The organism is Rhodovulum sp. BSW8, from assembly GCF_003314725.1.
Taxonomy (GTDB): Bacteria; Pseudomonadota; Alphaproteobacteria; order Rhodobacterales; family Rhodobacteraceae; genus Rhodovulum; species Rhodovulum visakhapatnamense.
Map to the genome: position 1 here is coordinate 1 of NZ_QNVX01000009.1, position 100,893 is coordinate 100,893.

91 protein-coding genes, 4 pseudogenes and 5 riboswitches are annotated in these 100,893 nt (G+C 66.5%); of the genes and pseudogenes, 43 read left to right on the top strand and 52 right to left on the bottom strand.

From position 1 onward, the window contains the following. The first annotated feature begins 793 nt into the window (after positions 1-793). A riboswitch (cobalamin riboswitch) is annotated at positions 794-985 on the top strand. 115 nt (positions 986-1,100) lie between these two features. Genes DSD19_RS22035 through DSD19_RS06780 form a run of 4 tightly spaced genes read left to right on the top strand, consistent with a single transcriptional unit; the run spans position 1,101 to position 4,331 of the window. Continuing rightward, a complete protein-coding gene (locus DSD19_RS22035) occupies positions 1,101-2,096 on the top strand; it encodes an ABC transporter substrate-binding protein (RefSeq protein ID WP_207802427.1) in 996 nt (331 codons plus the stop codon). Between the two features lie 2 nt (positions 2,097-2,098). Then, positions 2,099-3,151, top strand: coding sequence for an iron ABC transporter permease (locus tag DSD19_RS06770; protein WP_207802428.1), 1,053 nt, complete (start codon positions 2,099-2,101; stop codon positions 3,149-3,151). Next, positions 3,148-3,909 carry an ABC transporter ATP-binding protein gene (locus tag DSD19_RS06775; protein WP_075787718.1) on the top strand — a complete coding sequence of 254 codons (762 nt, stop codon included), beginning with the start codon at positions 3,148-3,150 and terminating at the stop codon, positions 3,907-3,909. Before DSD19_RS06770 ends, DSD19_RS06775 begins: the two co-directional genes overlap by 4 nt. Positions 3,910-3,920: 11 nt before the next feature. Continuing rightward, on the top strand, positions 3,921-4,331 hold the full coding sequence (locus tag DSD19_RS06780) for a pseudoazurin (protein WP_075787717.1): 411 nt from the start codon (positions 3,921-3,923) through the stop codon (positions 4,329-4,331). 490 nt (positions 4,332-4,821) lie between these two features. On the opposite strand, the gene DSD19_RS06785 is transcribed toward DSD19_RS06780, so the two are convergent. The 11 genes from DSD19_RS06785 to DSD19_RS06835 all read right to left on the bottom strand — a co-directional run bounded on the left by DSD19_RS06785 (position 4,822) and on the right by DSD19_RS06835 (position 14,463). Next, a complete protein-coding gene (locus tag DSD19_RS06785; RefSeq protein ID WP_113669034.1) occupies positions 4,822-5,349 on the bottom strand; it encodes an SRPBCC family protein in 528 nt (175 codons plus the stop codon). Beyond that, positions 5,346-6,317: a VWA domain-containing protein gene (locus DSD19_RS06790; protein WP_113669035.1), complete on the bottom strand. Its 972-nt coding sequence runs from the start codon at positions 6,315-6,317 to the stop codon at positions 5,346-5,348. The genes DSD19_RS06785 and DSD19_RS06790 overlap by 4 nt, the downstream gene beginning before the upstream one ends. After that, positions 6,314-6,865 carry a hypothetical protein gene (locus DSD19_RS06795; protein WP_113669036.1) on the bottom strand — a complete coding sequence of 184 codons (552 nt, stop codon included), beginning with the start codon at positions 6,863-6,865 and terminating at the stop codon, positions 6,314-6,316. The genes DSD19_RS06790 and DSD19_RS06795 overlap by 4 nt, the downstream gene beginning before the upstream one ends. Further along, entirely contained in the window at positions 6,862-7,875 is a 1,014-nt protein-coding gene (locus DSD19_RS06800) for a VWA domain-containing protein (protein WP_113669037.1), read from the bottom strand. Before DSD19_RS06800 ends, DSD19_RS06795 begins: the two co-directional genes overlap by 4 nt. Continuing rightward, complete coding sequence (locus DSD19_RS06805) at positions 7,872-8,708, bottom strand: nonribosomal peptide synthetase MxaA (RefSeq protein WP_243627769.1); 837 nt, start codon at positions 8,706-8,708, stop codon at positions 7,872-7,874. The genes DSD19_RS06800 and DSD19_RS06805 overlap by 4 nt, the downstream gene beginning before the upstream one ends. After that, positions 8,705-9,589 (bottom strand): hypothetical protein, encoded by an 885-nt coding sequence (locus tag DSD19_RS06810; protein WP_113669038.1) that lies wholly within the window; start codon positions 9,587-9,589, stop codon positions 8,705-8,707. The genes DSD19_RS06805 and DSD19_RS06810 overlap by 4 nt, the downstream gene beginning before the upstream one ends. Then, positions 9,586-10,605: a MoxR family ATPase gene (locus DSD19_RS06815; RefSeq protein ID WP_113669097.1), complete on the bottom strand. Its 1,020-nt coding sequence runs from the start codon at positions 10,603-10,605 to the stop codon at positions 9,586-9,588. Before DSD19_RS06815 ends, DSD19_RS06810 begins: the two co-directional genes overlap by 4 nt. Before the next feature lie 118 nt (positions 10,606-10,723). Then, complete coding sequence (locus DSD19_RS06820; RefSeq protein WP_075787711.1) at positions 10,724-11,041, bottom strand: methanol dehydrogenase; 318 nt, start codon at positions 11,039-11,041, stop codon at positions 10,724-10,726. Positions 11,042-11,094: 53 nt separating this feature from the next. Further along, positions 11,095-11,628, bottom strand: coding sequence for a cytochrome c(L), periplasmic (gene moxG, locus DSD19_RS06825; protein ID WP_113669039.1), 534 nt, complete (start codon positions 11,626-11,628; stop codon positions 11,095-11,097). A 10-nt stretch (positions 11,629-11,638) separates the two neighbouring features. Then, complete coding sequence (gene moxJ / locus DSD19_RS06830; RefSeq protein WP_113669040.1) at positions 11,639-12,475, bottom strand: methanol oxidation system protein MoxJ; 837 nt, start codon at positions 12,473-12,475, stop codon at positions 11,639-11,641. A gap of 89 nt (positions 12,476-12,564) precedes the next feature. Continuing rightward, the gene (locus DSD19_RS06835) at positions 12,565-14,463 is read right to left on the bottom strand and encodes a methanol/ethanol family PQQ-dependent dehydrogenase (protein ID WP_113669041.1); all 1,899 of its coding nucleotides are present in this window, start codon (positions 14,461-14,463) and stop codon (positions 12,565-12,567) included. A gap of 346 nt (positions 14,464-14,809) precedes the next feature. Here DSD19_RS06835 and DSD19_RS06840 point away from each other — a divergent pair, with 346 nt between their 5' ends. From DSD19_RS06840 to DSD19_RS06850, 3 genes are all read left to right on the top strand, one after another. Next, complete coding sequence (locus DSD19_RS06840; protein ID WP_113669042.1) at positions 14,810-15,298, top strand: hypothetical protein; 489 nt, start codon at positions 14,810-14,812, stop codon at positions 15,296-15,298. A gap of 68 nt (positions 15,299-15,366) precedes the next feature. After that, on the top strand, positions 15,367-16,674 hold the full coding sequence (locus DSD19_RS06845) for a LapD/MoxY N-terminal periplasmic domain-containing protein (protein WP_243627771.1): 1,308 nt from the start codon (positions 15,367-15,369) through the stop codon (positions 16,672-16,674). Between the two features lie 41 nt (positions 16,675-16,715). Next, positions 16,716-17,336, top strand: a complete 621-nt coding sequence (locus DSD19_RS06850; protein ID WP_243627777.1) for a response regulator transcription factor — start codon at positions 16,716-16,718, stop codon at positions 17,334-17,336. A 24-nt stretch (positions 17,337-17,360) separates the two neighbouring features. Here the strand turns inward: DSD19_RS06850 and DSD19_RS06855 are convergent, their stop codons facing one another. Continuing rightward, positions 17,361-18,437 carry a hybrid-cluster NAD(P)-dependent oxidoreductase gene (locus tag DSD19_RS06855; protein WP_075787800.1) on the bottom strand — a complete coding sequence of 359 codons (1,077 nt, stop codon included), beginning with the start codon at positions 18,435-18,437 and terminating at the stop codon, positions 17,361-17,363. Positions 18,438-18,442: 5 nt separating this feature from the next. Continuing rightward, positions 18,443-19,672, bottom strand: a complete 1,230-nt coding sequence (locus DSD19_RS06860) for an aromatic ring-hydroxylating dioxygenase subunit alpha (RefSeq protein WP_113669045.1) — start codon at positions 19,670-19,672, stop codon at positions 18,443-18,445. 111 nt (positions 19,673-19,783) lie between these two features. After that, positions 19,784-19,980, bottom strand: a riboswitch (cobalamin riboswitch). Positions 19,981-20,252: 272 nt separating this feature from the next. Next, positions 20,253-20,473, top strand: a riboswitch (cobalamin riboswitch). Positions 20,474-20,583: 110 nt separating this feature from the next. Here DSD19_RS06860 and nrdH point away from each other — a divergent pair. The 6 genes and pseudogenes from nrdH to DSD19_RS06895 all read left to right on the top strand — a co-directional run bounded on the left by nrdH (position 20,584) and on the right by DSD19_RS06895 (position 27,180). Then, positions 20,584-20,805 (top strand): glutaredoxin-like protein NrdH, encoded by a 222-nt coding sequence (gene nrdH, locus DSD19_RS06865; RefSeq protein WP_075787780.1) that lies wholly within the window; start codon positions 20,584-20,586, stop codon positions 20,803-20,805. Positions 20,806-20,810: 5 nt separating this feature from the next. Next, positions 20,811-21,227 (top strand): class Ib ribonucleoside-diphosphate reductase assembly flavoprotein NrdI, encoded by a 417-nt coding sequence (nrdI, locus tag DSD19_RS06870; protein WP_113669046.1) that lies wholly within the window; start codon positions 20,811-20,813, stop codon positions 21,225-21,227. Next, a complete protein-coding gene (gene nrdE, locus DSD19_RS06875; RefSeq protein ID WP_113669047.1) occupies positions 21,209-23,347 on the top strand; it encodes a class 1b ribonucleoside-diphosphate reductase subunit alpha in 2,139 nt (712 codons plus the stop codon). Before nrdI ends, nrdE begins: the two co-directional genes overlap by 19 nt. 8 nt (positions 23,348-23,355) lie before the next feature. After that, a complete protein-coding gene (gene nrdF, locus DSD19_RS06880) occupies positions 23,356-24,330 on the top strand; it encodes a class 1b ribonucleoside-diphosphate reductase subunit beta (protein WP_075787777.1) in 975 nt (324 codons plus the stop codon). A 20-nt stretch (positions 24,331-24,350) separates the two neighbouring features. Continuing rightward, a pseudogene (locus tag DSD19_RS06885) lies at positions 24,351-26,561 on the top strand (ribonucleoside triphosphate reductase). Next, positions 26,554-27,180 (top strand): anaerobic ribonucleoside-triphosphate reductase activating protein, encoded by a 627-nt coding sequence (locus DSD19_RS06895; RefSeq protein ID WP_113669048.1) that lies wholly within the window; start codon positions 26,554-26,556, stop codon positions 27,178-27,180. Before DSD19_RS06885 ends, DSD19_RS06895 begins: the two are co-directional and overlap by 8 nt. Here DSD19_RS06895 and DSD19_RS06900 read toward each other — a convergent pair. After that, positions 27,150-28,562: a short-chain fatty acyl-CoA regulator family protein gene (locus DSD19_RS06900; protein WP_113669049.1), complete on the bottom strand. Its 1,413-nt coding sequence runs from the start codon at positions 28,560-28,562 to the stop codon at positions 27,150-27,152. The two genes, DSD19_RS06895 and DSD19_RS06900, sit on opposite strands and share 31 nt — an antisense overlap. 170 nt (positions 28,563-28,732) lie before the next feature. Between DSD19_RS06900 and DSD19_RS06905 the strand changes: the two genes are divergently transcribed. Genes DSD19_RS06905 through prpB form a run of 4 tightly spaced genes read left to right on the top strand, consistent with a single transcriptional unit; the run spans position 28,733 to position 32,718 of the window. Beyond that, on the top strand, positions 28,733-29,101 hold the full coding sequence (locus DSD19_RS06905; protein WP_237399824.1) for an acyl-CoA thioesterase: 369 nt from the start codon (positions 28,733-28,735) through the stop codon (positions 29,099-29,101). After that, positions 29,098-30,630, top strand: coding sequence for an MmgE/PrpD family protein (locus DSD19_RS06910; protein WP_243627778.1), 1,533 nt, complete (start codon positions 29,098-29,100; stop codon positions 30,628-30,630). Before DSD19_RS06905 ends, DSD19_RS06910 begins: the two co-directional genes overlap by 4 nt. Before the next feature lie 3 nt (positions 30,631-30,633). Next, positions 30,634-31,806, top strand: coding sequence for a 2-methylcitrate synthase (prpC, locus tag DSD19_RS06915; protein ID WP_113669050.1), 1,173 nt, complete (start codon positions 30,634-30,636; stop codon positions 31,804-31,806). Next, a complete protein-coding gene (gene prpB, locus DSD19_RS06920; RefSeq protein ID WP_075787772.1) occupies positions 31,807-32,718 on the top strand; it encodes a methylisocitrate lyase in 912 nt (303 codons plus the stop codon). It abuts the gene before it with no gap. Here prpB and DSD19_RS06925 read toward each other — a convergent pair. Continuing rightward, the gene (locus DSD19_RS06925; protein ID WP_075787771.1) at positions 32,664-33,599 is read right to left on the bottom strand and encodes a LysR family transcriptional regulator; all 936 of its coding nucleotides are present in this window, start codon (positions 33,597-33,599) and stop codon (positions 32,664-32,666) included. The genes prpB and DSD19_RS06925 overlap by 55 nt on opposite strands. A 100-nt stretch (positions 33,600-33,699) precedes the next feature. On the opposite strand from DSD19_RS06925, the gene metE reads away from it, so the two are divergent. Continuing rightward, positions 33,700-35,979, top strand: a complete 2,280-nt coding sequence (gene metE, locus DSD19_RS06930) for a 5-methyltetrahydropteroyltriglutamate--homocysteine S-methyltransferase (protein ID WP_113669051.1) — start codon at positions 33,700-33,702, stop codon at positions 35,977-35,979. A gap of 51 nt (positions 35,980-36,030) precedes the next feature. Here the strand turns inward: metE and DSD19_RS06935 are convergent, their stop codons facing one another. From DSD19_RS06935 to aceB, 3 genes are all read right to left on the bottom strand, one after another. Continuing rightward, positions 36,031-37,134 (bottom strand): BLUF domain-containing protein, encoded by a 1,104-nt coding sequence (locus tag DSD19_RS06935; RefSeq protein ID WP_165828073.1) that lies wholly within the window; start codon positions 37,132-37,134, stop codon positions 36,031-36,033. Positions 37,135-37,243: 109 nt separating this feature from the next. Continuing rightward, positions 37,244-37,451: riboswitch (cobalamin riboswitch) on the bottom strand. Positions 37,452-37,544: 93 nt separating this feature from the next. Further along, on the bottom strand, positions 37,545-39,164 hold the full coding sequence (locus DSD19_RS06940) for an isocitrate lyase (RefSeq protein WP_075787768.1): 1,620 nt from the start codon (positions 39,162-39,164) through the stop codon (positions 37,545-37,547). A 147-nt stretch (positions 39,165-39,311) separates the two neighbouring features. Next, a complete protein-coding gene (aceB, locus tag DSD19_RS06945; RefSeq protein ID WP_113669100.1) occupies positions 39,312-40,937 on the bottom strand; it encodes a malate synthase A in 1,626 nt (541 codons plus the stop codon). A gap of 153 nt (positions 40,938-41,090) precedes the next feature. Here aceB and DSD19_RS06950 point away from each other — a divergent pair, with 153 nt between their 5' ends. Then, positions 41,091-42,527 carry a short-chain fatty acyl-CoA regulator family protein gene (locus DSD19_RS06950; RefSeq protein ID WP_075787766.1) on the top strand — a complete coding sequence of 479 codons (1,437 nt, stop codon included), beginning with the start codon at positions 41,091-41,093 and terminating at the stop codon, positions 42,525-42,527. Between the two features lie 637 nt (positions 42,528-43,164). Continuing rightward, a complete protein-coding gene (locus DSD19_RS06955) occupies positions 43,165-43,929 on the top strand; it encodes an AraC family transcriptional regulator (RefSeq protein ID WP_165828074.1) in 765 nt (254 codons plus the stop codon). A gap of 23 nt (positions 43,930-43,952) precedes the next feature. Here the strand turns inward: DSD19_RS06955 and DSD19_RS06960 are convergent, their stop codons facing one another. From DSD19_RS06960 to DSD19_RS06995, 8 genes are all read right to left on the bottom strand, one after another. Then, positions 43,953-44,813, bottom strand: coding sequence for a class I SAM-dependent methyltransferase (locus DSD19_RS06960; protein ID WP_165828075.1), 861 nt, complete (start codon positions 44,811-44,813; stop codon positions 43,953-43,955). 100 nt (positions 44,814-44,913) lie between these two features. Then, on the bottom strand, positions 44,914-47,046 hold the full coding sequence (locus DSD19_RS06965) for a TonB-dependent receptor (RefSeq protein WP_165828076.1): 2,133 nt from the start codon (positions 47,044-47,046) through the stop codon (positions 44,914-44,916). A gap of 92 nt (positions 47,047-47,138) precedes the next feature. Beyond that, positions 47,139-48,467 (bottom strand): MFS transporter, encoded by a 1,329-nt coding sequence (locus tag DSD19_RS06970; RefSeq protein ID WP_113669056.1) that lies wholly within the window; start codon positions 48,465-48,467, stop codon positions 47,139-47,141. Continuing rightward, complete coding sequence (locus DSD19_RS06975) at positions 48,464-50,209, bottom strand: ABC transporter ATP-binding protein (RefSeq protein WP_113669057.1); 1,746 nt, start codon at positions 50,207-50,209, stop codon at positions 48,464-48,466. The genes DSD19_RS06970 and DSD19_RS06975 overlap by 4 nt, the downstream gene beginning before the upstream one ends. Beyond that, positions 50,206-52,071 carry an ABC transporter ATP-binding protein gene (locus tag DSD19_RS06980; protein WP_133260379.1) on the bottom strand — a complete coding sequence of 622 codons (1,866 nt, stop codon included), beginning with the start codon at positions 52,069-52,071 and terminating at the stop codon, positions 50,206-50,208. Before DSD19_RS06980 ends, DSD19_RS06975 begins: the two co-directional genes overlap by 4 nt. 373 nt (positions 52,072-52,444) lie before the next feature. Then, positions 52,445-53,554 carry a GTP-binding protein gene (locus tag DSD19_RS06985; RefSeq protein WP_113669059.1) on the bottom strand — a complete coding sequence of 370 codons (1,110 nt, stop codon included), beginning with the start codon at positions 53,552-53,554 and terminating at the stop codon, positions 52,445-52,447. 61 nt (positions 53,555-53,615) lie between these two features. Beyond that, complete coding sequence (gene thrS, locus DSD19_RS06990; protein WP_113669060.1) at positions 53,616-55,565, bottom strand: threonine--tRNA ligase; 1,950 nt, start codon at positions 55,563-55,565, stop codon at positions 53,616-53,618. Next, positions 55,543-56,631, bottom strand: a complete 1,089-nt coding sequence (locus DSD19_RS06995; protein WP_243627785.1) for a GTP-binding protein — start codon at positions 56,629-56,631, stop codon at positions 55,543-55,545. Before DSD19_RS06995 ends, thrS begins: the two co-directional genes overlap by 23 nt. A gap of 294 nt (positions 56,632-56,925) precedes the next feature. Between DSD19_RS06995 and DSD19_RS07000 the strand changes: the two genes are divergently transcribed. The 3 genes from DSD19_RS07000 (at position 56,926) to DSD19_RS07010 (ending at position 60,927) form a co-directional block, all read left to right on the top strand. After that, positions 56,926-57,207: a hypothetical protein gene (locus DSD19_RS07000; protein WP_133260380.1), complete on the top strand. Its 282-nt coding sequence runs from the start codon at positions 56,926-56,928 to the stop codon at positions 57,205-57,207. 256 nt (positions 57,208-57,463) lie between these two features. Beyond that, positions 57,464-59,221, top strand: coding sequence for a PhoX family phosphatase (locus tag DSD19_RS07005; RefSeq protein ID WP_113669062.1), 1,758 nt, complete (start codon positions 57,464-57,466; stop codon positions 59,219-59,221). Between the two features lie 62 nt (positions 59,222-59,283). Then, complete coding sequence (locus DSD19_RS07010) at positions 59,284-60,927, top strand: hypothetical protein (protein ID WP_113669063.1); 1,644 nt, start codon at positions 59,284-59,286, stop codon at positions 60,925-60,927. 122 nt (positions 60,928-61,049) lie between these two features. Here DSD19_RS07010 and DSD19_RS07015 read toward each other — a convergent pair whose 3' ends face one another. The 6 genes from DSD19_RS07015 to DSD19_RS07040 all read right to left on the bottom strand — a co-directional run bounded on the left by DSD19_RS07015 (position 61,050) and on the right by DSD19_RS07040 (position 66,259). Continuing rightward, the gene (locus tag DSD19_RS07015; protein ID WP_113669064.1) at positions 61,050-62,213 is read right to left on the bottom strand and encodes an S-(hydroxymethyl)glutathione dehydrogenase/class III alcohol dehydrogenase; all 1,164 of its coding nucleotides are present in this window, start codon (positions 62,211-62,213) and stop codon (positions 61,050-61,052) included. A 25-nt stretch (positions 62,214-62,238) separates the two neighbouring features. Then, a complete protein-coding gene (locus DSD19_RS07020; RefSeq protein WP_371412544.1) occupies positions 62,239-62,922 on the bottom strand; it encodes a DUF1826 domain-containing protein in 684 nt (227 codons plus the stop codon). A 39-nt stretch (positions 62,923-62,961) separates the two neighbouring features. Next, complete coding sequence (locus DSD19_RS07025; protein WP_075787754.1) at positions 62,962-63,432, bottom strand: phosphoribosyl-AMP cyclohydrolase; 471 nt, start codon at positions 63,430-63,432, stop codon at positions 62,962-62,964. A gap of 49 nt (positions 63,433-63,481) precedes the next feature. Continuing rightward, positions 63,482-64,684, bottom strand: coding sequence for a GTP-binding protein (locus DSD19_RS07030; RefSeq protein ID WP_113669065.1), 1,203 nt, complete (start codon positions 64,682-64,684; stop codon positions 63,482-63,484). A 19-nt stretch (positions 64,685-64,703) separates the two neighbouring features. Beyond that, positions 64,704-65,147 (bottom strand): Fur family transcriptional regulator, encoded by a 444-nt coding sequence (locus DSD19_RS07035; protein ID WP_075787752.1) that lies wholly within the window; start codon positions 65,145-65,147, stop codon positions 64,704-64,706. A 113-nt stretch (positions 65,148-65,260) separates the two neighbouring features. After that, on the bottom strand, positions 65,261-66,259 hold the full coding sequence (locus tag DSD19_RS07040) for a zinc ABC transporter substrate-binding protein (protein ID WP_243627787.1): 999 nt from the start codon (positions 66,257-66,259) through the stop codon (positions 65,261-65,263). 125 nt (positions 66,260-66,384) lie between these two features. On the opposite strand from DSD19_RS07040, the gene DSD19_RS07045 reads away from it, so the two are divergent. Together DSD19_RS07045 and DSD19_RS07050 are read left to right on the top strand one after the other, a co-directional pair. Then, entirely contained in the window at positions 66,385-67,050 is a 666-nt protein-coding gene (locus DSD19_RS07045) for an ATP-binding cassette domain-containing protein (RefSeq protein ID WP_113669066.1), read from the top strand. Beyond that, the gene (locus DSD19_RS07050) at positions 67,047-67,886 is read left to right on the top strand and encodes a metal ABC transporter permease (protein ID WP_075787749.1); all 840 of its coding nucleotides are present in this window, start codon (positions 67,047-67,049) and stop codon (positions 67,884-67,886) included. Before DSD19_RS07045 ends, DSD19_RS07050 begins: the two co-directional genes overlap by 4 nt. A gap of 126 nt (positions 67,887-68,012) precedes the next feature. On the opposite strand, the gene DSD19_RS07055 is transcribed toward DSD19_RS07050, so the two are convergent. From DSD19_RS07055 to DSD19_RS07070, 4 genes are all read right to left on the bottom strand, one after another. Beyond that, entirely contained in the window at positions 68,013-68,855 is an 843-nt protein-coding gene (locus DSD19_RS07055; RefSeq protein ID WP_165828077.1) for a metal ABC transporter permease, read from the bottom strand. Next, on the bottom strand, positions 68,855-69,715 hold the full coding sequence (locus DSD19_RS07060) for a metal ABC transporter permease (protein ID WP_075787747.1): 861 nt from the start codon (positions 69,713-69,715) through the stop codon (positions 68,855-68,857). Before DSD19_RS07060 ends, DSD19_RS07055 begins: the two co-directional genes overlap by 1 nt. Next, complete coding sequence (locus DSD19_RS07065; protein WP_371412545.1) at positions 69,712-70,614, bottom strand: manganese/iron ABC transporter ATP-binding protein; 903 nt, start codon at positions 70,612-70,614, stop codon at positions 69,712-69,714. Before DSD19_RS07065 ends, DSD19_RS07060 begins: the two co-directional genes overlap by 4 nt. A 93-nt stretch (positions 70,615-70,707) precedes the next feature. Continuing rightward, a complete protein-coding gene (locus DSD19_RS07070) occupies positions 70,708-71,562 on the bottom strand; it encodes a metal ABC transporter substrate-binding protein (RefSeq protein WP_305793746.1) in 855 nt (284 codons plus the stop codon). Between the two features lie 340 nt (positions 71,563-71,902). Between DSD19_RS07070 and DSD19_RS07075 the strand changes: the two genes are divergently transcribed. From DSD19_RS07075 to DSD19_RS07085, 3 genes are all read left to right on the top strand, one after another. Next, positions 71,903-72,328, top strand: coding sequence for a Fur family transcriptional regulator (locus DSD19_RS07075; protein ID WP_113669069.1), 426 nt, complete (start codon positions 71,903-71,905; stop codon positions 72,326-72,328). A 182-nt stretch (positions 72,329-72,510) separates the two neighbouring features. After that, positions 72,511-73,173 (top strand): epoxyqueuosine reductase QueH, encoded by a 663-nt coding sequence (locus tag DSD19_RS07080; RefSeq protein ID WP_113669070.1) that lies wholly within the window; start codon positions 72,511-72,513, stop codon positions 73,171-73,173. 342 nt (positions 73,174-73,515) lie between these two features. Continuing rightward, on the top strand, positions 73,516-73,962 hold the full coding sequence (locus DSD19_RS07085; RefSeq protein ID WP_113669071.1) for a hypothetical protein: 447 nt from the start codon (positions 73,516-73,518) through the stop codon (positions 73,960-73,962). Positions 73,963-74,065: 103 nt separating this feature from the next. On the opposite strand, the gene DSD19_RS07090 is transcribed toward DSD19_RS07085, so the two are convergent. The 4 genes from DSD19_RS07090 to DSD19_RS07105 form a co-directional block, all read right to left on the bottom strand. Next, positions 74,066-75,139: an AbrB family transcriptional regulator gene (locus tag DSD19_RS07090; RefSeq protein WP_113669072.1), complete on the bottom strand. Its 1,074-nt coding sequence runs from the start codon at positions 75,137-75,139 to the stop codon at positions 74,066-74,068. Then, the gene (locus tag DSD19_RS07095; protein WP_113669073.1) at positions 75,136-76,644 is read right to left on the bottom strand and encodes a tripartite tricarboxylate transporter permease; all 1,509 of its coding nucleotides are present in this window, start codon (positions 76,642-76,644) and stop codon (positions 75,136-75,138) included. The genes DSD19_RS07090 and DSD19_RS07095 overlap by 4 nt, the downstream gene beginning before the upstream one ends. 1 nt (position 76,645) lies before the next feature. Next, positions 76,646-77,086, bottom strand: a complete 441-nt coding sequence (locus DSD19_RS07100; protein WP_075787741.1) for a tripartite tricarboxylate transporter TctB family protein — start codon at positions 77,084-77,086, stop codon at positions 76,646-76,648. Positions 77,087-77,176: 90 nt separating this feature from the next. Further along, positions 77,177-78,172, bottom strand: coding sequence for a tripartite tricarboxylate transporter substrate binding protein (locus tag DSD19_RS07105; protein ID WP_113669074.1), 996 nt, complete (start codon positions 78,170-78,172; stop codon positions 77,177-77,179). A 209-nt stretch (positions 78,173-78,381) separates the two neighbouring features. On the opposite strand from DSD19_RS07105, the gene DSD19_RS07110 reads away from it, so the two are divergent. The 3 genes from DSD19_RS07110 to DSD19_RS07120 all read left to right on the top strand — a co-directional run bounded on the left by DSD19_RS07110 (position 78,382) and on the right by DSD19_RS07120 (position 81,148). Then, positions 78,382-79,062 (top strand): GntR family transcriptional regulator, encoded by a 681-nt coding sequence (locus tag DSD19_RS07110; protein ID WP_075787739.1) that lies wholly within the window; start codon positions 78,382-78,384, stop codon positions 79,060-79,062. Next, positions 79,059-80,213 (top strand): 2-methylaconitate cis-trans isomerase PrpF family protein, encoded by a 1,155-nt coding sequence (locus DSD19_RS07115; protein WP_113669075.1) that lies wholly within the window; start codon positions 79,059-79,061, stop codon positions 80,211-80,213. The genes DSD19_RS07110 and DSD19_RS07115 overlap by 4 nt, the downstream gene beginning before the upstream one ends. Positions 80,214-80,275: 62 nt before the next feature. Next, complete coding sequence (locus tag DSD19_RS07120) at positions 80,276-81,148, top strand: oxaloacetate decarboxylase (protein ID WP_113669076.1); 873 nt, start codon at positions 80,276-80,278, stop codon at positions 81,146-81,148. A 60-nt stretch (positions 81,149-81,208) separates the two neighbouring features. Here DSD19_RS07120 and DSD19_RS07125 read toward each other — a convergent pair whose 3' ends face one another. The 3 genes from DSD19_RS07125 to DSD19_RS07135 all read right to left on the bottom strand — a co-directional run bounded on the left by DSD19_RS07125 (position 81,209) and on the right by DSD19_RS07135 (position 83,078). Next, positions 81,209-81,409, bottom strand: a complete 201-nt coding sequence (locus DSD19_RS07125) for a hypothetical protein (RefSeq protein ID WP_113669077.1) — start codon at positions 81,407-81,409, stop codon at positions 81,209-81,211. Positions 81,410-81,438: 29 nt separating this feature from the next. After that, entirely contained in the window at positions 81,439-82,296 is an 858-nt protein-coding gene (locus DSD19_RS07130; RefSeq protein WP_133260381.1) for a hypothetical protein, read from the bottom strand. Between the two features lie 98 nt (positions 82,297-82,394). After that, positions 82,395-83,078 (bottom strand): DnaA N-terminal domain-containing protein, encoded by a 684-nt coding sequence (locus tag DSD19_RS07135; protein ID WP_113669079.1) that lies wholly within the window; start codon positions 83,076-83,078, stop codon positions 82,395-82,397. Between the two features lie 485 nt (positions 83,079-83,563). On the opposite strand from DSD19_RS07135, the gene DSD19_RS07140 reads away from it, so the two are divergent. The 4 genes from DSD19_RS07140 to DSD19_RS07155 all read left to right on the top strand — a co-directional run bounded on the left by DSD19_RS07140 (position 83,564) and on the right by DSD19_RS07155 (position 86,723). Then, positions 83,564-84,859: an AAA family ATPase gene (locus DSD19_RS07140; protein ID WP_113669080.1), complete on the top strand. Its 1,296-nt coding sequence runs from the start codon at positions 83,564-83,566 to the stop codon at positions 84,857-84,859. A 10-nt stretch (positions 84,860-84,869) separates the two neighbouring features. Beyond that, on the top strand, positions 84,870-86,051 hold the full coding sequence (locus DSD19_RS07145; protein WP_113669081.1) for a ParB/RepB/Spo0J family partition protein: 1,182 nt from the start codon (positions 84,870-84,872) through the stop codon (positions 86,049-86,051). Positions 86,052-86,195: 144 nt separating this feature from the next. After that, complete coding sequence (locus DSD19_RS07150; RefSeq protein ID WP_075787731.1) at positions 86,196-86,417, top strand: type II toxin-antitoxin system CcdA family antitoxin; 222 nt, start codon at positions 86,196-86,198, stop codon at positions 86,415-86,417. A 12-nt stretch (positions 86,418-86,429) separates the two neighbouring features. Beyond that, a complete protein-coding gene (locus DSD19_RS07155; protein WP_075787730.1) occupies positions 86,430-86,723 on the top strand; it encodes a CcdB family protein in 294 nt (97 codons plus the stop codon). 28 nt (positions 86,724-86,751) lie between these two features. On the opposite strand, the pseudogene DSD19_RS07160 reads toward DSD19_RS07155, so the two are convergent. From DSD19_RS07160 to nikA, 9 genes and pseudogenes are all read right to left on the bottom strand, one after another. Beyond that, positions 86,752-86,904: pseudogene (locus DSD19_RS07160) on the bottom strand (2-oxo acid dehydrogenase subunit E2); the annotation flags it as partial. A gap of 454 nt (positions 86,905-87,358) precedes the next feature. Further along, a pseudogene (locus tag DSD19_RS22260) lies at positions 87,359-87,493 on the bottom strand (IS3 family transposase); the annotation flags it as partial. Between the two features lie 51 nt (positions 87,494-87,544). Continuing rightward, positions 87,545-87,658, bottom strand: a pseudogene (locus DSD19_RS22265) (transposase); the annotation flags it as partial. Positions 87,659-87,884: 226 nt separating this feature from the next. Beyond that, entirely contained in the window at positions 87,885-89,021 is a 1,137-nt protein-coding gene (locus DSD19_RS07175; protein ID WP_113669085.1) for a 5-methyltetrahydropteroyltriglutamate--homocysteine S-methyltransferase, read from the bottom strand. Positions 89,022-89,154: 133 nt separating this feature from the next. Beyond that, a riboswitch (cobalamin riboswitch) is annotated at positions 89,155-89,372 on the bottom strand. Positions 89,373-89,576: 204 nt separating this feature from the next. Then, on the bottom strand, positions 89,577-90,410 hold the full coding sequence (gene nikE / locus DSD19_RS07180) for a nickel import ATP-binding protein NikE (RefSeq protein ID WP_113669086.1): 834 nt from the start codon (positions 90,408-90,410) through the stop codon (positions 89,577-89,579). Continuing rightward, positions 90,407-91,195, bottom strand: a complete 789-nt coding sequence (locus DSD19_RS07185) for an ATP-binding cassette domain-containing protein (RefSeq protein WP_113669087.1) — start codon at positions 91,193-91,195, stop codon at positions 90,407-90,409. The genes nikE and DSD19_RS07185 overlap by 4 nt, the downstream gene beginning before the upstream one ends. Continuing rightward, a complete protein-coding gene (gene nikC, locus DSD19_RS07190) occupies positions 91,195-92,064 on the bottom strand; it encodes a nickel ABC transporter permease subunit NikC (RefSeq protein WP_243627793.1) in 870 nt (289 codons plus the stop codon). The genes DSD19_RS07185 and nikC overlap by 1 nt, the downstream gene beginning before the upstream one ends. Next, on the bottom strand, positions 92,061-93,005 hold the full coding sequence (gene nikB / locus DSD19_RS07195; protein WP_113669088.1) for a nickel ABC transporter permease subunit NikB: 945 nt from the start codon (positions 93,003-93,005) through the stop codon (positions 92,061-92,063). Before nikB ends, nikC begins: the two co-directional genes overlap by 4 nt. A gap of 6 nt (positions 93,006-93,011) precedes the next feature. Next, the gene (gene nikA, locus DSD19_RS07200; RefSeq protein ID WP_113669089.1) at positions 93,012-94,574 is read right to left on the bottom strand and encodes a nickel ABC transporter substrate-binding protein; all 1,563 of its coding nucleotides are present in this window, start codon (positions 94,572-94,574) and stop codon (positions 93,012-93,014) included. Positions 94,575-94,864: 290 nt separating this feature from the next. Between nikA and DSD19_RS07205 the strand changes: the two genes are divergently transcribed. The 8 genes from DSD19_RS07205 to DSD19_RS07240 all read left to right on the top strand — a co-directional run bounded on the left by DSD19_RS07205 (position 94,865) and on the right by DSD19_RS07240 (position 100,821). Continuing rightward, complete coding sequence (locus tag DSD19_RS07205) at positions 94,865-95,503, top strand: DUF1007 family protein (protein WP_113669090.1); 639 nt, start codon at positions 94,865-94,867, stop codon at positions 95,501-95,503. Beyond that, positions 95,494-96,405: a nickel/cobalt transporter gene (locus DSD19_RS07210; protein WP_113669091.1), complete on the top strand. Its 912-nt coding sequence runs from the start codon at positions 95,494-95,496 to the stop codon at positions 96,403-96,405. The genes DSD19_RS07205 and DSD19_RS07210 overlap by 10 nt, the downstream gene beginning before the upstream one ends. Before the next feature lie 113 nt (positions 96,406-96,518). Continuing rightward, positions 96,519-96,788, top strand: a complete 270-nt coding sequence (locus DSD19_RS07215; RefSeq protein ID WP_371412546.1) for a hypothetical protein — start codon at positions 96,519-96,521, stop codon at positions 96,786-96,788. A gap of 266 nt (positions 96,789-97,054) precedes the next feature. Then, a complete protein-coding gene (locus DSD19_RS07220) occupies positions 97,055-97,489 on the top strand; it encodes a hypothetical protein (RefSeq protein WP_113669092.1) in 435 nt (144 codons plus the stop codon). Further along, entirely contained in the window at positions 97,486-97,845 is a 360-nt protein-coding gene (locus DSD19_RS07225) for a hypothetical protein (RefSeq protein WP_113669093.1), read from the top strand. Before DSD19_RS07220 ends, DSD19_RS07225 begins: the two co-directional genes overlap by 4 nt. Positions 97,846-97,899: 54 nt before the next feature. Beyond that, positions 97,900-98,130, top strand: coding sequence for a hypothetical protein (locus DSD19_RS07230; RefSeq protein WP_075787721.1), 231 nt, complete (start codon positions 97,900-97,902; stop codon positions 98,128-98,130). An 11-nt stretch (positions 98,131-98,141) separates the two neighbouring features. Further along, entirely contained in the window at positions 98,142-100,283 is a 2,142-nt protein-coding gene (locus DSD19_RS07235; RefSeq protein WP_113669094.1) for a heavy metal translocating P-type ATPase, read from the top strand. A gap of 124 nt (positions 100,284-100,407) precedes the next feature. Next, positions 100,408-100,821 (top strand): HMA2 domain-containing protein, encoded by a 414-nt coding sequence (locus DSD19_RS07240; protein ID WP_113669095.1) that lies wholly within the window; start codon positions 100,408-100,410, stop codon positions 100,819-100,821. The last annotated feature ends 72 nt before the right edge of the window (positions 100,822-100,893 follow it).

Below are 100,893 nucleotides of genomic sequence, written 5' to 3' on the forward strand. Positions count from 1 at the left end.
AGCTGGTCTCCATCGCAGATGCCAGCTTGAATCATACCCTACGCACGAGCGGAATCCCTTTTGTCAACACGACCTAGAACCAAAGGACTGACCGTTCAGGACCATGCGGAACGGGCCAACGAAGTGGTTGCGGAAATCTGAACAGACGGGATAAGCGGGTTTTCCCCGCAACGGCGGCCCGATCCTGCGTAAGGACTGTGACTGCGATAGTCGGAGAACTCGCGCTGGAGCGTGAGGTCTTGTCCGGCGCGCCCGGCAGCAAGCGCTGACTGCCAACCGCATGGCCCGAACGGCCTATGCGCCGTTGAAGACCGGAACCGGGTTTCGGGCGCCCAGTCCCGCCTGACCGATACCGGGGCATCTGCTCTGAACGAAAGGCAACTGCGTCACGCCAAAGGCGTGCCTGCGGCAGGACGAGAGCATGGCAATTGGCGGAGAACTCGCGAGGGACACCCCGTTCGGACCGGAGCGCCCGAGGGCGCGCCCGCTGCATGACGCTGGAAACCATAGGGCCAATGGGCTGACGATCCCGTCATCAGCCTGCCCGCAGCGGCATGCTGATCACGCAGGCCCGCGCCGAGCATCACGCCGACGATCAGCGCCAGCCACACCCCTCAACGGGACGGCATCTGCCTTGCCGCTGCGGAAGCTGCGAAATCAGGGCGGAAGACCGCTTTCGAAAAGCCCGAAACCTGTTCGGAAGAACCGAGCCACGTTTCAGACGGCAGCTCTGGCAGCGGCGGCCCATTGCCAGGCCCCTGTCTCCGGCCTCTTGCCCCGGGTCTGGAAAACTGCCAGTGATCGCCGCGTCGGTTTCCTTCGGGAATGAAAAGGGAATCCGTGCCGACCTCGGTCGGGAAACGGAACTGCCCCCGCAACTGTAGGCGGCGAGCATCTCTCGATAGGCCACTGGGGTCACACCCGGGAAGGCGAGAGGCGCGGCGACCCGTCAGTCAGGAGACCTGCCGACGAGAGTGAAACCACGACCGGACGGGGTGTACCGGGGCGGGAAACCTTATGTGGCCGCCCTGCCGTATTCGGTTCGCGTCTCGTCCCGGATGGTCCTATCTGACGGGACGGATCGGATGAAACCGACTTTCATGATCGCCGCACTGCTGGTCGGCGCAGCCCTGCCACTGTACGCGCAGGAAACGGATTACCCCCTGACATTGACAAATTGCGGGCTCGAGGTCTCCTTCGACGCCGCCCCGGACAGCGTTGTGACCATCGGCCAGTCGGCGACCGAGATCCTGTACTCGCTTGGCCTTGCGCCGAAGGTTTCCGGAACGTCGGTCTGGTTCAATCCGGTCCTGCCGGAATACGCAGAGGTGAACGACGGGATCGAGCGGCTGGCCGATAACGATCCCAGCTTCGAGAGCGTGGTCGGCAAGAAACCCGGACTGGTCGCGGTGCAGTACGAATGGCATGTCGGCGAAAGCGGCATCGTGGCCACGCGCGGAATGTTCCACGAAGTCGGCATCCCGACCTACATCCTGCCCGCCGATTGCGACACCAAGGACAATTCCACCGGCGGCGATGGAACGCGCACCGGCGCCTTCGAGACCGCGTCCGTCTACAAGGGGATCCGCGAACTGGCGGCGATCTTCGATGTGCAGCCCGCGGGCGATGCGCTGGTCTCGGATCTGCAGGCCACCGAAAGCGCCGCGATCGCGCGCGCGGAAGAACTTGAACTGCCCGAAGATCTGTCGGCGGTGTTCTGGTTTTCTTCGGCGGATCTCGAGATCGACCCCTATGTCGCCGGGCGGCTCGGTGCGCCGGGCTACATGATGTCGAAGCTTGGGATCGAGAACGTCATCGAGTCCGATGAGGAATGGCCGACGGTGGGATGGGAAAGCATCGCCCGCGCCGATCCCGACATCATCGTCGTCGCCTCTATGGACCGCCGCCGCTTCCCGGCAGACGACGTGGAGAAGAAGCTGGAGTTCCTGCGCACCGACCCGGTCGCGAGCCAGATGACAGCCGTGCGGGACGGGCGGATCGTGCAGATGGACGCCCACGCGATGAGCGCGACGATGCGGTCGATCTACGGGTTGCAGGCGCTGTCCGAGGCGCTTTCGAAGATGTCCTTCGAATGACCATGGAGGCTGTGCCCGTGCGTGCGGTGACATGGCGCGGCCTCTGGCTTGCGCCTGTCGTTCTGGGCATGACGATCCTGGCCGGGACGGCAATCGGCGAGACCCGGTTGCCGTTCGTCACGGTGCTCAGGACGCTGGCAAACCACCTGTGGGGCGCTGGCTATCCGGTGGACGGGATCGAGGCGGGGATCATCTGGAGCTATCGCCTGCCACGCGCCGTGGTGGCGGCGTGTTGCGGCGCAGGGCTGGCGCTGACCGGCGTCGTTCTTCAGGCGCTCTTGCGCAACCCGCTGGCAGATCCCTACCTGATGGGCCTTTCGGCAGGCGCCTCGACCGGGGCGGTGCTGGTGACGGTGGCGGGCCTGGGCGGCGGCGCGATCTCGATGTCGCTTGGCGCACTGACCGGGGCGCTTCTTGCCTTCGGTTGTGTCGCGGTTCTGGCCCGAGCCGTGAGCGGGGATGTGGGAGGCGGACGCGCAACACAGGCCGCCGCCGCCCTCATCCTCGCCGGGATCGCCGGTTCGCAGCTGTTCAACGCGCTGACCGCCTTCATCATCGCCCGGTCTGCCAATGCCGAACAGGCGCGCGGCATCATGTTCTGGCTGATGGGCAACCTTTCGGGGATCAGGTGGGACGACGTGGGCGCCTGCATGGCTGTCTCTGTTGCGGGCGTCGCCCTGTGCCTGTGGCACCGGCGCGGGCTTGACGCCTTCACCTTCGGGGCAGACGGGGCCGCCTCTCTGGGGATCAACGTCCGGGCGCTGCGCGGCAGCCTCATCGCCGCGACCGCCGTCATGGTCGGGGTGCTCGTGTCGAAAGTGGGTGCCATCGGGTTTGTCGGCCTCGTCGTGCCCCATGCCATGCGGTTTCTCGTGGGCGCCCGTCACGACCGGCTGGTGCCTGCCTCGGCGCTGGCCGGGGCGGTGTTTCTGGTCGCGGCCGACGTGATCAGCCGCATTCTCGTGCCGGGCCAGGTTCTGCCCATAGGGGTGGTGACCGCGCTTGTGGGCGCCCCCGCCTTCGCGCTGATCCTGGTGCACGGAGCGCGCAAATGAAGGTCGAGCTGCGGCGCCTGTCGGCCAGGATCCACCGCGCGCCATTGCTGGAGGATATCTCGGTCCGCATCGAACGCGGGGAACTCTTCGGCCTCGTCGGCCCCAACGGATCGGGCAAATCCACGCTGATGCGCTGTCTCGCGGGGCTGCAGCGTCCGACCTCGGGCGGCATTCTGGTGGAGGATGCAGATCTTGCGCGGATGCCCGCCCGGCACCGCGCGCGGCGCATCGCCTTCGTCGAACAACAGGCCGATACGACGGACCGTCTGACCGTTCGGCAAGCGGTGGACCTGGGGCGCATCCCCTACCTGTCTGCCCTTCGGGGATGGGGGCGTTCCGATGAGGCCGCGGTCGAGGCCGCTCTGACGGCCGTGGAGATGACCGCCTTCGCCGGTCGTCTCTGGCATACCCTCTCGGGTGGCGAACGCCAGCGCGTCCACATCGCGCGCGCCCTCGCGCAGGATCCAAGGCTCCTGCTCCTCGACGAGCCGACCAACCATCTCGATATCCGGCATCAGCTCTCGCTCATGGCGCTGGTCCGGGCACTGCCCATCACCCGTGTCATCGCGCTGCACGATCTGAACCAGGCCACGGCCTGCGACCGGATCGGCGTGCTGTCCGGGGGCAGGCTTGTCGCGACGGGTCTGCCCCGCGACGTGCTGAACGAGGATCTTCTGGCCGAGGTCTTCGGCGTCGCTGCGACGCGCCATGCCGCTCCGGACGGATCGCCACGCCTTCACTTCTCTCATGCCCTCTAAAGGATCGCCCCATGCGCCTGTTCGCCGGCCTGCTTGCCCTGATTCCCCTTGCGGGACACGCCGAGACCCATGAGGTCAGAATGCTGACCCGCGGCGAGACCGGCGCCATGATCTACGAGCCCGCCTATCTCGAGATCGCGCCCGGCGATACCGTGCGCTTCCTTCCCGCGCAGCGCGGCCACAACGCGGCCTCCATTCCCGAGATGCTGCCAGAGGGTGCGGATCGCTTCATCGGCAAGATCGACGAAGAGATCGCGGTGATCTTCGAGGTCGAGGGGCGCTACGGCATCAAATGCTCGCCGCACTATGCCATGGGCATGGTGATGATCGTCGATGTGGGAGAGGTCGACGGGGCGGCGCCTCTTCCGGATGGTCTGCCAGATCGCGCCAGAGAGCGGATGTCGGACCTGCTCGGCCGATAAGGCCCGGGTTCAGGTCGGGGGCGCACCCCGAATTTGCAGCAAGACCCAATGGCCACCATCGGCTTCACCACGCCCCGGGGCGTCGCCATGGACAAAGACACCGTTCGCCGGGCCGCTGAACCTGGCGCATTCGAAAGCCGCATCTCGACCTCTTCGCCGCGGCAGTCTGCGCTCTCAGGGTCGTAAGCTGTCTATCCCGGGGCGTCCTTCGGCGCAGCGATCTGTCCCGACGATGCCGCCGATCCGGTCGACCTGCGTCTTCGGGCCGACCTTGCCCTCAACCACGCGAAGGAAACCGGGCGCGGGCAGTGCGTCGCCGCCGAGCAACACGCAGGCTTTCCGGGCAAGGGCGGCGCGAAGTGGCGCGCCTGACCTTTGCGCGCCGCTGCGATATCGATGGCGAACGGCCGTCCCTGGCCGTTTCCCACCCTGTCGCGGTCACCTGGCATTCGTGGGCATGAATTCGGCAAGGAGAAGACGCCGTCCAAGATCAGTCGTGGCCTTCGAGAACCCTTTTGAGCCCGTTCAGTCCAGTGGCGATATACGTCTCCATCGCTGCCGTGGCGGCCGCATCGCTGAATCGCTCGTCCGGTTCGTTGGTGGTATCCGCGCGGAAGAAGCTCGCTTTCCAGGTAACGCCGGATCCATTGCCCTCGGGGGCAACGCTCATGTCGTTGGTGTAGTAGCTGGCTGGAAACGCTTCGGTATTCTCGCGCGCCAGTCGCCAGCGGATCGTCCGGTCCGTCTCGTTCACATCGTCTATGCCATCGGTGACGCTGCCGCCCGAAGCGAAATGGACCAGCCGTCTGGCGCCGCGCCCTTCTCCGTCCATCTCGACCGAAGCCACCTCCGGATGCCAGGCGGGCAGTCGGCCCGGGTCCCGGATGATTTCCCAGACTGCATCGGGATCGGCCTCGATATGGACCGACGCCGACGCACGTTGGGGTGTCGGTCCATGCGCCTGAGCGGAACCGGCGAAGAGCAGCGACGCGGTTGCGGCGAGGACGAGGCGTTTCATTGGATATCTCCAGTTTGTGGGGCAGGAAAAGCGCGCGACCGCCCGTTTCGCGGAGGCAGATGTCGGGGGGCCCAGCCTGCCACAAGGGCGGCGAGGGCAAACAGGCCAAAGAGCGGAGCGAATCCGCGGCGGACCGTGACAGTTCGGGCCGGGGCATGGGCCGCCATCGCAGCGTCCAGCGCGGCAGGTCCCTCCGAAAGCCGAACGACACCCAGTCCGCAGGGCGCAGCCAGTCGGCGGAGGTGGGAGGCACGCAGGGCCGAAAGATGCTCGGTCCCGTCCAGATCGGCTTCGCCATAGGGATTGTTGCGAGGGTGAAAGCCGGGCCGCGAGGCCGCATCGGGGGGGGGCGGGCCGCGCCGCGCCGGGGCATGTTGGACGTCGGCCGGCCCATAGAATCCGGCCTCGCGGCCATCGTCGTCGAATTTCGGGATCGGGGCGGGCACGTCCCCCCCGGCACCGACGATGACGCCGCCCGGACAGTCGCCGGAAAACGTCTCGGGCCCGGAATAGGGCAGGGGCGGTGCCTCATGCCCGTCGGTGACGAAAACCAGCGGAACCCCGAAGGCGCGCGCCCGGGCAAGCCCGTGGTTCAGCCCTTTCGAGACCATGCTGTCGCCTTCCCAGGCCATGCGCCAGTCGAGCGCGGCCAGGGCACGATCAAGGCTGGCGAAATCGGCGCAGACATCGACGGGCGCGATCAGGGTCAACGTCCGCCGCTCGGTGAAGACCGCAAGCCCCGCCCGGGTGCCGCAGGGCTGCCGGGAGATCCAGTCGCGCAGGACCGCCCGCGCGGCATCAAGCCGGGACCGGCCCGCCATGTCGCGGACATTCATCGAACGGGTTATGTCGATGACGATCAGCGCATCGCGCAGATCGCGCGTGACCGGCCAGGCCGGGTTCAGCGCCGCCAGCCCCGCGAACCCCGCCGCCAGCAGGGGCGGCAGAAGGCGCCGTGGCGCGATCATGGCGCCCCCCGCGGAAGGCCCGGCAGATCGGTCCAGAGTTGGCGCGGCCGGGTCTCTGGCTCCTCGCTCTCGTCGGCGCCCGGGCGCGGCATGTCCCGGACCAGACGCATCGCGAGGTCCAGATTGACCTTGGCGTCGTAATTGCCGGGCCAGGCCGCCAGTGCCGCGCGATAGGCCTGCTTGGCCAGGGTCACTTCGGGGATCGCGTCATCGACCCGGTTGGTCTCGATCAGCTCGAAGGCAGTGCGCAGCCGTGCATTGCCGATCGAGAGGAAGGCCCCCGACCGCAGGCCCGGACCGGCCGCCGCCAGAGCGGGACCAAGCGCCTCGGCCTCGGCGATGCGGCCGCGCCAGGAAAGGAACAGCACGCGGGCATGGATCGCCTGCGACCCGGCGCCGGGGCGCGGCTCGGCATCCCGGCCTGCATGCAGCGCCCGGATCGTGGCATTGTCGCGCAGGGCGGCGGCATAGCTCAGGGCGAAATGCAGCGTCAGACCGGACAGGACCAGCGCGGCCAGCAGCAGCAAGGCGGGCAGGGCGCGTCTCATTCCGCACGCACCGGCGGCAGTGGCGTCCGCGGGGCCCAGGGGCGTTCGAGGCCTCGCGCCACGGCCAGCAGCAGCGCCGCGGCGCCCGCCACGATGAAGGCCGCGCGGGACAGGTCGCGGCGTGGCACAGCGCGGTCGGTCAGGATCGGGCGCGTCTCCATCCGGCCGATCTCTTCGACGGCACGCGCGACGGCATCCGGGCTTTCCGCCTCGAAGGCACGATAGGGCACGCCCAGCCGCTGAAGGAACAGATGCAGATGCCGTTCCGGCCGCAATTGCGGCGTGTCGGGCTTGCCGGGCCGCGGCACCTCGAACAGGCTCTTGGCGCCCTCGCTGCGCAGATAGAGCCAGTAAAGATGAACCTCCTGCCGTGCCGCCAGCCAGCGCAGCGCCTCCTGCACCTCGGGCGCGATCACCCCGGCCCCGTCCGAGACCATCAGCACCGCCCGCGATCCGGCCGCGGTGGTGCCGTCCATCATCCCGAGGGCCAGCGCGAGGCCGCGCCCGATATCGGTCTGCGACAGCCCCGGTTCGTCCAGCGCGGCGATGGCCGCGGTCTGTGCGCTGCGGCTTCGGGTCAGGGGCAGCATGGGCAGCGGCGCGGTCGAGAAGGCGGCGATGCCGGTGCGGTCGTCCGGCCGCTTGCCGATGAAATCCAGCAGGATGCGGCGGGCGGCATCGGACTTGCTTTCCTCGGTGCCATCCGGGGCGCGGCCGGCGAAGGTCTCGTCCATGCTGGAGGAGCGGTCGATCAGCAGCACCAGATTGGTGCCGCTGCCCCGGTGCGGTACGGTCCCGCCCTTCAGATGCAGCCCCGCGATGCCGAGAACCAGCGCCGCCACCGCCACCATGCCAAGCCCGGTCAACAGCGGATCTGCAACGGCCGAGCGCCCGTCCGGCGGGCGCAGGTCCAGCCGCGGCAGGCGCGAATGGCGCAGCCATGGCGTGGCAAGCGGCAGCAATGCCAGCGGCAGCAGCGCCAGCGCCAGGGGGGCCGAGACCCCGATCACCGCCGACCCCTTTCGATCCCCGAGAGAACCCGGGCAAGATCCCGCATCCCGGCCGTTTCCGGGCCGGTGCCGCCGCGCCCGAAATGGCGCGCGTCCGAGGCCGCGAAGAAGGTCGCAAGGCGGTCCTGCACCGGGCGGAACTCGGGTCTCTGTACGATAAAGCGGTCCAGCTCGGCGCCGATCAGCACCCGCCCGAAGGTGGCGTCGAGCGCGCGATGCAGGACCCGGGCCGCCTCGTCCGGCGCGGCGCCCCGCATTCGCGAAAGCTGCCGCGCGGCGCGGGTCAGCGGGCGCGCGGGGCGGCGGTGGAAGGGCCACAGCCCCTGATGGAACGCCAGTGCTGCCGCCACCGACAGCAGCCCTGCCCCCGAAAGGACGAGACCCAGCCGGGACGGCCCCGGATCGACCAGCCGGAAATCGGGATCGGGACGCATCTGGTCCTGGGTCGAGGGCGCCCGGATCGGCCGGATCGGCGCGGTCACGAAGGCAAAGCCCGGCAAGTCGCGCAGGCTGCCGTCGCTCAGCCGGACCGGTTGGGCCGGCACCTCGCGCCGGCTGGGTTCGAGGGCGCTGTAGAAATTCTGCCAGACCAGCGTGATCCTTGCCGTCCCGGCGGTTTCGTGCGCCTCAACCCGCACCAGATCCAGCCAGTAGGCCACGCCACGCGGCCGGGGCAGAGAGGCGGGGTCGAGGCTGACGCCCTCGGGCAGATCGAGCGTCACGGTCTGAACGAGCTGGTCGCCCAGCCACCAGCCGTATTCCCGCGGGGGGCCGTCCGGCGCAGCCCGCGCCCCCGCCGACAGCGCCAGAAAGGCGAGCACCAGCCGGATCACAACGCCACCTCGGAAAGCGCCGCGGCGAGATCGGACACGCTGATCTGATCGCGGATCTCGACCGGGGACAGGCCGAATTCGGCAAGGACCCCGCGCAGTTCCCGGCGCCGCCCGGCCGCCTCTCGGGCCTGACGGTCCGCCCAGGCCCGCGACGTCACGGCAATCCGCCGCCGCCCGGTTTCGGGGTCGCGGATCGCCGCCAGGCCCACCTGTCCCGGGGGCGCCTCGAGCCCGGTATCGCGCAGCCAGAACGGCAGCACGGGGCGGGGTTCGAGCGCGGCCAGAAAGCCGCGCAGCTCGTCCGGGGCATGGTCGAAATCCGAGATCACCGCGACCAGAACCCGGTCCCCGGGGATTTCGCGGGCGGCCTCTTCCAGCCCCGCTGTGCCGCAGCCATCGGGGCGCAGGTCGGCCAGTGCGGCGGCCAGTGCGGCGGCCAGTGCCGCGGCCTGTCCGGCCTGCCGTCCCGGCGGGACCGAAAGCAGCCGGTCCTGCCCGGCCATCGCGGTCAGCGCGAAACGGTCGCGGCCGCGCCAGGCGGCCTGGGCGAGGCCCGCGGCCAGAAGCGCTGCCACTCCCGGGCGGTCCGACCGCGCCCCTGCGCCAAGCGAGGCCGAGGCATCCAGCAGCACCCACAGGGTCAGGTCCACCCGGGACTGGAACCGCCGCACCTGCAGCGTTCCCATGGGATCGGTCAGGGTCCGCCGCAGGTCCAGACGCCGCGGGTCGGGATGGGCCAGGAAGGGCGCGGTATCGGCGAAGCTTCCGCCCGCGCCGCGCATCCGTGCGGGATGGTCTCCGGTCCTCAGGCCAGGCAGGGCCCGCGCCAGCCGCCAGGCCAGCAGATCGAAGAGCGGCAGCACCTCGGGGCTGGATCTCATGCGGCTGGCACCGGCACGGCATCGAAAGCGGCGCCGATCAGGGCGGGGATCAGGCGCGCGCGGCGCGGCTCGTTCGCGGGGGTCAGGAAGGTGCGATGGGCCATCACCGGGCCGAACACCTCGCGCACGTCCTGTGGCAGCACGGCGTCCCGCCCCCCGGCCCAGGCGGCGGCGCGGGCGGCGCGCACCAGCGCCTGCATCCCGCGCGGGCTGACCCCGCCATGGACCAGCCGCGCCGGATCGGCGCCCTCGATCTTCAGCCCGGCGGCGGCCGGATCGCGCAGCGCCTCGCAAAGATCGTGGACATAGCGCTTGAGCGTGTCGCTGGCATGCACCTCCTCCTGGATCGCGACGGCCAGATCGTTCAGGGCCCGGAACGGCAGCAGCCCCTCGGGCAGGGTGGCGATCAGCTGGCCGGTGTCGTGAAACCGGGTCTCGAAAGCCAGTGCCATGCGGTCCCCGGCATCCGCCGGAGCATTCACCTCGATCTCCATCATGAAGCGGTCGCGGGCGGCGGCGGGCAGCTCGAAAGTCTCGTCCCGCTCGATCCGGTTGCGGTCGGCGAAGACCTGAAGATGGGGGAAATCGACCTGCCTGCGGAACGCCGTCAGGCTGCGTTCGGCCATCAGCCGCAGCAACAGAGCATGAACCTGCGGCCGCGCCCGGTTGATTTCGTTGAAGAAGAAGACCGAGAGGTCGCCGCCCTCGGACAGCACCGGTCCGGGTTCGATCCGCGGGCGGCCGTCCTCGTCGATATGGGCGGTGTAGAGCAGATCCGCGGGCAGCAGATCGACGGTGCCCTCGATCCGGGCATAGGGGCCGCCGATCACCCGGGCCACGGCGCGCAGCAGCGTCGTCTTGCCGGTGCCGACATCGCCCGCCAGCATGACATGGCCGCGGCAGAGCACCGACAGAAGGATCAGCCGGACCGCCTCCTCCTGGCCGAGAACGGTTCCGTTCAGGGCGGCTCCGGCCTCGGCGAACCGGCTGCGCCAGTCCCGCATGCCGGAGGGCATGTGGTCGCTGTCTTTCAGCATCCCCGCGGCCTCGAAAAGGGCGCTGCGCATGGGCGGAGTTGAAATGCCCGCGGGAGAACCAACTTGCGGGCTCCCATGCGCAGCGCCACCCCGGGGCTCACTCTGCCGGAGGTTGGGCGGACTCGTCATAGCCCGGGATCTTCCTGACATTGTATTCGAAGCTGCCCGTGGTCCGGAAATGGTGGACGCGCCAGGCGTTGCGCTGTTCCATTGCCGCTATCGCTTCGCCCTGCCGGGACAGTTCGGCAGGGTCGTGCTGCGGGTCGTATTTCGACCCGGCGACCTTGTCGGGATAGCCCGGCTTGGGTTCCCAGCAATTCCCCGGCGCCTTGCAGTTGGTGCCGTCATAGGCGAAGGCCGGGGCTGCCAGAAAGAGGGCGGCCGTGGCCAGGGCGATGGGTCCGATCGGTTTCATCATTTCCTCCCTTGGTTGTTCGAATTGCCGTCTTGCGATCGGCCGGAATGGCGTCAGAGACCGCCGTCCTCCCGGGTGCCGGGGTCGAAGGGCGTGAAGCTCGCGCGCTTGTCGCTGGTCAGCCAGAACGCCGTCTCGGGCGCCCCGGTATAAAGGTGCCGGACCCAGGCCATGACGCGCAGCATCTCGTCGAGCGTCAGCTTGCCCCACATCGGCCCCATCTGCCCCGTCGCCCCGCCGAAAAGCGTCGAGAACAAACCGACATCCTCTTCGTTGCGGGGATAGGTCCAGTAATCGTCGTTCAGCCCCGGTCCGATCTTGCCCTCGCCGTAATGGCCGTGGCAGCCCGAGCACATGCTGGCAAAGAGGCTTTCCGCGTCGGGCAGGATGTCGGGGTCCTCGTTGTAGATGTTGATCCCGGTTTCCATGAAGGTCTGGACCGCTTCGGTCTCGCGGCCTTCCTCCATCGCCAGGTCGAAATCGAGCGGTGTGCCCTCGACCGTGTGGTAGAAACGCGGGGCCGGAAAGGCTGCGAGAGCGGTCGCGGTACAGAGGACTGCGGCGAAAAGCGGAACGGACGGTCTCATGACGGGTCTCTCAACTGAGCGGTACGGTGGGAATGCCTTCGGCGTCCAGGACGGCCTTGATCCGGTCCCGGCCCGATTTCAGCGCCGCCTCGATCACGGCCAGAAGCTCGGGATGGTCCTTCGAGACCCCGACGGACTGGGCATATTGCAGCGGGATGATCTCGCCGTCCGACCGTTCGATGTCGTTCGAGATCAGGGTCATCGTCAGCGGCGTACGGGAATCGCGGACATAGCGGGCGGCCTCGGGGGCAAAGAGGATGCCGATATCGGCGGTGCCTGCCGCGACCTCGTCGACCACCCGCTTGGCCGGGACCTGGGTATAGCGGTTGCGCCGGTCCTCGAAGTCGATCAGCGACGCCTGGTAGATGAGGTTGTATTCGTAGCGTCCGGTATATTTCAGGATCGTTTCAGCCGGGCCGTAATAGCGGTAGGCAAAGGTGGTGAGGCCCTCGCGGTCGATGTCCTGCCACCTGCTGCCGTCGAAACCGCGATCCTGGCGCGAGACATAGGCATAGCCGGACTTGTAGTAGGGTTCCGTCGTCAGAAGCCGCTCGTCGCCCGCGTCGACGCCGACGATCACGTCGCAAAGTCCGGTCTCGATCCCGTCGCGCACGAGGAAGATCGCGTCCTTGTCGACCGTCACCAGGTCCAGAGCGAGCCCGGCCTCGTCAGCGATGATCCGGGCGATCTGGTTTTCGAAGCCGTCGAGCTGCCGATCCGAAAAGGGGGCATCCCTGGTCGAGGCGCAGACGCGCAGGGTGTCGCCGGCCTCCTGGGCCGTGGCCGCCACGGGAAGGGCGGCGGCAAGCACGCTGCCGAACGCGCCGATGGCAAGAATCCGTTTCATCTTGTCCTCCTTCCGTTCCTAGGTTTGTTGGGTTTTCTGGGGGGATGTCAGGTCAGGCACGGGGTGCGTCCCATGCCCGAGCTGTCGTCTCAGATGTCCTCGCCGACGGCGTATTCGCCGACATTCGGATCGGAATAGGGGTTCTCGCCATCGAGCGAGAAGACCATCAGCCCGCCGCCCATCTGGGTGAATTCCTGCAACCGCCGGAACGCGCCCACCGAGCCCAGACCCGCGGTCGGGTCTGCCAGATCGAAGACCAGACCCACGCCCGGCCAGCCGCCGACGCCATAGTTGATGGCCACGTATTGCCGACCGTCATGGCGGTAGGTCATCGGATGGCCGATCACGCCCGAGGGCAGCTTGAACTTCCACAGAAGCTCGCCGGTATCGCTGTCGCGTGCCTTGATGAAGCCGTCGAGCGTGCCGTAGAAGGTCAGCCCGCCCGCAGTCGCCATGGTGCCGCCCCAGACCGAGAAGCGCTCCATCGCCTCCCATTTCATCTCGCCGGTGATGGCGTCATAGGCCTTGACCTGGCCCAGCCCCAGCCCGTTCTGCCGGTCGCCCTTGGGCCCGGGATACATGCTGAGCGTGGCGCCCACGAAGAACTGCCCCGCCCGGTAGGGCAGCATGAAGGGCTCCCAGTCCATGCAGATATGGTTGATCCCCAGCATGAAGAGCTTGCGTTCCGGGTCGTAGCTGTCATGGCCCTGGTTGTGATAGCCCATGGCCGAGGGGCAGATGTCGCGGGCATTGTGATCCATCCGCGTGCCGAATTCGGGATCGCGCACCGGCAGGCCGGTATCGAGCTGCACCTCGCGCACCCAGTTCACGGTGTCGTCCATCTTGTCGGCCGAGATCAGGTCGCCATTGGTGCGGTCCAGCGTGTAGACGATGCCGTTGCGGTCCGGATGGGTCAGCAGCTTGCGCATGTTGCCCTCCTTGTCCGGCTGTTCGGACAGCATCATCACGTTGACGCCCGCGTAGTCCCATTCGTCATGGGGCGTCTTCTGATAGGCGAATTTCGCCAGCCCCGTATCGGCGTCGCGGCCCCAGATCGCCATCGTCCACTTGTTGTCGCCCGGGCGCATGGTCTCGTTCCAGGGCGCCGGGTTGCCCGAGCCGTAATAGAAAAGCTCCTCGTCCGGGTCGTAGGCGTACCAGCCCCAGTTGGTGCCGCCGCCGATCTTCCAGGCGTCGCCCTCCCAGGTCTCGGTGCCGAGGTTCCATTGCCCGTAATGGGGGTTCGGGGCGTTGAAATCCTCGGCCAGAAGGATGTCCTCGTCCGGGCCGGTGGCATAGGCGCGCCAGCGGCTCTCGCCGGTCTTGACGTCATAGGCGGTCACATAGCCGCGCACGCCCAGCTCGGCCCCCGACGATCCCACCAGCACCATGTCCTTGATGACATAGGGCGCGATGGTCAGGGTGGCGCCGACCGCGATATCGGCGTTTTCCATCACCCAGCGGGTCTCGCCGGTCTCGGCATCGAGCGCGGCGATATGGCCGTCAAGCTGAGTGCGGAAGATCAGCGGCCCGACCTCGTCGTCGCCGGGCCAGTAGGCCAGCCCGCGATTGACCACGTCGCAGCAGGCGACGGTTCGCGCGGTCGGGTCCTGCTTGGGCTTGTTCTGCCAGACGATCCGCCCCGGTTCGTTCAGGTCCAGCGCGAAGACCGTGTTGGGATAGGGCGAATGCACGTACATACGGTCGCCGATCACCAGCGGCGTGCCTTCGTGCCCGTGCAGCACACCGGTCGAGAAGGACCAGGCCGGGCGCAGGCGCGCCACCGTGTCCTTGTTGATGTCGGTCATCTCCGAATAGTTCTGTTCGCTGTAGTCGCGCCCGGTCATCACCCAGTTCGCGGGATCCTTGGCAAGCTCCACGAGCTTTTCATTCGCCCTGGCCGGGGCGGCCGCCAGCAGGGTCGTGCCCAGCACCGCGGCAATGGCCAGACCTGACGTGCGTCCCTGGCATCGATTGATGCAGATCATGGTTTTCCTCCCTCTCGCGGCAATGCTCTGACGTTGCCGCTTGCTTATTTCGGACGGTTATCGGGCATCCTCTGCCGCTGTCTTTTCCGGGGCGGCCTCCTCCTGCCGCACCGGCTGCAGAGAGATTTGAGCACCAGTCCACGGGCCTTGTCTTTGGGTGGTTTTCCCAAAACTCCACGGGACATTTTCCCCGGATTCACGCCCTTCGGCCGACGCGATACAGACCAAGGTCTGACAACCTAGACCTTGTGCTTAAGCCGTTGAGCTTGCCCCATTCCCAGCGAAGGCCCTACCGTTCCCGGGAACGAAGGCCGGGAACGAATCTGCTTTCGGCACGGGAGGACCAATGCAACGCTCTTGCCTGAGCCGCGGCGGCCGGGCGCTGTCCTTGGCTTTAACGCTTTCGCTCGGGCTGGCGGGCTGCAAGGAAGAGGAGGACGGGGGCGGAACCCTCGCCTCACCGTCAAGGGATGCCGGGTCCGGCGTGACGGAGGCCCCGGGATTGTGGCTCGCGGCAGGCGACGCCGAGGACCCTGCGGCGTTTCTGGCCCGCGTCACGGGCAGCGATCCCGGTCGCGTTGCCGCCAGCTTTCCAGCTGTCGCGGCGCGGTATCGCGAGAGCCCGCGCATGATCGCGAACCGTGTGGTGCAAGTGTGGCACGAGGCGCCGCGCACCGACCTGCCTTCCCTTCTTCTTCGTCTGGCAGCGGGCGCCGGTGAAAAGGACAGGCGCGCCAGCATCGGGCCGCTGGTTCAGCGATACCGGGTTCTTCGCGACCGTGGCCTGCCCCACGAGGAGGCGCTGACCGAAGCTCTTGAGCATCTGCGCAGATGACAGGCGCATCCGGCACGGACGCGCCTGCCCAAGTGGCGTCAAGGCGGCAAGTGCCGATCGGGCGGCTCGTGCCCGCTGTGTCCATCCTCGCGGCGGCCGCGCTTTGCGTCGGTGTGGCCGGGGCCCTGATCTTGAATGCGCGCCAGGCTGTCCGCGAGGAAACCGGCTCGGCCTTCGAACTGGCCCGCGCGGCGGCGGTCCTGCGATTGCCGTCGGGCTATGGGGGCGGGGATCCGGTCGATCAGGCGCGCGAGCTGGCCGAAGAGATCGACGCCCGCCGCCACGTCGCCGCCACGTTCGAGGAGATCTCGGGCCAGGCGGCCGTCCGGACCGAAGGAAGCCGGGCCTCCGACGGAACCGCTCCGCGCTGGTTTGCGGCGCTGATGCGCCCCCCCGGTCACAGCGACCGCTTCCTGGTCGCCCGCTATCCGAACGTGCTGGGGGCGTTGACGGTCACGACCGACCCATCGGACGAGATCGCCGAGGTCTGGGAGGATTTCCGCATCCTTCTGCCCATCCTCGCCTGCACCGGATTTGGCATGGGCCTGCTCAGCGTCGGGCTGACCCGGTTCGTGCTGCGGCAATTGGAGGCGGTGCTGGTCGCTATCGGAGAAATGCGCGCGGGCCGGCTGGAGTTGCGCGCCCCCGAAGGACCCTTGTCCGAGCTTGCGGCGCTGGCCGAAGGCGTGAACGCCCTGGCCAGCCACCTGCAGACAGAGCGGCGCGAGAACGCCCTGCTTCAAAGCCGGCTCATGACCATGGCGGAGGCCGAGCGTGCCCGGATCGCCTCGGACCTGCATGACGAGATGGGCCCCGAGCTTTTTGCCCTGAACGCGGCCGCTGGCGAGGTCGAACATCACCTTGGCGCAGTGCCAGAGGCTTTCGCCGCGCCGCTGCGCGATGCGGTCGGTGCCGTCATGCGCCATACCGCCGCGGTCCAGAAAAGCGCGCGGGCCGCGATCAACGATCTCAGGCCGATGATTGCGGGCGAGGCGACCCTTTTCGATCTGCTGGCGGATCTGGCGGCGGGCTTCAACGACACCGCCCCCGGCACCGAATTCGTGCTGTCCGCCGATCCGGAGGCCCGCGCCGACGAAATGGCCGAGCTTTCGATCTATCGCTTCGTGCGCGAAAGCGTCCTGAACAGTCTCCGCCATGGCCAGCCCTCCAGGGTCGAGATCGGTCTTTGGCGTGAAAAGCGCGCCCTGACCGCACGGGTCGCCGACAATGGGACAGGGTTGCGGGAGGCAAGCCCCGACCCCGGGCTCGGCATCGCCGGAATGCGGGATCGCGCGCTGGCTCTTGGTGCGGAATATCTGCCCCCCGCGCGGCTTGAAGGATGGACCGTCACCGAATTGAGGATGCCCGTATCATGAGCCTCGCACAGGACATGCCGCCTGCCCGCCAGGACCTGAAAGTGCTGATCGTCGACGATCACCCGGTGGTGGCCGAAGGCTGGGGCCGGATCGTGCGCGGCCGGATGCCCTGCGAGATCCTCTGTGCCGCCACCGCGCTTGAGGGGTGGCGTCTGTGGCGCAGCGAGCGGCCGGGCCTGGTGGTCGTGGACCTGACGCTGGGTGAGGGAAAGACCGCCGGCCTGAAGCTGATCGAACGGCTGAGGCGCGCCGACCGTCGGCTGCCGATCCTCGTCTTCACCATGCATACCAGCGCCGTCCTTGCCCGCCGCGCGCTGAATTCCGGTGCGCACGGGATCATCAACAAGGATTCGCCGCCGCGGGATATCTGCTTCGCCTTCGAGGAGGTTGCGGCCGGTCGTCACCATGTGGGCGCGCATTTCGCCCGCAAGATTGCACTGATGGAAGTGACGGGCGGCGGCGCACGGGTTCATTTGACGGGGCGCGAGGAAGAAATCCTTGGTCTGATCGCAGAGGGTCTTTCTTATCGTGAAATCGCATCGCGGGCCTGCATCAGCTACAAGACGGTTTCGAATGTCAGCCTGATCCTGAAGTCGAAGCTCGGCGCGTCGAGCCTTGGCGACCTCGTCGTGAAGGCGATCCGCTATTTCGAGGGGGCCTGACCCGGATCTGCGCGGCTTTCGCCATCATACATCGACCGCGACCTTTCCGATCGGGTGGGAACAGCAGGCAAGCACGTAGCCGGCGGCGATGTCGTCCTCGGAGATGCCGCCGTTATGCACCATATGCACCTCGCCCGAGAGCTTTCTGATCTTGCATGTGCCGCAGACGCCGAAGGTGCAGCCCGAAGGAATGTTCAGCCCGGCGCCCCGCGCGGCGGCCAGGATGGTGTCGGTTTCGGACGCGCGCGCGGTGACGCCGGACCGGGCGAAGGTCAGTTCGACTTCTGCATCCTCGCTGGGGACCACGTCGTCGAGGTCCGGCACCTCGTCGGCGGTCGCGGCCGGCGCCTGGAAGCTTTCCTGATGATAGCGGTCCATGTCGTATCCAAGGCCCTGAAGCGCGTCGCGCACCGTCTGCATGAACGGCTCGGGGCCGCAGCAGAACACCTCGCGGTCCAGGTAGTCCGGCGCCATCAGGCCCAGCATCAGCTGGTTGAACACGCCCCGATACCCGGTCCATGGCCGGAACGGATCGGGCCGTTCCACGACCCATTTCAGGTCGATGCCGGGAACCCGCGACGCCATGTGCTCCAGCCGTTCGCGAAAGATGATCCCGGACGGGCTGCGGGCGCAGTTCACGAAGACGATGTCGGGCACCGTGCCCAGATCGAACATGAAGGTGGTCATCGACATGGCCGGCGTGATGCCCGAGCCCGCCGAGATGAAGAGGTACTTCGCCGCCGGATGGTTCAGGTGGCTGAACACGCCCGCCGGGCCGAACGCCTTCAGGCGCATGCCCGGCCGCAGCTCATCGAGCATCCATCGGGTGCCGAGGCTTGCCGCCTGCGCCTTGACCGTGACCGAGACCGACCGCGGCCGCGAGGGCGAGGACGAGATCGTGTAGGTGCGGTGCACGGTCCCGCCCGGAACCGGGATCTCGAGCGTCAGGAACTGCCCCGGCAGATAGTCGAAAAGCGCGCCGGAGGGCGCCTGGAAGGTGAAGGTGGCCGTGTTCGGCACCTCGGGGATGACCGAGACGCATTCCAGCATCTCGTCATCGGACCAGATCGAGCGGGCCTGCGGGCCGGAGAGATCGGTCATCCCGCTCACTCCGCCGCGATCCGGGACGGCGCCCCGGTCCTTTCGGCGAGGGTCCGGCAATACCAGTCGACGAACTGGATCACGCCCGATTCCTGCACCGCCGAATAGGGCCCCGGCACATAGGCCGGCGAGTCGATGCCCAGCTGGTTGTCCTCGACCACCCGCCGGTCCTCGTCGTTGGTGGCGATCCAGACTTCGGTCAGGCGCGTGAGGTCATAGTCGCGCCCCTCGACCGCGTCCCTGTGTACCAGCCACTTGGTCGTGACTTCGGTTTCCCGTGCCGAGACCGGTGTCACGCGGAAGACGATGGAATGGTCCGACAGGAAATGGTTCCAGGTCGTCGGATAGTGGAACAGAAGCAAGGTCCCGGCATCCCGGAACGGCAACCGTCCAAGCGGGCGGGTCACGGCCACCTTGCCGTCCATCGTGTAGCTTTCGGCACCGGGCAGCAGCGGCATCCGCGCGACCCTGAACTGCCCGCTTCCTGCCAGGCGAAGCCGTGCCGGAATGCCCGCGTCCTCGCAGCGCGCGACATGCGCCCTGACGGGTTCGGGCAGGGCATCGCCGTCGGTGCCGGTGATGCGGGGGTCCTCGGGATAGGTGCGGCACAGGGAGGGGTGGTTGCCGCTGCAATGATAGCACTCGCGGTTGTTCTCCCAGACGAGCTTCCAGTTGCCATTCTCGATGATGGTGGATTCGTGGGCGACCTTCGCCGTCGTCAGGTCATGCACCTCGAGGTAGGGACGGACCTGATCGGCGAAGGCGTCGAAATCGGGCGCCTCCTCGGCCAGGCAGATATAGACAAGCCCCGCCAGTTCACGGCAGTGAACCGGTTTCAGGCCGTGCGCCGAGGCGTCGAATTCGGCGCCCATGTCCCGCGCCCAAAGCAGCCGCCCGTCCAGTTCGTAGGTCCATTGGTGATAGGGGCAGACAAGCTTCGGGACGTTGCCCCGGGCCGCCTTGCAGATGATCGAGCCGCGATGGCGGCAGGAATTGTGGAACGCGCGGATCGCGCCATCGGCGCCGCGCACGAGGATCACGCGATAGGCGCCGACCTTGTGGGTGACGTAGGAGCCGGGCTTTTCCAGCTCGCAGCTCGGAATGGCGAACAGCCACTCGCGATACCAGATCGTCTGGAGATCGGCCTCGAAAACGCCTTGATCGGTATAAAACGGACGGTCCAGCGCCTGTCCCGGTTTCTGTGCGGCCAACAAATGCGAGAGGTCGTGCTTCATGGTCTGCCCCTTGCCGCATGTTTCGCGGCGGTTTCCGAAGCGAGCGGAGCGCAAACCGTCCGGGCCCCGGCATACCGCCACAGCCCGTCAAGCGCCTGCGCCGCCGCCCGCGGCTTGCGTCTCGCGCAAGGCTGGTTTCCGGGCTTCGGAGTGGCCTTTCAGCCGGGCGCGGCGCCTTCCCGGGGAGGCTTTCCCAGTGGCCTTCGCCGTGCCTGCCCATCCGTTACCGTTGCGGGGGCAGCGCCGGTTCTGCACCGGCTTCCCAATTCTCCGCCGTCACCGGCGGCACCTTGCGGAACGATTCTAATCGCAGAGGGCGGCAGCCGATGGCCGGAAAACGACTTCGGCCATCGCATTCGCGAACAAGGCCGATCCCCGGGCCGGGACGCGCGCCATTGGGTCGAAGCGGAAGCTTCAGGATCGCTGCGCGAGACCGGACGGAGGTTTTTCAGGCGATTGGGAGACCTTCCACCAAAGAAACGGGTCCACGTGCCGGCGCCAGCCCTTTCGGCCCTGCACCCAACAGGTCGTAAATCTGAGGATCTGGAACACCAGATATTGACATCCGAAGGGGATCGAGAGATGGTGATCCAGTCATGGTTTCCCGGGGCGACCCGGGGACGAAAGAGGGAAGCCGGTGCAGGCCCGTATGGGTCAAATCCGGCGCTGCCCCCGCAACTGTGAGCGGCGAGCGAAGCTGACGACGCCACTGGGCCAATCCATCAGGGGATCGGGGTCCGGGAAGGCCAGCCAAGTGTCGACCCGCAAGCCAGGAGACCTGCCATGACGGACGGCGACAACCACAGGCGGAGGGCCTCGGGGTGCGTGTGCGATTCGCGGCGGGCCGCCCCGTCGCCATGGCTCTCGTGTCCCAAGGTCCGACAGGAAACGGCAGACATATGGGGCGAGACATGACTATCACCGTCTATTCCAGACCGGCCTGCGTGCAATGCACGGCCACGACACGCGCGCTTGAGGCGCGCGGGCTGAGCTATGAAGTGATCGACCTGACCGAAGATGACGCGGCGCTGAGCCATGTGACCGGGCTGGGTTACCGGCAGGTGCCGGTGGTGATTGCGGGCGAGGATCACTGGGCGGGGTTCCGTCCGGACCTGATCGGTCGGCTGGCCTGACGGCGATGGGCGGGCTCGTCTACTATTCCTCCGGGTCTGGCAATACCGCGCGCTTCGTGCAGGCTCTGGGTCTGCCGGCGGCGCGCATTCCGATCGACCCCGAGGATCCAATGCCCAGCCCGGCCGACGCCTTCGTGCTGATCTGCCCGACCTATGCCGACGGCGCGGGCCGTGGCGCTGTGCCCAGGCAGGTGATCCGCTTTCTCAACGATCCCGTCCCCCGCAGCGCTCTGCGGGGCGTCATCGCCAGTGGAAACCGCAATTTCGGCACGCTCTTCGCCGCCGCAGGCGAGGTCATCGCCCGCAAATGCGCCGTTCCGGTGCTTTACCGGTTCGAACTGGCCGGAACCGAAGCCGACATCGCCCGCGTCCGTGCTGGGCTTGCAGAGTTCTGGAGACCGAAATGCTCGATCACGGCCTGAAAGACGCGTCGGCGCTTGATTACCATGCGCTGAACGCGATGCTGAACCTCTTCGACGAAGACGGACGCATCCGCTTCGACGCCGAACGCATGGCCGCGCGGCAGTATTTTCTGCAGCATGTCAACCAGAACACCGTGTTCTTTCACAGCCTTGACGAAAAGCTCGGATATCTGGTCGATGAAGGCTATTACGAGGCCGAGGTTCTCGACCAGTATTCCCGGAATTTCCAGCGGCGGATCTGGGATGCGGCCTATGCGAGGAAATTCCGCTTTTCCACGTTCCTCGGGGCCTTCAAATACTATACCTCCTACACCCTGAAGACCCGCGACGGGCAGCGCTATCTGGAACGCTATGAAGACCGCGTGGTGATGGTGGCTCTCGCGCTGGCGCGGGGCGACGAAGCCCTGGCCATGCGGCTGATGGACGAGATGATCTCGGGCCGCTTCCAGCCCGCCACCCCCACCTTTCTGAACGCCGGAAAGAAAAGCCGGGGCGAGTTGATCTCGTGTTTCCTGCTGAGGGTCGAGGACAACATGGAGTCCATCGGCCGGGCCATCAATTCCTCGCTGCAGCTCAGCAAGCGCGGCGGCGGCGTTGCGCTGATGCTGACCAACATCCGCGAGCATGGCGCCCCTATCAAGGGGATCGAAAACCAGTCCTCGGGTGTGATCCCGGTGATGAAACTGCTGGAAGACTCGTTTTCCTATGCCAATCAGCTGGGGGCGCGGCAGGGGGCGGGCGCTGTCTATCTGAACGCGCACCATCCCGACATCCTGCGCTTTCTTGATACCAAACGCGAGAATGCCGACGAAAAGATCCGCATCAAGACCCTGTCGCTTGGCGTCGTGATCCCGGACGTTACCTTCGATCTCGCCAAGCGGGACGAGGACATGTACCTGTTTTCGCCCCATGACGTGGAGCGGGTTTACGGCATGCCCTTCTCGGAAGTGTCGGTGACCGAGAAATACGACGAGATGGTCGACGACAAGCGGATCCGCAAAAGCAAGATCAACGCGCGCGACTTCTTCCAGACGCTGGCCGAGATCCAGTTCGAGAGCGGATACCCCTACATCATGTTCGAGGACACGGTGAACCGTGCGAACCCGGTGGCGGGGCGGATCGCCATGTCGAACCTCTGTTCCGAGATCCTTCAGGTGAACGAGGCCTCCGAATTCGACGATGACCTGAGCTACCGGCATCTCGGGACCGACATCTCCTGCAACCTCGGCAGCCTGAACATCGCGGCCGCCATGGACGGGCCGGATCTCGGGGAAACGGTGGAAACCGCGATCCGGGCGCTGACGGCGGTTTCGGAGATGTCGGCCATCGACAGCGTGCCCTCGATCCGGCGGGGGAATGACGAGGCCCATGCGGTGGGGCTGGGCCAGATGAACCTTCACGGTTTCCTGGCCCGTGAGCGGATCCATTACGGCAGCCCCGAGGGCATCGATTTCACCCGCAGCTATTTCGCGGCCATTGCCTATCATGCCCTGCGCGCGTCGAATGCCCTCGCGCGCGAAAAGGGGAAAAGCTTCGCGGGCTTCGACCTCTCGAAATACGCGGACGGGACCTTCTTCGAAAAATACGTGACCCGGGACTGGTTGCCCGAGACGGAAACCGTGCGCGATCTTTTCGTCCGGTTCGGGGTCGATCTGCCGAGCCGCAGCCAGTGGGCGGCGCTGCGCGACGCCGTCATCCGGGACGGGCTTTACAACCGCAACCTGCAGGCCGTGCCGCCCACCGGGTCGATCAGCTACATCAACAACTCGACCTCCTCGATCCACCCGATCGCCTCCAGGATCGAGATCCGCAAGGAGGGCAAGATCGGCCGCGTCTACTATCCCGCGCCGTTCATGACGAACGATAATCTGGAGTTCTACCGGGACGCCTACGAGATCGGCCCCGAAGCGATCATCGACACCTATGCCGCCGCGACCGAGCATGTCGATCAGGGCCTGTCGATGACGCTGTTCTTTCCGGCCGAGTCAACGACCCGCGACATCAACCGCGCCCAGATCCGCGCCTGGAAGACGGGCATCAAGACCATCTATTACATCCGTTTGCGCCAGACGGTTCTTGAGGGAACCGAGGTGCAGGGCTGCGTGTCCTGCACGCTGTGAGGTCCGAAATGAAAGACATGACCGATATCCGTGCCGTCCCCCGCGCGATCAACTGGAACCGGCTGCAGGACAACAAGGACCTGGAGGTCTGGAACCGGCTGACGGTAAATTTCTGGTTGCCCGAAAAGGTGCCGCTGTCGAACGACGTTCAAAGCTGGGCGACGCTTCGCCCCGAAGAGCAGCAACTGACCATCCGTGTGTTCACCGGCCTGACGCTGCTCGACACGATCCAGAACGCCGTCGGCGCGCCCGCGATGTTGCCCGATGCGCAGACCCCGCACGAAGAGGCGGTGCTGACCAACATCGCCTTCATGGAGGCGGTGCATGCGCGAAGCTATTCCTCGGTTTTCTCGACGCTCTGCCAGACGCGCGAGGTCGACGAAGCGTTCCGCTGGTCCGAGGAAAACCCGCATCTGCAGGCGAAGGCCCGGCTGATCCTCGACGAATACGCTGCGTGCGGCGATCCCTTGCGCCGCAAGGTCGCCTCGGTGTTCCTGGAAAGCTTCCTGTTCTATTCGGGGTTCTACCTGCCAATGTACTGGTCGAGCCGCGCCAAGCTGACCAATACCGCCGATCTGATCCGCCTGATCATCCGCGACGAGGCGATCCACGGCTACTATATCGGCTACAAGTTTCAGCGCGGTGCCGACCGGCTTCCAGAGGCAGAACGCGCCGCTCTGAAGGACTTTGCCTTCGCGCTGATCTTCGATCTCTACGAAATCGAGGCGCGCTATACCGAAGAGCTTTATGACGGCCTCGGCCTGACCGAAGACGTCAAGGCCTTCCTTCACTACAACGCCAATAAGGCGCTGCAGAATCTCGGCTACGAGGCGCTGTTTCCGCCCGCCGCCTGCGAGGTGAACCCCGCAATTCTTGCCGCGCTGAGTCCCGACAGCGAGAACCACGATTTCTTCTCGGGCTCGGGCTCCTCATACGTCATCGGCAAGGCGGTGGCGACCGAGGACGAGGACTGGGATTTTTGACCATGCAGACAGGTGATGCGATGACGGCCGTTCTCCCCCAATCCGTCGTGACCCGCGACGGGCAGGTGGTTCCCTTCGACAGTGGCCGCATCGCGCGGGCCGTCGCCCGCGCGGGCGAGGCCACCGGCGAGTTCGGCGCCGAAGAGGCCGCGCGCCTGACCGATCGGGTGGTGCGGGTCCTGAGCTTTCGCCATGCGGGCGGCGCGCCCGGCGTCGAAGAGATCCAGGATGCGGTCGAACAGGCGCTGATCGGCGCCAACCGGATGGTGACGGTGCGCGCCTATGCGGTCTATCGCGACCAGCATGCGCGGCTGCGCGAGGACCGGCGGGTGCTGGTCGATGTGGAAAGCTCGATCAACGAATATCTCGACAGGTCGGACTGGCGGGTGAACGCCAACGCGAACCAGGGCTATTCGCTGGGCGGCATGATCCTGAACACCTCGGGCAAGGTGACGGCCAATTACTGGCTGAGCCATATCTACCCGCCGGAAGTCGGCCGGGCCCATCGCGAGGGCGATGTCCATATCCACGATCTCGACATGTTCGCGGGCTATTGCGCGGGCTGGTCGCTGCGGACGCTCTTGCGCGAGGGGCTGAACGGCGTGCCCGGCACCATCGAATCCGGCCCGCCGATGCATCTGACCAGCGCCTTGGGCCAGATCGTCAATTTCCTCGGCACGCTGCAGAACGAATGGGCCGGTGCGCAGGCCTTCAGTTCCTTCGATACCTATCTCGCGCCCTATGTGCGGCTCGACGGGCTGGACTATGCCGCCGTGCGGCAGGCGATGCAGGAATTCATCTACAACCTCAACGTCCCCTCGCGCTGGGGCACCCAGACGCCCTTCACCAACCTCACCTTCGACTGGACCTGTCCCGCCGATCTGGCGGACCAGGTGCCGATCGTCGGCGGGCGCGAGGTCGATTTCGCCTATGGCGAGCTGCAGGCCGAGATGGACCTCATCAACCGCGCCTATATGGAGGTGATGACCGAGGGCGATGCCCATGGCCGGGTCTTCACCTTCCCGATCCCGACCTACAACATCACGCCCGATTTCCCCTGGGACAGCGAGAACGCAGGCTATCTCTTCGAGATGACGGCGAAATACGGGCTGCCCTATTTCCAGAACTTCGTGAATTCGGAACTGGAACCTCACATGGTCCGGTCCATGTGCTGCCGGTTGCAGCTGGACCTGACCGAACTGCTGAAACGCGGCAACGGGCTTTTCGGGTCGGCCGAGCAGACCGGGTCGCTTGGCGTCGTCACCATCAACTGCGCCCGGCTGGGCTATCTGCACAAGGGCGACGAGGCGGGGCTGCTGGCCGCGCTCGACCGGCTGGCGGGGATCGCGAAGACCAGCCTGGAGCTGAAGCGCAAGGTGATCGAGCGCCATATCGAGGCCGGGCTTTTCCCTTACACCAAGCGCTATCTCGGAACGCTGAGAAACCATTTCTCGACGCTGGGCGTGAATGGCGTGAACGAGATGATCCGGAACTTCAGCGGCGATACCCAGGACATCACGACCCCATGGGGCAAGGCCTTCGCGCTGCGCTTCATGGACCATCTGCGCGCCCGGATGGTCGAGTTTCAGGAAGACACCGGGCATATGTACAACCTTGAGGCCACGCCTGCCGAGGGCACGACCTACCGCTTTGCCCGCGAGGACCGGAAACGCTTCTCCGGCATCCTGCAGGCGGGCACGGACGATCAGCCCTATTACACCAACTCGACCCAGCTTCCCGTGGGCTGGACCTCCGACCCGTTCGAGGCGCTCGAACATCAGGAGCCGCTGCAGGCGCGCTATACCGGCGGCACGGTCCTGCATCTTTACATGGGCGAGCGGATCTCTTCGGCCGAGGCCTGCAAGAAGCTCGTCCGCCGGGCGCTGTCGTCGTTCCGCCTGCCCTATATCACCGTGACGCCCACCTTCTCGATCTGCCCCAAACACGGGTATCTCGCGGGCGAGCACGAATTCTGCCCCAAATGCGACGCCGAGCTGATCGCGGCGAAGCGCGCGAAAGCCAGCTGAAGGAGTTATCCGATGACCCTGATCGACAAGACCATGACCGCCCGCGATGCCGAGATCGTCCTGACGGACGAGGAGCGCATGCGCTGCGAGGTCTGGACCCGGGTGATGGGCTATCACCGTCCGATGGCGTCCTTCAACACCGGCAAGAAGGGCGAGGCCGCCGAGCGGGTCTATTTCGACGAGACGAAGGCGCGGCTTGGCTGAGATCGCCGTCGCGGGGCTCGTTCGGCACTCGACGGTCGACTGGCCGGGCGAACTGGTGGCGACGGTCTTCTGTCAGGGCTGCCCCTGGGCCTGCCGTTACTGCCACAATCCGGCGCTGTTGGCGGCGGGACCGGGCAGCATCGCCTGGGCCGAGGTCATGGCCTTCCTGCACCGCCGCCGCGGGTTGCTCGACGGTGTCGTGATATCGGGCGGCGAGCCGACATTGCAGAGCGATCTGGCGGCGGCCCTCTCGGAGATCCGGGCACTGGGGTTCCGCACCGGTCTGCATACCGGCGGGCCCTATCCGGCCCGGCTGGCGAAGGCGGCGCCCCTGCTCGACTGGGTGGGGTTCGACGTCAAGGCGCCTTTCGGGGCCTATGACCGGATCACCGGCGTTCCGGGCAGCGGCGCGAAGGCGCGCGACAGCCTGATCCTGCTGCGCGACAGCGGGGTCGCACTCGATCCGCGCACCACGGTTCATCCCGCGCTTCTGAGCGCTGCGGATCTGGCGCGGATCGATGCCGAGCTTGACGCTTTGGGCCTGCCGCCCTCGCGCCGCCAGCCGTTTCGCGCGGAGGGCTGCGCCGATCAGGCGCTCGGCGCCTGGGCCGGGGCATAGGGCGAGAACTGCGCGCGGCCGGGATTGGCGGCCAGAGGGCGGCCGAGCATCGGGAAGGCGCGTTGCGAACATTCTTCGCGGGGGCAGATCTTGCAGCCTGCCCCGATCGGCGTCACCGCCGCCGGATCGCCCAGGTCCAGCCCCTGGGAATAGACCAGCCGCCCGGCATGGGCGATGTCGCAGCCAAGCGCCACCGCGAAGACCTTGCCGGGCGAGCCATAGCGGCCGCGGCGGCTCTGGACCATGCGGGTGACCCAGAAATAGCGCCGCCCCTCGGGCATCTCGGCGATCTGGGTCAGGATCTCGCCCGGCCGGTCGAAGGCCGAATGCACCCGCCAGAGCGGACAGCTGCCGCCGACCTTCGAGAAATGGAAATCGGTCGCCGACTGGCGTTTCGAGATATTGCCCGCCCGGTCGACCCGCAGGAAGAAGAAGGGCACGCCCTGCCGGCCGGGCCGCTGCAGCGTCGACAGCCGGTGGCAGGTCGCCTCGAACCCGGTGCCGAAGCGGTGGCCGAGCCAGCCGATATCGTAGCCCGATTGCTCGGCGGCCCGCCAGATCGCCTCGTAGGGCATCAGCACCGCGCCCGCGAAGTAGTTCGCAAGCCCGATCCGGGCCAGCCGCCGGGCCTCGTCGCCGGAAAAGGCCGCGCCTGCGACCAGCCGCGCGATCTCGTCCTCCGCCTCGATCAGACCGATCTGGGTCGCCGCCTGAAACGCCATCTGTCCGGGGCTCAGCCCTCCCGACAACAGAAGCTCGCGCCGCCCGGGGTCGAAGCGGCGAAGATCGCCGGTCTCGTCCTCTCCGCGGCGCAGCGCGATGCCGTGGCGGTCGCGCAGATGCGCCGCAAGCCCGGGCAGCGGCTCGCCCGGGGCAAGGGTCGCCGCGCGGGCCAGGTCTTCTGCCCGGGTATCGAGCCCGTCGAAGAAATTCCGGTTGTCGTAGAAGAAATCCCTGACCTCTTCGAACGGGGCGGGGGCGGGCATGGCATCGGGCGCGCCTTGCGCCAGCGCCAGCGCCGCCGCGCGGTCCTCGGCCTCGCGGGCGCGCCGGTGCAGCGCGATCATCCGGCGCGCCAGCGCGGGCGCGTTGTCGACCAGATCGCGCAGGTCGGCGGCGCCGACGGCCGGCTCGCCGCCCTGCAGCGCCTCGCGCAGTTCGGCCAGCACGCGCGCATCGCCCTCTTCCGAGAACACCTGGATGTCGAGCCCGAAGGCCGCGTTGATCTTCAGCAGGACCTGCACGGTCAGCGGGCGCTGGTTGCGCTCGATCTGGTTGAGATAGCTCGGCGATATCCCGAGCTGGGCGGCCAGCGCCGCCTGGGTCAGCCCGCGCGCCTCGCGCAGCTGGCGCAACCGGCCGCCCAGATAGGCCTTCTTCATCCGAACCCCTTCGCAGTCTTCGCAAAAGCTTGCCCTACGTCTCGCAAACCTTCGCATTTTCAAGCCTATCGCGCATTATTGAAAATCCTTAGGGCGTTTTCAGCCCCGCAGCAATGCAAAGGTTGCAAAGGATGCCTGTCTCTGAACCGGACCGAGATCGCCCCAGCCGGATGACCGCCCTGATCTTTCCGGAGACCGTGAACCATCATGGCACCCTCTTTGCCGGTGCGGGGCTTGCCCTGATGAGCAAGGCCGCGTTCCTCGCCGCAAGTCGCCGCGCCCGGCGCCCCGTGGTCATGGCGGCCGCGGAGAAGATCGACTTTCGCACGCCCGTTCTGCCCGGCCAGATGCTGGAACTGACCGCGACGGTCGTTCGGGTCGGGCGCAGCTCGATGCAGGTCGAGGTTTCGGGCGAGGTCGAGACGCTGACCACCGGCGCGCGGCACATCGCCATGACCGGCCGCTTCGACATGGTGGCCGTCGACGAAAGCGGCCGCCCCACCCCTATCGACGATCAAGACACGGAGATCCGCACATGAAAGACGAAACCCCGCGCATGGCCCTGCACCGCCTGCGCCCCCACAAATCGGCCGAGTCTCTGGCCCGCGAGGATCAGCTTGCCTGGAAATTCGCCGAGATCGCGGCCGATCCGGTGGCGGTCGACGATGATGTCGCCGAGATGATCGTGAACCGCGTGATCGACAACGCGTCGGTGGCCTCGGCCTCGCTGGCCCGCCGCCCGGTGGCCTCGGCGCGCGCGCAGGCGCTGTGCCATCCCTACCGGCGCGGCGCGGCCGTGTTCGGCATGCCGCACGACACCCGCGTCAGCCCGGAATGGGCGGCCTGGGCCAATGGCGTGGCGGTGCGCGAGCTCGACTATCACGACACCTTCCTTGCCGCCGACTATTCGCATCCGGCCGACAACATCCCGCCGATCCTGGCAGTGGCGCAGCATTGCGGTCTGTCGGGCAAGGCGCTGCTGCGCGGCATCGCGACGGGCTACGAAGTGCAGGTCAATCTGGTCAAGGCGATCTGTCTGCACGAACACAAGATCGACCATATCGCCCATCTGGGCGTCTCGGCCGCGGCCGGGATCGGCACCGCGCTGAACCTGCCCACCGAGACGATCTACCAGGCGATCCAGCAGGCGCTTCATGTCACCACGACGACGCGCCAGTCCCGCAAGGGCGAGATTTCCAGCTGGAAAGCCTATGCCCCGGCCTTTGCCGGCAAGATGGCGATCGAAGCGGTCGATCGCGCGATGCGGGGCGAGGGCGCGCCCAGCCCGGCCTGGGAAGGCGAGGACGGCTTCGTCGCCTGGATGCTGTCGGGCCCCGACGCCGCCTACGAGGTGCCGCTGCCGATGCGGGGGGCGCCCAAACGCGCGATCCTCGAGACCTACACCAAGGAGCATTCGGCTGAATATCAGAGCCAGGCGCTGATCGATCTGGCACGGCGGCTGCGCGGCGAAATCGGCGATCTCAGGCAAATCCGGACCATCGTCATTCATACCAGCCACCACACCCATTACGTGATCGGCACCGGCGCGAACGACCCGCAGAAGATGGACCCCACGGCCAGCCGCGAGACGCTGGACCACTCGATCATGTACATCTTCGCCGTGGCCCTGGAAGACGGCGCCTGGCATCACGAGAAATCCTATGCGCAAGAACGCGCCGCGCGCCCCTCGACGGTCGATCTGTGGCACAAGATCTCGACCCTGGAAGACCCGGACTGGACGCGCCGCTATCACAGCCGCGACCCGCAGGAAAAGGCCTTCGGCGGCCGCGTTGTGGTCACGCTGAAGAACGGCCGGGTGATCGAGGACGAGATTGCGCTGGCCGACGCCCATCCGCACGGCGCCCGGCCCTTCGAGCGGCCGAACTACGTGAAGAAGTTCCTGACGCTTTCCGAGGGTGTGCTTGACCCGAAAGAGCAGGACCGGTTCCTCAACGCCGCCGAGAATGTCGCCGATATTCCCGAAAGCGGGCTTGGGATCCTGAATTTCACCGCCGCGCCCGAAAAGCTGGGCGCCGCACGTCCCCACGGCCTTTTCGACTGGAACTGACCCATGACCGGCATCATCAGGAAACCGAAGAAATCCGTGGCCCTGTCGGGCATCGTCGCGGGCAACACGGCGCTGTGCAGCGTGGGGCAGACCGGCAACGACCTGCATTATCGCGGCTATGATATTCTGGACATCGCCGAGGCCTGCGATTTCGAAGAGATCGCGCATCTGCTGATCCACGGGCATCTGCCCTCGACCGCCGAACTGACCGCCTACAAGGCCAAGCTGAGGCGCCTGCGCGGCCTGCCTGCCGCCGTGCGCCAGACGCTGGAGGCGATCCCGGCCGCGACCCATCCGATGGATGTGCTGCGCTCGGGCGTCTCGGCGCTGGGATGCGTGCTGCCCGAACCCAATGACCAGAACCCGGCCGCGGCCCGCGACATCGCCGACCGTCTGATCGCGGTGCAGGGCTCGATGCTGCTGTACTGGATGCATTATGCCCGGAACGGCCGCCGGATCGAGGTCGAGACGGAGGACGAGACCGTCGCGGGCCATTTCCTGCACCTGCTGCACGGCGCGCCGCCCAGCCAGGACCATGTGCGCGCGATGCACACGACCCTGATCCTTTACGCCGAGCATGAATTCAACGCCTCGACCTTCACCGCGCGGTCCATCGCGGGCACCGGGGCCGATATCTATTCGGCGATCACCGGGGCCATCGGGGCGCTCAGGGGGCCCAAGCATGGCGGTGCCAACGAGGCCGCCTTCGAGATCCAGAAACGCTATGCCACGCCAGACAAGGCCGAGGAGGACATCCGCCGCCGCGTCGCCGCGAAAGAGGTCATCATCGGCTTCGGCCACCCGGTCTATACCGTTTCGGACCCGCGCAACGCGGTCATCAAGCGCGTGGCCCGGCATCTGGCCGATCATGAGGGCGCGACCAGGATGTTCGACATCGCCGAGCGGATCGAGACGGTGATGGCCGATGCCAAGGGCATGTTCCCCAATCTCGACTGGTATTCGGCGGTCTCCTACCACCTGCTGGGTGTGCCGACCGAGCTGTTCACGCCGATCTTCGTGATCGCGCGGACGGCGGGGTGGGGGGCGCATGTGGTCGAACAGCGCGCGGATGGCAAGATCATCCGCCCCTCGGCCAACTATGTCGGCCCCGAGAACCGCCGTTTCCTGCCGCTCGACCAGCGCGGCGGGCTGCTGACCGATCAGACGGAGGCATAAATGCCCTATCTCGTTGCAAATGACCTTCCCGATCGCCCGGCGCCCGCACGTTTCCGCGCGGCGCTGGCCCGGCCCGGGATCTACCGCCTGCCGGGCGCGCATAACGGCATGGCCGCCCTTCAGGCGAAGGCCGCCGGGTTCCAGGGGCTTTACCTGTCGGGGGCGGCGATGACCGCCCAGATGGGGCTGCCCGATCTCGGCATCATCACGGTGGACGAGGTCGCCTTCTTCATCCGCCAGATCGCGCGGGCCAGCGGCCTGCCGCTGCTGGTCGATGGCGATACCGGCTATGGCGAGGCGCTGAACGTCATGCACATGGTCCGCTGCTTCGAGGAAGCGGGCGCCGCGGCCGTTCATCTGGAAGACCAGCTTCTGCCGAAGAAATGCGGCCACCTGAACGACAAGAAACTGGCCCGCCCCGAGGACATGGCGGCCAAGGTCGCTGCCGCGGCCCGCGCCCGGCGCGATCTTTTCATCATCGCGCGCACCGATGCGGCGGCCTCCGAAGGCATCGAGGGGGCGGTTGCCCGTGCGAAGCTTTATGTCGAGGCGGGGGCCGACGCGATCTTCCCCGAGGCGCTGACCTCGGTCGAGATGTTCCGCGAGGTCCGCGCCCGGCTGCCGGGGGTGAAGCTGCTGGCCAACATGACCGAATTCGGCCGGACGCCCGCGCTGACGGCGGCCGAGTTTCAGGATCTGGGCTACGACATGGTGATCTGGCCGGTCAGTTCGCTGCGCGTGGCCAACAAGGCGCAGGAACGGCTGTACGCCGAACTGGCGCGGTCGGGCTCCACCGCTCGGCAGATCCCCGAGATGCAGACCCGCGCCGAGCTTTACGAAACGATCGGGCTGAATGCCTACGAGTCGCTCGACCGCTCGATCGTGGCCAGCTTGGCGCCGGAACCCGTCTGACCGGCATGGGTGGCGGCGAGGCTGACGAAACCCGTCAGGAAATCGGCGGCCTCGCCCGTGCGGCGGCTCAGGTGGATCGTCTTGAAGATCCCCCCGGCCCCGATCCTGACGGCCGCCACCCCGGCACCTTCGGGCAGATCGCGGATCAGCCAGTCGGGGATCGAACTGATCCCCCGTCCGGCCGCCACCATGCGCAGCATCAGCTCGGATGTCTCGACGGTCCGGTGCCGCCGGGGGCGGACATGGCCCGGCACCAGAAACCGGGTGAAGATGTCCAGCCGTTCGGGTTCCACCGGATAGGTGATCAGCGTCTCGCCCGTCAGGTCGGCCGGCGCGGCATGGGGCTTGCGGGTCAGCGCGTGGCCTTCGGGTACCGCCAGGACCAGTTCGTAAGGATAGACCGGATGATGCGTCAGCCCGGGATGCTCCAGCGGGTCGGGCGTGACCAGAAGGTCGATCTCGTGGCCCAGAAGCGCGCCGACCCCGCCAAAGCGGAAGGCCGTGGTCAGATCCAGATCGACCTGCGGCCAGTCGTTGAGGAAGGGCTCGATCACCCGCATCAGCCAATGCTCGCAGGGGTGGCATTCCATCCCCAGACGCAGCGAGCCGCGCTGTCCTGTCGCGAAATCCGCCAGCACCCGGTCCGCATGGTCGAATTGCGGCAGCACCCGTTCTGCAAAGGCCAGGAGCCATTCGCCCGTTTGGGTCAGGCGCAGCCCGCGCCCGTCCCGTTCCCAGATGGCCACGCCATGGCGGTCCGCGAAACGCCGCATCGTGTGGCTGGCTGCGGACTGGCTGAGGTTCAGGGCCTCGGCTGCGGCGGCAAGACTGCCATGCCGGGCGACCGCGCGTAGCAGAAGCAGGGGCTGAAGATCGACCAATACATGACTCCAACAGAATATTCGGTGACAAATGACCATTTTTCGTCAAGCGATTCCAGCTTTATCAGGGTCGAACCTCGGATGGAGCAAGGAGAGACACATGATCCGGTCGGCAAATCTGGGCTTCCCGCGCATCGGCGCGCGGCGCGAGCTGAAACGGGCGGTCGAAGCCTATTGGAAGGGGGCTACCGACGCTGCGGCTCTGGAAGGGACCGGCCGCGAGCTGCGCGCCCGGCACTGGCAGGCGCAGCAGGCGGCGGGGATCGACGCGATCCCGTCGAACGACTTTTCCTTTTATGACCAGATGCTCGACATGACGGCGCTGCTGGGTGCCGTGCCCGGGCGCTTTGGCCATCGGGGCGATACCGTGGGGCTGGATACGCTTTTCGCGATGGCCCGGGGCCGCGACGACGCGCCCGCGATGGAAATGACCAAGTGGTTCGACACGAACTACCACTTCATCGTACCCGAGCTGACCGACGGGATGCGCTTCGCGCTGTCCTCGTCCAAGCCCGTCGACGAGTTCATCGAGGCGAAGAAGCTGGGGATCGTCACCCGGCCGGTCCTGATCGGCCCCGTCACATGGCTGAGCCTTGCCAAGACGAAGGGGGCGGAATTCGACCCGCTCGACCTGCTGCACGGGGTCCTGCCGGTCTATGAACAGATCCTCGACGGGCTGGCGGCCGCGGGTGCGGAATGGGTGCAGATCGACGAGCCGGTGCTGGTGACGGACCTGACCGCGCGCCAGCAGGGGGCCTTTGCCACCGCCTATGACGCGCTTGCCAAGGCGGGGCCGAAGATCATGCTGGCCAGCTATTTCGGGGCGCTCGGCGACAATGCGGCGCTTGCGCTGCGCCTGCCGGTCGCGGGCGTGCATCTGGACCTGGCCCGCGCGCCCGGGCAGCTGGCCGATGTCCTGCCGCTGGCGGCGGGCAAGGTCCTGTCGCTGGGCCTGATCGACGGGCGCAACGTGTGGCGCGCGGATCTGTCGGCCAAGCTGGCGCTGGCGAAGCCTGCTTTGGCGGCTTTGGGGCCGGACCGGATCGAGGTTGCCCCCTCCTGCTCGCTGCTGCATGTGCCGGTCGACCTGGGACAGGAGGACGAGATCGACGATGAGCTGGCAAGCTGGCTGGCCTTCGCGGTGCAGAAGCTGGGCGAGGTCCGGACCCTGGCCCGCGCTTTGGGCGAGGGGCGTTCGGCCGTGGCCCGGCAGATGGCGGCTTCGGACAAGGCGTTGGCCGCGCGCCGGGCCTCGGCGCGGATCCATGACGTGGCGGTCTCGGCGCGGCTGGATACGGTGACACCGGCAGATCTCGAACGCCGGGGGACCTATGCCGAACGCCGCGCGGTGCAGGACGAAAAGCTGCGGTTGCCGGCCTTCCCGACGACCACGATCGGGTCCTTCCCGCAGACGGCAGAGGTCCGCAAGGCCCGGGCCGCGCACCGCAAGGGCGAGCTCGACGATGCGGCCTACGAGGCGTTCCTCAAGGACGAGACCCGCGCCTGCATCGCCGAACAGGAACGGCTGGGGCTCGACATGCTGGTGCATGGCGAATTCGAGCGAAATGACATGGTCGAGTATTTCGGCGAACTGCTGGCGGGCTTTGCCTTCACCCGGCATGGCTGGGTGCAGAGCTATGGCAGCCGCTGCGTGAAGCCGCCGTTGATCTATGGCGACGTGTCGCGGCCCGCGCCGATGACGGTGGACTGGTCCGCCTTTGCCCAGTCGCTGACGAAACGGCCGATGAAGGGCATGTTGACGGGGCCGGTGACGATCCTGCAATGGTCCTTCGTGCGCGACGACCAGCCGCGCGAGAGGACCTGCCGCCAGATTGCCCTGGCGATCCGCGACGAGGTCTGCGACCTTGAGGCGGCGGGGCTGCCCGCGATCCAGATCGACGAACCGGCCCTGCGCGAGGGGCTGCCGCTGCGCCGTGCGGACTGGGCCGGTTACCTGGCCTGGGCCATCGACGCCTTCCGGCTGACCGCCTCGGGGGTGCGCAACGACACCCAGATCCACACCCATATGTGCTATTCCGAGTTCAACGACATCATCGAGCATATCGCCCGGATGGATGCCGACGTGATCTCGATCGAGGCGTCGCGGTCCGACATGGAGCTTCTGCAGGTCTTCGGCGATTTCGACTACCCGAACGAGATCGGTCCGGGGATCTGGGACATTCACAGCCCTCGCATCCCGTCCGAGGCGGAGATGACCGCGCTGCTGGCGAAGGCCACGAAGGCGATCCCGGCCGAGCGCCTTTGGGTGAACCCGGATTGCGGTCTGAAGACCCGCGCCTGGCCCGAGGTCAGGGCCTCTCTTGCCAATCTTGTCGCCGCCGCGAAAGGGGTGCGGCAGGGGGCGCTTGCCGCCGAATGACCAAAGACCGGCGGCGCGGTCCCAAGCGGGCCGCGCCGTCCCGCATTCGGGTCAGCGCGCCAGCGCGGCCACCGGGTCCGCGGCCAGTGCCGACAACGCCGGCCAGTCTATGGGCTTTCCCGCGACCGGATGCCCGCCCTGAGAGTGAAAGGCCAGCCGGTCCGGCCATTCCGACAGCGGGCCGGCCGACCGGCCGCCAATCAGGATCGTCCGCCCCGGATAGTCCGCGCGCAGCCAGTCCGCCATCGCGGCGGCCCGTTTCGCGTCCCGGCTGTCGATCCCGACCCGTCCGCCATAAATGATGATGGGGCAATTGCCGGTTCCCCTCAGGCTGGATCTGAGACTCGTCACGCGCGCCCAGGCGATCAAGCGCACCGAATACCCCGCCGACCGAAGAAGATCGGTCTTCATGAGGGCGCCGGTCAGTTCCGAACACCGGTCGGGCGCCAGAACGACGGCCGAGGCGCGCGCCTCGCGTGGGTCGGCCGGTCGGCCCGCGAGCAGCATGAGCCGGTTCAGCCGGACGGTCGCCAGCGTGACTTCGAACCCGGAATAGCGACTGTCCATCCAGCCCTGCCCCAGAGTCCGGCAGACCTCGTCCACCAGGCCTGCGCGGGCGCGGGGACAGCCCAGAAACCGCTCCGGGATGGGCGGAAGGCTCTCTTCGGGCGACCGTGCCAGATGCGCCGCCAGACCCTGCGCCGTGCAGATCCCCTCGGGGTCCCGGTCGGCCCAGTGCCGGACCGCGGCGCCGTCGAAGACCCGTGCGGCCGCCCCCCTGTCCGGCGATACGGCCAGCGGCACCACGCTGCCGGCCCTTTCCCCGGCATCCAGGAATTGCATGGACCAGTCGGGAAAACGCCGCGCGTCGATCCAGCCGGCACTGAGAACACTCACGCCCTGATGGCGCGGGTCGCGCTGGATCGCCCCCATCACGGCACAGACCGCCGCTGCCGGACCTTCGAGCCATTGCAGGACCTGTCCCTGCCCGAAAAGCAGGACCCCCGTGATCCGGCTTTGCCGGTTTCGCGCCGCCGCCTGCTCGGCGATGGCCTGAAGGTCCGGCAGCCGCAGATCGTCCCGGGTCCGGCTTGCATAGGCAATTCGGAACAGCCGGCCTTCGGCGTCAGTCCGTTGAAGCTCGTCTTTCCGCACCCACGTCTTCTCCGCTCGGGGCGGGAGGGGCCGCGGCCGGGTGCGGAAACCCAGGCGGCGCGCGGCGCATCCCGGTCCCTTGCCCGTGTCCTCCGGGGCACCCCGCCCGTGTCAACACCAAGCAGATGGCAGGTCTCCTGGCTCGTGGGTCTCTGCGCTTCCGGGCCTTCCCAGGCGTCTCGCCCAGTGGCATGTCCGGAGCCGCTCGCCACATACAGTTGCGGGGGCAGCCGCGGCCTTGGGGTCGCCCCCGCTACCGCATTCCCTTTTCAGCCGCGCCTGTGAAAGACGCGGACACCATCTGGCGCCATGGTAGTTGCAAGGGCTGCCCCGTGTCGACGGAAACCTGTCTCTGCGACAACACGTTCGGCCGGACCCCAGGGGCCCGGCCGCCGGGTTTCAACGCGGGTCTATTCGGCCGCGAACTGGTTCATGGTATTGGCCGAGCCGCCCGCCTTCAGGGCACGCTCGCCGCCGACCATTTCCTTGAACGTGTCGCCAAGGTCGGACCCCACCTCGTGCTGGTGCTTGACCGCCGAGATGCCGCGCCGGATCTCTTCGCGCTGCACGGTCGCCACATAGGCCAGCATCTTGTCCTCGCCGAAATAGCCGCGGGAAAGTTCGTCCATGGACTTCGCGGTCAGGTGGAAGGTCGGCAGGGTGATGAGGTTGTGGAACACCCCCGCCCGGGTCGAGATGTCGGTCTGGAAGGCCTTCAGCCGGGCATCGGCCTCGCGTCCCAGATCGGTCTCGTCATAGTCGGGCTTCATCAGCTCGTTGCCATTTGGATAGCTGTCTTCGGAGATCGTGCCCTCGGCCAGCCATTGCGCGCGGACCTGCTTGCGCAGGTTCAGGGTCCAGTTGAAGGAGGGCGAGTTGTTGTAGGTCAGCTTGGCATTCGGCACGGCCTGACGGATCTCGTTCACCATCGAGGCGATCTCGTCCACGTTGGGGGTGTCGGTCTCGATCCACAACAGATCGGCGCCGCCCTGGGTCAGCGAGGCGATGCAATCCTCGACCACCCGCGCCCGGCCGGTGCCCTCCTGGAAGGGGAAAAGCCCGTTCGGCAGCCGCGCGGGGCGCACGAATTCGCCATCGCGGAAAAGCGCCAGCTCGCCCTCGCGGATCGGGTTCTCCTCGGTGATCGGCTCGGTCTTCAGCCACTTGATATAGTCGGCGGCCAGATCGCCCGGCTGCTGGCTGACCGGCACCTTCTGGGTGAGGCCCGCGCCAAGGCTGTCGGTCCGGGCCACGATCACGCCATCGTCGACGCCAAGCTCCTCGAAGGCCAGACGGCAGGCGCGCAGCTTCTCGATGAAATCCTCGCGCGGGACCGTGACCTTGCCATCCTGGTGGCCGCATTGCTTGGCGTCGGAGACCTGGTTCTCGATCTGCAGGCAGCAGGCGCCCGCCTTGATCAGTTCCTTGGCCAGCAGATAGGTCGCGTGTTCGTTGCCGAAGCCCGCATCGATGTCGGCGATGATGGGCACGACATGGGATTCGAAAGTGTCGATGGCTTCGATCGCGGCCGTTTCGGCGGCAGCATCGCCCGCGGCACGCGCGGCCTTGAGATCCTTGAACAGATCGTTCAACGCCACCTCGTCGGCCTGGCGCAGCGAGGTATAGATCTCCTGGATCAGGTCCGCGACGGCGGTCTTTTCATGCATCGACTGGTCGGGCAGGTGGCCCCAACGGTTCCTCAGCCCCGCGACCATCCAGCCCGACAGATAGACATAGACGCCCTTGGCCGACCCGCGCAGCCGCTTGACCGACTTGATCATCTGCTGGGCATGGAAGCCCGACCAGCAACCCAGAGACTGGGTCGATTTCGAGGGGTCGGCGTCATAGGCCGCCATGTCCGCGCGCATCACGGTCGCCATCTCGCGAGCGATGTCGAGATGGGTGTCGAAGCTGTTTTGCAGCTTCAGTTGCACGATGTCATCGACCGAGACCCCACTCGACGAACGACCGGAGGGGTAGCGGGACAGGACCTCTGCACGGAGCTCCGAATAGGTCTTTCTCTTGGTCATGATTCTTCCTTTCGACGTGATCGGTGTTCGGATTTCGGGGAGCGCGTTGCAGCGGGGCCGCAGCGACAGGGGCAGGGGCAGGGGCGGGGGAGGGGCAGTCCTCGGGCAAGGGCCCGCCAAACGGGGAGAGGATACGGATCGGGTCCATCAGTCGAGCGCATTCAGAACGGCATAAGCCGGGGTGGTGATGAAGTCGGGCAGGGTGTCGGCGGTCGCGGCGTCCTGGAAAAGCCGCGCCGCCGAGGCATAGTGGCCGCGGTGAAACCCGGTCGGGCCCAGCCGGTCGAGGATCGCGGCAATTTCTTGCTGCACCAAAGCGCCCAACCAGTCGGCATCCAGCTTGCGGTCCCCGCCTGCGGTCAACGCCACGCGCGCGCCATGCCGGATCCATTGCCAGATCTGGGCGCGGCTGATCTCGGCGGTCGCGGCATCTTCCATCAGGTTCATGATCGGCACCGCGCCCCGGCCCGACAGCCATTGCGCCAGGTATTCGATGGCGACCGAGACATTGGCGCGCACGCCCGCTTCGGTGATCTGGCCCTTGTGCGGAACCAGCAGCATCTCGGGCGCGATACGGTGTTCCTGACGCGGCTTGCGGATCTGGTTCGGCCCCGGCATCTCGGCGTCGAAGACCTGCATCGCCACCTGCACCAGATCGGGATGCGCGACCCAGGTGCCGTCATGGCCCAGCCGGACCTCGCGCTGCTTGTCCGCCCGCACCTTGGCAAAGGCCGCCTCGTTGGCAGCGGCGTCGCCCTTGACCGGGATTTGTGCGGCCATGCCGCCCATGGCATGAATGCCGCGGCGATGGCAGACCTTGACGAGGCGGGCCGCATAGGTGGCGAGGAAGGCCTCGTCCATCGTGACCGCGGCGCGGTCCGGCAGCACATAGTCGGCATGCGCGCGCAGCGTCTTGATATAGCTGAAGATATAGTCCCAGCGCCCGCAGTTCAGACCGGCGATATGGTCGCGCAGCTCCCAGATGATCTCGTCCATCTCGAAGGCGGCGGGCAGGGTTTCGATCAGCACGGTTGCCTTGATCGTGCCTTTCGGCAGGCCCACACGCACCTGCGCAAACTCGAAGACCGAATTCCAGAAGGCCGCCTCGCGGTGGCTTTCCAGCTTTGGCAGATAATAGAAGGGCCCCCGCCCGGTGGCCGCCAGCGCGCGCCCGCAATGAAACAGCGTCAGCCCGAAGTCGAACAGCGCCGCCGAAACCGGATGCCCGGCAAGCAGCACATTGGCCTCGTCCATATGCAGCCCGCGCGGCCGAACGATCAGCAGCGCCGGGTCTTCGCCCACCCGGTAGGACTTTCCGGTCCGGGGATCGTCATGGGCCAGAGAGCCGTCGCGATAATCCAGCATGTTGGCATGACCCGCGACGATATTGGGAAAGCTCGGAGCCGTCGCATCCTCGAAATCGGCCATGAAGACCCTGGCGCCGGAATTCAGCGCGTTGATCATCATCTTGCGGTCGACCGGGCCGGTAATCTCGACCCGGCGATCGGCCAGTCCCTTGGGCACCGGCGCGGCCTGCCAGACTCCCTGCCGGATCTCCTTGGTGTCTTCGAGGTAATCGGGCAACCGACCGTTGTCATAGCGATCCTGACGGCGCTGACGCGCGATCATCAGCGCATGCAGGTTCAACCCGAAGCGGCGCTGCAACTCGGCCACGAAGGCCAGGGCATCCGGCGTCAGAACGCGATCCGCGCCCGGCGCATCGCGCAGCACCAGAGGCATGGACTCGGATGGGACGTGGTGGTCGAGGGACATCGGATTCGCCTTTCTCTGAAGCATGCGGCCGTCTGAGATCTGTTATGTCACTCTAGTAATGTCATGTTCCTTGTGCATGCTGACTCTTGTGAAAACAGGTCACTGTGTCAGTAGTGTCAGTGATCTGCGGCTTGTCTTGTAAGGTTTGTCACTATGGAAAAGCGCGGCGCGAAGCTGATCATCGGCCCGAGGCTCAAGGCCCTTCGGACGTCTCTGGGCCTGAGCCAGGCACAGATGGCCGCTGAACTGGGGGTCTCGCCCAGCTACATCACCCTGATCGAATCCAATCAGCGCCCCGCTTCTGCGCGGCTCCTGATGCGTCTGGCCGAGGTCTACGATCTGAATGTTTCCGAACTGGCTCCCAGCGTCGACGCTCAGCTTGCGGCGGATTTCGCCGCGGCCCTGAAGGATCCCGCGCTCGAGGCCGAGGGCATCGGCAGATCCGAAATCGACGCCGTTCTGCAAGCGGCTCCGAAGGTGGCCGCCGCCCTTGTCCGCCTGCAGGGCAAACATGCCGAAGCAGTGATGAGATCCCAGGCAGAGATGAACCCGCTGACCGACCGGAACAAGGTCGAGGTGCTTGGCCAGATCTCGCGTCCGGTCGAAATCGTGCGCGACTGGTTCTATGCCACGCGCAACTATATCGACCGGGTCGACCGGGCAGCCGAAGCCGCCGCAGAGGACATGGACCTGCGCCGGACAGAGCCGCAGGTCGCGCTGACAGAGCGGTTGGCCGATCACGGCATCCGCATCCGAATCTTGCCCGCGGCCACCATGGGGGGAAGCCTGCGCCGCTACGATCCCCATCGCCGCGAATTGCTGCTGTCAGAACTGCTGGGGCAACCGAGCCGGCGCTTTCAGATCGGTGTGCTTCTGGCCCGCGTGGAACAGCAGGACCTGATCGACGCCGCGATCGACCGGGCCGGGTTCGACGGCGAAGACGCGCGGCGGCTGGCGCGGGTCAGCCTGGCCAACTATTTCGCGGCCGCCCTCATGATGCCCTATCGCCGTTTCCTCGCCGCCTGCGAGTCCGAGCGCTACGACGTGGAACTGCTCAGCCACCGCTTCGGCACGAGCTATGAGCAGACGGCCCACCGGATGTCGACCCTGCAACGCCCCGACGCGCGCGGCATTCCCTTCTTCTTCGTGCGGGTCGACCGGGCCGGCAACGTTTCGAAACGCTTCAGCGCCGGGCGCTTTCCGTTCTCCCGCTTCGGCGGCACCTGTTCGCTCTGGAACATCCATGGCGCGTTCGAAGCTCCTGGCCGGGTCCAGACCCAGGTCATCCGGATGCCGGAAGGGACAAGCTATTTCTCGATCGCGCGCACCGTCACACGCGCCGGCGGCACCCATGCCGCACCCGCTCCGCGGTTGGCCATAGGGCTGGGCTGCGACATCGCCTATGCGCCGCGCCTTGTCTATGCGGACGATATCGACCTGGACCGGATGCGGCCCGTCGATATCGGTCTGAACTGCTTCTTGTGCGAGCGGGACAACTGTTCCTCGCGCGCACAGGCCCCGATCAACCGAAGGCTGGCCATAAACGAGCTTGAGCGCAGCGTGGCCATCTTTCGGTTCGAGGGAGAGTAAAGCCCGCATCGGTTCCGGCATCATTCCGCGCCAGGCCGGGTTACGCGCTTGGCGCTTCCGACGACCCCGGGCTCCGGTGCCGGGGCTTATGAGACGCGCGGCGCTTATCTGGCGAAACGGATGGGCCGGTTGGCGGCACGGTCGCGGATTGGCGGTTTCCTCGATGATGGGAAGGCCGGGTTCACGACTTTGAACCGCTCCGGGTTTGGCAGAGGCTGATTGACGTTGGTTACGCGGCCAGCCGTTCAGGTTTCCCGAACCACCTCTCAACAACGCCCCCCTGTGACAACATGCTGCCAGACGGGGTTTGAATTCCTGACCGTTTTAGTAATCTTATATGCGGCAGGGGCGATCCGCCCCCCCGCATCCCCTTGATCATTCTCAGGTCCGTCCGTTGAACATCCCGCTTCCGCCCATGTCTCCCTATAAGGACGTCGCCATAGATGACGGTCCCGCTGCGCCGATTTCTCTTGAGGACATGCTCAGCGACGGGACCCCCTACACGTTCTCAGGAACAGGCGGCGGGCCGCCGGTCCAAAGACCGTGCCACCTGGCGCAGGGGCGGTATCTCTGCCGGACCGTCCGTCCCGGGGTGCAGTATATCGATTGCGATCTGGCGCTTTCGGCCTCGTTCGACATGACGACACTGTCGCCGCGCTGTCTGCGGGTCTCGGCCTTGCTGGAAGGAACCTCGGAGACCGTCATCGACGGCCGCCGCTATGTCCATCCGCAGACGGGCATCCCACAGCTTGCCGGATTGGGCCAGGAGACGCCGATCGGGTTTTCCGAACAGGATGGACAGCGCATCCGGATGGCCGGACTGACGATCACCCCGGCCTTTTTCGACATGAACCAGGAGGGCCTGTCCGAAGGGTTCACCTCGATCCGGGCCTTTCTCGACCCCGGGGTGTGGCATTGCACATTGCCAAAGGCCTGCGCCCTGCGCGAAATGCTGCAAAGCCTGAACAGGGTGCCCTATCGCGGCGGGCTGGGCGATCTGTACCGCGAGAGCCTTGCGCTTGGAATCGTTGTGGAACTTGCCGCGCATCTGTCCGGCGTCCAGCCGGTCTTCGGCCCGCTCGGGCGCGATCCGCAGCGCATCGCGCGAGACGCGAGAGCGTTGATCGACGCCGACCCGGCCGCGATCGCGTCCGTGGCAAAGCTCGCCCACGACCTTGGAACGAACGAAACGACGTTGCGCCGGTGTTTCAAGGAGGCCTTCGGCATACGCTTGTTCGACCATGTTCGCGCCAAGCGTCTGGACAAGGCGCGCGAGATGGTGCGCATGAGCACGCTGCAAATCGGCGAAATTGCTTTTCACTGCGGCTATGCCGACCCGGCGAATTTCACCCACGCCTACCGCCGCCGCTTCGGACGTAGCCCTCGCGAAGACCGGCGGTAGACGAACCGGCCCTGCAGGCGGCTTCAGGAAAAACGGCCGTGAATCATCATCGGCGCCATATTCCGGGCCACCGGCAGTTTCGCCAGAAGCGCAACCAGGCGTGCACGCTCGGGATAGGCATCGCTGTAGCTCAACGCCGCGATGATCTCCAGGCCGGGAACCTGTCCTGCCAGATCGTCCAGCCCTTTCCGGCTCAGGCCGAAGGGCATCGGCGGGGCGACATAGCCCTTGTCGATCTTCCACCCCTTCAGGGCGCGGCGCGAAAGCCAAGGCGGAATCGTGTCGAAGAAAACCTCGGCCCGAATACCGGACCCGTTGCCGGACCCGATGCCGGACAAGTGGTCCGCAATCCGTCTCAGAAGCCCCGCGGTGTCTTCCGCGGTGAAATACATCACAAGCCCGGCCGCGGTGACAAACAGGCCGCGCGAGGCGTCGACATGATCGAATATGGCGGGGTCGAGCGCCGAAAGCGCCAGTTCCTGCACTCTGGGATGCTCGGGCAGAAGCTGGCGGCGAAGCGCGATGCTTTCGGGAAGATCGACGCAAAGCCAGCGGACCTGCCCGTTGTCGACCCGCCAGAACTGTGTTTCGAGCCCCTCCCCCAGGGCCAGGACCGTCGCTTGCGGATGTACCGAAAGATAGGACCGGATCAGGGCGTCGCTGTATTTCGAGCGGACGGCGTGCCAGTGATTGACCGGGCCGAAGCGGCCGAAATCGTAGTCGATCCGGTTCAGGATCTCGACGGCCATCGGGTCGTCGAAAAAGGCCCGGTCCTGCACGGTGATCCCCGCGCGGGATTGCAACGGCCAAAGCAGCGTCTCGGGAACGCCGTCGAGCCTTGGCACGATCCGCCGGGGCATCGGGATGACATCTGTTGCCGGCATCATGGGCGCTCCTTGCTGGAAATACTGTGAAGCCGTCACAGCATCGGTTTTGCCGGGGCAGACCTGGCGAGTGTCGGGGCCTGACAGGTCTGCGCGCGCATCAGAACGTGACCGTCATGCCCACGCCAAGCACACGACCCCGGTCCTGGGTCACACCATATGCGGGGGTCGAGGTTCCGGCCGCCGTGCCGTAAGGCTGGCGCACCGTCAGATATTTCTCGTCCAGCAGGTTCCGCCCGAAGATATAGACCTGAGTATTGCCCCAATCGAAACCGACCCGGGCCGAGACCAGATTGACGGGGTCAAGCTTGCCCGCATTGGCGGCGTCGAAATAGCGCGTGCCGAGATAGGAATATCCGATCTGGGCATGGATGCGGTCAGGCGCACGCGGCCCGGTCCAGCCAAGCGCCGAGGCCGGAGCGTCATAGCCGAGGTTGAACGTCATCGACCATTCGGGCGTGTTGGGCAGGCGGTTGCCGGCGGCCAGCCCCGGATTGTTGGTGGCGGCGTCGGCGGGCACCTCGGTAATTTTGGTCCTCGTATAGGCGGCCCCGGTATCCAGGCGCCACTGATCCGAAAGCCGCCAGCCCGCGTTCAGCTCGACCCCCCGGGATTCGGCGTCGAGATTGGCGTTCGACGTCGTCAGATCGTAGTTGTAAAGCATCACCTGCTCGTCGTTCATGTCGATGAAGAAGGCAGCACCTGACAGATCCAGCCGGCCGCCCAGCAGGCTCGCACGGGTGCCGATCTCGTAGCTGAGGGTCTCGGTCGGCTTATAGCTGCTGCGCGGGATGCCATAGGCCATATAGGTGTTGTAGAACCCGTAGCCGCCCGATTTGTAGCCGCGCGAGACGCTGGCATAGGTCGAGAAATCAGGGCTCCATTCATAGTTCAGCGCTGCCTTGCCGGTCCAGAATTCGTAAGTGCTTTCATCGCTTTCCGAGAAGGACGACAGCATGCCCGAATAAACCGAATCGTAGCCGCGGGCATCGAAGGTGCCGTCGAAATCCTTTTCTTCCCGGGTCAGGCGCAGCCCGCCCGAGGCGGTCAGCCGGTCGCTCAGCGGCACGCTGACATCGCCGAAAAGCGCCGCGCCCGTCGTCACCTGACGGTAGGTCGAATAGCCTGCCTGGGTCGCCCCGTAGGCGGCGATATGGGTGTCGTTGGCCATCTCGTAGTCGTCGCGGTAGAAGACCGCGCCCGCGACCCAGCCGATCCGGTCCCCGGGCAGCGAGGAAAACCGGAGCTCCTGGGTCAGGCGGGTCTGGTCCTTGTCCCAGTCCATGAAGTTGTCGTCTCTGTCCTCGAAGGCGCTTTCCGCAAGGCCGGTGATCGCCGAGAACAGGCGGTGGTCGCCCTGATAGGAGTTGCTGGTCTGGTAAGAGTTGTACGAGGTCTGCGAAGTGAAGCTCAGCCGCTCGAAATCATGGGTGATCTTCAGCATCGCCTGGCGCGACCGGGAATCGTCGGAGGAAAAGCTCTGGGTCGCGTCGAGCGGGTCGTCATTGCCGAATTGCGGCACGTAATAGGCAGGGGTGACATCGGCATTCTCGGCCGAATAGGTAAAAAGCACGCTGGTCTCGTCCGAGGGCGTGTAAAGCAGCGACGCGCGGCCGGTGACGACATCCTCGCCGCCCAGCTCGGGTCCCGCGGTGTTCGCCACATATCCGTCAATCCCGCTGAACCGCAGGGCGAGGCGCGAACTGAGGATGCCGGGAACGATCGGCACATTCGCCACTGCTTCGGTACGGTAAAGCCCGTCGGGGCCCATCTCGGCAGTCAGCGAGCCTCCGTAGGTATCGGAGGGCAGCGCCGGCACCAGGTTGATCGCCCCGCCCGAGGTGTTGCGCCCGAACAGCGTGCTCTGCGGCCCCTTCAGCACCTCGATCTGCTCAAGGTCGAGATAGCTTGACGCGGACTGTTCCAGCATCAGCGGCGCGCCGTCGACAAAGGTCAGCACCGAGCTGTCATCGGGGCTGAGCGGCATCAGGATCGGCCCGACCCCGCGCATGGTTATGAACGAATTGGTCCGGTCGCCATAGCTGTACAAGGACGCACCGGGGATGCCGGCTGCCGCCGAGGCGCCGTCGGTGATGCCGCGGTCTTCCATCTGTTCGGAGGTGACGACCGAAACCGATCCGGGAATGTCCTTCAGCTTTTCGTCGCGCTTGGTGCCGGTGATGACGATGTCGCCGAGGAAAAAGGCATCGTCGTCCTGCGCCGCAGCAGGCACGGCCGGGGCGAATGCGAAGAAAGGGGCAAGTGCTGTCGTTGCAAGGAATCGAAGGTGCGGCCTGGCCAAAGGCGCGGCAAGAGGGCCTTGCGTCATTTAGAGGTCTCCAGTTTTCCGATCGTCGGGATGTCGGCAAAGCCGCGCCGCGCGGCGCGATGCAGGGCGAGCCCTGCTGCAAGAAGGGCTGCGGCGGCGCAGACCCCGAGAAAAACGGTCAATCCAAGCTGCACGGCGACCAATCCGGCCACGGACATTCCAAGAATGCCGACCGTCATGTCGAGGGAGGACAGGATCGCCGCCCGGCTGACCGCGTGCGGGCCGTCGCAGGCCTGCAAGATCAGGGCGCGGTACGGCACATAATAGACATACCCCGCAAGCATGAGAGCCGCGGTGATTGCGATGGCAAAGCCGCGGCCCCAGAAAAGGCCGTGCAGCAGGCTGGCGGCCGCGAACACGGCCGAAAGAAACACCATGACGGCGACCAGAGCGCCCCAGCCGCCCATTCTGGTCACGATGACCCAGCCGGCCATGGCCCCTGCAAGTCCCATCAGGTTTGCCGCCACTGCGCTGAAAAGGCCGATCTCGCCAATCTTCAACCCGGCATCCACCTGCAGAACCGGCAGATAACCCGACATCAGCCCCATCGAGCCATGCGCCAGAAGCGCCAGCAGAATGAGGGCCCGCAGCCGCGGATCGGCGAGAAACCCGCGCAGGTCATTGCGTTGAACAGCCTGTGGCGCGGCGTGATCCTTCCTGGCGGCCCCGCCCGGTCTCCGCGGCAGGATCGCGATCCCGAGCGACGGCAAAAGCGTCGCGGCCGCCAGCACCAGAACGACCGTGTGCCAGCCGTTACCGGCAAGTCCTAACCAGGCCCCAAGCCCGACAACCACCCCTCCTGCTGCCGCACCCGCCGCGCCCCAGGCCGCGACCCGGGCGCGGCCGTCGAGGTCGAGTGTGGCCAGGATATAGCCGTCAAGCGTGGTCATCCCGCTGGCAAGGATGACGAAGACCAGAAAGGCCACTCCCATGATCGCGCCGGGATGGCGGACCGGGTCGAGGGGAAGAAGCGCCAGAACCGCAAGGACCGCCAGCACCGCCAGAAGCCGCGTTGCATTCCGGTAGCGCCCCGCCTGGCCGCGCATGACGCGTTCGAGCACAAAGGCCCAGAGCCCGCGCAGCACATAGGGCAGGTAGACCAGCGCAAAGGCCCCGACCACTTCAGGCGAATGGCCCCGTTCGCGCAGCAAGGGGGGGAAGACATAGTAGAAGAACGACATCGGAACCGACGAGGCCGTCATGAAGGCAAAAACCCCCAGAAAGACCCGCCTCCGGTCCGCCTGCTCCAGCGAGCCCCCGCCCGCACCGGTACCGCCCGCACCGCTTGCGCCGGCACCCGCCGCCGCATCCATCGTGCCCGTCATCTGAGCCTCCAGCCCGCGGCCTGTTCCTGCGCGGACCACAGGCGGGCATAGAGACCGTCACTTGCCAGCAGATCTGCATGACGGCCCCGGGCCCGGACGCGGCCCCGGTCGAAGACGATGATCTCGTCCGCGTCGGCGACCGTGCGAAGCCGGTGGGCGATGACGATCACGGTGCGCCCGTCCTCCAGGGCGGCAACGGCCTTCTGGATGGCGCTTTCGGAAAGCGGGTCCATGGCAGAGGTCGCCTCGTCAAGCACGATCACCGGCGCGTCCTTCAGAAGCGCCCGTGCAATCGCCACACGCTGCCGTTCGCCGCCCGACAATGTGCGCCCGGTATCGCCCAGCATCGTGTCAAGCCCCTGCGGCAGGGCCGCCACCAGATCGTCCAGACGCGCGGCGCGGACGGCCTCCATCAACCGCGCGCCGCTTGCCTCGGGATCGCCCAGCAGCAGATTGGCCCGAAGCGTGTCGCGGAACAGATGCACATCCTGGCTGACCAGCGAGATCCGCGCCTGCACCGCGGCAGGGTCGGCCTCGATGACGTCGACATCGCCCAGACGGATCTGGCCCGCCGACAGGTCATGGAACCGCAGCAGCAGCGAGACGAGCGTTGACTTGCCTGCGCCGCTGGGACCGGCAATGGCGGTCACGGTGCCCTTCCGCGCCTCGAAGGACACGTCCGACACCGCTTCGGGCTTGCCGGGCGCATAGCGGAACGACACCTTGTCGAACTCGACATCCAAGTCGGTGCTGAAATCGCTACGTTTGCCCGCAAGCGGCGCCGTGCCGAGAAAGGCACTGATATTCTGCTCCGCCCGCACGCCCAGTTCCATCGGAAGCAATGTCTTCAGCACTCCGGCCGAGAATGTGGCCGCGGCCGCCAGCGTCAGGAACAACGCCGGGATAACCGCAACGGGATCGGCCTGCCGGAGCCCGGCGAGCTGCAGCCCCGCGACCAGAAGGATGGCAAGCGGTGCCGCAAGGGAAATCAGCGCAGCCCCCGCCTGCTGCAGCGGAATGAGCCTGGGCGCCATCGCCAGCGTCTTGTCATGCAATGCATCCACCGCCGCGCGGAAATCCTTCTGCGCCGCGCCTGAGCGCCCGAAGGCGCGAAAGACCGCGATCCCGTCGGCATATTCGCCGACCCGGAGCGTCGCCTCGGCAATCATGTCATTGCGAAGACGGATGAAGCGCGACAGGACCGGCTTGACCGCGATCATCGCCGCGACGCCGCCGCCAAGCGCCGCCAGGATCGCCAAGGCCGCAACGGGTTCGAGCCAGGCGGCGGCCCCCAGCAGAACGGCCGTCGCCACCAGACCGTTCAGGAAACGGACCAGGTAGAAGGACGAGGTTTCGTTGATCCAGCGCCCGTCTTCGGTGATCAGCGTTGCAAGCCGTGCCGGTGTCCAGCGTCCGCTCAGCGTGCCCAAGGGCACCCGGCGCATGTGATCGACGATACGGCTGCGGATCCTCTCGGAGGCATGGTTGCCCGCGCGATATCCCAGCTTCCAGGCGCGCTGGACCACGAAGATGCGCAGCACCACGGCCAGGAAACAGGCCGCCGCATAGGGCAGAATGCCAGCGATACCGGCCTGCCCCTCCGCGAGCTGCATCAATCCCAGCCCCACGGCAAGAGGCGGTGCCGCAGCCAGAAGCCCTTCCAGACCGGCGAGCAGGATCGACGCGACGTATTGCGGCCGATGCGGCGGCAAATAGGCCCAGACAAAGCGCAGCAGTTTCATTGGGCCGCCTCCGTTTGCTTGTGATCCGCGGGCCCCGCCGCATGGCGGAACGACCGGACGCTTTCATAGGCGTCCCACATGCTGGCAAAGAGACCGCCCGCCGCCACCAGATCCGCATGGCTGCCGCGCTCGACGATGCGCCCCTCGTCGAGCACGAGGATTTCGTCGACATTCGCGATGGTGTGCAGCCTGTGGGCGATCACGATGACGGTACGGCCCCGCGCCAGCCCGGCCACCGCATCCTGGATCAGCGCCTCGTTTTCCGGATCGGCAAAGGCCGTCGCCTCGTCGAGCAGCAGAACCGGCGCGTCCTTCAGGATCGCCCGGGCGATCGAAATGCGCTGGCGCTCCCCGCCCGACAGGCCAAGCCCCCTTTCGCCCAGTCTCGTTTCATAGCCCTCCGGCAGCGCCTCGATGAACTCATGCGCCCTGGCGGCGCGGGCCGCCGCTTCCACCTCTTCCATCGACGCCCCGGCCCGGCCCAGCCGGATATTGTCCGCAACCGTGCCGTCGAAAAGGAACACGTCCTGGAACACATAGGCCAGGTGCCTGTGCAGCTCTTCGGGATCGAGCTCGCGGACATCCTGGCCGCCGATGCGGATCGTGCCCTTGTCCGCGTCCTGGAACCGGCCGATCAGCCGCGCGACCGTTGTCTTGCCCGAACCCGACGGACCGACCAGCGCAAGACAGCGCCCCTCGGGAAGATGGAAACTGACCGAAGACAGGACCTCGCGCGCGCCATAGGCAAAGCCGACCTCCTCAAAGGTGATCGAGGCATCTGCAAGGGCGGGCGCTTTCGTGCCGCGGGACAGCTCCGGCACATCGCGCAGCATGTCCAGACGTTCCAGCAATTCGTGCTGGCGGAACAGGCGGTGACTGATGCCCTGGATCGCCGCGAACAGATCGCCAAACCCGTATGCCACGGCAAGGAAGGCGGCAAACACCCCGAGATCGACCCATCCCGCAGCCGTCATGATCAGGCCAGCCGAGCCCAGCAGCATCAGGTGGCTGGTCAGAAGCACCTGCGCTGCGGTCCCCGGAATGATCGCCCGTTCGAGCCACTCGTTGGACAGATCGCGCATCTGGGCGAAGGTCCGGCCCGCACGGTGGCTGGCCTGCTCATCCTGATTGAAGGCCCTGACGGTGGCGATGCCGTCGGCCATCTCGGCCGAGGTCGTGGCCATGCGCGACTGGATTTCCAGATAGTCGCGGGTCGGCTCCTCCGCGTCCTTCATCATCCGGCCCATCATCCACATGCCGACGGCCATCGGCAGGATCATCAGAACCGCGAGTTGCCAGTCGATCAGCAGCATGACTGCCAGCGTGATCAGTGGCGCGATCACCGCCGCGCTGACCTCGGGCACGAGATGCGCCATCCCGTCTTCCAGCACCTCGATCTCATCGACCATGGTGTTGCGGATTTCGCCCTTGGAGCGGCTGTCCGTGAAGCCAAGCGGCACACGCGCGAGCTTTCCGGCAAGCTCGTAGCGCAGGTCGCGCTGGGTCGCGAAGGCGACGCGGTGCGAAAGATAAGTGGACAGGCCGAAGAGAAGCTTCTCGGCCAGGACCCCGGCCATGCCGGCAAGACCCGCCAGAAGGATGGCGCTCCAATCGGCAGAGGCCGAGACGGCGCTGACCAGAACATAAGCGATCGCCAGATATGGACTGAGCGACAGGATCGCCGCCAGGGTTCCGCAAAGCACCGACAGCCAGAGCAAGCCACGCCGCCGCCGCATCAGCGCCAGCAGCCTTAGGGCGACCGGCAGCAGTTGAACCCCGTCCGCCTGCCCGCCTTTTCGGCCACCCGTCTGGCCGTCAGGATGCCCCGCCCCACCGGCGGTATCGCTTTCGTCCGCAGTCACTTTTCCGCCCCGCGCCAATTCCGACAAACTTACTTAGGAATTTGGCGGGGGGAGGCTCAACAACGTAAAATTGTGATTGATGAAATGGAAATTGTGCGCATCCGGCGACCCGGCAAGCGCCGGAGCAGGCGACCGCCGCCAGCGAACCGGCGGCGCCCAGAAGCGCCGGGATAACGGTCTTGAGGGCCAGCGTCAGGCTGGTCCGGAGCAGGGTCTTTTCCATGTCGGAACCGCGCAGGATGGAACGGCACCGAACGGGCGCCACAACTGCGCGGCAGCAAAAGACCGATAATCTCTCTTATGTTCCCATGCGGCAAGACCTGTCCTTCGACCTGCCAGGGCATGGTGGCAAGGGTTTTGCTTGACGTGCCTTTTAGTCCCTGTGTTTCAGGAAGGATTGCAGGACTTCGGACAAGGCGGCCTGCAGTGCCGCGTCCGGCGCTGCGGTCAGGGACGCGAAATCGTGGCGCAGGGCGGTTTCGTCCAGCGCCGTGCCGATCAGCACCAGCCGCGTCTCTGCGGCGCCGCCGGGCCAGGCATCAATCCGGCGGATCGGATAAAGCCGGTGCCCGACCGCATGAACCACAGCCGGGCGCGAAGGATCGTCGCGCAGCGCGACCAGCCCCTTGATCCGCAAAAGCCCGTTCTCCGGTGTCGCGGTCAGCCGGTGCAGGAACCGCTGCAACGCCATGGCCTCGATCGGGCCGGAGCCGAGCAGCGGCACCGCGACGACGTGCCCATGCCGGTTCAGACCGTGGAAAAGCCCGCCATGGCCATGCGTCCCGGCGGCGGCCTCGGCCGCAAGCCACGCCGCCACATTCTCGCCCTTGCCGAAGGCTTCGTAGCTGCCGGGCCGCAGCAGCCGTGCAGGATCGAAACCGGGATCGGCGGCGTCATGCACGCTGATCCCCGTATTGATCGCGCGCAGCCTCCCGGGCCAGTCCCCTGCCGGGGTCCGGTCGGTGCGGGTCAGGACGGCATGATCGGCAAAGGCGATCTGACGCAGGCTTTCGGGATGCGCGGCAAGCGCGGCCTCGATCCCCTCGACATCGACCACCGCGATCACCCCCGACAGGCGGAAGGCGCGGGCCACCGCATGATCGGCCAGCGACCGGGCATCCCTGCCACCGGGGATCAGGCTGTTGAGGATCGGGGCCGGATCGGCCAGGCCTGTCGTCTCGACGATCACCCTGCGGAAGGGCGGCAGGTTGCCAGTGCGCCGGCCATGCAGAAGCTGATCGAGCGAGGACCGCAGATCGCTGCCCGCCGTGCAGCAGATGCAGCCCGTGGTGGTCACCATCGGCTGTTCGCGGCCTTTCCGGACCAGGTCGTGATCGACGGGGACAAGCCCGAACTCGTTGATGACAAGCGCCGTGTCCCGCAGCGCCGGATCCGCCATCATGCGGTTCAGCAGGGTCGTCTTTCCCGCCCCGAGAAACCCCGTCAGCAGATGGACCGGAAGCTGATCCTTCGACGTTATCATGCGGCAGCTCCTTTCCTGTTCCCGCCACTGTCCGGATCCGGCCCGGCCCTCTCACGCCGGATCATGCCGGTTCGGGCGCGCGCCGGGCCTGGCCGGACATCAGGGGCGATGCGGCCTCGTCCCGCATCAGCGCGACCGCCTCCGCGAGCGACAGGCTGCGGCTGTCCGTCTCTCCGAGGCGGCGCAGCGAGACGGTGCACGTCTCGGCCTCGCGCGCGCCCAGGACCAGCACCAGGGGCACCTTTTCCACCGAATGCTCTCGTATCTTATAGGCAATGGTCTCGTTGCGCAGATCGGTTCGTACCCGCAGCCCCGCGACCGTCAGCGCCGCTGCGACCTCCCCGGCCCAGGCATCGGCCTCGGCGGTGATGGTCGCCACCACCGCCTGGACGGGCGCGAGCCACAGCGGCAGATGCCCGGCGAAATGTTCGATCAGGATGCCGGTGAACCGTTCGAGCGAGCCGAACATCGCGCGGTGCAGCAGCACCGGCACCTCGCGATCGCCGCCGGGTGCCACGTAACAGGCGTCGAACCGTTCGGGCAGGTTGAAGTCCACCTGAAGCGTGCCGCATTGCCAGTCCCGCCCGATGGCATCGCGCAGCACGTATTCCAGCTTGGGCCCGTAGAAGGCGCCCTCGCCCTCGAAGATCGTGTAGGGCTGACCGGCCGCCTCGAGGGCCGCGCGCAGCGCGTCCTCGGACCTGTCCCAGACCGCGTCGGACCCGATCCGGTTCCGGGGCCGGGTCGACAGCTTGATGCGGATATCCTCGAAGCCGAAGTCGCGATAGATCGACAGGATCAGGTCGTTGACCTTGACGCATTCCGCGGTCAGCTGATCGGGCGTGCAGAAGATATGCGCGTCGTCCTGGGTGAAGGACCGCACCCGCATCAGCCCGTGCAGCGCACCCGAGGGTTCATAGCGATGCACCTTGCCGAACTCGGCGATCTTCATCGGCAGGTCGCGATAGCTGCGCACCCCGTGCCGGTACAGCATCATGTGGCCGGGGCAGTTCATCGGTTTCAGCGCGAAGTCCCGGTCATCCCCGGTCTTCGTCAGGAACATGTTCTCGCGGTAGTTCTGCCAGTGGCCCGAGGTTTCCCACAGGGCGCGGTCCATGATGTCGGGGGTGTTGACCTCTTCGTAGCCCGCAGCGGCCTGCCTGGCGCGCATGTAGCCGATCAGGGTCTGGAACATCTGCCAGCCCTTCGGGTGCCAGAAGACGGCGCCGGGGGCCTGCTCCTCGAAATGATACAGGTCCATCTCGCGGCCCAGACGCCGGTGATCGCGGCGCTCGGCCTCGGCCAGCATGGTCGTGTGGGCATCCAGATCGGCCTGCGTGGCGAAGGCCACGCCATAGATGCGCGACAGCATCTCGTTCCCGGCATCGCCCCGCCAGTATGCCCCGGCCACGCGGGTCAGCCGGAAGGCCGGACCGATCTGTCCGGTCGCGTCCAGATGCGGCCCCCGGCACAGATCCAGCCAGTCCCCCTGCCTGTAGATGCCGATGGGCTGGTCGCCCGGAATGGCATCCAGAAGCGCCACCTTGTAGCCTGCGGCCCGGGCCCCGAAGAAGGCCCGCGCCTCGTCGCGGGTCCATTCCTCGCGCCGGATCGGGGCATTGCGGGCGATGATCTCGCGCATCTTCTTCTCGATCTTCGGCAGATCCTCGGCGGTGAAGGGCCGCTCGGCCGCGAAGTCGTAGTAAAAGCCGTGCTCGATCACCGGCCCTATGGTGGCCTGGGTGCCGGGGAAAAGCGCCTGCACCGCTTCGGCCAGGACATGGGCGCAGCCGTGCCGGATCAGCGGCAGAACGCGGGGGTCGTCGCGGGTCAGGATCTCGACCCTCGCGTCGCGGGTCAGCGGCGCGGTCAGGTCGCACACCGTGCCGTCGACCGCCATGGCTGCGGCCTTCTTGCGCAGCGAGGGCGCTATGGACCGGGCAAGATCGGCGCCGGAAAGGGGCTCTGCGAAGTCCCTGACACGTCCGTCAGGCAGGGTGATCTGAATCATGTCGGATGTCTTCCGGTTCGATGGGGTGAAAAGGTTCGGCCGAGAGATACCCGCCTGACGGCACCGGTTCGGCGCCGCCAAGCCGTTCCAGAGCCTCGAAGATCTCGGCAACCTCGGCATTGGTGAAATCCCGCAGGATCATTACGAACCGGGTCCGCCGGTCCTGCCCCACCCAGTCCTTCAGGGGCACGGGCGGGTGAAAGATGTGCTGCACACCATGGATCGCGAAGGGAAAGGGCACGTCCGTGAGATGCACCAATGCCTTGACCCGAAGCAGATCCCCGCCGCGCTGCGCCATCAGAAGATCCATCCAGAGATCGAACTGCCCGGCCGTCAACGGCGTCTCGATCTCCCAGGAGATCGCGCGGATGCCGCCCGCGCCGCCGCCATGCACCCCTCGGGTTGTCTCGTGCATCCAGCCCGCCACATCGGCCGATTTCATCGAGGGGTCGAAATGGCCCAGACCGGTCAGCCGCTCCGGCGCGACGGCCCCGTCGATGACGGTCAACACCTCGGCGCCGGGATTGAGCCGCGCAAGCTCGGCCCGGACCCTGTCCTCCTGCGCTTGCGGAAGGTCGGTCTTCGTCAGCAGCAGAAGGTCGGCCATGGCCACCTGCCGGCGCGCCTCTTCATGGCGGTCCAGCGTGCCGGCGCCCGTCGCACTGTCGACGGCCGTCACCAGCCCGTCGGTCACGAAACGCGCCGCAATTCCCGCTTCGGTCAGCAGCGTATGCAGGATCGGGGCCGGATCGGCGAGCCCGGTGGTCTCGATGACCACCCGATCGAAGGCGAATTCGCCCGCATCCTGCCGTTCGGCAAGGTCCCGCAGCGTCTCGACCAGATCGCCGCGCAAGGCGCAGCACAGGCAGCCCGATCCCAGAAGCACCACGTTTTCCGAGCTTGCCCTCACCAGTTCATGATCCAGCGCGGCCTCGCCGAACTCGTTGACGATCACGGCGGTCCCGGCCAGGCGCGGATGCCTCAGCAGCCGGTTCAGCACCGTCGTCTTGCCGCTGCCGAGAAAGCCGGTCAGAAGCGTGACGGGGATCTGCGCAGGATCGGGCAAACGCGACAAACCTCTGGCGAGGCCCTCCGTGGGGCGGGACTTCGGGGATCGGCGCGCAGAGACAGGACGTCCTGCGCGGGCCGATCCCGCGCGAACGGTGCTAAAATGAACGGCGTCGCTTCCGCAACCAAAATGTGATGTTATAACGTGATTTATTGCCGCCGAGACTGTCATTTGCCGAACCGACGGGCCACTGCCCCAAGGGGACGACTGTGTCGTCCTGCACGAAATGTCTAAAGACCGTCATGAACCGGTGACATCTTCTTCGGACGGCAACGGCACCGGGAGACCCGTATGAGTTTGTGGCGATACGCGGCAATGGCCTCCGCGATCTGCGCCCTGGCGGGGGGCGGGGAGGCCGCCCCGCTGCCCAAGGGCGAAGGTCTCAAGGTGGTCCGTCAGGAATGCACCCGCTGCCACCCGCTGCGGAACATCGTGAACAGCGACGGGTTCACCGCGCCCCAATGGCGCGACTTCATTGTCCGGATGACGGATCTGGAAAACCGCCCGGAAAATCTCGACGTGGTGGTGGCCTATCTGGCCAAGCATTTCCCGCCCTACGCGCCCGATGACTGACTGGCAGGCGATGCCGACCGCCCGGTCTGAGCCAACCGGTCGCAACCGGCGCCCGCCCGGAAGAAAAAAGTTTTATTCCAATGACTTGAGGGACACACCTGCGATACGGTCATGTCCTCTTGGCAGGATAGCACGATATAACGTCACAAATTCGTTAACCCTCATTTCTAGACTTCTGCCACCCGCCCATGGGGCGGTGTGTGGCACCCTCTTGCCGCGCCTCAAGGCATTCATGAAAACCCAGAGGTTCACTCAGATGATCCGTACCACTCTTCTCATGGCGACGACCGCATTGCTGGCCGCGCCCACCTTCGCCGACAGCTTCGAATTCTCGGCCGTTTCCGCCCCGACGACAGACGCACAGAAACGCGCGGTTCAGGCGTCGGACAGCGTCACCATCGGCGGCGAGACCGTGAAGATCGGCTATCACATCCTTGCCCGCAGCGGGCAGAAGATCGGCGACGGCACCTGGGGGCTGCTGGTCGACAGGACCGGCAAGCCGGTGCGCAGCGAGGACGGCTCGGAACACATCTCGGTCGATACCGACTTCTCGTCGCTGCTGCCGGTGGGCAAGAAGCTGTTCTCGGTCAGCCATTTCGAGTCGCGCCCCGGGGCGATGTACGTGACGGAACTCGATCAGGACCCCGAAACCGGCGTGCTAACCCCGATCTCGACCCGGCCCGTCGATTTCTCGGATGTGGGCGGGCTCTGGGTTCCCTGCGCGGGGTCGGTGACGCCCTGGGGCACCCATTTCGGGTCCGAGGAATACGAACCCGACGCGCGCGAAGTGGCGGCGGCCGAAGAGCTTGCCGATGTCGATGACTACTTCTACCCGATGGCCCGCTATTTCGGCCTGAACCCGTCCGAGATGACGCTGGATCAGTTCCGCGCGGTCTTCAATCCCTACAGCTTCGGCCACCCGACCGAGGTGACGGTCACCGAGGACGGCAATGCCACCGCCGCCAAGCATTACGCCATGGGCCGGCTGTCGATCGAGCTGCCCTATGTGATGCCCGACAGCCGGACCGCCTACATCACCGACGACGGCACCAATGTGGGCCTCTACATGTTCGTGGCCGACGCGGCGGGCAATCTGGATGCCGGCACGCTTTATGCCGCGAAGCTGACCCAGACCTCGGACGAGGGCGCCGGGGCGTTCGACCTGACCTGGGTCGATCTGGGCCATGCCACCAGCGACGCGGTGAAGAAGATCATCGACGACAAGCCCTCGTTCTTCGACATTTTCGAGACCGCCGATCCGGCCGAAGGCGGCGCTTGCGGCGACGGCTTCACCTCGATCAACACCACCGCCGGGCATGAATGCCTGAAGGTCCGCGACGGCATGGACCTGGCCGCCTCGCGCCTGGAAACCCGCCGCTATGCCGCGATGATGGGCGCCACGACCGAACTGCGCAAGGAAGAGGGCATCACCTTCGATCCCGAGAACAACCGCATGTTCCTGGCGATGTCCGAGGTCGCCAAAGGCATGGAGCCGCAGTCGAAGAACGACATCGGCGGTCCCGACAGCGTGCGCGTCGCCCGGAACGAGTGCGGCGCCGTCTATCAGCTGAGCGTGGCCCCCGATGCCGCCATCGGGTCGGATTACGTGGTGAAGGACATGGCCTCGCTGGTCGAGGGCAGGCCCGCCGAATACGCTGCCGACAGCGAATTCGCCGGAAATACCTGTGATATCGACGGCATCGCCAACCCCGACAACCTCACCTACATGACCGGCCATGACACGCTGATCATCGGCGAGGACACCGGCTCGGGCCACCAGAACGACGCGATCTGGGCCTACGACATGACCTCGGGCGACCTGACCCGGATCTTCACCACGCCCTACGGGTCCGAGACCACTTCGCCCTACTGGTACCCGGACATCAACGGCTTCGGCTACCTGATGGGCGTGATCCAGCACCCCTATGGGGAATCCGACGAGGACAAGCTGGCCGATCCGGCCGATGCGATGGCCTATGCGGGCTATTTCGGCCCGTTCCCGGCCAGCAAGTGAGGCCAAGGCACGTTCGGGAGAGGCGGCAGCGCCTCTCCCATTCCAGCTGAAAGGTATCCCCCATGCGCCGCCTCTCTTCCGCCCTGGCCGCCCTGCTGGCCGCCGTGCTGGCCGTAAGCCCCGTTGCCGCCGCGGATCTGGCCAGCCACAGGCTGTCGAACCCGACCGCCTATATCCCGCCGCAATGCTACACCGACACCGTGGATGCCGAGGGCAATGCACATAACCCCTGCTTCACCTGCCACGTCCGGGCGCGCGCGCCGAATTACATCATCGGCGATGCCGATCTGCAGACCGAATACAGCCTGCCGGGGCCTGCGCTGACGAACCCCTGGACCAACCTTTTCGTCGACCGCTCGGCCCGGATCTCGGCAATTCCCGATGCCGAGATCGACGCCTATGTCGCGCAAGACAACTATTTCGATCCCGACGGCACGATCACGCTGGCGCGCAAGCTGGCCCATCCCCCGGCCGCCTGGGACGAGGACGGCGACGGCGCCTGGGCAGGCTATGTGCCCGACTGTCATTACAATTTCGATGCGGAAGGCTTCGACCGCGCCCCCGATGGAACCCCCACCGGCTGGCGTGCCTTCGCCTATGTGCCGCTGCCGGGCGTTTTCTGGCCGACGAACGGTTCGACCGACGACGTGCTGATCCGTCTGGCCGCCCCCTTCCGCAGCACCGCGGAGGGCAGCTACGACCCCGCGATCTACAAGGTGAACCTCGCCACCGCCGAGGCGCTGATCAAGCGCGCCGACGTGCCGATTGCGCCGGTCGATGAAACCCCTCTGGGCGTCGATCTGGACCGCGACGGCACACTTGGCACCGCGACGCAGGTCACCTTCGACTGGGCCCCGCTGAAGGGGCGCGACATGTCCTGGGTGGGCGCCGCAAAGGGCGAGCTTCTGGCCGCGGGCCTGTTCCCGGTCGGGACCGAGTTCCTGCATACCGTGCGCTATATCGACGTCTCCTCGGGCGAGGTCGCGATGGCACCGCGCATGAAAGAGGTCCGCTACGGCATCAAGACCCGCTGGCAGACCTATGCCGACCTTGAGGAAGGCGGGCTGGAAGAGGCCAAGGAACGCTATGATTTCCCCGACCGCATCGATCTGTTCGACGGCAGCCTCGAGACCGGCATCGCCAATGGCATGGGCTGGCGCTATCAGGCCTTCATCGAGGATGCCTCGGGCGATCTGCGCCCGCAGAGCTTCGAGGAAACGGTGTTCTGCATCGGCTGTCACAGCGGCATCGGGCTGACCGACGACGCCACGATTTCCTTCCCGCGCAAGTTCGATCCGGCCGACGCCCATGCGGGCGGCTGGTATCACTGGTCGCAGAAATCGCTGGCGGGCACGCCCGACCCGATCCGGGCCGACGGCCGACGCGAATTGCTGACCTATCTGCAGGAAAACGGCGCGGGCGACGAGTTCCGCAACAATGCCGAGGTCAAGGCGCGCTTCATCGCCCCCGACGGGTCCGTGAAGCCCGAGGCGGCGGCAGCCCTTCGGGACGACATCACCACGCTGATCCTGCCCTCGGCCGAACGCGCCCGGACCCTGAACAAGGCCTATCGCGAGATCGTCCTCGAACAGAGCTTCGCCAAGGGCCGGGATGCGGTGGCCGAACCGGCAGGCCATGTTCTGAAAGAGGTCGAACAGAACCAGCCCACGGGCATCGAAACGCCGGTCGGCGCCACCCACTGGTAGATCCCGGGGTCCGGGCAGCATCTCTGCCACCGGCCCCGCCCTTCTTTATGGAAGCAAAACGAAAATAGGCCCGCCGATCTGGCGGGCCTTTCTCTTTCCCCGCGATTTCCCCGCGACGACCTTCAGGCCGGGACGATGATCCCGGGCAGGCTGTTGGTCTTCATCGTCTCGTTCGGCTGGAAATGGATGACCGAGCGGATCGACTTGCCCGCATGCAGCAGGTCGAAGGCGGTGTTGATCTGTTCATGCGTCATGTTGTGGGTGATGTAGGGATCGACCTCGAAATCGCCCCGCAGCCATTCGTCGACCATGCCCGGCAGCTGGCTGCGCCCCAGAACGCCGCCGAAGGCCGATCCGCGCCAGACCCGGCCGGTGACCAGCTGAAACGGACGGGTCGCGATTTCCTCGCCCGCGCCCGCGACGCCGATCACGGTGCATTCGCCCCAGCCCTTGTGACAGCATTCCAGCGCCGAGCGCATGACATTCACGTTGCCGATGCATTCGAAGGAATAATCCACGCCGCCATCGGTCATCTCGACGATGATCTCCTGGATCGGCCGGGGAAAATCGCCCGGGTCGATGCAATCATGCGCGCCGAGGGACCGGGCCAGCTCGAACTTGTTCGGGTTGGTGTCGATGCCGATGATGCGGCTTGCGCCCTGCATCTTCGCGCCCTGGATCACCGCCATGCCGATGGCTCCCAGCCCGAAGACGGCCACCGTCGCGCCCGCCTCGACCTTCGCGGTATTGCGCACCGCCCCTATACCCGTGGGCACCGCGCAGCCCATGACGCTGGCCTTGGCCAGCGGCGCTTCCTTCGAGATCTTCGCGACCGCGATCTCGGGCAGAACGGTGTATTCGGAAAAGGTCGAGGTGCCCATGTAGTGATGGATCATCCTGCCCTTGTAGCTGAACCGCGACGTGCCGTCGGGCATCACGCCCTGCCCTTGCGTCTTGCGGATGGTCTGGCACAGGTTGGTCTTGCCGGACTTGATGTAGGGGCAGTTCGGATCCTCGGGCGTATAAAGCGGAATGACGTGGTCGCCCGGAACGACCGAGGTCACGCCGCGGCCGATTTCCTCGACGATGCCGACGCCCTCATGGCCCAGGACGGCCGGGAAAAGGCCCTCGGGATCGCGGCCCGAAAGGGTGAACATGTCGGTGTGGCACAGGCTGGTCGTGACGATCCGGACAAGGACTTCTCCTTCCTTGGGGCCGTCCAGATCGATCTCTTCGATTTCAAGGGGGCGGTTCGGCTCCCAGGCAATGGCGGCACGCGTTTTCATTTCTCTCTCCCTGGTGAATGTGCGGTCAGTGCACGACGTGGTCTTCCGGTTCCTCCTCCGGGTCGTCGATCGGATCGAGAACAAGCAAAAGCCGGGTTTCGCCCGTGCCCCCGATGGGGGGCGAGCGGTGCAACAGCCCCGAGGCCGGGATTTCAGGCCAGAGCGTGCCCCGCATGACGGTCGGTGCGCCTGTCGGCACGGAAAAAACGCCTTGCGGTTCGCCGCCGCCGGACAGGTGGCCATATTGCGTTCCGGTGCCGCGATAGGTGCACACAAGCCGGGCCCGGACCGCGTCGACATGAAACTTCCGGCAGGCATCGGTCGTGACGATGTCCAGACGCAGCCGCAGGTAGCGCGCATTCGCGACGTTGGCGAAGACTGCCGCCAGCGCGGACACATCCTCGACAAGCATCTCCCGTTCGGCGCATTCCGGCGTGCCGCAGGTCTGCGCGACGGTCGTGATCGTGTCGCGGACCAGCTCCGAGCGCAGGATGACGCGTGTCCTTGGCAGCTGTTCGCGCGCCAGGCCGTCGATCCAGGTCTGAAACCGCGGCAACGGACTGCGCTGCCAGATCACCGCGGCACAGTCCGGCCGTCGGATCGCCGACAGACCTTCGGGCGTGTCGACCCTGACGATGCCCCTCTCCGTGCCTGAGCCTGAGCCTGAGCCTGTGCCCCAAACCCGCGGATCTTTCCGAAGACGTGTCAAGATGCGCCCCCTCTCCCGGTCTTCGACGCCCCCTGCCCGTTACGGGTCATAGGGCAGCGAAGAATGATGCAGCACGATGCGGAGAACACCGCTTTCGTCCCGCCTGTAGCCAAAGCTCTTGTCGACCCTGGTGATGGTGCCGTCCTTGTCGGTCAGGCTGACCCGGCCCATCCACAGGGCGATGTCGCCCTCGATCACCTCGGCCGCAGTCACGCTGTCGGTGGCGCGCCATCCCCGGATCGCAAATCCGGCATCCAGCGGATAGGCGCTGGAATGGCCGACGAAATAGGCCAGCGCACCGGCTTTGGTGAGGCGAAAGGTCTGCTCGCCGCTCGCCATGGTCGGCTTGAACAGCACAGGCCCAAGATTGTAGCCATAAACCGCGTCCAGATGGATCGATGCGGTCTTGCGCGCCGCGTCGATGCCACCGTCTTCATAGGATCTCGAGATGGCGATCTTGCCGTTGCCCCAGGCAACGCGCGCGGCCGCAAGCTCAGCTGTCGTGATCAACTGCCTCTTTCCCTTTTCGTGACCGGACCAGGACCCAAGCGGGCGCCGCCTAACCCTGGGCCCAACGCGGAAAGGGATCGGGCAGCCGTTTCCACGCTTCGGGGGTGAACTCCTGCGTATCGACCAGCGCCGAGTTCAGTCTTGCACAGATCGCCTCACGGTCCAGCCCGACCCCGATGAAGACGATTTCCTGGCGGCGGTCGCCCCATGGCTCGGCCCAGCGGCGCGCGATTTCGGCCTGCGCCTCGGGATGGGTCGGCAGCCGGTTTTCGGGGACCGAGGCCCACCAGCGCCCCAGCGGCGTGACCGAGGACATCGCTCCGGCAAGGCTGAACTCTGCCGCCCAGTCGGGCCGTGTCGCAATCCAGAAATGCCCCTTGGCCCGGATCGTGCCCGGCAGCGGGCCGTTCAGCACCGCGTGCAGTTTCTCGGGGTGAAAGGGCGCGCGGGCATGATAGACGAAAGAACCGATGCCGTATTCCTCGTCTTCCGGCACATGGTTGGCGAAGCCGTACAGTTCCTTGGCCCACATCGGGTGTTCGTGCGCGGTCTCGAAATCGAACAGGCCGGTATCCAGGATATCCTCGGCCGCCACCTCGGAATGATCGGTTTCGATGATCTTCGCATCGCCGTTGAGGCTGCGGATGATCTTGCGCGCCGCGTCGGTGCGCTCGGGACCGGCATCCGAAATCTTGTTGAGGACCACCACATCGGCAAATTCGATCTGTTCGGTCAGCAGGCTCACAAGGCTGCGGTCGTCCGCGTCGCCGGCGGTCTCGCCCCGGTCGGACAGGAAGTCGTGGCTGGAATAGTCCTGCAGCAGGTTCACCGCATCGACCACCGTCACCATCGTATCGAGCCGCGCGACATCGGACAGGCTTTGCCCGCGCTCGTCGCGGTAATCGAAGGTGGCGGCAACGGGCAGCGGTTCCGAAATTCCGGTGGATTCGATCAGCAGGTAATCGAAGCGGCCTTCTTCGGACAGGTGGCGCACCTCTTTCAGAAGATCGTCGCGCAGCGTGCAGCAGATGCAGCCATTCGACATCTCGACCAGCTTTTCTTCAGAGCGTGACAGTTCGCTGCCCTCGCGCACCAGATCGGCGTCGATATTCACCTCGGACATGTCGTTGACGATGACGGCCACGCGCCGCCCGTCCCGGTTGTTCAGCACGCGGTTCAAAAGCGTCGTCTTGCCCGCGCCAAGAAAGCCGGACAGCACGGTCACGGGCAGGCGGGTGTCTTTCTGGGTCATGGAAGCCTCATGAAAAGGGTTATTTCCGGTCGTACGGGGGCGTCGTCTTCCGGCTCCCGCCGGTCTGTCTCGACGCGCCGCAATCGGTGCAGTGGCCGTGGATTTCGACCACATGATGGGTGGGCTCGATCCCAGCCTTGCGCGCCATGTCCGACAGCGACACCAGCAGCTCTGGCGCGACGCTCTCGCGCAGCGCGCCGCAGTCGTCGCAAATGGACAGGATCACCGGCGCGTCCATGGTCTCGCTCTGGCGCGGGGCATAGGCATTCAGCGATTCGACCCGCAGCACCTGACCGGACGCACACAGCGCCTTGAGCGCGCGGTAGATCGTCGCCGGTGCCAGCCGCGGCGCGGTCGTCTTCAGCGCATTGAGGACGTCATAAGCCGATAGCGCATGCTCCGCGCCGCGCAGGACGCGCAGGACATCCGACTGCATCGCTTCGCCCTTCCTGGTCTTGCGCATGTCCCGTCACTCTTGTTCCGACCTCAGGCGGGCGTCGACCCGACGCCCTGTCGCGATTTCCGACGCCGTGGCTCAGCGGGCAATCCGGCGGGCCACGGCGAACGGTGCCTTGCCTAGTCGAGGCAGTCCTTCAGACTGGCCGCAACGTTGACCATGAGGTCGGGATAAAGGTCCGGCCCTGGGGTCAGGTCGGCCCCCAGCGGGTCGATCACGCCGATCTTCGCGTCCGTTCCCCGAAAGACGGTCTTCACGAGACCCGGATTGAATTGCGGCTCGGAGAACACGCATTCCACGGACAGATCCTTGATCTTTTGGTGGATTTCCTCGATCCGCGCGGGGCTTGGGTCGGTGGCGTCGCCCAGTTTGATAGAGCCGGTCGCCGCAAGCCCAAAGCGGGTCTCGAAATACTGGTAGGCGTCGTGGAAGACGACGAAATTCTTGCCCCGGATCGGATCGAGGTCGGCCTCGATCCGGCCGATCATATCTTCCAGCTGCGCCCGTCCGGCATCGGCATTGGCGCGGTAGGTCGCCGCATTTTCCGGATCGACCTCGGACAGCGTCGCGGCAATCAGATCCAGCCAGACCCGGGCATTTTCCGGGTCGAGCCAGGCATGCGGATCATGGCCATGCCCATCGTGATCGTGCTCAGCGTGCCCGTCGTCGTGCCCGTCATGGTCGTCTTCGGCGTGGTCCTCGCCCTCGTCATGATCGTCATGCGCCTCGCCGTGATCATGGGCGTGGCTGTGCTTCTCGAAGGTCACGCCTTCGCGGAACGGCAATTCGGTCGTTCCCTCGGATTCCATCAGCTCGACGGTGATCGCATCGCTGGCAAGCGCGGCCAGAGGGCCTTCGAGCCAGGGCTCCAGCGCTTCGCCGACCCAGAAGACGACATCGGCCCGATCCAGCGCCTCCGCTTCGGAGGGACGCAAGGAATAGCCATGCGGCGAGGCACCGGGCTGGACCAGCAAATCCGGCGTCCCTACCCCGTCCATCACGATCGCAACCAGCGAATGCACTGGCGGAATGTCGGCCGCGACCGACGGAACCTCTGCATTCGCGGCACCGGCCAGACCAAGAACCGATACCGCGCCAAGAAGCAGGCTATTCTTCACGGGGAAACTCCATGATATATTGTAACATCGACAGGCAATGTATATGTCACGATATAACATATCAAGTAGCTTGATCCCGAGGGTGCCATGATCCATCGGACCGGCCGGGCCGCCCGGCGCACTGCATGAGCCTGTCCGAGATCAGGAACGCAACCATCCGCCCGGGGGGCGCGACGGTTCTCGGCAACGTGTCGGCACAGATGACCGCCGGAGAGATCGTGACAATCGTCGGCCCGAACGGATCTGGAAAGTCGACGCTGCTGCGCGTTCTGATCGGATCGCTTCGGCCGACCCGCGGCCCGGTCATCCGCCGGCGCGGGCTGCGGATCGGGTATGTCCCGCAACATCTGCGGATCGCCCCCACATTGCCGCTGACCGTCGCGCGGCTGTTGCGGTTGCGCCGGAGCGTCGGCGGCCAGTTCCGGCGCGTCATGCTGGCCCGCGCGCTCCTGGCGCAACCGCAGCTGCTGGGTCTGGACGAACCGACCCAAGGGCTGGACCAGCCGGGGACCGCGGCTTTCCACAAGCAGATCAGGGAGGTTCGGGACCAAACGGGATGCGGCATCCTGATGGTCAGCCACGATCGTCACATGGTCATGAGCGCGAGCGAAAGGGTGCTTTGCCTGAACGGGCATATCTGTTGCCAGGGCGCCCCGCAAAAGGTGGCGTCCGCTCCGGACTGCCGGGCGCTCTTCGGCGCGGGCACGCAAGGGACAATGGCGCTTTGCACTCACCACCATGACCGCACGCACGCCCCTGCCGGGCCGGGACAGAAGGCCGCCGATCAATGACATTTCTCGACAGCTTCATGATGCGCGCGGCCCTTGCGGGGGTGGGCGTGGCTCTTGCGGCCGCACCGCTGGGCTGTTTCGTGGTCTGGCGCCGGATGGCCTATTTCGGAGATGCAACCGCGCATGCGGCGATCCTTGGGGTGGCCCTGTCGCTGACCTTTTCGGTCTCGATCTTCGCGGGTGTCCTTGCCGTTTCGCTGGCCATGGCCTTCACCGTCTCGACGCTTGGCGGGCGGACCTTCGCGACGGATACGCTTCTGGGGGTTCTGGCGCATTCGGCGCTGGCCTTCGGCCTGGTCGCGGCGTCTTTCCTAAGCGGCATCCGCATCGACCTGATGGCCTATCTGTTCGGCGATATTCTCGCGGTCATGCCCGCCGATCTGGCCGTGATCTGGGGCGGTGCCGCGCTTGTTCTCGGGCTGCTTGCGTGGCGCTGGTCCGCACTGCTGGAAGCGACGATCGATCCAGACATGGCCCTGTCCGACGGGGTCGATCCGAAGACAGAGAGGATCGTCCTGACCCTCGCGCTGGCCGTCGTCGTCGCCGTCGCGATCAAGGTGGTGGGCGCCCTTCTGATCACCGCCCTGCTGATCGTTCCGGCCGCCGCCGCCCGCCCGTTCAGCCGCACGCCGGAAACCATGGCCATTCTCGCTGCGGGGATCGCAGCGGCATCGGTCCTGGGTGGCCTGCGCGCCGCCTACCATTTCGACACACCCACCGGCCCGACCATCGTCTGCATCGCCGCGTGCCTGTTCGCGGCATCCGTTTCGCTGACCGGCGCGGTCCGGCTGGCCGGCCAGATCGGCGCGGCGAAAGATCGACGTGGCGACAGGTAAGGCCCGGGGCGGCCACCGTTTTCCGGGCAGGTTTGCGACGCTCGGAATCGTCCGTTCGCAGGCAATACCTTTCGGCCTCGGTATCCTTGGCCGAAAGCCCGATCATCTCGCGGACCGCCGCAGGTATTACGCGGCCCCGACCTTGCCAGACGCGATCCGGGTGAGGTGCAGGCGGCGCAGGAAGGCCAGGACGAAAAGGGCCGTCAGCAGCAGGATGACCGTGGGCGCAGGCGCGCTGTCGAGAAAGAAGCTGGCATAGGTCCCGCCCAACATCGCGACGGCACAGATCAAAACCGACACCGCCAGCATCCGCCCGAAGCTGCGCACGATAAGGAAGGCGATGGCCCCCGGCGAGATCAGCAGCCCGACCGCCAGGACTAGCCCGGTGGCCGACAGCGTTGCGACAATGGTCAGGGACAAAATCGCCAGAAGGCCGTAATGCAGCAGCCCCACCGGCAGGCCCGAGGCCCTGGCCTGTGCCGGATCGAAGGCATGCAGCATCAGATCCTTCCATTTCAGGACCAGCACCAGGCTGACGCAGGCCGAAATCGCGCCCGCGGTCCACAGATCCTCCGGCCCCACGCCCAGCATGTTGCCGAACAACACATGATCCAGATGCACATTGGTCCGGAGCGCGACGAACATCACGATCCCCAGCCCGAACATGCCCGAGAAGACCACCCCCATCACCGTGTCCTGCTTGAGCCGGCTGTTCTCGGATAGAAACCCGGTGGCGACCGCGGTCAGCATCCCGGCCGCGAAGGCCCCCAGGATCAGCGGCAGCCCCGCGACATAGGCCAGCACGATGCCCGGCAGTACCGCGTGGCTGACCGCATCGCCCATCAGCGCCCAGCCCTTGAGCACCAGAAAACAGGACAGCAGCGCGGTCGGCACCGAAACGATCAGCGCAATCGCAAAGGCGTTCTGCATGAAGCCGAACTGAAACGGCATCAGAAGCGTATCGAGCATCACGCCGGCTCCTCTGTCAGGGCGGCGGCGGCCTTGCGCCGGGCGGCCAGCAGCCCGTGTTTCGGCGCCAGCAGGAAGGCCGCGAGGAAGATAAGGGTCTGCAGCACCACGATCACGCCTCCGGTGGCGCCGTCGAGGAAGTAGCTCAGATAGGCGCCCGCAAAGCTGGTTGCGGCGCCGATGGCGACCGAGGTCAGGATCAGCCGCGGAAAGCGGTCGCACAGCAGATAGGCCGTCGCGCCCGGCGTCACCACCATGGCGATCACCAGGAACGCCCCGACTGTCTGCATCGCCGCCACCACGCTGGCCGAAAGCAGCACGAAGAACACCGCCTTCAGAAGCCCCGGCCGCAGGCCGATGGACCGCGCGTGGCTTTCATCGAAGAAGGTGACCATGAGGTCCTTCCATTTCAGCACCAGCACCGTCAGCGACACGATCCCGATGATCGCCAGCTGCAGGGTGTCTTCGGGGGTGATCGCGAGAATGTTGCCCATGGTGATGGTCTGGATCGAGACCGACATCGGATTGACCGAGGCCATGAACAGCCCCAGCCCGAAGAACGAGGTGAAGATGATGCCGATGACCACATCGGTCTTCAGGCCGGAGCGGTCCGACAGGAACAGCATCGCCCCCGCCGCCAGCCCGCCGGACAGGAAGGCGCCAAGCGCGAAGGGCAGGCCGAAAAGGTAGGCCCCGGCCACGCCCGGCACCACGGAATGCGACAGCGCGTCCCCGATCAGCGACCAGCCCTTCAGCATCAGGTAGCAGGACAGGAAGGCACAGACGCCCCCGACCAGCGCCGAGACCCACATTGCGTTGGTCATGTAGCCATAGGCGAAGGGCTCCAGAAGGGCGGTCATTCCCGGCACTCCGCCTTGCGGGTGCGCTCGCCGTATTGCACCAGCGGGCGCTCGTCATCGGTGAAGATCGACACCTGCCGCGTGTCGTCATCGTCGTGCAGATCGGCCCCGCCCAGGGTGAAATGGCGCAGGACGCCGCCAAAGGTCGCCTCGAGGTTCGGGCGGGTAAAGGTCGTCTCGGTCGGGCCATGGGCCAGCACAGTGCCCTTCACCAGGACCGTGCGGTCGCAGAATTCCGGCACCGAGCCCAGATTGTGGGTCGCGACCAGCATCACCCGGCCCTCGTCCTTCAGCGCCCGCAAAAGCGCGATGATCTGTTCCTCGGTCTTCACGTCGACGCCGGTGAAGGGCTCGTCAAGCAGGATCACCTGCCCGTCTTGGGCCAGCGCACGGGCGAGAAAGACGCGCTTCTTCTGGCCGCCAGACAGTTCGCCGATCTGGCGGTGGCGGAAATCGAGCATCCCGACCCGGCCAAGTGCGACCTCGACCGCCGCGCGGTCGGCCTTCGAGGGGCGGCGCAGGAACCCCATATGGCCATAGCGGCCCATCATCACCACGTCCTCGACCAGAACCGGGAAGGACCAGTCCACCTCTTCGGATTGCGGGACGTAAGAGACGAGGTTGCGCCGCAGCGCCTCCTTCACGCCGAGGCCCAGCAGGCGGATATCGCCCCTGGCCACCGGCACGAAGCCCATGATCGCCTTGAACAGCGTGGATTTCCCCGCGCCATTGACCCCGACAAGCGCGGTGACGGTGCCGCGCGGGATACGGAACGAGGCGTTTCTCAGCGCGGTATGGCCGTTGCGGTAGGTGACCGTCACGCCGCTGGCCTCGATGCCGGTTTCGGACCCGACGGTTTCGGGCACTCCCGCTGCGTTCATCTGCGCCTCATCCTTCATCCTGTCCCTCCTGCCGGAACATGCTTTGCCCGAAACGGCAGGACCCTGCCGGACGCCGCAGCGCACCGACAGGCCCGACTGCCCGGAAGCGCCTTAGTTGGTGGCCGTCGTCAGCCCGTCTGCCACAGTCTGGGACGTGACCCTCAGCAGGTCGAGATAGCTCGGGACCGGTCCGTCGGGCTCCGAAAGGCTGTCGACATAAAGCACGCCGCCATATCTGGCGCCGGTCTCCCGCGCGACCTGTTCGGCCGGGGCGGTGTTGACGGTGCTTTCGCAGAAGACCACCGGAACATGGTTCTGCCTCACCCCGTCGATCACCGCGCGCACCTGCTGCGGCGTCCCCATCTGATCGGCATTCATCGGCCAGAGATACAGCTCCTTCATCCCGAAGTCGCGTGCCAGGTAGCTGAACGCGCCCTCGCAGGTGACCAGCCAGCGCTTCGCCTCGGGAATGGTCGCGATCTCGGCCTTCAGGGGCTCGAGCGTGGCGCGCAGCTCATCCTTGTAGGCACTGGCATTCCTGACATAGGTGGCCGCGTTGGCGGGGTCGTGCTCTGCAAAGGCGTCCAGGATATTGTCGATATAGACAAGCGCATTGTCGAGCCCCATCCAGGCATGAGGGTTGGGCTTGCCCTGATAGGCGCCCTCGGCGATCGGGATCGGGTCGATGCCTTCAGTCAGTGTGACCGAGGGCACGTCGCCCAGATGGTTCAGGAACTGCTGGAACCAGAGTTCCAGGTTCAGGCCGTTCGACAGGATCAAGTCGGCATCCTGCGCCCGGACGATGTCGCGCGGTGTCGGCTCGTAGCCGTGGATTTCAGCCCCCGGCTTGGTGATCGACACCACATCGGCCGCATCGCCCGCGACGTTCTGCGCCATGTCGGCAAGGACCGTGAAGGTCGTGACCACCTTCATCCGGTCCCCGTCCGCATACGCGGCGCTTGCCATCAGCGCAGCCGTGGCCGCCGCCCCCGTCAGACATGTCGTCTTCAAGCTCATGAAACGTCTTTTCCCCGTTTGGCCGATTGTCATACCAGGTCCCGCCAGTTGCAAACAAGTCGCAATTAGATATAGCGGGCCAAGCCAAAGTTGCAAGTGATTTGCAGCTGTATGTCGCCACAGAACCCTGCCCCACGGCGGGCAGGCCTGTCCGGCCGCCGCACAAGGCAGGGCTCCCGGCCCTCAAGACGGATGACCTTGGCGCGTTGTCGTGCTATAGGACCCCTTCAGTCCGACCGGCCCGCTCCGATGTCGGACGCTCGGCATCACGGACGGAGCGGGACGCCCCATGACCAAAGCGAAACACGAGCCCCTGCTTGACATCTGTCGGCGGCACGGGCTTCGCATCACCGGGCAACGCCGGGTCATTCTCGACGTGCTGGACGCGGCCGGGGATCATCCGGATGTCGAGGAACTGCACCGCAGGGTCGCCGCCATCGAGCCGGGAATCAACATTGCCACCGTCTACCGGACGATGAACACGCTTTCGGAACACGGGCTGATCGAACGCCACATGTTCGAGGACGGCCGTTTGCGTTACGAACCGGCCCCCGACGAACATCATGACCATTTCATCAACGTCGATACCGGCGAGGTCCTGGAATTCAGATCCGACGAGATCGAGCGACTTCAGGAAGAAATCGCCCGCAAGCACGGCTTCGAGATCGTCAGCCACAAGCTGGAGCTCTACGTCAGGGCACGCAAACCCGGCTGACCCGACAGATACGGCGCATACGTGCGCGTGTCCGGAAACCCGCCCGAGCCGATCGCCGGCCCCTGCCGCCCGACGCGTGCCCGTCCAGCGCGCCGGTTTGCACAGACGCCCTGTCGGATTATGCTCGGGCCGGGACTACGGCGCGCTCTGCACAGGGCAGCAGAACTCCAAGGAAAAAGACGATGACCGCCAGTGAACGTCCCGCTCTGACACCGCCGGTTCCCGGAGGCCGGGTGCTGCTGCATTCCTGCTGCGCGCCCTGCTCGGGCGAGGTGATGGCGGCGATGAGTTCGTCTTGCATCGACTACACGATCTTCTTCTACAATCCGAACATCCATCCCCGGGCGGAATACCTCATGCGCAAGCAGGAAAACCTGCGCTTTGCCCGCAAGCACGCCATCCCCTTCGTCGATTGCGACTACGATACCGACACCTGGTTCGCGCGCGCCAGGGGGATGGAACGGGAACCCGAGCGCGGCCTTCGCTGCACCATGTGTTTCGACATGCGTTTCGAGCGGACCGCGCTATACGCCCATGAAAACGGTTTTCCGGTGATCGCCTCATCGCTTGGCATTTCGCGCTGCAAGGACATGAACCAGGTCAATGCCTGCGGGATGCGGGCCGCGGCCCCGTATGACGGGCTGCACTACTGGGACTACAACTGGCGCAAGGGCGGCGGATCGAACCGCATGGTCGAGATCTGCAGATGCGAGGGCTTCTACAAGCAGCAGTATTGCGGCTGCGCCTACAGCCTTCGCGACGCCAACCGCCACAGGCGGGCGGCAGGCCGCGCGCCTGTCGCGATCGGCCAGCCGGTCCGCGGGGATGCCGGGACCGGCACATGACGCAAGCTCCGGACGGTCCTGCGGCACGGTCCTGCGGCACGGCCCCGGGGCGCAGCCCCTGAAAGGGCGGACCGAAAGGGCCCTCAGGACAGGGCCGCCGCCCGCCATCGGTTCAGCTTCTGCGATCCCGCCCTCTCTTCCCCGGGCCAGGCGCGTCCGCCCGGTCTGAGGCTGCGCATGACCGACCGGCGCGGCCCGGCCGCCGCCAGTCTCCGGCAGGTCCCGGGCAGATCCAATCGACGCGCCGGGCCGATCCGCATTATGCTGGACCGGCACGACCCCGGTCGTGCCGGGAAATGGCGGAAAATACCGCCGGAAAGCCAATGGGAGGAAAAGGAAATCATGAAACACAGGATTGCGGCGGGGCTCTTGGCCCTGGCCGTCACCATGGGCGCGCGCCCCGGTCTGGCACAGCCCGCGGGCTGGACGCCGCCCGAGGATATCGTCATCGAGGCCACAGGCGGGGCCGACGGCCCGGTGCTTTCGGTAAAGAGTGTCACGCTGGTACGGGGCGGCTACTACCGGTTCGATATCGGCTGCACCGAGGACAGCGATGCGGCCTTCAGTTTCGGGCTGCAGGACTTCGTGGCGGACACCCATCTGCGGGTGCTGACCGCTGGCGGCATGGAGGTCTACCTGCAGGGCATGTCGTTCCGCAAAATCCAGTGCGACGGGCCGGGAGGGATTCGCTTCAGCTTCTATCCGATGCGCAAGGGGATCTATGAAATCCCGGTGACGGATCAGGCGGATGAAACCCGCAGGACGATCCTGACCGTGACCGTTCAGTGACCCGCGCTCCCGGTCGCTTGCAGCTGGCCGGGAGCGCCTGAAACGGCGAGCGGCCTGAAGAACGACATCGCCAGGGCTGGATCCGCCTGCCCTGCCCTTCGGGCTATCGCCCGGAACCGTCGGCGCCGCGTCTGGCCCAATTCGCGGCGGTCGGCAGCAGCGCCACGATCAGGAACACCCGCAGCACATGATGCGCGATCACCATCGCCGGGTCGATCATCAGCGCCAGCGCGACCACGCCCAGTTCCGGTGCCCCGCCCGGCAGATAGGCCAGAAACAGCGCCGACACGTCCGCTCCGGCGACCGGCGCGAAGGTGATCGCGCCACCGAGCGCCCCCAGCGCCATGACACAGCCCACCAGCGCCGCCAGCCAGCCGTCCCGGGCGATCTCGCGCAGGGTATAGGCCGCGAACCGGCCGCCGACCCCTGCCCCGATCACGATCTGGGCGGCGCAGGACAGCACCGCGGGCACATGGACGTCAAGCAGCCCGGTCGCATGCATCGCGCCCGACACGAAGAGCGGGATCAACAGGAGCGCCGAGGGAAAGCGCACCCGCCGCGCCACCGCCCAGCTTGCCAGCGCCGCCAGCGCCAGCGCGCCGTGGCGCAGCGGGTCCAGCGGCTCGGCATGGGCGAAGGCCGCGCGGTTCGCCTCGGCAAGATCGGTCCCGGACAGAAGCTGGATCACGACCGGCGCCAGCACCAGCAGCACCAGAAGCCGGGCGGTATGGCACAGCGCCACGCGGTTGATCTCGGCCGGGTAGTCCTCGGCCAGGACCGACACCACCGACAGCCCCCCGGGCATCGAGGCGAACAGCGCGGTGGTCCGGTCCATCCGGCCCCAGCGCAGGAACACGCCGAAAGCCAGCAGACAGACGACCAGCGACAGCACCGACATGACCAGCAGGCTCGACCACCAGGTGCCGGCCCGCGCGGCCACCTCGGGGGTGAAACCGGTGCCCAGCATGGTGCCGATGCCGACCATGGCATAGCCGCGCCAGGCCCGCGGCAGGACCGGCTGGAACCGGGTCGCCTGCGACGTCAGCGCCGTCGCCGCGAGACTGCCCAGCACCCAGGGCAATGGCAGGTCGAGCGCGAAGAACAGCCCCCCGCCAAGCGCCCCGATGCCCAGCGTGACCGCCCCTCGCGCGGGCGCGGACAGACCCGCGAGGCTCATGCGGCGGCCGCGCGGCGCCTGCGCCAGGCTTTCAGCACCGGCACGCCCACCAGCACCAGCACCATGATCACGAACAGCACCAGCGCGATCGGCCGCTCCAGAAGATAAGCCATCGGATGACGGCCCGAGATCTGCAGCGTGCGCACCACCTCGCCCTCCATCATCCGCCCCAGCAGCAGCCCGATCACCGTGGCCGCCACCGGATAGCCGTTGCGCCGCATCAGCCAGCCGAGCCCGGCAAAGACCGCGACGGTCAGCGGCCCCGCGACGGTGCCGGTGATGCCGTAGCCGCCCCAGGCGCACAGCGCCAGCACCGAGGGCACCAGATAGGGCAGCGGCACCCGCACGACGAGCCCCAGCACCCGCAGCATCAGCAGCCCGACAATGGCCAGCAGCACCACCTGCCCCAGATTGCCGATGATGATCGAATAAACCACATCGGTCTGGTTGCGGATGAAGGACGGCCCGCCCACGATGTTGTGAAACGAGAACGCCGCCAGCAGCACGGCGGTCGCCGCCCCGCCGGGGATCCCCAGCGCCAGCAGCGCGGTCATCGACCCGCCCTCGGAACTGGAATTGGCCGACTCGGCGGCGATGACGCCCTCGGGCGCGCCCTTGCCGAACTGCTCGGGATGGCGCGAGCTGCGCCGCGCCTCGCCATAGGACACGAGGTTCGCGACCGAGGACCCGACGCCCGGGATCGCCCCGATCAGCGCGCCGATCAGGCTGCCGCGGATCAGCACGCCCGGATGGCGGAAGATCTGCGCGCCGCCCAGCAGGATCCGGCGCATCGAGATGTCCCGCTGCGCCTTGTCCTCGACCAGGAAATTGCTGCCGCGCAGGCGCAACAGTTCCGAGGCCGCGAAGATCCCGATCATCGCGGGCACCACCGGGATGCCGTCCAGCAGGTAGGGATTGCCGACGGTGGTGCGCATGACGCCCGTCGTGGACATGCCGATCTGGCTCAGCATCAGCCCGAACATCCCCGCCAGCAGACCCTTGGGCATGCTGGTGGTGTTCAGCGTCGCGATCAGGGTCAGCCCCCAAAGCACGACAACCACCATTTCCATCGGACCGATCTTCAGCACGAAGGCGGCCAGCGGGTCGATCAGGAACAGAAGCAGGATGTAACCCACGAAGGCGCCGACGACCGAGGCCGCAAGCCCCAGCCCCAGCGCCTCGTTATGCTTGCCCTGCCGGGCCATCGGATAGCCGTCGAAGGCGGTGGCGATGGACGAGGACGACCCGGGAATGTTCATCAGGATCGCCGTCACCCCTCCGCCATAGGCGCCGCCGGTGAAGATCGAGGTCAGGAACAGCATCGCCTGCAGGAAATCCATGCCGAAGGTCACCGGCAGGAAGATCGCCATCGCCATCGAGATCTGAAGCCCCGGGATCGACCCGAAGATCAGCCCGATCAGCAGGCCCGGGATCACCCAGAGCCAGGGCGAGAAGCTGGAAAACAGCAGATCGAAAGCCTGGGACAGCGCGAAATGGTCGATCATGTCACAGCACCAGCGTGGTCATCGGATAGGGAAAGAGCGCGCCGAAGCCCTCGACCATCAGCACCGTGAAGAGGGCGGCGTAAAGCGGCGGCTGCCACTTGCCCTGCCCGCCCGACACCACGACGCCCGCCCAGACGAACAGGAAGGTCGCGACATCGAAACCGACCGTCGTCAGCCCGAAGCAGAACACCGCGAACCCCGCCAGCAAGGCCAGATCGCCCCAGGCCGAATAATGTGCCTCCTGCGGGTCGGGTTCGGGCCTCAGCAGCGCGGTCGCCACGATGATCAGGCACAGCACCACCAGCAGCACCGCGACCGGCGCCACGACGACAAGGTTGTTCAGCGTGCTGGAGGCCGAGACCGCGCTCCAGGTGATATAGCCCGTGACGCACAGCACGAGGCCAAGCGTGATGGCATGGGTCGGGGCGAAGCGCCGGATCATGGACGGTCTCCGAATTCGGGGCGGTAACGCCGCGCGGGCGCAGGGCCCCCGCGGCTGTCCGGGTCGGACAAGCGGGTCAGGCGGGCCGGATCACTCGGCCGGATGGAACCGCTTGAGGATCTCGAAGTTCGATTCGATGATCTCGGTCGTCCGCTCGGGGCCAAGCCACTCCGTCCCGATGTCCTGGGCCTCGAGGCTGGCGACGAAGTCGGGGTCCTGCAACACGGTGTGATAGGCCTCGACCATCTTCTCGAAGGCCTCGGGGTTCTTGTCGCGGAAGCTCGCATGGGCTGCGAGCCCGCGCATCGACCCGGCCAGCACCGGCGTCTGATCCAGCCCGTTTTCGGTCAGCACCGCGTTCAGGGTCGGCGCGTCCCAGTCCTTCAGCGGCGCGTCGGCCGCCACCGCCAGCGGGCGCACATATTCCGCGATCGACAGCGTCCCGTCGGCGGCCAGCACCGTCAGGTCGACCTGCCCGCCCGCGACCGCGGTCCGCGCCGCCCCGCCCGACTGATAGGTCACGACGTTGATATCGCCCTCGGACAGGCCGAAGGCCTCCATCGCCAGGGACAGGTTGATCGCCCCGGTCGAGTTCGGCACCACCGAGGCTTTCAGCGTGCCCGGCTTGTCCTTCGCCGCCTGCATGAACGCCCCGAGGCTCTCGTAGGGCGTCTTGGCGTTGACCGCGAACAGGTCGTAATCGTTCCACTGGGCGTTGATGAAGGCGAAATCCTTCAGCGAATAATCCGCATCGAAGCGCAGGATCGCGTTCGAGATATACGGATGGATCGACGAGGCCAGGAAATAGCTGCCGTCATCGGGCATGTTCATGAAATAGGTATGCCCGACATGGCCGCCGCCGCCTTCCTGGTTCACGACCGAGATCGGCACCCCCAGGTCCTGCTGCATCCTCTGGGCCAGCGCCCGCGCCGTGCGGTCGGCCGACCCGCCGGGGCCAAGCGCCACGACAAAGGTGATCTTGCGGGGCGGCCAGGCGGTGTCGGCACTCGCGCCCAGCGGGGCGATTGCGGCGGCCAGCGACAGGCCAAGCGCCGCGGCAGCGAACTGCCGGCGTTTCATGTTCATGGATGATCCTCCTCCGATTGCGCCAGATTTTGTAGCACAATTTTCTGACTAGAAACCGATTTCGTCACTCCAACGTATTACAATTCAATTGTCAAGCAGCCGCTCATGTTGACATGCGTCTCACAATGGACAAGTTTGTAGTACAATTTTTGCGCGCATACAGCCCGGACCCGGTCAAGGTCCACCCAGGACAAGGACGGCAAACCCCCATGCAGACGGCGGAAAGCAAGGTCATGGCGACAGAGCGCGTGGCGGCCTCCCTGCGGGCCGAGATCCTGTCCGGCACGCTGCAACCGGGCGCCCGTCTGGGCGAGGTGGCCCTTGCGGGCCGGTTCCAGGTCAGCCGTGGCCCGGTCCGCGCCGCCCTGCAGGACCTCAGCGAAAGCGGGCTTGTCGCCATCGTGCCGAACAGCGGTGCGCGGGTGCGCGAGGTCGGCCGCGAGGATGCCCGCGCGCTCTATCAGGTGCGCGCAGCCCTCGAGGCCGAGGCCGCCCGGCTGGCCGCCGCCCGTGCCGACTCGGTCAGCGCCGGATCGTTCCGCGCGCTGCTGGACCAGCACGCCCGCGACGTCGCCGCCCATCCCGAGGGCGCCTATCTGCAGGGCAGCGGCGACCGCGACTTTCACATCGTCATCGCCCGCGTCGCCGGCAACCCGATCATCCTGCGCTACCTGACCCGCGAGCTTTATCCGCAGCTTCTGCTGCTGCGGCTCAAGCATCGCAACGTGACCGGCCGGGGCGCCACCGCGCTGCGCGAACACGAACGCATCTCGGAGGCCATCGCCGCGGGCGATGCCGAGGTCGCAGGCATCCTGATGCACCGCCATATCCAGAACAGCTGGGCCGCGCTCGAGGCGCAACTGTCCGGCCCCGGGGAGGACGACCGTTGACCCAGACCGCCATTCCCGCCGCCTTCCTCCGCGGCGGCACCTCGAAAGCCGTGGTGCTGAAACGCGCCGACCTGCCCGCGGACGAGGCCGCCTGGCCCGCGCTTTTCGCCGCGATCATGGGCTCGCCCGATCCGAACAAGCGGCAACTGAACGGCATGGGCGGCGGGATCTCGTCGCTCAGCAAGGTCTGCGTGATCGGCCCGCCGACCCGCGAGGATGCCGATATCGACTATACCTTCGCCCAGATCGGCGTGACCACCGAGGCCGTCGATTTCTCGGGCAATTGCGGCAACATGAGCTCGGCCATGGGCCCCTTCGCCTATGACGAGGGGCTGGTCGCGGGCCCGCGCGACGGCGAGGCGACGGTCCGCATCCACAACACCAATTCCGGCAAGATCATCCGGGCGCGCTTTGCCGTTGCGGGCGGCCGGGCCACGGTCGCGGGCGATCTGGAAATTCCCGGCGTCCCCGGCACCGGCGCCCCGGTCACGCTGGATTTCCTTGACCCCGCAGACACGTGCGGCCATGGCGCGCTGCCGACAGGCAAGGTTCTCGACCGCCTCACCCTCGCGGACGGCCGCGCGGTGGCGGTCACGATGATCGACGCCGCCGTGCCCTCGGTCTTCGTGGCGGCCGCCGATCTCGGCGCCGACTCCAGCGCCCATCCCGAGGCCATCGACGCCGACACCGCGCTGATGGACCGGCTGGAAGAGATCCGCAGGCGCGCCTCGGTGGCGATGCGGCTGGCCCCCGACATGGCCGCCGCCGCGGCCCGCATCGCCACGCCCAAGGTGGCACTGGTCGGCCCCGCGGCCGCCTGTCGCGACCTGTCGGGGCAGGTCCATCCCGCCGAAAGCCACGACCTGCAGATCCGGATGATTTCGGCCGGACAGGCGCATCGCGCGGTGCCGGTCACCGGCGCGCTGGCGCTGGCCTCGGCGGCGGTGCTGCCGGGGTCGGTGGTGGCCGCGCACTGCAGCCGCGCGGCCGACCCCGAGGGGCTTCGGATCGGCACGCCCAGCGGCATCGTCACCGTCGGCGCGACCCGCGACCCCGCCAGCGGCCAGATCCTTGCCGCGCGCATCCTGCGCACCCAGCGGCGGTTGATGGACGGCAGGGTCTATGCCCCCTGCCCCGCCGCCAGGACCTGACGCCCCCCTCCAAGAAAACCCGCCGCCCCCCCGGCACAGAGACCACAGAAAGACGAGGCACCATGCTCAATCACGACGTCAACCGCGGCTTCCGGAACCGGATCGCACAGGGCGGCGCCCTGCTCTTGCCGGGCGCGGCCAATGCGCTGGCCGCGCGGATCATCGAGGATCTCGGGTTCGAGGCGGTCTATCTGTCCGGCGCGGGCCTGACCAACACCTATCTGGGCATGCCCGACCTGGCCTTCGTCAGCCTGCCCGAGATCGCCCAGCACACGGCGACGATCCGCGATGCGACCGACCTGCCGATCGTGGTCGATGCCGATAACGGCTTCGGCAACGCGCTGAACGTGCGCCACACGGTCCGCACCCTGGAACGCGCGGGCGCCAGCGCGATCCAGCTCGAGGACCAGAAGACGCCCAAGCGCTGCGGGCATTTCTCGGGCAAGGAGGTCGTGCCGCTGGCCGAGGCCCGCTCGCGGATCAAGGCCGCGGTCGATGCCCGGCAGGACAGCAACACGCTGATCGTCGCCCGCACCGATGCCCGCGCCACCGACGGCTATTCCGAGGCGCTGGACCGCGCCGCGGCCTTCGTCGAGGACGGCGCCGACATCACCTTCGTCGAGGCCCCGCAAAGCGTCGAGGAACTGGCCGGTATCCCCAAGGCCCTGCCCGGCACGCCGCAGATCGTCAATCTGGTGGTCGGCGGCAAGACCCCGATCCTCGATCTGGCCGAGCTGGACGGGATGGGCTTCAAGCTGGTGCTATACGCCAATGTCGCGCTGCAATCGGCGGTCTACGGCATGCAGGCAGCGCTGGGTCAGCTGCGCGAGCAGGGGCGGATGGACGAATCGGGCCCGCTCGCGGGCTTCCTCGAACGCCAGCGCGTGGTCCGGAAGGACTTCTTCGACGATCTGGAAAAGCATTACGCCTTCTGATCGGCCCGGGGGGCGGGTCCCTGTCGCCCCCCTCCCCTCGCCTGCCGCGGCGCGGCCGGGCTAGGGGCCGTTCCGGCGGCCGCACCGCCCTGCCGCCAGCGTGCGGCAGATATCAAGCACCAGCGCGCCAAAGCCGCCCGCAATTCCGAAGCCCGCCGAGGCGGCCGGGTCCGCGCCCCCGGACAGAAGACCATGCCCCGCCGCAACGACGGCGGCCGACAGGAAGACCGCCCTGACGGTCGATGCCCGGCCGGTTTTCATCTCGCTGTCATCCCGAGGCGCTCCGGGGCTCAGGCGAAGGAGAACCGATGATAGTTCTTCTTCACCGACACGATGAAGGCCGCCCCGCAATACAGCCATCCGACCACCGGAACGGCCTTCAGCGCCAGCCGCCACGAAAGCTTCCGGATCGCCCGGCGCTTGATCTCGGCCCAGGCCGCGCTGGCGACGAAAAGCTTGAAGACCCCCTCGCCCAGTTCGACGACCTCCTGCCAGTCCTTGCTGGAAATACGCGCGACCAGATCTTCCAGCGCCGCGCGCAACCCCGGGTCGCTGTCAATCAGCGCCACGATCAGGCTGGCATCGCCGATGGAAATGCCCATGGTTTCCAGAACGATATCGGCCGCCACGATCAGATCGGTATCGGGCCGTCCGGCCACGGGCTTGGCATAGGCCGGGATGGCGGGAATGCTTGCCGGGGTCACGAGGTCGGGCGACGGCGCCAGCGGCACGCCCTCGGCGGCCAGCATCGCGACCACGGTCCGCTGCGCGGCCAGCCCGCCTTGGTCGAAGCCAAGCGGCACGAGGTCGGGCAAGGCTTCGGGAAGGCCCGCCAGATAGGCCGTGGCCGCGTCGGCAGTGTCGAACCGGCCGGTCTCGCGGGCAAGCGCCAATGTCTGCCGTCGCGCGTCGAAATCGGTCTTCAGGAAGTCGATGAGGGCGAAGTCGATTTCCGCAAGCGCGATCCCGACCGCGAAATCCCGGACCCTGCGCGCCTCTTCGATGGCCAGCGCCAGGGCGCGGTAGTCGTCGGCCCCCTGCCCGAAGACCGGTGCGGCGCGGGCCGCGATCAGGCCTGCACCGGCCCCCAGCACCAGCCGCCGGGTCATGCGGCGCCCCGCTTCCGGGGCGGGCGTGTCCCTCTCCATCCTGTCCCTCCCTGTTTCCCGGGGGCAGGATAGCGCGATTCCTGCGGTTTCGGCCCGGTTTTCTGCCCCGACCTTCCCCGCGGGGAAGGTCGGGCCGGTCAGTGGATGACCTCGACCCGGGCGAGGCTTGGGTCGGCCCGGCGCACCGCGGCGGTCAGCGCCTGGATCAGATGGGTCGCGATATAGCTCTGGCAGAAGGCCGAGGGCGCGGACAGCACCAGGGTCCCCTGCCCGCTTTCGACCTCTGTCAGCCGCGCGAGCCAGGCCCGGAAGATCGCGGGCTGTTCCTCGGACAGGATCGCCCGGGCGCGGCCCCAGACCCCCTCTGCCTCTTCGGGAAGACTGACCGCGGGCCGCAGCGGCACGACCTTGCCGGCGGGGTCCGGCTCTGGCGGACGGCCGCCCAGACGGGCGACGAAATCCTCGCCGATCAGCGGCCAGCACGGCCGGGTGTCCTCGGCGATCTGCAGCGTGTCGAGCCGGTAGGTGCTGATCCGGCCCCGGCTGCCACGGGTCTTCTGCACCAGCCAGCCTGCGGCGCGCAGCCGGGCCATCTCGCGCTTGACGGTGCGCTCGTCGCAGGACCAGAGCCGCGCGATTTCGCGCTGGCCGACGCACAGCTCGTCGCGCTGCCAGTTGTAGCGCGTGGTGATCAGCGCCATGAGGCGCAGCGTGCGGGTCTGCGTGGCGCGGTCGCCCGCCAGCCCATGCGCCGCCAGCGCCGACAACAGATCGTATTTCCGCGATGCGGCCTGCACTCCGACGGGCTTGACACTTTGCATGGCCTTACCTGTTCGTCCCCGGGGGTGATGCGGGGGCCTGACTGCTCCGGGCGTGGTGCCTCTGGTTTTCGACGGCGTATTCAACGCTCTTTCGTTGATGTCGCCCATTTACGTCCGGGGTTTCGATTCTGTCAAGCGGCGGGCGCGACGGTGGTCTGCGATCCCGATTTCGAAAGACTGACTCAGGGTATCTCTGGTATTGGGGGACACCCTGGCTGTCCCGTTGAATCGCGGTTTTGTCCCCCAATCCGTAGAGGTCGCCGCGCGGCTGTCCCCTAAATCGGCCGCGCCTTGGCGGGGCCCTGCCCCGGTCGGCCGGGACGCCGATTCGTCCGGGGCCGCGGTGGCCGTGCTGGACCGACAGGCCGGACCTTCCCCGCAGGGAAGATTGCGACGAAGATTGCGACAGAGGTAACTTGGATTTTGCGTTTTTGCAAGAATGGGCGTATTTCGGGAAATGAACCCAATTTGCGTTGAGGCAGAGCATGTACACTCATACGGATCTGGCCCGGCTCCAGTCCCAGTCCCTGAAGATGCAGGGATGGATCCGGCAGCACACCTTCAGCCCGGAGAATTCCAAGCAGCTGCGCCGCTTCTCGTCCTGGGAGGTGGCCGAGCTGATCCTGAAGATCAACCAGTCGACCTTTCGCGGCAAGCTGGCCGCCGATCCCAGCCTTCCCGGCGGCGAGGTCGAGGAGGACGGCCGCCAGCGCTGGTTCTCGCTCGAAGAGATCAACGAGCTGCGCCGGCGGATGAAGGCCAACCGGAAAAGCCTGATGCCGCCGCGCCCGCCGGGCAAGCGCGCCTTCCGCGCCGCGGTCGCGAACTTCAAGGGCGGCGCGGGCAAGTCGACGGTGGCGCTGCATCTGGCGCATGCGGCGGCGCTTGACGGCTACCGGGTGCTGGTCGTCGATTTCGACCCGCAGGCGACGCTGAGCCATTCCATGGGGCTGACCGATGTCAGCGAGGACTATACCGTCTGGGGGATCATGGCACGCGACCTGATCCGCGAGACCGACCGGATGAACTCGGCCGTCACGGGGGCGGCCAGCGGCACCGCCCTGCCCGAGCGCAAGCTGCCCGCCTCGCTGCGCGACATGGGGCTGGACGAGCTGCGCCATGCCGATTTCATCCAGAAGACCTGCTGGTCGACGATCGACATCGTGCCGTCCTGCGCCAACGCCGCCTTCGTCGAATTCGCCAGCGCCCAGTACCGGCACCTGAACCCGGAATGGACCTTCTTTGCCGCCGTCTCGCGCTATCTCGACGGGATCGCGGATGACGATTACGACCTGATCCTCTTCGACTGCCCGCCCGCCATCGGCTATCAGTCGATGAACGCGGTCTTCGCGGCCGACATGCTCTATATCCCCTCGGGGCCGGGCTACTGGGAATATGACAGCACCACGTCCTTCATCGGACAGCTGTCCGAGGCGCTGGAAGATCTGGCCGCCGGGTTCGAAAGCACCTTCCCCGCGGGGAAGGTTTCGCTGCCGAAATCCTTCGTCGACATCCGCTTTCTGATGACCCGCTACGAGCCCGGCAACGACCTGCACCGCGCGATGCTGGAGGCGTTCCGCAAGGTTTTCGGCGATCATGTGACCACGCATCCGGTCGAGATGACCCGCGCGGTCGAGCAGTCGGGGCGGTTCCTGAGTTCGGTCTACGAGATCGATTACCGCAACATGACCCGCGAAACCTGGCGCCGCGCCAGGGCCAGCTTCGACCGCGCCTATGAAGAGTTCCGCGGCACCGTGCTGGCCGGCTGGGACAAGATCTGAGGAGACGCCGATGGTCAGGAAGAAACGCCGCATGTTCGATATCGACATGCCCGAGGACATGCCCGCCGAACGGTCGGCCGAGGTCCCGAACCCGCCGGGCGCCGAAACGCCCGCGGCCGCGCCGGAGACGAAAACCTTCCCCGCGGGGAAGGTCGGTGACCCGTCCGGGGCTGCCCGCCGCCGCGGCCCGATGGCCACGGCCATCGGCGAAACCGCCCATTCGGCCCGCGAACGCCAGGAGATCGAGGCCCGGATCCGGGCCGAGAACGACGCGCTGGCCCATGAGCATGTGCGGCTGAAACGGCTTGGCCTGGTGCTGGAGAGCATTCCGCTGGAGGCGATCGACACCGCCAAGCTGGTGCGCGACCGCAAGCCCGGCGCGGACCCCGAGCTGGAGGATCTGAAGGCCTCGATCGTCTCGATCGGGCTGTCGAACCCGATCCGGGTCGAGGCGGCGGGGCAGGGGCGGTACGAACTGATCCAGGGCTACCGGCGTCTCGCGGCCTACAAGGCGCTGCTGGCCGAGACAAGCGATGCCGAGGCCTGGGGCACGATCCCGGCCGCGGTCATGCCGGAGGGCGAGGGGATCGAGACGCTTTACCGCCGGATGGTCGACGAGAACCTCGTGCGCAAGGACATCTCGTTCTACGAGATGGCCCAGCTTGCGGTCGATTACGCCGCCGATCCCGCGACGCCCGAGACCGACCCCGACCGCGCGGTGGCCTTGCTGTTCAAGTCGGCCCGCTACCAGAAGCGCAGCTATATCCGCGGCTTCATCAAGGTGGTCGAGCGGATGAAGGGCATCCTGGCCTATCCCGAAGAGCTGCCGCGCGCGCTGGGGCTGGCGCTGGCGCAGCGGCTGGAGGAGGACCCCGAGTGCCGCGCCGCCATCGCCGAGACGCTGAAGGGCTGGGAGGGGCGCACCGTGGCCGACGAGCTGGCCGCGATCCGGCAGCAGCTTGGCGTCGAGGCCGGGGCCGAGGAGGACACGCGCGCGGCCCCGAAGCCCGCGCCGAAACGGGCGGGCGGCAGCAAGGCCAAGACCAGCTTTCAGCTGAACCGCAAGGAGGGGCGGGCGCGCTGCACCGCCGCCGACGGGCGGCTGGAGATCCGTTTGCCCCGGGACTTCTCGACCATCGACCGGCGGCGGCTGGAAGAGGCCGTGCGGCAGATGCTGGACCGGCTGGAGTGATCCCGGCAGCAGGGCAGGGACCTTCCCCGCGGGGAAGGTTTTCGGGGGTGGGGCGGCGCATGCCCCGATCTTGCCCGGATCTTGCCTGACGCCGCGGACGCCTGTAGGATGCTTGCGGGACATACGTATGAGGCGAGAGGATAGATGGGGCGCGTCAAGGTGAACCTGACCATCGACGCGGCCGTGTCCGAAGAGGCGCGGGCGCTGGGGCTGAACATGTCGCGGCTGGCCGAAGAGGCCATCGCCGCCGCGGCGCGCGCCGAGCGCAACCGGCACTGGCGCGAGGAGAACCGCGCCGCCATCGAGGCCTATGCCGACGAGGTCGGTACGGCCGGGCTGCCGCTGGCGCGCTACCGCAGCTTCTGAGCGGGGCAGGGGATGGCGCAGTTCGATGTCTTCCGCCTGGCGGGCGGCCCGCTTGTGGTCGATTTGCAGACCGATCTGATCGGGATCGAGGCCTCGCGCCTTGTGGCGCCCTTGCGCGAGGAGGGGCGCTATGCCGCCTTTCCGGGCCTGACGCCGCGGGTCGAGGTCGCGGGCACGGCCTATATCGTCCGCGTGCAGGAACTGGCCGCCGTGCCGGGGGCCGAGCTGCGCGACCGCGTCGGGTCGCTGGCCGAGGCGCGCGACGCGCTGAAGCGCGCGCTCGATATCCTGATCGACGGGGTCTGACCGGCGGGGTCTGACTGGCGGGGGCCGGTCAGAGCAGAAGCGACATCGGGTCTTCGAGTCCCTGCCGGATCCCGGCCAGAAGCTGCGCCCCGAGCGCGCCGTCGACCGAGCGGTGATCGACCGAGAGCGTCGGGCTTATCCCCGGGGCCAGCACGAACGGATCGCCCCGCCCCATGGGGCGCCGGCCGGCCGCGCCCTATGCACATGCCCGGAGACAAGACCGAAAAGCCGGTCTCTTCCTCGTAACGGGCGCCGTCCATCTCGCCTGGATCGCCGCGCAGCCCGGCATTGCGGGTGCTTTCCTCGGGCCAGAGCACCGGCGGAATGACCCGGGTCGTGCCGCCCTCGGTCACCTTGCCCGCGATCTCTTCCATCATCGCCGCGCAGCGGGCAGGCAGTTCCGCCACCGCCTCGGCGCCGATGACCTGGCGGCTGGCGAGCCGGACCACACGCAGGACGTGTAGTTTCCGATCGCCGCCCAAAAATTAATCAAGCCGTTAAGGATTGGGTAAGATGGGGTTTGCAGCGGGTTACCCACAGGTTCCTCCCCAGATTCTGGGGACAGGTTCGGCGCGTTCCCTGGTCACGTGTGGACCTGTTGCCCATCGCGCCATTGAATGGCCCCGAGTGTCCTGGACGCCCTCATGCCTCAGTTTCTGCTGCCGCTCGAACTTGAGGGGCGACGGCATTCCGGTCCGCGCGTGCTTGCGCTTCGGGTTGCAGAACATCCCGATGTCGTCGAACACGTCCCGCCGCGCCTCCTGGCGGGTCTCTGCCCCTGCCGATGACGCCTTCGCGAACGTCCTCTTCCAGGCGCAGGGCGAATACGGGCTGCCCCCGGGACGCTCGGACACGTCCCTGACCGGGCAGCCCCGCTCGGTGATCTGCGCGACCGCGTCCCGCTTGAACGCATCGCTGAACCTGCTGCTGCCCATCCTGGCCTCCTGGCCTCCTTGCCTCAAAATCAGCGAAGAAGACGCCAACGACACACGGGGCTATTCAACCGGAATCCGCCACGCCCCTTGGTGAGGGGCGAGACGATGGCGGCGGTCAGTGGAGGGGGCGCGGCACGAAATGCGCGAGCTTCAGTATGTCGGCCATGGCCGGAAAGGCCACGACGAAGGCCGCAGCTGCCAGAACGAAACGGAAGATGTTCATGGCTCAGTCTTCGCCCCAAATGGCATGGGCGGTCTCGACCACCAGTTCCAGTTTCCGTTTCTGGTCATCCTCGGTGATCGTGTTGCCATGCTCGGTCGAGGCAAAGCCGCATTGCGGCGCGATGCCCAGTTGATCGATGTCGACATATTTCGACGCTTCGTCGTATTTGCGGCGCAGCCAGTCCGGCGTTTCCAGTTCACCCGTCTTGGTGGTGATGAACCCGGGCATCACGCGCTTGTTGCCCTTGGGCAGCTTGGCCAAGGGCTCAAGCCCGCCCGCGCGCTCCGTGTCGTATTCCATCAGGTACACATCGACGGATGTCTGGTTGAAAATCGCATCGGCGGCATAGTGATACCCGCCCTCGGCCACATGCGAGGACCGGAAGTTGCCGCGGCACATGTGCATGCCGATCAGCAGATCGGCGGGGCGGTCCTTGATTGCCTCTTCCAGCATCCAAGCGTATTTGAGAACCAGTTCTTCGGGATCCTGTCCCATTGCCCGCCGCTCTTCGCGTTGTTTCGGATCTCCGAGATAGGCAAAGAAGATGTCGTCAAGCTGCAGATAGCGGCAGCCCGCATCGTAGAACGCCTGGACCGCCTTCCGGTAGGTCGCGGCGATGTCGTGGAACATCAGTTCCTGATCCAGATAGGGTTTGTGCTCGATGTTCTCGGGCACCATGCGGAAATGACATGCAGACGGACCGGGGATCGAGATTTTCGCGATGCCTTCGCCCGGCTTCACGAGGTCCTGCACGAAGGTGTAATGCTGAAGCATCGGATGATCCGCGGGGAAATCCAGCGGCCCGGTCAGATGCGCCTCGATGGGCGGGGTCTTGTGATCGGTCTTGAACGGCAGGCTGCGGTTCGAGGGCTTCATGTCCAGCCCGGTCAGCATGCCCATGAAATCGTAGTGCCAGAACTGGCGGCGGGCCTCGCCATCGGTGAAGACCTTGAGGCCGGCGTCCTTTTGAAGCTTGACGAGGCCACGAATGCCCTCGTCTTCGGCTGCGCGAAGCTCCTCGGGCGGCGCCGCGGAGGCGCGCAATTTCCGGACCGCAAGCGGACGCAGCAGCGAGCCGACGTGATCGGCGCGATAGGTGACGCGGCGGGATGTGCAGGATGTCTGGCTGTCTTTCGCCATCGGGGTATGCCTTTTGGACGGCTTGCGGCAGGCACCGCAACCCGGAGTGAATTGACGCCGCATTTGCAAAAGCAAAGGACGCACGGAAGTCACCATGACGGAAGAGCCGCGCCCGATACGCACCCCGCGATCGGAACAGGTGAGCGGTTCAGGCAGGTCTCCTGACTATGCGGATCTTCGCCAGCGCCAGCCTTCCCGGCACGGTGTCGCGCCAGTGGCATCTCGGGCAGGCCATCCGCTTACAGTTGCGGGGGCAGTTCCGGATTTGGCCGACCTTGTCACAAGGCTCGCGCCGCACCGTATTCCCTATTCTCCGCAGTTTCCTGCGGCACCTGAACAGCCGCGAAGGTGCTGTTTGGGACAGGGACTGTCAAGACGCATCAGAATGCAATTCTCTCATACAGGTTATGAAATTTCGAGAGAGTTCGAAGGCTTGACGCAAGGTGCCGGGCGTCGGGGCTGCGATTTGGCGAGGCGAAGCGCCGCCGGGCGAGGGACCGGTTGCCGTCGCGCAACGGCCAGGCCGGGTAACGCCCCCCGGACCTGGTCCGTTTTTCAGCCGACGTTGACATCCTCGAGGCCTGCGCCCGCATGCATGCCTTTGGCCTTCGGCAAGGCGGGAAGGATAGCGTCCTGCAGCGCTCGGCCGGCACGGCTCTGCAACTGAAGGCGCCGGTCGACAGGACCGGTTTCGAGGATGCGCCCCGCATCCATCACGGCGACGCGCTCGCACAGGAGCCGCACCAGCCGCAGATCATGTGTGATGAACACCAGCGCCATGCCGCGCTGGGTCCGCAATGACCGGATCAGGTCGATGATCTGTCCTTGCAGAAGGATGTCGAGGTTCGAGACGGCCTCGTCCAGCACCAGCAGCGCCGGATCGGTCGCCAGCGCGCGGGCAATGCAGACGCGCTGCAACTGCCCGCCGGAAACCTGCGAGGGGTGTTTGCGAGCGTCTTCGGGGCAAAGCCCCACAGAGGCAAGCAGCTCGGCGACCCTGGCGGTGCGAGCCCGCTTGTCCAGCGCTGTCAGATGCCGCAGCGGCTCGGCGACGATATCGCCGAGGCGGAACCTTGGGTTCGCCGCCCCGATCGAGTCCTGAAACACCATCTGTACCGATGCCCGGAAGTTCCGGGTGCCTGCCGCATCCAGATGCTGGAGATCCTGGCCCCGGAACGACACGCGTCCCGCGCTTGGTTTTTCAAGCCCCATAAGCAGCCGCATCAAGGTGCTTTTGCCCGAGCCGGACCGGCCCAGCACGGCAAGGCTTTCGCCAGGCGCGACGGCAATGGAAACGCCGCCGAGCACCTCGCGCGGCGCCTGGGCGCGGATCAGCGATCGGCGGGTGTAGCTTTTGCACAGGCCCTCGGCGGACAGAAGCGCAGTCATGCCGGTTCCATCTCGTAGAGTTTCAGATGGGCCGCAACCAGGTTCCGTGTGGCAGGATGGCGGGGCGCCATGAAGATCCGGTCGACCGGGGCGGTCTCGACGATTTCTCCGGCGTCCATGACTGCGACGCGATGGGCCAGCCGTGCGACCACGCCCATGTCGTGGGTCACGATCAGCACCCCAAGTCCGTGCCGTTGCGAAAGGCTGTCCAGCAGGTCCAGGATTCGGGCCTGCACCACCAGATCGAGATCCGTGGTCGGCTCGTCGGCAAAGAGAAACGGGGCCCCCGAAAGAAGCGCCAGAGCGATCATCGCGCGCTGCAGCATACCGCCGCTCATCTCGAACGGATAGAGCGTCGCGACCTGCGCGGGATCGTCGAGCCCGACTTCGGCAAAGGCGTCCAGGATGGCGCGCCGATGCTGTGAGGGGTCGACTCCGGCCACCCTCAAGACCTCGCGCGCGTGATCGGCCATGCTGCGGACCGGGTTGAAGGCCGAGCGCGGATTCTGCAGCACCGAGGCCACGATCCGCCCGCGAAGCGCCTGCGGCGGGAGCGTCTGCCCGTCGATCAGCACCCGCCCGCCGGTGCAGCTCACGCTTTGGGGCAGCACCCCAAGCGTTGCGGCACAGGTCATCGATTTGCCCGAACCAGAGCCGCCGACCAGCGCCAGAACTTCGCCCGTCCGAAGCGTCAGGCTTACGGCGCGCACCAGGCAGTGGCTGTTTGGCCCGTGCTGCCAGGCCACCGAAAGATCCTCGATCGTCAGGGTCTCGGCTTTGCGCATCAGTGGTCATGCCCGAACTGGTGGTGGGGGTCGAGACGGTCGCGCAGCGCGTCGCCGAGGATGTTCGAGGCCATCACCGCCATCAACAGGCACAGCCCCGGCAGCACGATCAGCATTGGCTGCGAAAACACGAACTGTCGCCCGTCGGCGATCATCACGCCCCATTCCGCGGTGGGCGTTTCGACCCCGAGGCCCAGGAAGGACAGGCCCGAGACATGCAGCATCATGTGCCCGACATCGAGACTGGCCAGCACGAGGATCTGCGCCGCGATCGCGGGTAACAGGTGATCGATAAAGACCCGGATCCGTCCCGCTCCGGACAGCCGTGCCGCCAGGACGAAATCGGCATTGCGCAGGGTCAGCACCACCGCGCGCACGATCCGCGCATAGAAGGGGAAATGCGACACGGCGATGGCCACCACCACATTCGCAAGGCCGGTGCCGAGGGCTCCGATCAGAAAGAGCGCCAGCACCACCGTCGGGAAGGTCATCATGCCGTCGCAGATCCGCATCAGCGCCTGATCCACCCGGCCGCCGAGATAGCCGGCGGCCGCCCCGACCGGTACCGCGATGGCCAGAATGCCAAGCAGGCTCATCAGGACCGAGCCGAGCGACATCCGCGTGCCATGCATCAGCCGGGAGAACAGGTCGCGCCCCAGATGGTCGGTCCCCAGCCAATGCCGGGCCGAAGGTCCCTGCAGCCGGTCGGCAAGCGAGATGAGGTTCGGGTCGTGCGGCGCGAGCCAGGGCGCGAAAAGCGCCGCCGAGAGCAGGACCGCCACCAGGGCAAGGGCGAAGATCAGCGGCAGATGCGACAGCCGCATCGGCGGCAGGCGGGGCCGAGAGGGAACGGGAAGACCGTCGGTCACGGATCGGGTCCTTCTCCCAGTCTCAGTTGCGGATTCAGCGCCGCCGACAGGATATCGACGATCAGGTTGCAGAGCACGAAGACCACGACCATCATTAGCGTAAAGCACTGAATGACGGGGAAATCCTTGTTGCCGATGGCACTGACGGCATAGCGTCCCACGCCGGGCCAGGCGAAGATCGATTCGACCACAAGCGCCCCGCCGATGAGTTCGCCCAGATGCATCCCGGTCGCGGTCACGATCGGCAGTATGGCATTGCGCAGGATGTGGCGGCGTTCCACCTGGCGGTCGGACAGGCCGCGCATCCGTGCCCAGGCCACGTGGTGGGCGTTGGCGCTTTCAAGCATGCTGGCCCGCAAGAGCCGCGCGTTGATGGACAGCGACATGAAGGACACCGTCAGCACGGGAAGCACCATATGCGCGAGAGATCCCGCGCCGAAGGGCGGCAACCATTTCAGCCAGACTGCAAAGGTCAGGATCAGGAGGAACCCGAGCCAGAAATTTGGCGTCGAAACGCCGAGAAATGCCATGCCGCGCACCAGGTGATCCGGCCAGCGGTCCTTGAAGCGCGCCGACCACAGCCCCAGCGGCACGGACACGATCAGCGAGAAGGCCAGCGCCACGCCCGCCAGTTGCAATGTCGCGGGCATGAAATGACCGATATCCTGCAAAACGGGGCGTTTGGTGGCGAAGGATGTGCCGAAATCGCCTTGCAGAGCCGCCGCAAGCCAGTGCCCGTACTGCACCAGAAGCGGTTGATCGAGCCCGAGGTCGTGCCGCGCCTGCGCCAGCGCTTCAGGCGTGGGGGGAATGTTCTCGAGCCGAAGGAAGGCAAAGGCTGGATCGCCCGGCGCCAGCCGGATGACCGCAAAAATGATGAACGACACCGCCAGCAGCAGAGGTCCAAGCCAGAAGAGCCGTCCGAGGATGTATTTCCCCATAACGGTTCACCGCGCGGGTCTGAGCGTTTCGAAAGGGATCTCGTTCGAGGTTGCGCCAAAACTCAGCCCGGTCACGTCCTTGCCCAGCACTCTGATCGCCGTGGCGTAGGTCAGCGGCGCATAGACGGCTTCGTCGTGGAGGGTGCGCAGGATGTAGTCGTAGCTTGCCTGCCTCTCGGCCTCGTCGGTCGAAACGAGAACGGCGCCGATGGCTGCGTCGATCTCGGGTTTTTCCTGCAGGCCGAGCTGGGCCTGATAGTCCGCATGCGAGGGCACCCGCATCGAGCTGACGAATGCATGCGGATCGTAGGGATTGCCCCAGGTACTGTTGAAGATCATCGAGAAATTGCCGCTTTGCTGACGGCCATAGAACTCGGTCTCTTCCGCGGCCGCGAGCGTCACGCCAATGCCCACCGCAGCGAGATCGGCCTGCGCCACTTCGGCCACCGATTTCATCACGGCATCCGAGGCTTCGTAGACGAGGTCGATCTGCAGGGGCCGGCCCTCCTTCATGCGCAGTTTCGCGCCATCCGGCAGCGTCCAGCCCGCGGCATCCAGCAGGGCCATGGCCGCGGACGGATCGTATCCGTAGGGCACGAGCCCGATATCGGCATAGGGGACCGTCGGCGCGAAAAGCGTGTCGGCGCGGGCCTGTGTGCCGTAGAAGATGCCGGCGACCATCGCATCCTTGTTAAGCGCATGGTTGATCGCCTTGCGCACGGCCAGATCGGCGGTTGGCCCCTTGCCGGTATTCAGCGCCAGCGCCAGCGTCTCGAGCGGTTTCGAGGTGCCGCTTTCATAGCCCGCATCCTTGAGGCGCTGGAAGGTGTCGGGGGTGATCTGCCCCTCGAGGCCGTAGATCATGTCGATCTCTCCGGTCTCAAGCGCGATAGCCCGGGTGTTCGGATCGGCGATCACCTTGACCATGATCTTGTCGAAAGCCGGTTTGGGCCCCCAGTAGGACTCGTTGCGGATGAAGACGTCGTATTCGCCCAGCACGCTTTCGCTCAGCACCCAGGGGCCGGTGCCGATCGGGGCCTTTATGCCGTCGGCGCTTTGACCGCTGTCGGGAAAGGCGTCCGGGGCGAGGAACCGCACCGGGCGGATCAGGGACAGTTCCTGCAGCAGCGGATAATAGGGCTCTTTGGTGGTGATCTCGACCGTCATCGGGCCGGTTGCCCGCACCGAAGCCAGCGCGCCCATCAGCCCAAGCCATTTGTGCCGCGCGCCATTGCCCATGACCGCCGCGAAGTTCATCTCGACCGCTGCGGCGTCGAACGGTTCGCCATCGGAAAAGCTGACCCCGTCGCGCAATGTGAAGGTGACGGTCTTGCCATCCGGCGACACGGTCCAGTGCGTTGCCAGGGCAGGGGCCACGGTGCCGTCGGGCCTGTATTTCACCAGCCCCTCATAGACCATTGCCTGCGCAAACATCTGGCTTGGCGAATAGAGATGCGGGTTGAGCGGGCCGACATTCAGCGGCCAGGAGAAATCGAGAGTTTCCGCGTGAAGGGCAGGGGCAAGACCAAGACCGGCAGCAAGTGCCAGCGCTACGGCGATCGGTTTCATGACATGTCCAAAGAGGTATGCTATAACGTATCTAGGGCAGCTTTGGCCCGCAAGTGTTCCCGTCAAGGGTTCCCGTGCGGCCGATTAGTATGATATTTCGGTACATAAATCATACGATGCCATGGAAGGGCAAAGGTTGTTTCGGCCTGGCTGACGCGGATCGACTCGGCACAGGCATGATGCAGCAGCCCTTTCCGGCCGCGCCGCGCCGTCTCGGCCATGGGCGCTTCGGTCCCTTTTGCGCGACGACGTGAATTGAGCGGCCCGTCGCGCCAGGCTAGCAAAACGGAATGAAGCGTGTTCTTTTCGCCCTCTGCCTGCTTTTGCCGACGACCGCCACAGCGCATCCGCATGTCTTCATCGCGGCCTCTGCCGGGTTCTATGTCGACGCATCTGCGCGTCTGACCGGGCTGCGGATCGTCTGGCTGTACGATGCCTTTTCGACGCTGGTGCTATACGACCAGCTCGATCTGGACCGGGATGGCGACGGTGTGCTCGATGCGGGCGATCTGAGCCGGATCGCCGAGGGCGAGACCGACTGGCCGCCGGAGTATCCCGGAGACACCTACCTCTGGCAGGGCGGCACGCCGGTTGCGCTTGGACGGCCGCAACATGGCCGCGCGCGGATGGTGGGCGACCGCGTGGAAGTCAGCTTCGATCTGCCGCTTGCCAGTCCGCTTGTCGTGACCGGCACCGAGACCAGCCTGAAGCTGTTCGATCCCGCCTATTATTATGCCTATACACTGCAGACCGTGCTTTTGCCGTCGCCGATCCCGCCTGGTTGCCAGACCGGTCTGAGACCGTTTCGCCCCGACGAAGCCGACGAACGCCTGCAAAAGCAGCTTGCGGCCCTGTCGATTGAGGAAATTCCGGATGATCCCAATATCGGGGCGCGTTTCGCAGACGCGCTGCGCCTGACATGCGACTGATCCTGACCGTGCTGGCCGCGTTGGCTTTGGTCGTTGCGATTGCGGTCGCCGCGACCGGCCCGCAGGCCGCGGCCGCGTTTCTCTGGGCGGCGGAGCAACAGCGCGCGGTGCAAGAGATGATGGCGGCGGCGTTGCGGGCCATCAAGGCGGGCAACCCGATGGCTCTTGCAGGCTTGTGCCTGCTGAGCGGTGCCTACGGCTTTCTGCATGCCGTAGGGCCGGGACATGGCAAGCTGCTTCTGGGCAGCGCCGCGCTGGCCGGAGGGATCCCGATTGGCCGGATGCTGGCGGTGGGGCTTGCGGCCAGCCTGGCCCAATCGGCTATGGCGATCCTGCTTGTCTCGGCCGGAGCGGGGATTTGGGCCCTGACCAGCGCCGAGACCTCTGCGCTGGCCGAGGGGCCGCTTGCAAACCTCAGCCGGTGGGCTATCGCTGCCATCGGAGCGTTGGTCGCGGTTCGCGGGGCGCGGGCACTTTGGCGTCTGCGGACCCCGATCCCGCCCGAACGATCCCCCGGCCCGCACGCAATGCCCGGGCCTCCCCTTCACGATCACGCAGACTGCGGGTGTGGCCATGCCCATGGCCCGACGGCCGCCCAGATGGCGGCGCTGCGATCGCCGCGGGAGGTTGCGGGCCTGATCCTGAGCATCGCAATCCGGCCCTGCACGGGGGCGCTGTTCCTTCTGGCAGTGGCCTTCCGGTTCGGCATCCCGGTCGCGGGAGGCGTTGCGGTCCTGGCCATGGGGCTGGGGACGGCGACGTTCAATTGTCTCGCGATCGGCGGCGGCGTCTTCATGCGGCGCATGACCCTGCGCGCCGCCGGGGCCGGGACGGTACTGCCCGGCCTGCAGCTGGCGGCCGGTCTTGTCATCGTTCTTCTGACGCTTGGGCCACGGTTCTGAGCGGCCCAAGCGATGCCGTCGGACTGACAGGTCCGGGAATCCGAGCGGATCAGTCGGGTTCTCAATCCCGAAAGTGAGTGTCAAATATATGTTTATAAACGAAAACATTTGACATGATGTCGGTGCGGGCCGATGATTTCATCATGCCGCCGAAGCCGGTCGGCGGCCCGAATGACACCGGAGGATTGCCCGTGTCCACGCAAGCCTGCAGCATGTGTGCCGTCTTCGAAGATCATGGCGCCAACGCCGAAAACATGCTGGAGAAAGTCGGCCCGTGCCGCTTCAACCCGCCGGTGTCGCAGCCCGAAGCGGCGTCCCGCGGCCTGTGGCCGGTGGTGAAATCCAAGGATCGGTGCGGCCATTTCGAGACCGAAGTCGCCTGATCCCGGAATGCCAGCCAGGCCCGTCGGGCGCTTGTCGCGCCAGGCGCAAGTCCCGCAACGGTCCCAGCCAGCACCCAAACAGCGAAAGAGGACGGGACGACAAGACCGCCCCCTTCATGCTTGCCCTCGGCCCGGACGGCTTCTGCCGGGCGTGACGTTCTGGCCGGTCTTGACCAAGGTCATTTCCGGCGGGGTCACAAGGCGGCAAGCTCGCTGAAGATCTTGACTATGCTGGGGCCGGGCACCGGCCGTGATGGGACCTGAAGATGAACGACAAAACGGACACGAACGAGTCTGCCGACAAGATGGCGGCAAACTCCTGGCAATTCTGGGGACCGGGCCAGCAGCCCGGCGCGCCCTACGGACAAGGAGGGGCCTGGGCCGGTCGTCCGCCCTGCGGCTGGTATTATTTCGGGCCGGAGGCGCCGGTCGGACCCGGACCCCAGCAGCGGTCGGGCGGGGCCGACACCGCGGATTATATCGAGGCGTTCGAACACCTCTCGCGCGGGGACGTGAATCCCGCCGCGCTGGGAAAGCTGCTTGCGCTCAACGACCGGGATTTCTGGAAGGGCGCGCTGATCGGGGCGGGCGCCGTTCTGGCGCTGTCCAACCTGCCGGCGCTGAAAGCGCTTCTCGGGACATTCGCGGCGGCGGCGTCCAGCGAACCGCCCTCGAACAAAGCCAAGGAACCGGATCAATGACCCAGCCGGACACCACGACCGCCGCACGGAATCAAAGCCTTCTTCCGAATGCCAGCCAGGCATTGCAGGCGGGTCTGACCGGTGCGGCAATCGCCGGAACCTGGACCGGAATGTACGAACTGGTCCGGGTCCGGAACAAGGAGACGACCGGCCGGGAGGCGCTTCGCGCCACAGCCAACAGCGCTGCGATCGGGGCAGGGGCCGGCGCCGTGGCCCATGTCGTTTCGCATGTGGCTCGAAGCGTGCCCATTCTTGGACTCGCCGTGCTGGCGGCGGGTGTGCTTTACGCCGCCAACGCAGCCAAGAAGGAGAGCGCGGGCGCCAGCGGCCCCAAAACCGTCGAGGCCGACGCCTGACCCGATCCGGCGCGCCATCGAGGCATGTCCGGACCCACCAGAAGGAGTAGACAGATGACACCTCCCAACCGGTTTCTCAACAAGAATGCCCTGGGCAACGGCCGGTTCCTGACCGGTGCCGTTGTTGGTGGCCTTGTCACTTACGTCGCGACGAACGAGGCCGTCCAGCGTGCGGCCATCAACGGGCTTGCGCATCTATGGCTGTCCCTTAAGGGCGGCGTCGAGGAAACGAAGGAACGCTTCCGCGACGCCGAGTCCGAGATCAAGAACGCCCGCGCCGACTGATCCGCATCAGGATGAGCTTCGACCAGTCCGCAGCCGCCGACCTGACACTGACGCTTTCGGACGCCGGTGTCAGGATCGTGCATGAAATCCCCGGGCGCCTGCGGGCGCGGATTGCCGTGCTGGGGCTGGCCTCGCTCGACACCAACCATCTGGCGGCGCAGTTTCGCACGATCCCCGGCGTTCGGACGGTGCGGATCAATGCCGACGCGATCTCTGTCGCGATCACCCATGACGGGACCGTCGCGACCCGGGCGCGTATCCTGTCGCGGCTTTCCGGGCTGCGCCGCGAGCAGTTGCGGTTTCGTCATCCGGATGAGGCCGCCGAGCCGTCCTTTCTGCCGACCGCCGGGCGGATTGCGCTGATTGCCGGATATCGTCTGTTGCCCCGGTCTCTGGCGCGCGCGATCGTCCTGGCGGCGATTTCGCCGCGGGTCCTGCGCGGGCTCCGCTCGTTGCTGACCGAGGGCGTTACGGTCGAACTTCTCGATGCGCTGGCGGTTTCGCTTGGCGCTCTTCGCGGCCAGTTTCGCACCGCGGTCACGACCGATCTGATGATGGGGCTGGGTGAATATCTTGAAGAGACGACGATCCGTCATTCAAGCTCTCTGCTGCTCGATCTTCTGGTCCCGAATCCCGAAACCGCCTGGATCGAAAGCGAGGGCGGGGCTGTCGAAGTTCCCTTTGCCCGCGTTCGGCAGGGCGATCTGGTGGTGGTCAATGCGGGCGAGATGGTGCCCGTCGACGGCATCGTGCGGGGCGGTTCGGCCCTGGTCAACCAGGCCTCGATCACCGGCGAAAGCGTGCCTGTTTCCAGAGAGCCTGGCGACAGCATCATTGCGGGCAGCCTGATCGAAAGCGGCAATGTGCGGATCGAGGCGCGGAAAGTCGGTGACGAGACCACCACGGCACAGATCGCCCAACTGATCCGCGAGTCGCTGGAACAGCGATCCGACACCGAGCGGCTTGCCGAAAAACATGCGGACCGGCAGGTCTACATGACCCTGGGTCTTGGGGCGGCGGCCTTGCTGGCCACGCGCGACCTGCGCCGGCTGAGTTCTGTCTTTCTCGTGGACTATGCCTGCCCGATCAAGCTGAGCGCGCCGGTGGCTGTACGTGCCACCATGTCGGAAACCGTGGCCCGCGGCATCCTGATCAAGGGCGGGCCCAGCATCGAGAAGCTGGCCGAAGCGGATACCTTCGTATTCGACAAGACCGGCACGCTGACCCGGGGAACCCTGTCGGTCACCGAAGTGCAGTCCCTTGCGCCCGAGGACTGGCCGCAGCTGCGTCTGCTTGCCCTTGCCGGCTCGCTCGAAGAGCATTCCCAGCATCCGATTGCCCGGGCTGTGGTCGATGCGGCAAACCTGCAGGGCTGGCGGCATCTGCCCCATGGCGATGTCATCTTCGACGTGGGTTACGGGTTGCGCGCGTCCGTCGAGGGCAACGACGTGCTGATCGGCAGTCGGCATTTCCTGGAGGGGGTCGAAGGCGTCGATTTCGATGGGCATTCCGCGACGGTCGAACGGATGGTCGCCGAGGGCAAGATGCTGCTTTACATCGCCGTCGCCGGGAAACCCGTGGGTCTGATCGGATTGCGGGACGAATTGCGGCCGGATGCGCATGAGACGGTCCGCCGCTTGCGCGGGGCAGGGGTCCGGTCAATGGTCATGCTGTCCGGGGACCGAAGCGTGCGCGCCGAGGCGTTCGGCCGGGAACTCGGGTTCGACGAAATCCACGCCGAACTGCGCCCCGAGGACAAGCTGCGCATCCTGCGGGACCTGCAGGCGGCGGGGCGCAAGGTGGCCTTCATCGGAGACGGCGCGAACGATGCCCCTGCCCTGGCTGCCGCGGATGTCGGGATCAGCATGTCGCAAGGCGCCGATATCGCCAGGGCCGCGGCCGATGTCACTCTCATGGACGACCGGATCGGCGCGGTTGCCGACGCCCGTGAGGCCTGCGACCAGGCGATGCGTATCATCAGCAGCAACAACGCCGCGGCTTTGGGCATCAATTCCGCGCTGTTCGTGGCGGCTTCGGCCGGTCTTCTTGCGCCGGTCGTTGCGGCGATGATGCATAACGGTTCCACCGTCGCGCTTCTGGTGTCGGCGATCTACCGGTCCGGCCTCAACCCCCCGGCGGTGCACAGGACCTAGGCGTTTTCAGCCCCGGGGGGGCGCAGGCCGGCCGGGGCGCAAGCCAGGCAGCAAGAACAAACTTGACTATTTTACTCTGTTAGCCGAGGCTTCGGACAGGCGCAACTTTTCGGACTCGCACCCAATGGTATCCTGCGTCCATCACATCCCCGGACGAGCCCGCTTCAAGATCGAGGCGCTGCGGCGCGACCCGGAGCTCGCCCGGATGATCGAGGCGAATGTCGGCTCGCTGGAGGGCGTGTCGTCGGTCGAGATCAACCGATATGCTGCCTCGATCATCGTGCACTATTGTCCCAGGACGAGCGAGATAGAGCGGATCATGGGGCACATCTGCGACCATTGCCCCAAATCTGCGGACAATCGGCAGAGGGGTCCGGTGCCGCAAGAGCGCGGAGCTACGGATCGCCTGACGTCGGTCAGGCCCCCTGCAAAGGTCGGTATCGCTTTGCGCGACGCCGCGGCGAAAGCAGTGGTCAACACGCTGATCAAACGTGCCGTGGAACAGAGCCTGGCCGGTCTTGTCGTCGGCTTGCGCTAGGTCATGTTGACAAATGGCGGACCCAGAGACGGATCGACGTGATGTCAATGAAGCCGAGGAAGCTCTCAGCGG

Excerpts from the sequence above, each read along its gene's own strand:
- DSD19_RS06815 (WP_113669097.1), bottom strand. The coding sequence starts at position 10,605 with ATGCCCTCCGGCATGCGGGACTGGCGCAGCCGGTTCGCCGAGGCCGGA.
- DSD19_RS06785 (WP_113669034.1), bottom strand. The coding sequence starts at position 5,349 with ATGAAACGCCTCGTCCTCGCCGCAACCGCGTCGCTGCTCTTCGCCGGT.
- nrdH (WP_075787780.1), top strand. The coding sequence starts at position 20,584 with ATGACTATCACCGTCTATTCCAGACCGGCCTGCGTGCAATGCACGGCC.
- DSD19_RS06960 (WP_165828075.1), bottom strand. The coding sequence starts at position 44,813 with ATGCCGGCAACAGATGTCATCCCGATGCCCCGGCGGATCGTGCCAAGG.
- metE (WP_113669051.1), top strand. The coding sequence starts at position 33,700 with ATGATCCGGTCGGCAAATCTGGGCTTCCCGCGCATCGGCGCGCGGCGC.
- DSD19_RS07215 (WP_371412546.1), top strand. The coding sequence starts at position 96,519 with ATGATGTCGGTGCGGGCCGATGATTTCATCATGCCGCCGAAGCCGGTC.
- DSD19_RS07045 (WP_113669066.1), top strand. The coding sequence starts at position 66,385 with ATGAGCCTGTCCGAGATCAGGAACGCAACCATCCGCCCGGGGGGCGCG.
- DSD19_RS06790 (WP_113669035.1), bottom strand. The coding sequence starts at position 6,317 with ATGATCGCGCCACGGCGCCTTCTGCCGCCCCTGCTGGCGGCGGGGTTC.
- nrdF (WP_075787777.1), top strand. The coding sequence starts at position 23,356 with ATGAAAGACATGACCGATATCCGTGCCGTCCCCCGCGCGATCAACTGG.
- DSD19_RS07035 (WP_075787752.1), bottom strand. The coding sequence starts at position 65,147 with ATGCGCAAGACCAGGAAGGGCGAAGCGATGCAGTCGGATGTCCTGCGC.
- DSD19_RS07005 (WP_113669062.1), top strand. The coding sequence starts at position 57,464 with ATGATCCGTACCACTCTTCTCATGGCGACGACCGCATTGCTGGCCGCG.
- DSD19_RS06900 (WP_113669049.1), bottom strand. The coding sequence starts at position 28,562 with ATGAAGAAGGCCTATCTGGGCGGCCGGTTGCGCCAGCTGCGCGAGGCG.
- DSD19_RS22035 (WP_207802427.1), top strand. The coding sequence starts at position 1,101 with ATGATCGCCGCACTGCTGGTCGGCGCAGCCCTGCCACTGTACGCGCAG.
- DSD19_RS07050 (WP_075787749.1), top strand. The coding sequence starts at position 67,047 with ATGACATTTCTCGACAGCTTCATGATGCGCGCGGCCCTTGCGGGGGTG.
- DSD19_RS06820 (WP_075787711.1), bottom strand. The coding sequence starts at position 11,041 with ATGAAACCGATCGGACCCATCGCCCTGGCCACGGCCGCCCTCTTTCTG.
- DSD19_RS06775 (WP_075787718.1), top strand. The coding sequence starts at position 3,148 with ATGAAGGTCGAGCTGCGGCGCCTGTCGGCCAGGATCCACCGCGCGCCA.
- DSD19_RS07055 (WP_165828077.1), bottom strand. The coding sequence starts at position 68,855 with ATGCTCGATACGCTTCTGATGCCGTTTCAGTTCGGCTTCATGCAGAAC.
- DSD19_RS07150 (WP_075787731.1), top strand. The coding sequence starts at position 86,196 with ATGGGGCGCGTCAAGGTGAACCTGACCATCGACGCGGCCGTGTCCGAA.
- DSD19_RS07100 (WP_075787741.1), bottom strand. The coding sequence starts at position 77,086 with ATGATCCGGCGCTTCGCCCCGACCCATGCCATCACGCTTGGCCTCGTG.
- DSD19_RS07135 (WP_113669079.1), bottom strand. The coding sequence starts at position 83,078 with ATGCAAAGTGTCAAGCCCGTCGGAGTGCAGGCCGCATCGCGGAAATAC.
- DSD19_RS07220 (WP_113669092.1), top strand. The coding sequence starts at position 97,055 with ATGAACGACAAAACGGACACGAACGAGTCTGCCGACAAGATGGCGGCA.
- DSD19_RS06810 (WP_113669038.1), bottom strand. The coding sequence starts at position 9,589 with ATGAGATCCAGCCCCGAGGTGCTGCCGCTCTTCGATCTGCTGGCCTGG.
- DSD19_RS07030 (WP_113669065.1), bottom strand. The coding sequence starts at position 64,684 with ATGACCCAGAAAGACACCCGCCTGCCCGTGACCGTGCTGTCCGGCTTT.
- DSD19_RS07210 (WP_113669091.1), top strand. The coding sequence starts at position 95,494 with ATGCGACTGATCCTGACCGTGCTGGCCGCGTTGGCTTTGGTCGTTGCG.
- DSD19_RS06795 (WP_113669036.1), bottom strand. The coding sequence starts at position 6,865 with ATGAGACGCGCCCTGCCCGCCTTGCTGCTGCTGGCCGCGCTGGTCCTG.
- DSD19_RS07090 (WP_113669072.1), bottom strand. The coding sequence starts at position 75,139 with ATGAGCCTCGCGGGTCTGTCCGCGCCCGCGCGAGGGGCGGTCACGCTG.
- DSD19_RS07015 (WP_113669064.1), bottom strand. The coding sequence starts at position 62,213 with ATGAAAACGCGTGCCGCCATTGCCTGGGAGCCGAACCGCCCCCTTGAA.
- DSD19_RS06860 (WP_113669045.1), bottom strand. The coding sequence starts at position 19,672 with ATGAAGCACGACCTCTCGCATTTGTTGGCCGCACAGAAACCGGGACAG.
- DSD19_RS07205 (WP_113669090.1), top strand. The coding sequence starts at position 94,865 with ATGAAGCGTGTTCTTTTCGCCCTCTGCCTGCTTTTGCCGACGACCGCC.
- DSD19_RS07225 (WP_113669093.1), top strand. The coding sequence starts at position 97,486 with ATGACCCAGCCGGACACCACGACCGCCGCACGGAATCAAAGCCTTCTT.
- moxJ (WP_113669040.1), bottom strand. The coding sequence starts at position 12,475 with ATGAAACGGATTCTTGCCATCGGCGCGTTCGGCAGCGTGCTTGCCGCC.
- DSD19_RS07085 (WP_113669071.1), top strand. The coding sequence starts at position 73,516 with ATGAAACACAGGATTGCGGCGGGGCTCTTGGCCCTGGCCGTCACCATG.
- DSD19_RS07230 (WP_075787721.1), top strand. The coding sequence starts at position 97,900 with ATGACACCTCCCAACCGGTTTCTCAACAAGAATGCCCTGGGCAACGGC.
- nrdE (WP_113669047.1), top strand. The coding sequence starts at position 21,209 with ATGCTCGATCACGGCCTGAAAGACGCGTCGGCGCTTGATTACCATGCG.
- DSD19_RS06955 (WP_165828074.1), top strand. The coding sequence starts at position 43,165 with ATGACGACACTGTCGCCGCGCTGTCTGCGGGTCTCGGCCTTGCTGGAA.
- aceB (WP_113669100.1), bottom strand. The coding sequence starts at position 40,937 with ATGTCCCTCGACCACCACGTCCCATCCGAGTCCATGCCTCTGGTGCTG.
- DSD19_RS07155 (WP_075787730.1), top strand. The coding sequence starts at position 86,430 with ATGGCGCAGTTCGATGTCTTCCGCCTGGCGGGCGGCCCGCTTGTGGTC.
- DSD19_RS07070 (WP_305793746.1), bottom strand. The coding sequence starts at position 71,562 with ATGGCAAGCGCCGCGTATGCGGACGGGGACCGGATGAAGGTGGTCACG.
- DSD19_RS07185 (WP_113669087.1), bottom strand. The coding sequence starts at position 91,195 with ATGCGCAAAGCCGAGACCCTGACGATCGAGGATCTTTCGGTGGCCTGG.
- thrS (WP_113669060.1), bottom strand. The coding sequence starts at position 55,565 with ATGATTCAGATCACCCTGCCTGACGGACGTGTCAGGGACTTCGCAGAG.
- DSD19_RS06840 (WP_113669042.1), top strand. The coding sequence starts at position 14,810 with ATGCAACGCTCTTGCCTGAGCCGCGGCGGCCGGGCGCTGTCCTTGGCT.
- DSD19_RS07095 (WP_113669073.1), bottom strand. The coding sequence starts at position 76,644 with ATGATCGACCATTTCGCGCTGTCCCAGGCTTTCGATCTGCTGTTTTCC.
- DSD19_RS07145 (WP_113669081.1), top strand. The coding sequence starts at position 84,870 with ATGGTCAGGAAGAAACGCCGCATGTTCGATATCGACATGCCCGAGGAC.
- nrdI (WP_113669046.1), top strand. The coding sequence starts at position 20,811 with ATGGGCGGGCTCGTCTACTATTCCTCCGGGTCTGGCAATACCGCGCGC.
- DSD19_RS06940 (WP_075787768.1), bottom strand. The coding sequence starts at position 39,164 with ATGACCAAGAGAAAGACCTATTCGGAGCTCCGTGCAGAGGTCCTGTCC.
- DSD19_RS07105 (WP_113669074.1), bottom strand. The coding sequence starts at position 78,172 with ATGAACATGAAACGCCGGCAGTTCGCTGCCGCGGCGCTTGGCCTGTCG.
- DSD19_RS07140 (WP_113669080.1), top strand. The coding sequence starts at position 83,564 with ATGTACACTCATACGGATCTGGCCCGGCTCCAGTCCCAGTCCCTGAAG.
- DSD19_RS07240 (WP_113669095.1), top strand. The coding sequence starts at position 100,408 with ATGGTATCCTGCGTCCATCACATCCCCGGACGAGCCCGCTTCAAGATC.
- DSD19_RS07130 (WP_133260381.1), bottom strand. The coding sequence starts at position 82,296 with ATGGAGAGGGACACGCCCGCCCCGGAAGCGGGGCGCCGCATGACCCGG.
- DSD19_RS07065 (WP_371412545.1), bottom strand. The coding sequence starts at position 70,614 with ATGAAGGATGAGGCGCAGATGAACGCAGCGGGAGTGCCCGAAACCGTC.
- DSD19_RS07000 (WP_133260380.1), top strand. The coding sequence starts at position 56,926 with ATGAGTTTGTGGCGATACGCGGCAATGGCCTCCGCGATCTGCGCCCTG.
- DSD19_RS06970 (WP_113669056.1), bottom strand. The coding sequence starts at position 48,467 with ATGACGGGCACGATGGATGCGGCGGCGGGTGCCGGCGCAAGCGGTGCG.
- DSD19_RS06905 (WP_237399824.1), top strand. The coding sequence starts at position 28,733 with ATGACCGCCCTGATCTTTCCGGAGACCGTGAACCATCATGGCACCCTC.
- DSD19_RS07075 (WP_113669069.1), top strand. The coding sequence starts at position 71,903 with ATGACCAAAGCGAAACACGAGCCCCTGCTTGACATCTGTCGGCGGCAC.
- DSD19_RS06910 (WP_243627778.1), top strand. The coding sequence starts at position 29,098 with ATGAAAGACGAAACCCCGCGCATGGCCCTGCACCGCCTGCGCCCCCAC.
- DSD19_RS06770 (WP_207802428.1), top strand. The coding sequence starts at position 2,099 with ATGGAGGCTGTGCCCGTGCGTGCGGTGACATGGCGCGGCCTCTGGCTT.
- DSD19_RS07080 (WP_113669070.1), top strand. The coding sequence starts at position 72,511 with ATGACCGCCAGTGAACGTCCCGCTCTGACACCGCCGGTTCCCGGAGGC.
- DSD19_RS07010 (WP_113669063.1), top strand. The coding sequence starts at position 59,284 with ATGCGCCGCCTCTCTTCCGCCCTGGCCGCCCTGCTGGCCGCCGTGCTG.
- DSD19_RS07120 (WP_113669076.1), top strand. The coding sequence starts at position 80,276 with ATGCTCAATCACGACGTCAACCGCGGCTTCCGGAACCGGATCGCACAG.
- DSD19_RS07235 (WP_113669094.1), top strand. The coding sequence starts at position 98,142 with ATGAGCTTCGACCAGTCCGCAGCCGCCGACCTGACACTGACGCTTTCG.
- DSD19_RS06835 (WP_113669041.1), bottom strand. The coding sequence starts at position 14,463 with ATGATCTGCATCAATCGATGCCAGGGACGCACGTCAGGTCTGGCCATT.
- DSD19_RS06780 (WP_075787717.1), top strand. The coding sequence starts at position 3,921 with ATGCGCCTGTTCGCCGGCCTGCTTGCCCTGATTCCCCTTGCGGGACAC.
- prpB (WP_075787772.1), top strand. The coding sequence starts at position 31,807 with ATGCCCTATCTCGTTGCAAATGACCTTCCCGATCGCCCGGCGCCCGCA.
- DSD19_RS06985 (WP_113669059.1), bottom strand. The coding sequence starts at position 53,554 with ATGATAACGTCGAAGGATCAGCTTCCGGTCCATCTGCTGACGGGGTTT.
- DSD19_RS07175 (WP_113669085.1), bottom strand. The coding sequence starts at position 89,021 with ATGGCGAAAGACAGCCAGACATCCTGCACATCCCGCCGCGTCACCTAT.
- moxG (WP_113669039.1), bottom strand. The coding sequence starts at position 11,628 with ATGAGACCGTCCGTTCCGCTTTTCGCCGCAGTCCTCTGTACCGCGACC.
- DSD19_RS07060 (WP_075787747.1), bottom strand. The coding sequence starts at position 69,715 with ATGACCGCCCTTCTGGAGCCCTTCGCCTATGGCTACATGACCAACGCA.
- nikA (WP_113669089.1), bottom strand. The coding sequence starts at position 94,574 with ATGAAACCGATCGCCGTAGCGCTGGCACTTGCTGCCGGTCTTGGTCTT.
- DSD19_RS06855 (WP_075787800.1), bottom strand. The coding sequence starts at position 18,437 with ATGACCGATCTCTCCGGCCCGCAGGCCCGCTCGATCTGGTCCGATGAC.
- DSD19_RS06950 (WP_075787766.1), top strand. The coding sequence starts at position 41,091 with ATGGAAAAGCGCGGCGCGAAGCTGATCATCGGCCCGAGGCTCAAGGCC.
- nikB (WP_113669088.1), bottom strand. The coding sequence starts at position 93,005 with ATGGGGAAATACATCCTCGGACGGCTCTTCTGGCTTGGACCTCTGCTG.
- nikE (WP_113669086.1), bottom strand. The coding sequence starts at position 90,410 with ATGACTGCGCTTCTGTCCGCCGAGGGCCTGTGCAAAAGCTACACCCGC.
- DSD19_RS07125 (WP_113669077.1), bottom strand. The coding sequence starts at position 81,409 with ATGAAAACCGGCCGGGCATCGACCGTCAGGGCGGTCTTCCTGTCGGCC.
- prpC (WP_113669050.1), top strand. The coding sequence starts at position 30,634 with ATGACCGGCATCATCAGGAAACCGAAGAAATCCGTGGCCCTGTCGGGC.
- DSD19_RS06975 (WP_113669057.1), bottom strand. The coding sequence starts at position 50,209 with ATGAAACTGCTGCGCTTTGTCTGGGCCTATTTGCCGCCGCATCGGCCG.
- DSD19_RS07110 (WP_075787739.1), top strand. The coding sequence starts at position 78,382 with ATGCAGACGGCGGAAAGCAAGGTCATGGCGACAGAGCGCGTGGCGGCC.